General features: G+C 71.9%; 86 protein-coding genes, 2 tRNA genes and 1 pseudogene (1 of these 89 running past the window's edge). 36 read left to right on the top strand and 53 right to left on the bottom strand.

Annotated elements, in window-relative coordinates:
• Window positions 1–285, bottom strand: the beginning of a protein-coding gene (locus ACWDBB_RS13235; RefSeq protein WP_449789660.1) for a DUF998 domain-containing protein. It extends 543 nt beyond the left edge of the window; the window shows 285 of its 828 coding nt (coding positions 1–285); the start codon lies at window positions 283–285; its stop codon lies beyond the left edge, outside the window.
• A 122-nt stretch (window positions 286–407) separates the two neighbouring features.
• On the opposite strand from ACWDBB_RS13235, the gene ACWDBB_RS13240 reads away from it, so the two are divergent.
• The 3 genes from ACWDBB_RS13240 to ACWDBB_RS13250 all read left to right on the top strand — a co-directional run bounded on the left by ACWDBB_RS13240 (window position 408) and on the right by ACWDBB_RS13250 (window position 4,449).
• Window positions 408–481 (top strand) — tRNA-Lys (locus ACWDBB_RS13240).
• 224 nt (window positions 482–705) lie between these two features.
• Window positions 706–3,117, top strand: a complete 2,412-nt coding sequence (locus ACWDBB_RS13245) for a transglycosylase domain-containing protein (RefSeq protein ID WP_449789661.1) — start codon at window positions 706–708, stop codon at window positions 3,115–3,117.
• 213 nt (window positions 3,118–3,330) lie between these two features.
• Entirely contained in the window at window positions 3,331–4,449 is a 1,119-nt protein-coding gene (locus ACWDBB_RS13250; RefSeq protein ID WP_449789662.1) for an EamA family transporter, read from the top strand.
• Here ACWDBB_RS13250 and lepB read toward each other — a convergent pair.
• Complete coding sequence (gene lepB / locus ACWDBB_RS13255) at window positions 4,412–5,188, bottom strand: signal peptidase I (RefSeq protein ID WP_449789663.1); 777 nt, start codon at window positions 5,186–5,188, stop codon at window positions 4,412–4,414. The two genes, ACWDBB_RS13250 and lepB, sit on opposite strands and share 38 nt — an antisense overlap.
• A gap of 125 nt (window positions 5,189–5,313) precedes the next feature.
• Entirely contained in the window at window positions 5,314–5,649 is a 336-nt protein-coding gene (locus ACWDBB_RS13260) for a chorismate mutase (RefSeq protein WP_392881203.1), read from the bottom strand.
• Between the two features lie 321 nt (window positions 5,650–5,970).
• On the opposite strand from ACWDBB_RS13260, the gene ACWDBB_RS13265 reads away from it, so the two are divergent.
• Window positions 5,971–6,396, top strand: coding sequence for an OsmC family protein (locus ACWDBB_RS13265; RefSeq protein WP_449789664.1), 426 nt, complete (start codon window positions 5,971–5,973; stop codon window positions 6,394–6,396).
• Between the two features lie 455 nt (window positions 6,397–6,851).
• On the top strand, window positions 6,852–9,014 hold the full coding sequence (locus ACWDBB_RS13270) for a putative bifunctional diguanylate cyclase/phosphodiesterase (protein ID WP_449789665.1): 2,163 nt from the start codon (window positions 6,852–6,854) through the stop codon (window positions 9,012–9,014).
• Between the two features lie 170 nt (window positions 9,015–9,184).
• Here the strand turns inward: ACWDBB_RS13270 and ACWDBB_RS13275 are convergent, their stop codons facing one another.
• Complete coding sequence (locus tag ACWDBB_RS13275) at window positions 9,185–10,276, bottom strand: LLM class flavin-dependent oxidoreductase (protein WP_449789666.1); 1,092 nt, start codon at window positions 10,274–10,276, stop codon at window positions 9,185–9,187.
• 628 nt (window positions 10,277–10,904) lie between these two features.
• On the opposite strand from ACWDBB_RS13275, the gene ACWDBB_RS13280 reads away from it, so the two are divergent.
• Window positions 10,905–11,492, top strand: coding sequence for a DedA family protein (locus tag ACWDBB_RS13280; protein WP_449789737.1), 588 nt, complete (start codon window positions 10,905–10,907; stop codon window positions 11,490–11,492).
• Between the two features lie 476 nt (window positions 11,493–11,968).
• Window positions 11,969–13,255 carry a hypothetical protein gene (locus ACWDBB_RS13285; RefSeq protein WP_449789667.1) on the top strand — a complete coding sequence of 429 codons (1,287 nt, stop codon included), beginning with the start codon at window positions 11,969–11,971 and terminating at the stop codon, window positions 13,253–13,255.
• A 138-nt stretch (window positions 13,256–13,393) separates the two neighbouring features.
• On the opposite strand, the gene ACWDBB_RS13290 is transcribed toward ACWDBB_RS13285, so the two are convergent.
• From ACWDBB_RS13290 to ACWDBB_RS13315, 6 genes are all read right to left on the bottom strand, one after another.
• Window positions 13,394–14,299, bottom strand: coding sequence for an alpha/beta fold hydrolase (locus tag ACWDBB_RS13290; protein WP_449789668.1), 906 nt, complete (start codon window positions 14,297–14,299; stop codon window positions 13,394–13,396).
• Entirely contained in the window at window positions 14,296–15,396 is a 1,101-nt protein-coding gene (locus ACWDBB_RS13295; RefSeq protein ID WP_449789738.1) for a branched-chain amino acid ABC transporter permease, read from the bottom strand. The genes ACWDBB_RS13290 and ACWDBB_RS13295 overlap by 4 nt, the downstream gene beginning before the upstream one ends.
• Window positions 15,397–15,632: 236 nt before the next feature.
• Window positions 15,633–16,499, bottom strand: coding sequence for a branched-chain amino acid ABC transporter permease (locus ACWDBB_RS13300; RefSeq protein ID WP_402407295.1), 867 nt, complete (start codon window positions 16,497–16,499; stop codon window positions 15,633–15,635).
• A complete protein-coding gene (locus ACWDBB_RS13305) occupies window positions 16,499–17,263 on the bottom strand; it encodes an ABC transporter ATP-binding protein (RefSeq protein WP_449789669.1) in 765 nt (254 codons plus the stop codon). Before ACWDBB_RS13305 ends, ACWDBB_RS13300 begins: the two co-directional genes overlap by 1 nt.
• 104 nt (window positions 17,264–17,367) lie before the next feature.
• Window positions 17,368–18,135 carry an ABC transporter ATP-binding protein gene (locus ACWDBB_RS13310; RefSeq protein WP_449789670.1) on the bottom strand — a complete coding sequence of 256 codons (768 nt, stop codon included), beginning with the start codon at window positions 18,133–18,135 and terminating at the stop codon, window positions 17,368–17,370.
• A 71-nt stretch (window positions 18,136–18,206) separates the two neighbouring features.
• Window positions 18,207–19,478: a substrate-binding domain-containing protein gene (locus ACWDBB_RS13315; protein ID WP_449789671.1), complete on the bottom strand. Its 1,272-nt coding sequence runs from the start codon at window positions 19,476–19,478 to the stop codon at window positions 18,207–18,209.
• Window positions 19,479–19,973: 495 nt separating this feature from the next.
• Here ACWDBB_RS13315 and ACWDBB_RS13320 point away from each other — a divergent pair, with 495 nt between their 5' ends.
• The 4 genes from ACWDBB_RS13320 to ACWDBB_RS13335 all read left to right on the top strand — a co-directional run bounded on the left by ACWDBB_RS13320 (window position 19,974) and on the right by ACWDBB_RS13335 (window position 26,086).
• A complete protein-coding gene (locus ACWDBB_RS13320; RefSeq protein ID WP_392881183.1) occupies window positions 19,974–20,735 on the top strand; it encodes a CoA transferase subunit A in 762 nt (253 codons plus the stop codon).
• Between the two features lie 4 nt (window positions 20,736–20,739).
• The gene (locus ACWDBB_RS13325; RefSeq protein ID WP_449789672.1) at window positions 20,740–21,429 is read left to right on the top strand and encodes a 3-oxoacid CoA-transferase subunit B; all 690 of its coding nucleotides are present in this window, start codon (window positions 20,740–20,742) and stop codon (window positions 21,427–21,429) included.
• A 541-nt stretch (window positions 21,430–21,970) separates the two neighbouring features.
• Window positions 21,971–24,130 (top strand): glycosyltransferase family 2 protein, encoded by a 2,160-nt coding sequence (locus tag ACWDBB_RS13330; RefSeq protein ID WP_449789673.1) that lies wholly within the window; start codon window positions 21,971–21,973, stop codon window positions 24,128–24,130.
• A gap of 24 nt (window positions 24,131–24,154) precedes the next feature.
• The gene (locus ACWDBB_RS13335; protein ID WP_449789674.1) at window positions 24,155–26,086 is read left to right on the top strand and encodes a galactose oxidase-like domain-containing protein; all 1,932 of its coding nucleotides are present in this window, start codon (window positions 24,155–24,157) and stop codon (window positions 26,084–26,086) included.
• Window positions 26,087–26,174: 88 nt separating this feature from the next.
• Here ACWDBB_RS13335 and ACWDBB_RS13340 read toward each other — a convergent pair whose 3' ends face one another.
• The 3 genes from ACWDBB_RS13340 to ACWDBB_RS13350 all read right to left on the bottom strand — a co-directional run bounded on the left by ACWDBB_RS13340 (window position 26,175) and on the right by ACWDBB_RS13350 (window position 29,174).
• Window positions 26,175–27,176 (bottom strand): glycoside hydrolase family 6 protein, encoded by a 1,002-nt coding sequence (locus ACWDBB_RS13340; protein WP_449789739.1) that lies wholly within the window; start codon window positions 27,174–27,176, stop codon window positions 26,175–26,177.
• Window positions 27,177–27,437: 261 nt separating this feature from the next.
• Window positions 27,438–28,166, bottom strand: a complete 729-nt coding sequence (locus tag ACWDBB_RS13345) for a uracil-DNA glycosylase (protein ID WP_449789675.1) — start codon at window positions 28,164–28,166, stop codon at window positions 27,438–27,440.
• A 228-nt stretch (window positions 28,167–28,394) separates the two neighbouring features.
• Window positions 28,395–29,174 (bottom strand): HAD-IIA family hydrolase, encoded by a 780-nt coding sequence (locus tag ACWDBB_RS13350; RefSeq protein WP_449789676.1) that lies wholly within the window; start codon window positions 29,172–29,174, stop codon window positions 28,395–28,397.
• A 246-nt stretch (window positions 29,175–29,420) separates the two neighbouring features.
• Between ACWDBB_RS13350 and ACWDBB_RS13355 the strand changes: the two genes are divergently transcribed.
• Window positions 29,421–30,497, top strand: a complete 1,077-nt coding sequence (locus tag ACWDBB_RS13355) for a Gfo/Idh/MocA family oxidoreductase (protein ID WP_449789677.1) — start codon at window positions 29,421–29,423, stop codon at window positions 30,495–30,497.
• A 62-nt stretch (window positions 30,498–30,559) separates the two neighbouring features.
• The gene (locus ACWDBB_RS13360) at window positions 30,560–31,078 is read left to right on the top strand and encodes a hypothetical protein (RefSeq protein ID WP_449789678.1); all 519 of its coding nucleotides are present in this window, start codon (window positions 30,560–30,562) and stop codon (window positions 31,076–31,078) included.
• On the opposite strand, the gene ACWDBB_RS13365 is transcribed toward ACWDBB_RS13360, so the two are convergent.
• Both ACWDBB_RS13365 and ACWDBB_RS13370 read right to left on the bottom strand, forming a co-directional pair.
• Entirely contained in the window at window positions 31,065–31,430 is a 366-nt protein-coding gene (locus ACWDBB_RS13365) for a PIN domain-containing protein (protein ID WP_449789679.1), read from the bottom strand. The genes ACWDBB_RS13360 and ACWDBB_RS13365 overlap by 14 nt on opposite strands.
• Window positions 31,431–31,479: 49 nt before the next feature.
• Window positions 31,480–31,764 carry a type II toxin-antitoxin system Phd/YefM family antitoxin gene (locus tag ACWDBB_RS13370; RefSeq protein ID WP_063349249.1) on the bottom strand — a complete coding sequence of 95 codons (285 nt, stop codon included), beginning with the start codon at window positions 31,762–31,764 and terminating at the stop codon, window positions 31,480–31,482.
• Window positions 31,765–31,993: 229 nt separating this feature from the next.
• Here ACWDBB_RS13370 and ACWDBB_RS13375 point away from each other — a divergent pair, with 229 nt between their 5' ends.
• Together ACWDBB_RS13375 and ACWDBB_RS13380 are read left to right on the top strand one after the other, a co-directional pair.
• Window positions 31,994–32,287, top strand: coding sequence for a DUF6412 domain-containing protein (locus tag ACWDBB_RS13375; RefSeq protein WP_449789680.1), 294 nt, complete (start codon window positions 31,994–31,996; stop codon window positions 32,285–32,287).
• Window positions 32,288–32,405: 118 nt separating this feature from the next.
• Window positions 32,406–33,119, top strand: coding sequence for a YidC/Oxa1 family membrane protein insertase (locus ACWDBB_RS13380; protein WP_449789681.1), 714 nt, complete (start codon window positions 32,406–32,408; stop codon window positions 33,117–33,119).
• A gap of 7 nt (window positions 33,120–33,126) precedes the next feature.
• Here the strand turns inward: ACWDBB_RS13380 and ACWDBB_RS13385 are convergent, their stop codons facing one another.
• On the bottom strand, window positions 33,127–33,810 hold the full coding sequence (locus tag ACWDBB_RS13385) for an HAD family hydrolase (RefSeq protein ID WP_449789682.1): 684 nt from the start codon (window positions 33,808–33,810) through the stop codon (window positions 33,127–33,129).
• A gap of 67 nt (window positions 33,811–33,877) precedes the next feature.
• Entirely contained in the window at window positions 33,878–34,453 is a 576-nt protein-coding gene (locus tag ACWDBB_RS13390) for an NUDIX hydrolase (protein ID WP_449789683.1), read from the bottom strand.
• Between the two features lie 332 nt (window positions 34,454–34,785).
• On the opposite strand from ACWDBB_RS13390, the gene ACWDBB_RS13395 reads away from it, so the two are divergent.
• A complete protein-coding gene (locus ACWDBB_RS13395; protein ID WP_449789684.1) occupies window positions 34,786–35,553 on the top strand; it encodes a CDP-alcohol phosphatidyltransferase family protein in 768 nt (255 codons plus the stop codon).
• 329 nt (window positions 35,554–35,882) lie between these two features.
• Here the strand turns inward: ACWDBB_RS13395 and ACWDBB_RS13400 are convergent, their stop codons facing one another.
• Window positions 35,883–36,092, bottom strand: a complete 210-nt coding sequence (locus ACWDBB_RS13400; RefSeq protein WP_449789685.1) for a hypothetical protein — start codon at window positions 36,090–36,092, stop codon at window positions 35,883–35,885.
• A 165-nt stretch (window positions 36,093–36,257) separates the two neighbouring features.
• On the opposite strand from ACWDBB_RS13400, the gene ACWDBB_RS13405 reads away from it, so the two are divergent.
• Complete coding sequence (locus tag ACWDBB_RS13405; RefSeq protein ID WP_449789686.1) at window positions 36,258–37,607, top strand: helix-turn-helix transcriptional regulator; 1,350 nt, start codon at window positions 36,258–36,260, stop codon at window positions 37,605–37,607.
• A 345-nt stretch (window positions 37,608–37,952) separates the two neighbouring features.
• Here the strand turns inward: ACWDBB_RS13405 and ACWDBB_RS13410 are convergent, their stop codons facing one another.
• Both ACWDBB_RS13410 and ACWDBB_RS13415 read right to left on the bottom strand, forming a co-directional pair.
• Window positions 37,953–38,537 (bottom strand): hypothetical protein, encoded by a 585-nt coding sequence (locus ACWDBB_RS13410; RefSeq protein WP_449789687.1) that lies wholly within the window; start codon window positions 38,535–38,537, stop codon window positions 37,953–37,955.
• A 328-nt stretch (window positions 38,538–38,865) separates the two neighbouring features.
• A complete protein-coding gene (locus ACWDBB_RS13415; RefSeq protein WP_449789740.1) occupies window positions 38,866–40,401 on the bottom strand; it encodes an MFS transporter in 1,536 nt (511 codons plus the stop codon).
• A gap of 189 nt (window positions 40,402–40,590) precedes the next feature.
• Here ACWDBB_RS13415 and ACWDBB_RS13420 point away from each other — a divergent pair, with 189 nt between their 5' ends.
• Window positions 40,591–41,049, top strand: a complete 459-nt coding sequence (locus ACWDBB_RS13420) for a MarR family winged helix-turn-helix transcriptional regulator (protein WP_449789688.1) — start codon at window positions 40,591–40,593, stop codon at window positions 41,047–41,049.
• A gap of 112 nt (window positions 41,050–41,161) precedes the next feature.
• Here the strand turns inward: ACWDBB_RS13420 and ACWDBB_RS13425 are convergent, their stop codons facing one another.
• The 3 genes from ACWDBB_RS13425 to ACWDBB_RS13435 all read right to left on the bottom strand — a co-directional run bounded on the left by ACWDBB_RS13425 (window position 41,162) and on the right by ACWDBB_RS13435 (window position 43,591).
• A complete protein-coding gene (locus tag ACWDBB_RS13425) occupies window positions 41,162–41,497 on the bottom strand; it encodes an NIPSNAP family protein (RefSeq protein ID WP_449789689.1) in 336 nt (111 codons plus the stop codon).
• Window positions 41,498–41,670: 173 nt separating this feature from the next.
• Complete coding sequence (locus tag ACWDBB_RS13430; protein ID WP_449789690.1) at window positions 41,671–42,705, bottom strand: 2-dehydropantoate 2-reductase; 1,035 nt, start codon at window positions 42,703–42,705, stop codon at window positions 41,671–41,673.
• Between the two features lie 64 nt (window positions 42,706–42,769).
• Window positions 42,770–43,591, bottom strand: a complete 822-nt coding sequence (locus tag ACWDBB_RS13435; RefSeq protein WP_449789691.1) for a class II aldolase/adducin family protein — start codon at window positions 43,589–43,591, stop codon at window positions 42,770–42,772.
• A gap of 128 nt (window positions 43,592–43,719) precedes the next feature.
• On the opposite strand from ACWDBB_RS13435, the gene ACWDBB_RS13440 reads away from it, so the two are divergent.
• Entirely contained in the window at window positions 43,720–43,974 is a 255-nt protein-coding gene (locus ACWDBB_RS13440) for a hypothetical protein (RefSeq protein WP_449789692.1), read from the top strand.
• A gap of 215 nt (window positions 43,975–44,189) precedes the next feature.
• The gene (locus ACWDBB_RS13445) at window positions 44,190–45,110 is read left to right on the top strand and encodes a tryptophan dimethylallyltransferase family protein (RefSeq protein WP_449789693.1); all 921 of its coding nucleotides are present in this window, start codon (window positions 44,190–44,192) and stop codon (window positions 45,108–45,110) included.
• A gap of 96 nt (window positions 45,111–45,206) precedes the next feature.
• On the opposite strand, the gene ACWDBB_RS13450 is transcribed toward ACWDBB_RS13445, so the two are convergent.
• Complete coding sequence (locus ACWDBB_RS13450) at window positions 45,207–45,476, bottom strand: hypothetical protein (protein WP_449789694.1); 270 nt, start codon at window positions 45,474–45,476, stop codon at window positions 45,207–45,209.
• Window positions 45,473–45,841 (bottom strand): ATP-binding protein, encoded by a 369-nt coding sequence (locus ACWDBB_RS13455; RefSeq protein ID WP_449789695.1) that lies wholly within the window; start codon window positions 45,839–45,841, stop codon window positions 45,473–45,475. The genes ACWDBB_RS13450 and ACWDBB_RS13455 overlap by 4 nt, the downstream gene beginning before the upstream one ends.
• Before the next feature lie 226 nt (window positions 45,842–46,067).
• Between ACWDBB_RS13455 and ACWDBB_RS13460 the strand changes: the two genes are divergently transcribed.
• Entirely contained in the window at window positions 46,068–46,913 is an 846-nt protein-coding gene (locus ACWDBB_RS13460) for a helix-turn-helix domain-containing protein (protein ID WP_449789696.1), read from the top strand.
• Between the two features lie 7 nt (window positions 46,914–46,920).
• The gene (locus ACWDBB_RS13465) at window positions 46,921–47,106 is read left to right on the top strand and encodes a DUF397 domain-containing protein (RefSeq protein ID WP_449789697.1); all 186 of its coding nucleotides are present in this window, start codon (window positions 46,921–46,923) and stop codon (window positions 47,104–47,106) included.
• A gap of 106 nt (window positions 47,107–47,212) precedes the next feature.
• On the opposite strand, the gene ACWDBB_RS13470 is transcribed toward ACWDBB_RS13465, so the two are convergent.
• Window positions 47,213–47,560 (bottom strand): hypothetical protein, encoded by a 348-nt coding sequence (locus ACWDBB_RS13470; protein WP_449789698.1) that lies wholly within the window; start codon window positions 47,558–47,560, stop codon window positions 47,213–47,215.
• Between the two features lie 74 nt (window positions 47,561–47,634).
• Here ACWDBB_RS13470 and ACWDBB_RS13475 point away from each other — a divergent pair, with 74 nt between their 5' ends.
• Entirely contained in the window at window positions 47,635–48,327 is a 693-nt protein-coding gene (locus ACWDBB_RS13475) for a VOC family protein (protein WP_449789741.1), read from the top strand.
• A 573-nt stretch (window positions 48,328–48,900) separates the two neighbouring features.
• Complete coding sequence (locus ACWDBB_RS13480) at window positions 48,901–49,299, top strand: hypothetical protein (RefSeq protein ID WP_449789699.1); 399 nt, start codon at window positions 48,901–48,903, stop codon at window positions 49,297–49,299.
• Window positions 49,300–49,363: 64 nt separating this feature from the next.
• Here ACWDBB_RS13480 and ACWDBB_RS13485 read toward each other — a convergent pair whose 3' ends face one another.
• The 14 genes from ACWDBB_RS13485 to ACWDBB_RS13550 form a co-directional block, all read right to left on the bottom strand.
• Entirely contained in the window at window positions 49,364–49,603 is a 240-nt protein-coding gene (locus ACWDBB_RS13485) for a hypothetical protein (protein ID WP_449789700.1), read from the bottom strand.
• Entirely contained in the window at window positions 49,600–49,941 is a 342-nt protein-coding gene (locus ACWDBB_RS13490; RefSeq protein ID WP_449789701.1) for a hypothetical protein, read from the bottom strand. Before ACWDBB_RS13490 ends, ACWDBB_RS13485 begins: the two co-directional genes overlap by 4 nt.
• 83 nt (window positions 49,942–50,024) lie before the next feature.
• The gene (locus tag ACWDBB_RS13495) at window positions 50,025–50,609 is read right to left on the bottom strand and encodes a hypothetical protein (RefSeq protein ID WP_449789702.1); all 585 of its coding nucleotides are present in this window, start codon (window positions 50,607–50,609) and stop codon (window positions 50,025–50,027) included.
• A gap of 116 nt (window positions 50,610–50,725) precedes the next feature.
• Complete coding sequence (locus tag ACWDBB_RS13500; RefSeq protein WP_449789703.1) at window positions 50,726–51,505, bottom strand: ABC transporter permease; 780 nt, start codon at window positions 51,503–51,505, stop codon at window positions 50,726–50,728.
• Complete coding sequence (locus tag ACWDBB_RS13505) at window positions 51,502–52,446, bottom strand: ATP-binding cassette domain-containing protein (protein ID WP_449789704.1); 945 nt, start codon at window positions 52,444–52,446, stop codon at window positions 51,502–51,504. The genes ACWDBB_RS13500 and ACWDBB_RS13505 overlap by 4 nt, the downstream gene beginning before the upstream one ends.
• Window positions 52,446–53,285, bottom strand: a complete 840-nt coding sequence (locus ACWDBB_RS13510; protein WP_449789705.1) for a DUF4097 family beta strand repeat-containing protein — start codon at window positions 53,283–53,285, stop codon at window positions 52,446–52,448. Before ACWDBB_RS13510 ends, ACWDBB_RS13505 begins: the two co-directional genes overlap by 1 nt.
• A 129-nt stretch (window positions 53,286–53,414) precedes the next feature.
• Window positions 53,415–53,987: a toxin-antitoxin system HicB family antitoxin gene (locus tag ACWDBB_RS13515; protein WP_449789706.1), complete on the bottom strand. Its 573-nt coding sequence runs from the start codon at window positions 53,985–53,987 to the stop codon at window positions 53,415–53,417.
• 165 nt (window positions 53,988–54,152) lie between these two features.
• Window positions 54,153–55,172 carry an adenosine deaminase gene (locus tag ACWDBB_RS13520; RefSeq protein ID WP_449789742.1) on the bottom strand — a complete coding sequence of 340 codons (1,020 nt, stop codon included), beginning with the start codon at window positions 55,170–55,172 and terminating at the stop codon, window positions 54,153–54,155.
• Between the two features lie 229 nt (window positions 55,173–55,401).
• Window positions 55,402–56,697 (bottom strand): DUF445 domain-containing protein, encoded by a 1,296-nt coding sequence (locus tag ACWDBB_RS13525; protein WP_449789707.1) that lies wholly within the window; start codon window positions 56,695–56,697, stop codon window positions 55,402–55,404.
• Between the two features lie 146 nt (window positions 56,698–56,843).
• A complete protein-coding gene (locus ACWDBB_RS13530; protein ID WP_449789743.1) occupies window positions 56,844–58,139 on the bottom strand; it encodes a nucleotide sugar dehydrogenase in 1,296 nt (431 codons plus the stop codon).
• Window positions 58,140–58,141: 2 nt separating this feature from the next.
• On the bottom strand, window positions 58,142–59,380 hold the full coding sequence (locus ACWDBB_RS13535) for a glycosyltransferase (RefSeq protein WP_449789708.1): 1,239 nt from the start codon (window positions 59,378–59,380) through the stop codon (window positions 58,142–58,144).
• 249 nt (window positions 59,381–59,629) lie between these two features.
• Complete coding sequence (locus ACWDBB_RS13540) at window positions 59,630–60,592, bottom strand: ABC transporter ATP-binding protein (RefSeq protein WP_449789709.1); 963 nt, start codon at window positions 60,590–60,592, stop codon at window positions 59,630–59,632.
• Between the two features lie 25 nt (window positions 60,593–60,617).
• Window positions 60,618–61,469, bottom strand: a complete 852-nt coding sequence (locus tag ACWDBB_RS13545; RefSeq protein ID WP_449789710.1) for an ABC transporter permease — start codon at window positions 61,467–61,469, stop codon at window positions 60,618–60,620.
• The gene (locus tag ACWDBB_RS13550; protein ID WP_449789711.1) at window positions 61,462–62,259 is read right to left on the bottom strand and encodes an ABC transporter permease; all 798 of its coding nucleotides are present in this window, start codon (window positions 62,257–62,259) and stop codon (window positions 61,462–61,464) included. The genes ACWDBB_RS13545 and ACWDBB_RS13550 overlap by 8 nt, the downstream gene beginning before the upstream one ends.
• A 224-nt stretch (window positions 62,260–62,483) precedes the next feature.
• On the opposite strand from ACWDBB_RS13550, the gene ACWDBB_RS13555 reads away from it, so the two are divergent.
• The gene (locus tag ACWDBB_RS13555) at window positions 62,484–64,817 is read left to right on the top strand and encodes a transglycosylase domain-containing protein (protein ID WP_449789712.1); all 2,334 of its coding nucleotides are present in this window, start codon (window positions 62,484–62,486) and stop codon (window positions 64,815–64,817) included.
• A 36-nt stretch (window positions 64,818–64,853) separates the two neighbouring features.
• Here ACWDBB_RS13555 and ACWDBB_RS13560 read toward each other — a convergent pair whose 3' ends face one another.
• The 3 genes and pseudogenes from ACWDBB_RS13560 to ACWDBB_RS13570 all read right to left on the bottom strand — a co-directional run.
• On the bottom strand, window positions 64,854–66,023 hold the full coding sequence (locus ACWDBB_RS13560) for a winged helix DNA-binding domain-containing protein (RefSeq protein WP_449789713.1): 1,170 nt from the start codon (window positions 66,021–66,023) through the stop codon (window positions 64,854–64,856).
• 61 nt (window positions 66,024–66,084) lie between these two features.
• Window positions 66,085–67,902, bottom strand: a complete 1,818-nt coding sequence (locus ACWDBB_RS13565) for a hypothetical protein (protein ID WP_449789714.1) — start codon at window positions 67,900–67,902, stop codon at window positions 66,085–66,087.
• Window positions 67,903–68,204: 302 nt separating this feature from the next.
• Window positions 68,205–68,382, bottom strand: a pseudogene (locus ACWDBB_RS13570) (IS5/IS1182 family transposase); the annotation flags it as partial.
• 166 nt (window positions 68,383–68,548) lie between these two features.
• Here ACWDBB_RS13570 and ACWDBB_RS13575 point away from each other — a divergent pair.
• The 4 genes from ACWDBB_RS13575 (at window position 68,549) to ACWDBB_RS13590 (ending at window position 71,524) form a co-directional block, all read left to right on the top strand.
• Window positions 68,549–69,634 (top strand): radical SAM protein, encoded by a 1,086-nt coding sequence (locus tag ACWDBB_RS13575; RefSeq protein WP_449789715.1) that lies wholly within the window; start codon window positions 68,549–68,551, stop codon window positions 69,632–69,634.
• Window positions 69,622–70,611, top strand: coding sequence for a radical SAM protein (locus ACWDBB_RS13580; protein WP_449789716.1), 990 nt, complete (start codon window positions 69,622–69,624; stop codon window positions 70,609–70,611). Before ACWDBB_RS13575 ends, ACWDBB_RS13580 begins: the two co-directional genes overlap by 13 nt.
• Before the next feature lie 161 nt (window positions 70,612–70,772).
• Window positions 70,773–71,312, top strand: a complete 540-nt coding sequence (locus tag ACWDBB_RS13585; RefSeq protein ID WP_449789717.1) for an iron-containing redox enzyme family protein — start codon at window positions 70,773–70,775, stop codon at window positions 71,310–71,312.
• Window positions 71,313–71,326: 14 nt separating this feature from the next.
• Window positions 71,327–71,524, top strand: a complete 198-nt coding sequence (locus ACWDBB_RS13590; protein ID WP_449789718.1) for an aroma-sacti cluster domain-containing protein — start codon at window positions 71,327–71,329, stop codon at window positions 71,522–71,524.
• A gap of 166 nt (window positions 71,525–71,690) precedes the next feature.
• On the opposite strand, the gene ACWDBB_RS13595 is transcribed toward ACWDBB_RS13590, so the two are convergent.
• Both ACWDBB_RS13595 and ACWDBB_RS13600 read right to left on the bottom strand, forming a co-directional pair.
• Window positions 71,691–71,993, bottom strand: coding sequence for a GroES family chaperonin (locus tag ACWDBB_RS13595; protein ID WP_049655715.1), 303 nt, complete (start codon window positions 71,991–71,993; stop codon window positions 71,691–71,693).
• Window positions 71,994–72,222: 229 nt separating this feature from the next.
• Entirely contained in the window at window positions 72,223–72,564 is a 342-nt protein-coding gene (locus ACWDBB_RS13600) for a DUF3618 domain-containing protein (RefSeq protein WP_449789719.1), read from the bottom strand.
• Between the two features lie 166 nt (window positions 72,565–72,730).
• Here ACWDBB_RS13600 and bcp point away from each other — a divergent pair, with 166 nt between their 5' ends.
• The gene (gene bcp, locus ACWDBB_RS13605; RefSeq protein WP_449789720.1) at window positions 72,731–73,204 is read left to right on the top strand and encodes a thioredoxin-dependent thiol peroxidase; all 474 of its coding nucleotides are present in this window, start codon (window positions 72,731–72,733) and stop codon (window positions 73,202–73,204) included.
• Window positions 73,205–73,354: 150 nt separating this feature from the next.
• Here bcp and ACWDBB_RS13610 read toward each other — a convergent pair whose 3' ends face one another.
• Window positions 73,355–75,682 carry a chitinase C-terminal domain-containing protein gene (locus ACWDBB_RS13610; protein ID WP_449789744.1) on the bottom strand — a complete coding sequence of 776 codons (2,328 nt, stop codon included), beginning with the start codon at window positions 75,680–75,682 and terminating at the stop codon, window positions 73,355–73,357.
• Window positions 75,683–76,198: 516 nt separating this feature from the next.
• Between ACWDBB_RS13610 and ACWDBB_RS13615 the strand changes: the two genes are divergently transcribed.
• Window positions 76,199–76,282: transfer RNA gene (locus tag ACWDBB_RS13615), tRNA-Leu, on the top strand.
• Between the two features lie 71 nt (window positions 76,283–76,353).
• Here ACWDBB_RS13615 and rdgB read toward each other — a convergent pair.
• The 4 genes from rdgB to ACWDBB_RS13635 form a co-directional block, all read right to left on the bottom strand.
• On the bottom strand, window positions 76,354–76,959 hold the full coding sequence (gene rdgB / locus ACWDBB_RS13620) for an RdgB/HAM1 family non-canonical purine NTP pyrophosphatase (RefSeq protein WP_449789721.1): 606 nt from the start codon (window positions 76,957–76,959) through the stop codon (window positions 76,354–76,356).
• 31 nt (window positions 76,960–76,990) lie between these two features.
• Complete coding sequence (locus ACWDBB_RS13625) at window positions 76,991–77,380, bottom strand: hypothetical protein (RefSeq protein WP_449789722.1); 390 nt, start codon at window positions 77,378–77,380, stop codon at window positions 76,991–76,993.
• A 224-nt stretch (window positions 77,381–77,604) separates the two neighbouring features.
• Window positions 77,605–78,330, bottom strand: a complete 726-nt coding sequence (gene rph, locus ACWDBB_RS13630; RefSeq protein ID WP_360356381.1) for a ribonuclease PH — start codon at window positions 78,328–78,330, stop codon at window positions 77,605–77,607.
• A 151-nt stretch (window positions 78,331–78,481) separates the two neighbouring features.
• Window positions 78,482–78,715: a glucose PTS transporter subunit EIIB gene (locus tag ACWDBB_RS13635; protein ID WP_030060521.1), complete on the bottom strand. Its 234-nt coding sequence runs from the start codon at window positions 78,713–78,715 to the stop codon at window positions 78,482–78,484.
• A gap of 401 nt (window positions 78,716–79,116) precedes the next feature.
• On the opposite strand from ACWDBB_RS13635, the gene ACWDBB_RS13640 reads away from it, so the two are divergent.
• From ACWDBB_RS13640 to ACWDBB_RS13655, 4 genes are all read left to right on the top strand, one after another.
• Window positions 79,117–80,418, top strand: coding sequence for a PTS transporter subunit EIIC (locus ACWDBB_RS13640; protein WP_449789723.1), 1,302 nt, complete (start codon window positions 79,117–79,119; stop codon window positions 80,416–80,418).
• A gap of 397 nt (window positions 80,419–80,815) precedes the next feature.
• Window positions 80,816–82,093 (top strand): PTS transporter subunit EIIC, encoded by a 1,278-nt coding sequence (locus tag ACWDBB_RS13645; protein ID WP_449789724.1) that lies wholly within the window; start codon window positions 80,816–80,818, stop codon window positions 82,091–82,093.
• A 456-nt stretch (window positions 82,094–82,549) separates the two neighbouring features.
• A complete protein-coding gene (locus ACWDBB_RS13650) occupies window positions 82,550–83,617 on the top strand; it encodes an LLM class flavin-dependent oxidoreductase (protein ID WP_449789725.1) in 1,068 nt (355 codons plus the stop codon).
• On the top strand, window positions 83,614–84,900 hold the full coding sequence (locus ACWDBB_RS13655; RefSeq protein ID WP_449789726.1) for an LLM class flavin-dependent oxidoreductase: 1,287 nt from the start codon (window positions 83,614–83,616) through the stop codon (window positions 84,898–84,900). The genes ACWDBB_RS13650 and ACWDBB_RS13655 overlap by 4 nt, the downstream gene beginning before the upstream one ends.
• A 288-nt stretch (window positions 84,901–85,188) precedes the next feature.
• On the opposite strand, the gene ACWDBB_RS13660 is transcribed toward ACWDBB_RS13655, so the two are convergent.
• The gene (locus ACWDBB_RS13660; protein WP_449789727.1) at window positions 85,189–85,935 is read right to left on the bottom strand and encodes an MBL fold metallo-hydrolase; all 747 of its coding nucleotides are present in this window, start codon (window positions 85,933–85,935) and stop codon (window positions 85,189–85,191) included.
• A 234-nt stretch (window positions 85,936–86,169) separates the two neighbouring features.
• On the bottom strand, window positions 86,170–86,361 hold the full coding sequence (locus ACWDBB_RS13665; RefSeq protein WP_449789728.1) for a MarR family transcriptional regulator: 192 nt from the start codon (window positions 86,359–86,361) through the stop codon (window positions 86,170–86,172).
• A gap of 215 nt (window positions 86,362–86,576) precedes the next feature.
• Here ACWDBB_RS13665 and ACWDBB_RS13670 point away from each other — a divergent pair, with 215 nt between their 5' ends.
• A complete protein-coding gene (locus tag ACWDBB_RS13670) occupies window positions 86,577–87,041 on the top strand; it encodes a type II toxin-antitoxin system PemK/MazF family toxin (RefSeq protein ID WP_449789729.1) in 465 nt (154 codons plus the stop codon).
• A gap of 10 nt (window positions 87,042–87,051) precedes the next feature.
• On the opposite strand, the gene ACWDBB_RS13675 is transcribed toward ACWDBB_RS13670, so the two are convergent.
• Entirely contained in the window at window positions 87,052–88,020 is a 969-nt protein-coding gene (locus tag ACWDBB_RS13675) for a PLP-dependent cysteine synthase family protein (RefSeq protein WP_402407145.1), read from the bottom strand.
• Window positions 88,021–88,127 lie beyond the last annotated feature (107 nt).

Consider the following 88,127-nt stretch of genomic DNA (forward strand, 5'->3'; position numbering starts at 1 on the left):
GGCCAGCGCCCAGCGGTGCCGCCGGGAGGCCCCGGCCTGCCCGGTGGCGAGGGCGGTGCCGGCGGCGGCGAGCAGGCAGAGCCCGGCGGCGAGGTCGGTGGCCCGGAACAGGCCGCCCAGCGGCTGGTCCTCGGCGGCGAGTTCGCTGATGTACGCCTGCACCGGGTCGAGCCCGGTGCTCAGCACGACCTCCAGCACCCAGGCGGTGTACGCCACGGCGCTGAGCAGCAGCAGGGTGGCGGCTGTCGTCCGCGCGGCGCGGTGTCCTGGCTGGTGGCTGGGCACCGTTCCACCCTAACCAGCGGTGAACTCCATACCAATCGGAAGGAAAGGTGCGGATCGGGCGCCGGGCACCGGGGTGGTTCGAGGCACCCCTCGGAAGCGTGTATTGTTTTCCAGGTCAGCAGGCGCCGCTAGCTCAGTTGGTTAGAGCAGCTGACTCTTAATCAGCGGGTCCGGGGTTCGAGTCCCTGGCGGCGCACAGACAGTTGGGGAGCCTCTCGCAATAGCGAGGGGCTCCCCGATTTTTTGGCCTCCGACGTCCGATTTGCGTGTGATGTCGGTCTCGATTGGCGATCCGCCGGAGCCATCCGGCCCGGTCTGCTCGTCCAGGGCGGTAGAACCGGAATCGGGACAAAGGTCCCCAACCGCCGATGTCACCGTCCGTGCCGGCTGCGTCGACGCACCCGCAGGAAAGGCCGCGCTTTGTCCAGAAACGCCCAGAGCGGCCGTCGCACGCCGTCGATCAACCTCCGCCCGGTCAAGCGGTTCAAGCGCTCCACCGGCCCGGTCGGCGGGTCCGGTGGGCCCGGCGGGTCCGGCGGCAAGAAGGCGCGCCGTCCCAGGCGCACCGGCTGGCGCCGGCTGATACCCACCTGGCGGATGACCCTGCTCGGTTTCGGCTCGGCGCTGCTGCTCGGCATCGGCCTGTTCGCGCTGGGGATCGCCCTGGTGAAGGTGCCGGACGCGCACGCGGCCGCGACCGCCCAGAGCAACACCTGGCTCTACTCGGACGGTTCGGTGCTCACCCGCACCGGCCAGACCAACCGGCAGAACGTCGGCCTGGACAAGGTCTCCCCCGCCGCCCAGCACGCGGCGCTGGCCGCCGAGGACCGGAACTTCTACGACGAGGGCGCGGTCAACGTTCAGGGCCTGGCCCGGGCCGCGATCAACACCGCCAAGGGCGAGGGCACCCAGGGCGGCTCCACCATCACCCAGCAGTACGTGAAGAACACGTACCTGAACCAGAAGCAGTCGATCACCCGCAAGGTGAAGGAACTGTTCATCGCCATCAAGGTGGACGCCACCGAGAGCAAGGACGACATCCTCTCCGGCTACCTGAACACCTCCTACTACGGCCGCGGCGCCTACGGCATCCAGGCCGCCGCCCAGGCGTACTTCGGCGTCGACGCGTCCGCCCTCAACGCGGCCCAGGGCGCCTACCTGGCCACCCTGCTGAACGCCCCGAGCGCCTACGACGTCGCCACCGCGACCGCGGCGGGCAAGCAGAACGCCGTCAACCGCTGGAACTACGTGCTCGACGGCATGGTCAAGGAGGGCTGGCTCTCCGCGGAGGAGCGTGCCGGGACCACCTTCCCCGACGTCCGGGACCCTCAGCCCAACCCGGGTCTGTCCGGCCAGGCCGGCTACCTGGTCGACGCGGCCACCCAGTACCTCACCTCCAACGGGGTGATCAGCGAGACCGAGCTGGCCAAGGGCGGCTACACGATCAAGCTGAGCATCGACCCGGCCCGCCAGCAGGCCCTCCAGGACTCCGTCCAGGCCCAGCTGCACGACACCCTGAGCCCGGACAAGCGGAAGAAGGACGCGGCCGCCCAGGCCGGAGCCGCCTCCGTCGACCCGAAGACCGGTGCGGTCGTCGCCCTGTACGGCGGCGTCGACTACGTGAAGCACTACGTGGACAACGCCACCCGGCGCGACTACCAGGCCGGCTCGACCTTCAAGGCGATCGCGCTGGCCGCCGCCCTCGAGAACGACGCCAAGACCCAGGACGGACGCACCATCACCCCGAACACGGTCTACGACGGCACCAGCGGCCGGAAGGTCCGCGGCGGCAAGGGCACCCCGTACGCGCCGCCGAACGAGGGCGACAAGAGCTACGGCCAGATCACTCTCCAGCAGGCCACCGACTGGTCGGTCAACTCGGCCTTCGCGCAGCTCGCGCAGGACACCGGGCTGCAGAAGGTCAAGGACACCGCCGTCGCGCTGGGCCTGCCCGGCAACACCCCGGGGCTCGACCCGGTGCCGTCCATTCCGCTGGGCGCGGCCACCCCGAGCGTGCTCGACATGGCGGGCGTGTACGCCACCCTGGACAACGGCGGCAGGCAGATCACCCCGTGGCTGGTCCAGGCGGTGGACCGCGAGGGCGAGAACGTCGCGCTGCCCGCGCACAAGACCACCCAGGCGATCAGCGAGGACACCGCCAACGAGGTCACCTCGATGCTCCAGGGCGTGGTGAGCGACCCGGGCGGCACCGGCTGGCGGGCGAAGGCGCTCGGCCGGCCGGTGGCGGGCAAGACCGGCACCACCGACGACCAGAAGTCGGTCTGGTTCGTGGGTTACACCCCTGAACTGGTCACCTCGGTCGCCCTGTTCGGGCAGGACCCGGGCAACGGCTCCCAGGTCAGCCTGAGCGGCGTCGGCGGCATCGACGGCGCGGCCGGCGGCCAGTACCCGGCCCAGATCTGGACCAGCTACATGAAGGCCGCGCTCAAGGGCCAGCCGGTCAGCGACTTCCCGACCCCGGCCGGCGGCGCCTCCTCGGGCGCCACCGACCTGCCGAGCGCCCCGAGCACGCCGAGCAGCGCCCCGACCACGAGCGCCCCCACCGGCACTCCGAGCACCGGCCCCACCACGGCGCCGGGCGACGGCTCGACCCCGTCGGGCGGCACGGACGGCGGCGCGACCACCGCCCCGACGCCTCCCCCGACCGAGCCCACCACCCAGCCGACCAGGCCGCCCCGGCCCACCTCGCGGCCGACGCCGACCACCCAGCCGACCACGGCCCCGACCACGCAGCCGACCGCCCCGACCGGCGGCGGGACGGACGCGCTCGCGGGGACGGGGGCTGGGGCGTCGGGCGGGTCCAGGGGCTGACGGACGGGTCCGGACACGTCGGAGCCCTGGGGCCCCGGGAGCCTTGAGGCTCTCGGGGCCCCCAGGCGTTCCGGGGCCGTGGGAGCTTCGGGACCCTCGGAGCCCCGGGTCTTGCCGGATCGGGTGATTGCGCCATGACGCACAGGTGCGGGCAGGACCGAATGACGGAATGGCGCCTTACCCGATCATCGGTGTGACTGTCAGAATGCGGCCGTGCACAGATCAACGGCCTCGCCCACCCTCCCTTCGGGCAGAACCCTCGGCCTCGGCCTCGCCCTGGTCTCCGCCATCGCCTTCGGCGGATCCGGCACCGCGGCCAAGCCTCTGATAGAGGCCGGACTCTCCCCGCTACACGTGGTGTGGCTCCGGGTCACCGGCGCGGCGGTGGCGCTCCTCCCGGTCGCCTACCGGCACCGGGACGCCGTACTGCGCCGCCCCGGCCTGCTGCTCGGCTTCGGCCTGCTCGCCGTGGCCGGCGTCCAGGCGTGCTACTTCGCGGCGATCTCCCGCATCCCGGTCGGCGTCGCCCTGCTCATCGAGTACCTCGGGCCGCCGCTGCTGATCGGCTACGTCAAGTTCGTCCAGCGCAAGCCGATCACCCGCGGCGCGGCCATCGGCGCCGGCGTCGCGGTGGCCGGGCTGGCCTGTGTGGTCGAGGCCTGGAACGGTCTGAGCTTCGACGCGCTGGGCGTGCTGTTCGCCCTCGGCGCGGCCTTCTGCCAGGTCGGCTACTTCGTGCTCGCCGACGCCGGCCGGCACGGCGACCGGCCGGTCGACCCGCTCGCCGTCAGCGCGTTCGGGCTGCTCGTCGGCGCCGTGCTCCTCACCGCCCTCACCCGGCCCTGGCAGGCCGACTGGAGCAAGCTCGGCGGGTCGGTGGTGATGAACGGGCACACCCTGCCCGCGTTCCTCCCGGCCGTGTGGATGGTCCTGATCGCGACCGTGCTCGCCTACCTCACCGGGGTGATCTCGGTCGGCTACCTGTCGCCGCCGATCGCCGGGGTGGTCGCCAACCTGGAGGCGGTGGTCGCCACCGTGACGGCCTGGGTGCTGCTCGGCGAGCACCTCGGACTGCCGCAGATCGCGGGCGGCCTGCTGGTGCTGACCGGCGCCTTCGCGGCGCAGGCGAGCAAGCCCGCGGAGGCGGGGGCGGACACCGGGGCTGACCCGGGGGCGGACAGGGGGGCGGGATCGGGGGCTGACTCCGCTGACTACGGGATCGACGCCGCCGGGGCTGCCGGCCCCGGAACCGCCGGGCCCGGGGCCCGCGACCGGGTGACCGCCGAGCGCGGGGTCAGCGGCCGGTCCAGCCGAACCAGTCGAGGTGATTGAGCGGCCACACGACGGCCGACACCGGGCCGACCACGTTGTCCACCGGCACGGCGCCGCCACCCGGGCCGTGCTGGTGGAAGCGGGAGTCCGCGGAGTCGCTGCGGTGGTCGCCCTCGACCCAGACGTAGCCCGCGGGCACCTTCACCGGCCCGAAGTCCATCCCGGCGCACGAGTCGTCCCCGGGGTGCAGGTACGGCTCGTCGAGCTTCCGCCCGTCGACGGTCAGCGTGGTGCCCTGGCACTGCACGGTCTGACCACCGGTCGCGATGACCCGCTTGACCAGGTAGTTGTCGTCCTTCGGCGGCACCAGGCCGACGAAGCTGAGCACCGAGCTCATGGTGTTGGTGAACGGGTTGGGGTCGGTCGGCTGCGGCGGCAGCCAGCCCCCCGGGTCCTTGAACACCACCGGCTGCCCCTGCTCCGGCTCCCAGCCGGTCAGCGGCGCCAACTTGTTCACGCCGACCCGGTCGCCGATCCGCAGGGTGTTCTCCATCGAGCCGGACGGGATGGTGAACACCTGGAACAGACAGGTCTTGATCAGCAGCGCGACCACCAGGCCGACCGCCGCCATCACCGGAAGCTCGATCCACCACGGCCGCGGCCGCCGGCCCGTACCGCCACGCGAACCGCGCGCCCGACGGCGGGCCTCGGCGCGGCCGCCGGACGCCCCGTGGGCGTCCGACGCGGTACCGCTGGGCGCTCCGGCTCCGCTGGGCGTTTCGGGCAGGTTCACCGCCATCGTCGCTGCTCCACCTCTCCGGCTGGGGAAACCTGCACGCTACGCCAACCGTGGAGCCTGACGAAATCGGTCATTTAGCCGCCGCCGACATCTCCGGGTGTCCCGGAGCCGCTCGGGCACGGGTTTCAGGAGCGGGCGATGGCCTCGTGGTGGCGGATGACCTCGGCGATGATGAAGTTCAGGAACTTCTCCGCGAAGACCGGGTCCAGCTTCGCACCCGCCGCCAGCTCCCGCAGCCGCTTGATCTGGTCCCGCTCGCGCGCCGGGTCGGCCGGCGGCAGCTTGTGCTCGGCCTTGAGCCGGCCGACCTTCTGGGTCGCCTTGAAGCGCTCGGCCAGCATGTGGACCACTGCGGCGTCGATGTTGTCGATGCTCTCGCGCAGGCTGGTCAGCTCGGCCCGTACGGCGTCGTCGATCCCCTCGGACGAGCCGGCGTCGGGGGTCGTGGAGTGGTCCGTCATCGGGGCGGCTCCCGGTGTCTGGAGTGGGCGCCCGGCCGTACGGCGGCCGGGCTCGGGCCCGGGCAAATCTAACAGGGCCCCCGCCCGGGCCCCGCACCGTCGGACGGAACCGTCCACGATCCGGACAGCGGGCCGGGACCGCCCGCCGGCGCCGTGCCCGACCGACTGCCCTGACCGACCACCCCGACCACTCGACCGACCGCTACGGCCGACTGCTACGGCGTGACGCGCCGGGACCGGGGCGGGCTCTGGCCGTAGGCTGGGGCACGCATGACCGGAAGTGACCGTTCGAACACTCCCTCAGCACTGGAGGAACCGATCGTGGCAACCACCCGCACCGCCACCACCGCGTGGGAGGGCAACCTCCTCGACGGCAAGGGGCTGGTGACCTTCGCCTCGTCCGGGATCGGCGAGTACCCCGTCTCCTGGCCGTCCCGCGCCGAGGCACCCAACGGCAAGACCAGCCCCGAGGAGCTGATCGCGGCCGCCCACTCCGCCTGCTTCTCGATGGCCCTCTCGCACGGCCTGACCGGCGCCGGCACCCCGCCCACCAAGCTGGACACCCGGGCCGACGTCACCTTCCAGCCCGGCACGGGCATCACCGGCATCCACCTGACCGTCGTCGGGGACGTCCCAGGACTGGACGAAGCCGGCTTCGCGAAGGCCGCCGAGGACGCCAAGGCCAACTGCCCGGTCAGCCAGGCCCTGACCGGCACGACCATCACCCTCTCGGCCTCCCTGGCCTGAGCCGCGCCCTCTTCTCCTCTCCCCTCCTCTCTCCCCTTCTCTTCCCTCCCGCCCCTCGGCCCCTGTCCCTCGGCTCCCGTCCCGCTCCGGACCGCTCGCGTCCCCGCACCGGACCGCTTCCGGCGCGCGACCGGCGCCCAGGGGCGCGGCTTCGGCGCACACGGCCCTGGTGCACATCATGTGATGTACACCAGGGGCGTCTGCACGTACCGCCATTCATGATCACAAAGCGGGCGAATCACCCTGGCGGCGGTCACCGCGCGTTGCCATCCCGGCCTATGATCGGCCGCAGCGCCCTGTCCCTCAGGCGGGTCCCCGCGCGCCGCCACCCCACGACGGGCGGCCCCCGCAGCGGGCCGACTCCGAGGACCACGACAGAGTGCGGAGCCGGCCGCCGGGTCCCCGACTGGCCGGCCGGACCATCGTCAAGCGTCAGCAGCGGACGGGAGCATGCCGTGCCGGGCCAGAACGAGGGGGCCGACGCACACCACCCCGGCGTGCGGCACACGGAATCACCGCGCCACCGCCACCTCGCCTCACCGGTCCTGGAACCGGCCGCCGGATCCCCTGGCGGGCCCGTCCCCGGAGCCGCGGGTGCCCCATCGGGAGCTGGCACCCTCTGCGGGACCCTCGCGGAACCCGACCTGCTGCTCTGCCCCACCTGCTCGGCCCCGCTCACCGGCGACACCCACCGGGACCGGTGGCTCACCGGCGGCACCGGCCGGACCGACGGCCGTACGGACCGAGAGGGCGACGGCACCGGCCGGGCCGACGGCCGTATCGGTCGGGCGGACACCGGTACCGGCCAGGAGGGCATCGGCGCCGACCGGCTGCTGGCCGCGCTGCGGGCCAGCGAGTCCCGGTTCCGTGCCGCCTTCTGCGACGCCGTCATCGGCATGGCCCTGATCGACGCCGAGGACCGCATCATCGAGGTCAACCCCGCCTTCGCCGCCCTGATCGGACGGGGCGTCGGCGACCTGGTCCGCACCCACCTGCACGAGATCATCGACCCGGAGGGCATGCCGGACCGGCTCTTCGCCGAACTCGTCCGCGGGGAGCGGGAACGGTTCCGCGTGGAGAAGCTGCTCAAGCACCGCGAGGGCCACACCGTCTGGAGCAAGGTCACCGTCTCGCTGATCCGGGACGGCGCCGGTGATCCGCTCTACACCCTCGCGCTGGTGGAGGACATCACCGAACAGCGCCGGCTCGGCGACCGGCTGGAGTACCAGGCCCTGCACGACCCCCTGACCCGGCTGCCCAACCGGGCGTACTTCTTCGAGCGGCTCGACGCCGCCTGCCTCGCACCGACCGACCAGCCCGGCCCGGTCGCCGCAGCCGCCGCGGACGACCGCCGGGTCGGGGTCTGCTACCTGGACATCGACGGCTTCGCGGCGATCAACGAGGCGCTCGGCCACCACATCGGCGACCAGCTGCTGATCGCCGTCGCCACCCGGCTGCGGCGCGAGTTCGACGGGCGCGACACCCACCTGGTGGCCCGGATGGGCGGCGACGAGTTCGCCGTCCTGGTCACCGACAGCCTGGGCAGCGAGCAGCTGACCGAGCTGGCCGCCCGGATCCTGGAGGCGCTGGAACGTCCCTTCGACGTCGCCGGGCACCGGTTGGTGATCACCGCCAGCGTGGGCGTGGTCGAGCGGTCCGTGCACGAGACCACCCCGACCGACCTGGTCAAGGACGCCGACGCCACGCTCTACTGGTCCAAGGCCGACGGCCGCGCCCGCTGGACCCTCTACGACCCGGACCGCGGCGCCCACCAGCTCACCCGGCAACTGCTCGCCACCTCGCTGCGCCCGGCCCTGGAGCGCGGCGAGTTCACCATCGAGTACCAGCCGCTGGTCGGCCTGGCCGACGGCACGGTGCACGGCGCCGAGGCGCTGGTCCGCTGGCGCCACCCCCGTTACGGGACGCTCTCCCCGGACCGCTTCATCCCGCTCGCCGAGGAGACCGGCGCGATCGTGCCGCTCGGGACCTGGGTGCTGGAGGAGTCCTGCCGCCAGGCCCGGCGGTGGCTCGCCGAGTTCCCCGAGACCGAGACCTTCGTGAGCGTCAACCTGGCCGCCCGCCAGATCTGGGACTCCGACATCGTCGCCGATGTCGCCCGGGCCCTCGAACGCACCGGCCTGCCGGCCCGGCTCCTCCAGCTGGAGATCACCGAGAGCGCCCTGCTCGGCCCCGGCGGCCGCCCGCTCCAGGCCCTCCAGGCGCTCGCCGACATGGGCGTGCGGATCGCGATCGACGACTTCGGCACCGGCTACTCCAATCTGGCCTACCTCTCCCGGCTGCCGGTGCACGTACTCAAGCTCGACGGCAGCTTCATCGAGGGCTTCCGCGAGCCCGCCCCGACGGACCGCCCCGGCCGCCCGGAACTCGGCGCCCGCCGCAGCGACGCGGACGAGCAGATCGTCGGCGCGATGGTGCAGCTCGCCCACACCCTCGGCCTGACCGTCACCGCCGAGGGCATCGAGAGTGCCGCCCAGGCCGAGCGCCTGCGGCTGACCGGCTGCGACACCGCCCAGGGCTGGTACTTCGCCCGTCCCGGCGAGGCCGAACTGGTCGCGGCCATACTCCGCGAGGGCCGCCCCGCCCTGGGCCGCCGGTAGCCCGCCGGTGGCCCGCCGGTAGCTGCGGGGGCCCGGGGCCGGGGAACCGGGGGCCGGAAGCCGGGGGCTGAGGGCTGGGGCTGGACGGACCGAGTGGCACGGACCGGCACCGTGTGGACCGTGCCCGCCGGCCGATCAGGCCGTCGCCATCACTCGGTACGCCTCGGCGATCAGGCCGTCGCCGTCAGGCCGTACGCCTCGGCGATCAGGCCGTAGGAGCGCAGGCGGGCCTCGTGGCCGTGGATGTGCGAGGTGACCATCAGCTCGTTCACGCCGGTCCGCTTGCGCAGCGCCTCCAGTCCGTCGGCGACCCGGCCCGGGTCACCGAGCACGACGTTGTCGAGCCAACTGTCGATGAAGTCCGCCTCGACCGGGCTGTACGGGTACTCCTCGGCCTCCTCCGGGGTGGGGATCGGGCCGGGGTTGCCGCGCCGCAGGCGGAGCATGCCGAGGGCCGCGGAGCGGGCGAGGCGCCGGGCCGAGGGCTCGTCGGCGGCGGCCACCGCGCTCACGCCGATCAGCGCGTACGGCTCGGCGAGCACGGCGGAGGGGCGGAAGGACGACCGGTAGAGGTCCAGCGCCGGGATGGTGTTGGCGCTGCTGAAGTGGTGGGCGAAGGCGAACGGGAGGCCCAGACGGCCCGCAAGCTGGGCGCTGAAGCCGGAGGAGCCGAGCAGCCAGACCGGCGGGCGGCCCTCGCCCTTGGGGACGGCGGTCAGCCGGGCGTACGGGTGGCCGTCCGGGAAGTCGCCGTCGAGGAAGTGGGTCAGCTCGGCGAGCTGCTGGGGGAAGTCGTCCGCGCCTTCGGTGAGGCCTCGGCGCAGCGCCCGGGCGGTGGCCGGATCGGTGCCCGGGGCGCGGCCGAGTCCGAGGTCGATCCGCCCGGGGTGCAGGGCCTCCAGCAGTCCGAACTGCTCGGCGATGGCCAGCGGGGCGTGGTTGGGGAGCATGACGCCGCCGGAGCCGAGCCGCAGCGTCGTGGTGTTGGCCCCGAGGTGGGCGAGCAGGACGGCCGGGGTGGAACTGGCCACCCCGGGCATGCCGTGGTGCTCGGCCACCCAGAAGCGGTGGTAGCCCCACTGCTCGGCCCGGCGGGCCAGTTCGGTGGTGGCGGCGAGGGCCTCGGCGGGCGTGTGGCCGACGCCGACGGTGGCCAGGTCGAGGATCGAGAGCGGAGCGGGTGCCGTTCCGCGGGCGGTGCCCCGGATCGCCGCGCCGGCCGTCGGCCCGGTCCCGTGCTCCTGCTGGTCCTCGGTGGTCATCCCGTCCGCCCTTCTGGCTGCCGTCCTTGAGCCGGCCGTCGTGGTGACCGCGCGGCCCGGGTGGGCCCGCCGGTCGCTGTCGCCGACCGGGGTCAACCACGGCAGGCGGCCCGCTGTTCCCGCCCCCGGGGTGCCGTCCGGCCAGGGTCCAGGTGGATTCCGGCCATTTCGCGCGAAGTCCGACCGACCCTTCGACTGACGCAGAGCCAGCGGGCGAACACGACTGGCGACTTCCCGCCAGCGCCGGAAGTCGCCAGTGCCGGCGCTCGCGGCGGGGGCCGATGTCCGGCAGGCTGGGGACCAGGAGCGGGTCGCCGGAGCGGGATCCGCACTCCACCAGCAAGATCGTCGGGCTGGACCAGTACCGGACGATCACTGCGAGCCCTCGGCGCGGCACCCCGCCCCGGGGGCTCGTTCGGGTTCCGGGGGCCTTCCGCCGCCCGGGTGCCGCACGCCCCGGACGGCTCGGACGGACGGTTCGCCACCTCGCGGCGCGGCCGGAATCAACAGCCGTGATCCATCCCATACCGGGGTGCTTCATGCCATGAAAGGTCGAGGCGCTAGCGTTGACCCCTGCAGCCACCTGCTCCTCCGGGAGGCGTGGAGGGAGTAAAGGGCCTTGAACTTCGTGGCGGCGATCGGATCCTCGTGGATCTGCGCGCTGGCGCTCGTCGCCGTGCTCGGTGACGCCCTCCTTCCGTTCATCCCCAGCGGGACGCTGGTCATCCTGGCCGTGCTCAAGACCTCCCAGGTCAACGGCGCGCCCCTGATGCTCGGACTGGGCGTGGCGCTGGCCTCCTTCCTGGGCGACCTCCTGCTGCTCAACCTGGCCCGGCGCGGTGCCCCGGTGCTGCACCGCCGGCTCGCCCGGCGCCCGAAACTGGCGGCCAGCGTGACCCGGGTCCAAGAAGCCCTGGTCGAACGCCCCCACGGAGCGGCCGCCGCGATGGTGGTGATCGCGCGGTTCGTCCCGGCCGGGCGGACCGTCCTCGACCTGGCCATCGGCCACTCCCCCGCCCATCCGCACCGGTTCCTGCACTGGTCGGCGCTGGCGGCGATGGTCTGGGCCGCCTACATCGTGACGCTGGGCTGGCTGAACAGCCACTGGTTCAACACCGCCTGGCTGAGCCTCGTGGTCTCCTGCGCGGCGGCCACCGCCATCAGCACCGCGATCGCGCGCATGGTGCGCCGCACCCGCCGGCTCGCCGCGCTCTGACGGTCCGCCCGGCAGCCGTCGCCGACCGACCGGCCCGTCCACGTCCGGCCGGCCCATCAACGTCCGGCCGGCCCTGCTCCTTTCCAGCCGATCCGCTCCGCCGCTCCGCCCGGTCCGTCCGGCAGTGCCCCTTGGCGGGCCTCGGACCGCCCCAGCCCAGCAAGGGGCAAAAGTTTTCCCAAAAGGGCGACCAAGCGGGCCGAACGCAGACGAACTCCACCGGAGTGCGGACCGACCGGCGGTACCGTACTGACCGGGCCGCAAGGGGTGGGAAGCGTCACAGGACGGCAACAGTCGACGCATCCCCGCAGCCCAGCCGGTCACGCCCGGCGTGTTGAGAGTCGTCAGCGCTCGGCGACCTTGGTGACCGCTGTGGCGACATGACAAGCTAACGGCGAAATAATCATCAATCGCCCGATTTGACCGGTGCGGCTGCGGGCCGCCCTCACCACCGGCGTCGGCACCCAGGGGAGACCATGACCAGCATCTCGCGCAGGACGGTGCTCAGTGCGACCGCTGCGACCGCAGCCCTCGGCGCGGTCACAGCCTGTTCCAGCGGCGGATCCGGTTCGGGCGGAAAGGGCTCCCCCGCCACCTCCCAGGATTCCGGCGGCGCGAGCACGACCCAGGGCGGCACCGCCGACCCCACCCGGGCGGTGGTGCCCAAGGGCACCCCGATCGGCGACGGCTCCAACGCGGACACCGGCCCGCAGCCGAACCAGCCCAAGCCCGAGAAGCTCAAGCCGGGCGAGCGGCCGCCGCAGTTCGTGGTCTTCTCCTGGGACGGCGCGGGCGGCACCGAGGACGGCCAGTTCCCCCGCTTCCTGAAGCTGGCGGAGCAGTACAAGGCCACGATGACCTTCTTCCTCTCGGGCATCTACGCCCTGCCCAAGGGCAAGGCCGACCTGTACCACCCGCCGAAGCACTCGGTCGGCGCCTCCGACATCCCGTACCTGTCGGACGGCGCGGTGAAGAGCACGCTCAAGCTCATCAGCCAGGCCTGGCTGGCCGGGCACGAGATAGGCACCCACTTCAACGGGCACTTCTGCTCCAGCCGTCCGGACAAGAACGGGGTCAACGTGTGGACCCCCGAGGACTGGCAGAGCGAGATCGACCAGGCGATCGGCTTCGTCACCCAGTGGCGGACCAACACCGGCTTCACCGACGTCGACCCGCTCCCCTTCGACTACAAGAAGGAGCTCATCGGCGGCCGCACCCCGTGCCTGGAGGGCCAGAAGGCGCTGCTGCCGACCATCGCCAACCTGGGCTGGAAGTACGACGCCAGCTCCTCGGGCGGCCTCCAGATATGGCCGCAGAAGGTGCAGGACGGCAAGATCTGGGACTTCCCGCTGCAGTCCATCCCGTTCCCCGGGCACAACTTCCAGGTCCTGTCGATGGACTACAACATCCTGGCCAACCAGTCCAAGGGCAGCACCAAGGGCGACCCGGCCATGTACGGCGAGTGGCGCACCCAGGCCACCAACTCCTACCTGGCGGGCTTCGAGCGGGCGTACAACAGCAACCGCGCGCCGTTCTTCGTCGGCAACCACTTCGAGCAGTGGAACGGCGGCATCTACATGGACGCCGTCGAGGAGGCCCTCAAGGCCATCGCGGGCAAGCCCGACGTCCGGCTGGTCTCCTTCAAGCAGCTGGTCGAGTGGCTGGAGGTGCAGGACCAGTCCACCCTGCGCAAGCTGCGCTCGCTCAATGTCGGCCAGGCGCCGGCCGGCGGCTGGGAGAGCTTCCTCGGCACGGCGGGCTGACGCACCGCGCCGAGGGCGGACGCCCTTGGCGCCGTCGGCCGCGCCGCCGGCGACCGGCGGGGGTTCGGCCCCCGCCGGCCGTTGTCGTCCCGGTCGGTTCCCTGGGCCGGGCGGCTACCCGGCGGCGGGCGGCCAGCGCTAGCCGGCGACGGGGGCGTCCGCGAGCAGGATGCGGACGATGCGGTCCGCCCCTGCCTCACCCCAGAGGATCGAGTAGTGGTTGGTGCCCGGCACCGGCACGGCGGACACCCGCTCCTGGTCCAGCCGGGCCAGCCCGATCCGCTCGTGGTCGTAGAGGCCCTGCGGCTCGTCGAGCAGACCGCGCTCGGCCCAGAGCAGGTCGGCCGGGCAGGGCAGCCGGTGCACGGCGGCTGCCGCGTCCTCGTCCAGCAGGACCTGGGCACCGTCGGTCTGCACCGCCTCCAGCACGCAGGAGGAGCGCAGTTCGGGCTCCGTGCCGACGAGGTCTCGCTGGGTGTAGGCGTCGATCCCCTCGGTCCACTCGCCGGCGAAGGCGGGGTGGCCGCGCCAGAACTCCCGGTAGGCGTCCCGGTCCGGAAAGGTCGTGGACAGCCGGGCCAGCGCGGGGCCGAGCACGGCGGCCAGGGCGTCCTCCTCGCGAACGCCCTGCGGCAGCGGGAAGGTGACCGCTCCGTCGACCAGCAGGACGCGACGGACCAGGTCGGGATGCCGGACGGCGGCCAGCGCGGTGACCCAGGCCCCCATCGAGTGGCCGACCACCGTGACGGGCCCCGAGCCCAGGGCGCCGATCAGCGCGGCCACGTCGTCGGCGTGCCGGGCCAGCCCGTACGGTCCGGCGACCGAGCGGCTCGCGCCGCGGCCCCGCAGGTCGGGCGCGAGCAGGGTGACCCGACCGGCGAGCCGGCGGGCTACCTCGTACCAGGCGAGGCCGTTGGCGGTGATGCCGTGCACCGCCACGATCGTCGGGGCCTGCGGGTCGTCGGCGGACCAGCGCAGGACGGCGAGGTCCCCGCCGGGCACGGGGACGGTCAACTCCTCGGGCTTCAGCGGCGACTGGCTCACGCGGGGGTACCTCCGGTGGGGTGGGCGGTTCCGAGGCCGGTCGGCGCCGGAGCTGAGCGCGCGGACCGGGCGGACCGGATGCGGGCAGGCAGTCTGGCCAGGCCGCCGGGCAGCAAGTAGACCACGGCGACGAACAGGGTGCCCAGCAGGAACAGGGGTTGGGAGAGCGGCACCTTCAGCACCGCCGGCAGGTCGGCCACGGTCGACGAGTTGGCGAGGTCGCCGAGCCGGTGGCTCGCCCAGGTGTACAGCACACCACCGAGCAGGGGCCCCCAGCGGGTGCCGGAGCCGCCGAGGACGACCATGACCAGGAGCGCGAGCGTGGCGTCCGAGGTGGCGGCCTGCGGGGTGGCGCCACCGGTCAGCAGCAGGTAGACCACCCCGCCCAGGCCGGCGAGCCCGCCGGACAGCACGAAGGCGACCAACTTGTAGCCGTAGGGCCGCAGTCCGAGCACCTCGACCCGGCGCTCGTTCTCCTTGATGCCCTCCCAGACCCGGCCCATGGGCGACTTGACGGCCCAGTGGACCGCGGCGACCGTCAGCACCAGGTAACCGACGGCGATCCAGTAGAGGTTGGCGGTGTTCTCGATCCCGAGCAGACCGGAGGGCAGCAGCTCGGCCGGGGCTGAGCGGCCCTCCTCGCCACCGGTGGCGCCACCAGGGTTGCGCTGGACGAGGATCGAGCCGGCCTGGGCGAAGGCGAGGGTGACCATGGAGAAGCCGATGCCGGTGACGCGCAGGCTGACCGAGCCGAGCAGCAGGGCCAGCAGAACGGAGCAGGCGACGCCGAACACCGCGGCGGCGGCGAACGGCAGTTGCAGCTCCAGCATGCCGAGGTCGGTGGCGTAGAGGCCGGTCGCGAAGTAGAGCGCGTGGCCGAAGGAGAGCAGTCCGGTCCGACCGAGCAGGAGGTCGTAACCGGTGGCGAGGCCCCCGTAGAGCAGGCACAGGGCTATCAGTTGGAGGCTTCCGGGGCTGCCGAGCGGGCCGTCGAGCAGTCCCGGGACGGGAAGCGCACTATATGGGGCGACAAGGAGCGTGATCAGCAGAGCAATCGGCCACCAGCGTAGCGCTCTGTGCACTCCTGTCCAACGAATAGTGACCGAATCACCTGTTCGAGGGATGGCGCCGGACTCGGCCTTGTGTTCACAATGGGTCTCGGCAAGGCCGGTGTCAGTCCCCCTTGTCACAGTGGCGGTGTCGGCGGAGCTGGTGTCAGTCCCCTCTGCCGGCATGGTGGTCACGGCAGGGCTGGTGTCAGTCCCCCCTGTCGGACGGGTGGCGCTGCGGCCGGCCGCAGGACCACCGGTGCTCGTGATCGGTGTTTCGGCGCTCACGCGAGCCTCCCGGTGAGTCCACGGGGTCGGACGAGAAGCAGCACGGCGAGCAGGACGACGACCGAGAGGTCGCCGAGCCCGGCGCCGGTGTAGTAGTTGGCGAACTGCTGGACGAGGCCGACGCCCACCGAGGCGACGGCGGCTCCGGTCACGGAGCCCATGCCGCCCATGACCACGACGACGAAGGCGAAGATGAGCAGGCCGGTCCCCTGGCCGGGGTTGACCGAACCGAAGTAGAGGCCCCCGAGGGCGCCACCGAGGGCGGCGGCAGCCCCGCCGAGGGCGAAGACGAGGGTGAACGCCTTCCGGACGTCGATGCCGAGCGCGGTGACCATCGCCCGGTCCTCGACGCCGGCCCGGACGATCAGCCCGTAGCGGGTGCGGGCGAGGAACAACCGAAGAGCGAGCAGCAGCAGGGCGGCGGCGGCCACCAGCACGAAGCGGTTGACCGGGACGGTCGCACCGAGCACGTGCCAGGTGCCGGACAGCAGCTCCGGCTGGGGGAAGGGGCGGGAGTCCGCCCCCCAGATCCCCATCAGCAGGGCGGGTACGGCAAGCCCGACCCCGACGGTGGCGAGGATCTGGTCGCGTGGGCGGCTGTAGAGGGGCCGGATCAGGAAGAGCTCCAGCAGGACGGCGGCGGCCGTTCCGACCAGGGTGCCGAACGGCACTGCGAGCCAGAAGGAGAAGCCGGCCTCGGTGCCGGCCCACCAGGTGGCGTAGGCGCCGATGGAGAGCAGGGCGCCGTGCGCGAAGTTGAGCACGTCCATCAGACCGAAGATCAGCGACAGACCGGAGGCGACCAGGAAGTACAGCGCACCGAGACCGAGTCCGGTACAGAAAAGGAGGACGACGGTGTCCATCAGGGCTTCACCTCGGCGGTGACGACAGGGGCGGCCGGGGAGGAGGCGGGCCGGGGCCCGCCGGCGAGCGGGTGGCGGGAGCCGACGCCGAGCAGGCGGCGGGCGGCTTCCTCGTCAGCCAACAGCTCGGCGGTGTCACCGCGGTGGGCGGTGCGACCGTCGGCCAGGACGGCACAGGTGCCGGCCAGTCGGCGGACGAGGGCGAGGTTCTGCTCGACCAGCAGGACGGGCACGGCCTCGGCCGCACGCGCCAGCACCTCGGCCACCTCGGCGACGATCTTCGGGGCCAGGCCCTTGGTGGGCTCGTCGGCGATGATCAACCGGTTGCGGTTGAGCAGCGTCCGGCCGATCGCCACCATCTGCTGCTGGCCACCGGAGAGCGTCCCGGCCAACTGGCCGGCCCGCTTTTTGAGTTCGGGGAAGAGCTCGTGGACGAGCGCGTAATTCGGCTCACCGGCCTCGCTCCCGCTCCCGCTCCCGGCGGCGCGCTCGGCGAGGCGGAGGTTCTCGGCGACCGTCAGGCCGGCGAAGATCCCCCGATCCTCGGGTGCGTACCCGATGCCATGCCGAACGACCAGATGCGTCGGAAGGGAGGAGAGTTCGGCACCGGAGAGCCGGATGCTTCCGGTGCGCGGCACCAGGCCCATGACGGCCTTGACGGTGGTGGTCTTGCCGGCGCCGTTGCGGCCCAGGAGTGCGGTCACCCCGGCGGGGGCCACGTCGAAGTCGACGCCGTGCAGGATGTGCAGCCCGTCGATGACCACCCGCAGATCGCGAACGGAGAGGAGGGGATCGGCAGCGGCAGCGGCCGACGATGAGACGGAGCGCGCCGAAGGAGAGGTGCGCTGAGCGGAGAACGGAGAGGAGGTCACAACGCCTCACCCAGGTAGGCCTGTTGCACGGTCGGGTCGGCCATCACGGCCTCGGGGGTGTCCAGGGCGAGCAGGGTGCCGTGGTGCATCACCGCGAGCCGGTCGGCCAGGCCGAGCAGGACGTCCATGTGGTGCTCGACCATCAGGACGGTCCGGCCCAGGTCGCGGTGCACGGAGCGGATCAGCTCGGTGAGAGCAGGCACCTCCTCCGCGCTGACACCGGCCATCGGCTCGTCCAGCAGGATCAGCCGGGGCTCGGAGACCAGCAGGACGGCCAGCTCCAGCTTGCGCTTCTCCCCGTGCGAGAGCGCACTGGCCAGGGTGTCCGCACGGTGGGTGAGATCGGTGCGTTCCAAGGTGTCGGCCAACTGCTGCTCGTAGCGGTCGGCGCGGCGCCAGAGCCGGTACGAGGCACGCGGCCCGGCCGCCGCCTGGGCGGCCAGTCGGACATGGTCGGCGACGGTCATCCCCGGCCAGAGGGAGGAGGTCTGAAAGGTGCGGCCGAGCCCGCGGCGGGCCCGGGCGTGCACCGCCTCGGCGGTGATGTCCGCACCGTCGAGGTGGAGGCTGCCGTGGGTCGCCGGGTAGATGCCAGAGATCAGGTTGAACAGGGAGGTCTTGCCGGCGCCGTTGGGCCCGATGAAGGCGATGAACTCGCCTTCGCCGACCGAGAAGGAGACGTCCTCGACGATCGGCACGCCGCGGACGGCCCAGCCGAGCCCGTCCAGTCGCAGCACCGGAGAGGGGGACGCGGAGGAACGCACGGACGAACTGGACTCGGCGGACGCGACGGAGGAGCCGGAAGGGGTGGAGGTGGTACGGGCGGACATCGGGATCAGCCCGCCATCGGGGTGACCGGGGGTGCCGCCTCGTCCGCGGTCAGGGTCTTCTCCACCGAGGGCTTGGCGGCGGCGCCATTGCCGGTCAGCCGCGCCTGGAACATCGGCTGGAGCAGGGCGTGGTCCTCGGCGCGGACCGTGGTCTTCCCCTTCACCCCGTCGAAGCTCCACCCTTCAAGGGCCTTGACCAGGGCCGAAGTGTCATCGGTGGAGCCGTGGTTGGACTCGACGGCGTGCACGATCATCTGGGCGGCGGTGAAGCCGTCCGGGGTGAAGATGTCCGTCTTCCCCCCGGCGGCGGTGACGGCGTCGGTCATGGCCTTCTCCACCGGGGTGCCGGCGGCGCCGTCGAAGTAGTGGTTCAGGAAGGAGATCTTCTCACCGGCCGGGCCGAACAGCGGGTAGGAGGCGGCCAGGTCGAGGCCGGTGACGACCTTGGTGTCGGCGAACACGTCCTGCTGGTTGAGCGCCGTCCACAGGGCCGAGGCGGTGTCGCCGGCCCAGGCGACGAACAGCAGGTCGGGCTTGGCGGTCTTGGCCTGGGTGGCGAAGGGGGTGAGGTCGGTGGCGCTCGGCGGGGCGAGCACCTGGTCGACCGTCGCGCCCTCGGCGCCGAGCACCGCCTTCACGGCGGCCACGTTGGCCTGGCCGAAGGCGTTGTCCTGAGCGAGCACGGTGACCTTCTTGCCCTTGGCGTCACCGACGAACGAGGCCGCGGTCTTGATGTCCTGGTAGGACTGGCGGCCGGAACGGAAGGTGTACTTGTTGAGCCCGGTGGCCTTGTCGGCCGCGGCCGGACCGCTGATGAAGAGCACCTTGTTCTGGGCGGCGATCGGGCCGACCTGGAGGGCCACGCCGGAGGCGGTGGAGCCGGCCAGCACCTTGTAGCCCTTGCCGATCAGGTCCTTGGCGGCGGACACCGCCTTGGCCGGGTCGCCGGCGTCGTCCTGCTCCTCGAACTCGATCTTGTGTCCGTCGACCGCGCCGGTGCCCTTGGTCGCGTAGCTCAGGCCGGCCTTGAAACCCTCCAGGTACTGCTTGCCGTAGGCGGCCAGCGGTCCGGTCTTGGAGTACACCAGGCCGACCTTGATCGGGCCCTTCGATCCACCGTCCGCCGCGCTCGTCCCGGCCGTGCCGGCCTTGGCGCAGCCCGAGGCGAGCAGGACGCAGGCCGCGAGGGCGGCGAGCTTCCGGGTCGGGCCGCCGGTCAGGGAGTCGCCCAGGCGGGCGCCGGAGGCGGTCCTGGAGGGGGCTGTCGAGCTGCGCATGGTGACCGACTCCTGAGGTGCGGCGGGGTGGATGCGGGAACCGTAGGTGTGCGGTGAGAGCAGCGACATGTGCCTGGTCGACGCATCAGGCCACCAGGCTGTGGTGGCAACCGACATACCATCGGCCGGTCGCCGTTCCCCGGGCTCGTGGGTGTGGCCCACCGACACGGATCCGCACCCACCCATGGGGGCAGCCGCCATGGCTACGGCGGCCCCCGCCCGGTGACGGTGGAGGGGCGCGGAGCCCGTCCGGCGGCAGCCACCCCAGCGGCGCGTCCGACCCGATCCGGCCCAGGCAGGACCTCAGCCCGGCCTGGCACGGCCGTGGGCTCCGCGCGGTTCCCGAGCCCGCCGGCCGCCCCTCTCCGCCTGCCCCTCCGTCCCGCAGCCTGCCCGTCCCCGCAGCCTCCTTCCTTCCGTCCCCCGCCTGCTCCCCTCCCTCCACCCCTCCGCTCTCCGTTCCTCCCTCCTCCCACTCCCTCACGAGGTGACCCCTTGGACAAGGTCCTGGACTCCCCCGCCGACGCGGTCGGGGACATCCCCGACGGTGCGGTCCTGGCCGTCGGCGGCTTCGGCCTCTGCGGCATCCCGAGCACGCTGATCGGCGCACTGGTGGACTCCGGTGCCACCGGGCTGCGGGTGGTCTCGAACAACTGCGGGGTGGACGACTGGGGGCTGGGCCTGCTGCTGCGGGCGGGCCGGATCGCCCGGATGACCTCCTCGTACGTCGGGGAGAACAAGGAGTTCGCCCGGCAGTACCTCTCCGGCGAGCTGGAGGTGGAGCTGACCCCGCAGGGCACGCTGGCCGAGCGGCTGCGGGCGGGCGGATCCGGCATCCCGGCGTTCTTCACCCCGGCCGGGGTCGGCACCCAGATCGAGGAGGGTGGGCTGCCCTGGCGCTACGCGGCCGACGGCTCGGTGGCCCTGGCCTCCCCGCCGAAGGAGGTCCGGGAGTTCGGCGGCCGTCGGTACCTGATGGAGGAGGCGATCACGGCGGACTTCGCGCTGGTCCGGGCCGAGGTGGCGGACCGGCACGGCAACTGCGTCTTCCACGCCGCCGCCCGGAACTTCAACCCGCTCTGCGCGATGGCGGGCCGGATCACCCTGGTCGAGGCGGACCGGATCGTCGAACCGGGCGAGCTCCCGCCGGACGCGGTGCACCTGCCCGGGGTGTACGTCGACCGGGTGGTGGCCGCCGACCCCGAGGACCGCCGCATCGAGCGCCGGACCGTCCGCCCCGCACTCCAGGAGGCCTGACCCGATGCCCATCGAGACTGCCGACCCCGCCCCCGTCACGGGCACGCCGGCCGCCCCCGCCCTCGACCCGCGCAACGCCCTGGCCGCCCGCGCCGCCCGCGAGTTGCGCGACGGCCAGTACGTGAACCTGGGCATCGGCCTGCCGACCCTGATCCCCAACCACCTCCCGCCGGGCGTCGAGGTGGTGCTGCACTCGGAGAACGGCATCCTCGGCGTCGGCCCGTTCCCGGAAGAGGGCACCGAGCACGCCGACCTGATCAACGCCGGCAAGGAGACGGTGACGGTCGCCCCCGGCGCCTCGTACTTCGACTCCGCCTTCTCCTTCGGCATGATCCGGGCCGGGCGGATCGACGTCTCGGTACTCGGCGCGATGCAGGTGTCGGCCGCCGGGGACCTCGCCAACTGGATGATCCCCGGCAAGATGGTCAAGGGCATGGGCGGCGCGATGGACCTGGTCCACGGGGCCCGTCGGCTGATCGTGGTGATGGAGCACACCGCCCGGGACGGCTCGCCGAAGATCGTCGAGGAACTGTCACTTCCGGCCACCGGTCGAGGAGTTGTGGACCGGATCGTCACCGACCTCGCCGTGATCGACGTGACCCCGGAGGGCCTGCGGTTGGTGGAGACGGCTCCGGGCGTCGACTTCGCGGAGGTCCGGTCGGCGACCGGTGCCACCCTGCTGCCCCCGCTCTGAGCAGTCCGACCCCGTACGGACGGCCGGGTCGCCCCTGAGGGACGGTCCGGCCGTTCCGCTGCCCCGCGAACCACCAGCAGACCACTCGCGGAGCACCCGCGAACCACCCGCAGACCACCCGCTGAGCACCCACAAGCCACCCCGGAACCCGAGATTCCCCCGCAATAGCATCAACCCCCGCCATTGCGGCCGGGAACCGTGTCATCTTCATGCCTCGGCGGCGGCGATCTCCCGGACTGGTTGCGATCACCGTTGCGCTCAGGGAGAGTTGAGGAGACCAAGGATCCCGACGTGCCCGGAGGGGAAACGGGAAAGTGCATCGGGATCCCGAATTCGAAGCCGCCGCACCGCCGCACCGCCGCTCCACGGAACCGATCGCACACGCCGAATGCGCTGGACGGCCCAGCCGATTCGAGCTGACGCCGACCGATTCGGCCCCGTTCCGCCCTGTTCCACTTCCACCCGGACGGCTCCGAGTCGAGGCAAGCCCACGCAGAAGCCGAGCGAGCCTAGCGAGGCGCGAACTCCGGGGGGAGCAGCTATGACCACGCCGCCGTTCTCGCGACGAAAGGGCGTCGGAACGGCCCACGGGCGAGGTCCCGGGCAGCTGGACGAGGCCGCCCTGAGCGCCGTTCCGGTTCCCGAAGCCCCTTACGACTACGGTCACTTCAGCCGTCTCGCCGGCCCGGCGTACGACCCGGACGAGGACGACGACCTCGGCGGCGGCGTCTACTGGCCCGAACCGGCCGCCCGCTACGGCCCCGCGCCCGCGGCCGCCCCGTACGACCCACCCCCCGGCGCCCCGTACGACCCCACCTCGACGACCGCCCCGTACGGCCCCGCCCCGTACGACTACGACCCGCCCCCCGCACCCCCCTACCGCGTCCGGTACCGCAGCCTGCTGCGCCGCGAGCCGCACCGGATCCGCGCCGCCCTGCTGATGATGGCGGCCCCCGTGGTGGAGGCGGTGCTGCTGGTCTGGCTGCTGCTGCCGGAGCACTGGCCCGAGCGGCTGGACGAGACGAACGCCCTGGTGCTCCTGGGCGACAAGGTGATGATCGGCATCATCGCCGTCGTCGAGGTGTTCCGGCTGGTCAACGTCGTCTCCAACACCCACGCCACGCTGGTCGCCCGCGACCCGGTCCCGGTGACACCGGAGGCCGGGACCCGGGTCGCCTTCCTCACCACCTGCGTGCCGGGCAAGGAACCGCCCGAGATGGTGCGGGCCACGCTGACCGCGGCCCGGGCCGTGCGGCACGACGGACCTTACGACGTCTGGTTGTTGGACGAGGGAAACGATCCTGCAATGCAGGCGCTCTGCACCGAACTGGGCGTGCGCCACTTCAGCCGTGCCGGCCGCCCGCACTGGAACCGGCCGAAGGGCCGGTTCCGCGCCGGAACCAAGCACGGCAACTACAACGCCTGGCTCCAGGCCCACGGCGACGACTACGAGTTCTGGGTGTCCGTGGACACCGACCACGTCCCGCTGCCGGACTTCTGCGAGCGGATGCTCGGCTACTTCCGCGACCCGGACGTGGCATTCGTGGTCGGCCCCCAGGTGTACGGGAACTACCGCACCTCGGGCTCGGCCGTCACCAGGTTCTCCGAGAGCCAGCAGTACCTCTTCCACGCCCTCATCCAGCGTGCCGGAAACCGTTACGGCGCACCGATGTTCGTGGGCACCAACAACGCCGTCAGAATCCGGGCGCTCCAGTCGATCGGCGGATTGTACGATTCCATCACCGAGGACATGGCGACCGGCCTGGAGTTCCACCGCAGCCGGAACCCGGAGACCGGGGAGCGCTGGAAGTCCGTGTACACCCCGGACGTGCTGGCGGTCGGCGAAGGGCCGTCCTCCTGGACCGACTTCTTCTCCCAGCAACTGCGCTGGAGCCGGGGCACCTACGAAACCCTGCTCACCCAGTACTGGCGGGTGCTGTGGAAGCTGTCGCCCGGCCGGCTGCTCAACTACTCGCTGATGGTGGGCTTCTACCCGATGGCGGCCCTCACCTGGCTGCTCGGCGGCCTGTCCAGCGTGCTCTACCTGGGCTTCGGCGCCTCCGGCGTGCACGTCTCCTCGGAGATCTGGATGATGCTCTACAGCGACGCCGCCGCGCTCCAACTCCTGCTCTACACCTGGAACCGCAAGCACAACGTGAGCCCGCACGAGCCGGCCGGCTCCTCCGGGGTCGCCGGCATGGTGATGTCGGCGCTCTGCGGCCCGGTCTACGCGGCCTCGCTGCTCCAGGCACTCGTCCGCCGCCGCAGCCGCTTCGTGGTGACGCCCAAGGGCCGCTCGGCCAGTACCGACCGGCTCGGCGCCTTCCGCTTCCACCTGTTCTGGACGCTGGTGTTCGGCGGCGCGATCACCGCCTCCTACTTCACCGGCTACGACCACGCCGCGATGCGCACCTGGGCCTGGATCGCCCTCCTGCTCACCCTCCTGCCGGTCCTGATCACCATCGGCGACGCCGTCCGTCGCCGACGGAGCCGCCCCACCGCCACCCTCACCGTCACCGGCGGCCCGGCCTCGACCCCTGGCGTCCTCCTGGAGAAGCGCCGCCCGCGCCACGCCCGCCACGCCCGCGATCCCCGCGCCTCCACAACCTCCGTACCCCCCGCAGCCCCCGTACCACCCGCAGCCCCCGCACCACCCGCAGCTCCCGTACCGCCCGGACACCCCCTGACACCCACCCACTGACGACCTCCCGAGGGGAGCACCCACGTGAAGATCCACAAGGCCGGCCGCACCAAGCGCCTCGCCCTCGGCAGCACCGTCGCACTGACCGTGGCCGGGATGAACGCGCCGGCCGTCCTCGGCTTCGCCTCCGAGCAGTACCACCACTACGTGATCAACCGCCCCGAGTACAAGGCGCAGTACGGCCACTGGCAGACCCTGTCGCTGCCCGCCGAGTTCCGGGTCAACGCCGTGCACGCGACCCTGCTGCGCACCGGCAAGGTCCTGATCGTGGCCGGCTCCGGCAACGACGAGAAGCAGTTCAACGCCGGCACCTTCAAGAGCCTGCTCTGGGACCCGGCCGAGAACACCTACAAGCTGGTCCCCACCCCGGCCGACATGTTCTGCGGCGGCCACACCTCGCTGCCGGACGGCCGCGTCCTGGTGGCCGGCGGCACCCAGCGCTACGAGAAGCTGGCCGGCGCCGTGAAGAAGGCGGCGGGCGTCATGCGGGTGCGCAACGAGAGCCCGGAGCACGACCGGACCTTCCCCAAGGGCACCGTCTTCGTCTCCCCGAACGGCCACGAGTACGCCAGCACCGCCGCGGTGACCGTCCCGGCCGCGACCAAGACCGGCTCCGGCAAGCAGACCGTGGTCACCGCCGGCGAGCAGCACGTGTACGTGGAGGCGGCCGGCCCGGGCCCGGACTACGCCTCCGACTCCCCCGCCCAGTACCGGATCAAGGGCCTGAGCGGCACGGACGCCCACAACCTGTACGGGCAGAACGAGAAGCTGACCCTGGACAAGCAGGAGTACCAGGGCATCCGCTCCGCCTTCGAGTTCAACCCGGACACCGAGCTGTACGAGCCGGTCACCGACATGGCCCACGCCCGCTGGTACCCGACGCTGACCGGGCTGGGCGACGGCCGGGTGGTCACCGTCTCCGGGCTGGACGACACCGGGGAGATCCTCAACGGCAACGACAACGAGATCTACGACCCGAAGACCAAGTCCTGGTCCAAGGGCCCCGACCACTACTTCCCGACCTACCCGGCGATCTTCCTCACCGCCTCCGGCCGGCTCTTCTACTCCGGCTCCAACGGCGGCTACGGCCCCGGCGACAAGGGCCGCGAGCCCGGCCTGTGGGACCTCTCGAACGGGGCCTTCCAGCCCGTCCCCGGTCTGCGCGACCCCGGCCTGACCGAGACCTCCTCCTCGGTGCTGCTGCCGCCCGCGCAGGCGCAGCGGGTGATGGTGCTCGGCGGCGGTGGCGTCGGCGAGTCCCCGCTGTCCACGGCCCGCACCGACATCGCGGACCTCTCCTCCGCCAAACCGGCCTTCACCCCGGGGCCTGACCTGCCGGCCGGCGGCACCCGCTACCTCAACAGCGTGATCCTCCCGGACGACACCGTCTTCACCACCGGCGGATCCAGTGGCTACCGCGGCCGCGGCGACAGCGACCTGCTCAGGGCGCAGGTGTACCACCCGGATTCGAACAGCTTCAGCACCGCCGCCGAGCCGACCGTCGGCCGCAACTACCACTCCGAGGCGCTGCTGCTGCCGGACGGCCGGGTCGCCGTACTCGGCTCCAACCCGCTCTTCGCGGACAAGGCCGAGACGCAGCCGGGCGGCTTCGAGCAGCGCATCGAGATCTACACCCCGCCGTACCTGTACCACGGCGACCGCCCGCAGGTCGGTGCCGTTCCGCGGACGGCCAGGCTCGGCGGGTCCGTCACGGTCGGCACCGCCCGGCCGGAGGCGGTCGCCACCGCCAAGCTGATCCGGCCGAGTTCGGTGACCCACGTGACGGACGTCGAGCAGCGCTCGGTGGCCCTGGACGTCACCGGGCGGACGGCGGACGGCGTCTCACTCGCCCTTCCCGGCAACGCCGACCTGCTGCCGCCGGGCTGGTACATGCTGTTCCTGACGGACGCCGCCGGCACCCCGTCGGTCGCCCGCTGGATCCAGGTCACCGGCTGACGCCCGAGAAACGGCGCGGGCGGCCCAGGCGGAGCGGGCGGAACGGGCGGCCTGTGCGGCCCGGGCGGCCCCGGCGGAGCGAGCGCCCTCAGCGCGCCGCCCGCGCCAGCCCGAGCGCGTACGGCAGCCAGAACTCGCCCGCCCTGGGCTCGCCCCGGCCGCAGTCGCCGTCCGACTCCCCCGGGTTCTTGATCCACAGGTAGGCGTCCACCCCGGGCCGGCCGGTCTCGGTGGTCGGCCGCTCGCCGAGCGCGCGCCCGGGCGGGTTGCACCAGGAGGCGCCGCCGAGCGCCCCGTTGCCGCTGCGGCTGGTGTCGATGACGAAGTTCTTCCCGCCGAGGGCCGCGGAGAGACTGGCGCCGTACGCCGCGTTCCGGTCGGTGTCGTAGAAGTTGGCGACGTTCACGGCGAAGCCGTCCGCCGCCGCGATGCCCGACTTGCGCAGGGCGGTGGCCAGTTCCGCCGGGTCCTGCGCCCAGCCCGGGTTGCCGGCGTCCAGGTAGACCCGCGCGTTCGGGTTCTTCTTCAACTCCTGGACGGCGAAGGCCAGCAGGCCGTACCGCTCGGCGGCGAGGTCGCCCTTGATCCCGCAGCCGTCCAGGGTGTGCGCGACGGCGTCCGGCTCCAGCACCACCCAGGCCCTGCGGTCCCCGAGGGCCTGCGCGACGCCGGTGATCCAGGCCCGGTAGGCGGCCGCGTCGGGGGCGCCGCCGGCGGAGTACTGGCCGCAGTCGCGGTGCGGGATGTCGTACGCGACGAAGACCGCCGTCCGGCCCGCCTCGGTGGCCTGCCGGCTCACCTGCTCGGCGATCTCCCGGGCGCCCTGTTCGCCGAGCCACTGCGAGGACGGCTGGGTGGCGATCCGCAGCAGCTCGTCGGCCTCCGCCGTCCGGCCCTGGCCGCGCAGCGCGGTCACCTGGCGGGCGGCGTTGGTCCGGTCGGAGACGTAGAAGGCCTGCCCGGGAGGCTGGGCGAGCTCCCCGACCCGCCCCGCGCCGACGCCCCCGCCTCCGCCACCGCCCGGACCCGAACTCGCGACGGCGCCCGGCGTGCCGCCGTCCGACCCGCTACAGCCGGAAACGACGGCCATCACCCCGGCCAGCAGCGCCCCCACGGCCCACCGCAACGTCCCCGTCCGCCCCAGCCCGTGCACGTGACGCCCCTCCCCGGACCGGTCCGGCGACCGGTCCGCACCAGCTAAGCACACCCGGTACCGGCCGACGGCCACCGTCGCTGAACGCCAAGTGGCCGTGGACGAACGGGACATCGAACCCGTCCGGCCCACGGCCACCGACACTCGAACCGAGATGCTCGAACCAGGGCGCTCACACCGAGGTGCTCGAGCCCGGGCTCACGCCTCCTTCAGGTTCGGCACCTGCCAGTCGATCGCCTCGGCGCCGAAGGAGTCCAGCGCGGTGTTGATCTGGGAGAACGGGCGGCTGCCGAAGAACAGCTTGGCCGACAGCGGCGACGGGTGCGCCCCCTGCACCACCACGTGCTTGGTGGTGTCGATCAGCGGCAGCTTCTTCTTCGCGTAGTTGCCCCACAGCACGAAGACGACCGGCTCCTCGCGGTCGCTCACCGCCTTGATCACGGCGTCGGTGAACTTCTCCCAGCCCTTCGCCTTGTGCGAGTTGGCCTCGTGCGCGCGGACCGTGAGCACCGCGTTGAGCAGCAGCACGCCCTGCTCGGCCCAGTGCATCAGATAGCCGTTGTCCGGGGCGGGGATGCCCAGGTCGGCGTCCAGCTCCTTGAAGATGTTGCGCAGCGACGGCGGCGTCTTGGTGCCCGGGAGCACCGAGAAGCTCATGCCGTGGGCCTGGCCGTTGTCGTGGTACGGGTCCTGGCCGAGCACGAGCACCCGGACCTTGTCGTACGGGGTGGCCTCCAGCGCGGCGAACTCCTGGCCGCTCGGCGGGAACACCTCGTGCTCCGCGCGCTGGGCCGCCACGAAGGCCGCCAGCTCGGCGAAGTACGGCTTCTCCGTCTCGGCGCCGAGCACCTCGCGCCAGGACTCGGGCAGCTCCAGCCCGCCGCCCGCGCCGGCCTCGACCACGCCCGCCTCGACCGTGTCCGTCACGACATCTACCTCCCACACCGCGGCTGCTGCGCCGCACGCCCTCTTTCACCCCGAACGCTACACAGCCCCACCGACAACTCACGTCCCCGGAGCCGGTCCCGGGCCCGGATGGGCGGCCGCCGCCGGCCCCTACCAGCGGGTACGAAACGGCCCCGCCCCGGCGACCGGCCGGAACGGGGCCCACGACAGAACCGCGGCGGCCGGAGGGCTGCCGGCGCGGGGACGTCCCTAGATCAGCTCGATCAGGTCGGCGATCGACTGGACCACACGGCCCGGACGGTACGGGAAGCGCTCCACGTCGGCGGCGGAGGTCAGCCCGGTGAGCACCAGGACGGTCTCCATGCCGGCCTCCATGCCCGCGACGATGTCGGTGTCCATCCGGTCGCCGATCATCACCGCCGTCTCGGAGTGGGCCCCGGCGGTGTTCAGCGCCTCGCGCATCATCAGCGGGTTGGGCTTGCCGACGAAGTACGGCTCGACCCCGGTCGCCTTGGTGATCAGGGCCGCGACCGAGCCGGTGGCCGGCAGCACGCCCTCGGTGGAGGGGCCGGTCTCGTCCGGGTTGGTGCAGATGAACCGGGCGCCCTGGTTGATCAGGCGGATCGCCTTGGTGAGCGCCTCGAAGGAGTAGGTGCGGGTCTCGCCGAGCACCACGTAGTCGGGGTTGTTGTCGGTGAGCACGTAACCGGCCTGGTACAGCGCGGTGGTCAGCCCCGCCTCGCCGATCACGTACGCGGTCCCGTTCGGCCGCTGGCTCTTGAGGAACTTGGCGGTGGCCAGGGCGGAGGTCCAGATGCACTCCTCGGGCACCTCCAGCCCCATTCCCGCGAGCCGGGCGCTGAGGTCGCGCGGGGTGTAGATGGAGTTGTTGGTGAGGACCAGGAAGGGCTTGCCGGACTCCCGCAGCTTGCGCAGGAACTCCTCCGCCCCGGGGATCGGGGTGCCCTCGTGGATGAGGACCCCGTCCATGTCGGTCAGCCAGGACTCGATGGGCTTGCGGTCTGCCACGTGCGTGTCTCCCGAAGTGTTGCAACGTCATGCGTAGTACGAGGGCCCTGACGCGGCACAGCCTAATCCGCCCAGGTGTCCGGGGACAGAACGTCCCGCCCACCGGAACCTCCCCGGCACTCCCCACCCGCGCACCCCGCCCGCGCACCCCGCCCGCACTCCCCACCCGCGCACCCCGGCCCCGCGCACCCCGGCCCCCGTGCACCAAACCGGGAGCAAGCGGGCGCCCCGTGATTGAGTAGGCGCATGACCCCGAAGACGAGCTCCGGTCCGTTCCGCGTCGGCCTGGTCGGCTACGGCCTGGCCGGTTCCGCGTTCCACGCGCCTCTGATCGCCACCACGCCGGGCCTGCGGCTGGATGCCGTGGTCACCGCCAATCCCGAGCGGCGTGCCCAGCTGGCGCGTGAGCACCCGGGCGCCCGTGCCGTGGACACGCCCGAGCAGCTGCTCGCCGACCCGGACGCGCTCGACCTGGTCGTCATCGCCTCGCCCAACCGCACCCACGCGCCGCTCGCCCGCGCCGCCCTGCGGGCCGGCCTGGCCACCGTGGTGGACAAGCCGCTGGCGGGCACCGCCGCCGAGGCGCTGGAGCTGTGCCGGCTCGCCGAGGAGCGGGGCGTCCTGCTCTCCGTCTTCCACAACCGGCGCTGGGACGGCGACTTCCTCACCGCGAGCCGCCTGGTGCGGGGCGGCGCGCTCGGCCGGGTGCACCGCTTCGAGTCCCGGTTCGAGCGCTTCCGTCCCAAGCCCAAGCCGGGCTGGCGGGAGCTGGCCGATCCGGCCGAGGTCGGCGGCACCCTGTACGACCTGGGCAGCCACCTGGTCGACCAGGCGCTCACCCTGTTCGGGCCGGTCGAGACGGTGTACGCGGAGATCGACGTGCGGCGCGACGGCGCGGTGGTGGACGACGACGCGTTCCTGGCCCTCACCCACGCCTCCGGCACCCGCTCCCACCTGTGGACCAGCGCCGTCACCCCGCTGATCGGCCCGCGGCTGCGGGTGCTCGGCGACACTGCCGGCTACGTCAAGCCCGGCATGGACCCGCAGGAGGCCGACCTGCGGGCGGGGCTGCGGCCGGACGGCACCCGCCCGTGGGGCGCCGACCAGCCCGCGCACTACGGCACCCTCGGGACCGACGAGTCCGCGATCTCGCTGCCGACCGACCCGGGCGACTACCCCGCCTTCTACCGGGGCGTCGCCGCCACCCTGGCCACCCCGGGCACCCCGCCCCCGGTCGACCCGCGCGACGCGGTGGCCGCCCTGGCCGTCCTGGAGGCCGCCCGCGCCTCCGCCGCGACCGGGACGGCGGTCCGCCTGGGCTGACGGACGGCCGCTCCGCCGGCCCGCTGCGCCCTCCCTTGAACCGAGCTCCTACGATGATCGCCATGAGCACCCGGGGGGAGCGGCGGGCCGCACGCAAGGCCGCGGACGAGGAGCGGATCCGCCAGGACCAGGAGCGGGACCGGCGGTTCAGCGCGCGCGAGAGCGCCGGAGCGTTGGCGCTGCAGCGGAAGGCCTGGGCCCGCGGGGACCGGACCGACTTCGGCGGGTGCGTGAAGGCGACCGGGCCGGACGGCCGACCGGTCCTGATCGCGATCGAGCGGCCGTACGGGTACCAGGAGCCCGCGAAGGGCAGCTTCGTCGAGAAGCTGCTGAACGTCCTCGCCGTCATCCCCTTCATGGAGATCGTCGCCGTTGCGGTCGTCGTGCTGTTCCTGACGTTCCGCTGGCTGTTCATCGAGCTGACCGGCCGCCCGCACTTCGTGGTCACCGCCCGCCCTGAGGGGGGTGGTGACGAGCAGGTGGTCACCAGGACCCGGCGGCGCCCTGCCGCGATCAAGGCCGCGACGGCCCTGGCGGACGAGGTGGATCGCAGCGGGACCGCCGCCCTCACACCCCGATGACCTCCACCGCCGGGCCCAGCCCCCGGAAGTCCGCCACGTTGCGGGTGTACAGCGGCAGCCCGTGGGCCGAGGCCACTGCGGCGATCATCAGGTCTATCCGCCGCGGGCGCGGCTGCCGCCCCGCGGCGATGGTGAGGGTGACCAGCGTCCCGTAGCGGGCGGCGGCGGCCGCGTCGAAGGGCAGTGGGTCGAAGTCCGCCATCGCCGCGCCCAGCACCTCCAGCCGGGCCGCCCGGCTGGCCGGGTCCCTGGCCATCGACACGCCCTGCTGCAACTCGGCGAAGGTGATGGCGGTCAGCTCCGGTACGGCCGGCAGGTCGGACGGGCTGAGCAGCGCCAGATCGATGTACACGCAGGTGTCCAGCACCCCGGCCGGCCTTCGTCGGGGCGCCCTGCGGCGCTCAGCCACGCCGCCGCTCGAACGGGTCGTCGCCCTCGTCCCCCACCAGTTCCTCGGGCCCGAAGTACTCCTCGGCCTCCTTGCGCATCTGCTGGTAGTCCACCCGCGGCAGCTTCACGTGCCGCGCCACCAGCTCCTCCGCCGTGAGCCGCCGGCGCCCGGACACCGGCCGCAGCTCGGCGACCTCGACCCCGTTCCTGGTGATGTGGAAGGTCTCCCCCGCCTCCACCGCGTCCATCACCGCGGCGGAGTTGTTCCGGAACTCCCGCTGGGTAATCGTCTTCACCCTTCCACGGTAGCCCCGCGTAGCACCGCCGGCTACACCCCCCGCACGTCCTGCCCCCTCCGCCGGGAAGGGCACCTTCGAGCACGAACGGAAACGGAGCGACGACGGGCGCGGGCGCGGGCGGGGACGCACCGCCGGGGAAATCCCCGACGGGCGGGAACCCTGCGGCTCGGAGGATCGTCGTGCTGGTACGTCAGGGAGCCGAGGACACCGGGAGGGGGAGGGCGCCGTGGCCGTGGTCGCGATGCTGCTGGGCCTGCTCCGGGTGTTGACCGGGGAGTCGGTGGCCGACAGCGGGACGCTGGCGTCGGTTGCCGCCGTGGCGGCCGTGGTGCTGGTGGCCGGGGCGGTCGCCGGGGCACTGGCCGGGGCGCGGCTACTGGGGGCACGGGCACCGGCGGCGGTGCGCAGCGGGGTGCTGCGGCGTCGGGCGTTCGGTACGGCGTTCCTTCCGCAGCGTGATCCGGACGCCCGGGGCAGGCGACGCCCCAGGGCGCCGGGAGCGGCCCCGGCGGCCGCGTGAACCCTCTTCCGCCGGTCTTCCGCGAGTCTTCCGCAGGACCGTAAGACCGTAAGACGTTCTCCGTGGCCGTCCTCCGCCGATCACTCATGTCCTGAGACCCCGGAGGGCTCGCTTCACCATGTCCGTACTCGCCGTTCTCGACCCGGCCGTCGCCGTGGCGCACGCCGTCGTCGCCGCCGTCGCCCACTTGGTGCCGACCGCGCCGGCCATCGTCCTGTTCACCGTCGCCGTCCGGCTGGCGCTGCACCCGCTGGCGCGGGCGGCGGCGCGCGGGGAGAAGGCCAGGGCGCGGCTGGCGCCGAAGGTCGCCGCGCTGCAGCACAAGCACCGGGCCCGGCCGGAGAAGCTGCGGGAGGCGATGGCCGAGATGTACCGCAAGGAGCAGGTGTCGCCGTTCGCGGGGTGCCTGCCGCTGCTGGTGCAGATCCCGTTCTTCTCCGTGATGTACCGCCTGTTCACCACCCCGAATGACCTGCTGGACCACACCCTGTTCGGCGTGCCGCTGGGCCTGCGCGTCACGGGGGCGCACGGCGCCGGGCAGTGGGTGGTGTTCGGGGTGCTGTTCGCCGGGCTGGCGGCGGTCGGGGTCGTCAACTTCCCCCGGGCCCGGCGCGCGGCCGCGGCGGCGGCAGCGGCATCGACGGCGAAGGCTCCGGCCCGGCCGGGGGCGGCGCTGCTGCCGTACCTGTCGTTCGGGTCGGTGCTGTTCGCGGCGCTGGTGCCGGTGGCCGCCGTGCTCTACCTGCTGACGACCGGCGTCTGGTCGGCCGCCGAGCGGGCGTGGCTGCACCGGGACGGGACGCCCGTCCCGGCGGCCTCGGCGATGGGCTGACGGTCCGTCAGAAGTGGCGCAGCAGCTCGGGGAAGGTCCCGAGCTGCAGCGTCGCCTCGTCGGGGCCGAGTTCCGTGTGCTCCAGCACCCAGGTGTGCTCGTGCGGGATGAAGACGGTGCGCAGGCCGGCCCGGCGGGCGGGGGCGATGTCGGACTTGGGCGAGTTGCCGATCATCCAGGTCCGGCCCGGGTCGAGGCCGAGGTCGGCGGTGAGCTGCCGGTAGGTGTCGACCGACTTCTCGGCGACGATGTGGACGCCCCGGAAGTGGTGGTCGATGGTGGACTCGGTCACCTTGCGCCGCTGTTCGTCCTGGTCACCCTTGGTGAGCAGGAGCAGGTGGTGGCGGTCGGCGAGGGCGGCCAGGGTGTCGGCGACGCCGGGGATCAGTTCGACGTCGCGGCTGGTCAGCGGGGTGAGCAGGTCGTCGATGCGGGCCTGCTCCTCGGCCGTGGGGGTGCGGCTGTTGAGCTGCTGCAGGCAGTCGGCGAGGCTCTGCCGGAAGACGGTGGCGCCGTAGCCGAGGGTGGCGGAGTTGGCGGCCTCGATCTCGTTCAGCAGGGCCCTGGTGCGCACGTGCTCGGCCGGGGCGGCGACCCAGTTCAGGAAGCCGTCGATGACCCGCTCGAAGAGGACGTTGTTCTCCCAGAGGGTGTCGTCGGCGTCGAAGATCAGGGTCTGGTCGGTGTGCATCCGGTGGTCTCCAGGGGACATCGGTCGGGCGGCAGGGGGCAGTCGGGCGGGCAGCGGCGGGAGTCGGTCAGGCGGGCGGCAGCAGGCGGGCGGCGCGGTCGAGGGTCTCGCGGAGGTTCTCCTCGGTGGTCCGTCGCCCGGCATCCTCGACGGTGAGCCACTCCAGCGGGGCCGCCGGGTTCTCCGGCCGGGCCGACTCCGGGGTGCCGGTGGCCAGCAGGAAGCGCAGGTCTGCGTGCTGGTGCGCGGGTTCGGCGGGCGAGGCGGGGACGGGCACCACGGCGAGGTGGACGAGGGCCGGGCCGGGCCAGGGGGTGAGGTCGGTCAGGCCGGTCTCCTCCAGGCCCTCGCGCAGGGCGATGTCCAGCGGCCGGGTCTCCCCCGGGTCGCCGTGGCCGCCGACGTGCAGCCAGGCCTGCTGGCGGACGTGCCAGCGCAGCAGGACGCGGCGGGTGGGCGGGTGGACGATCAGCGCGGAGGCGGTGAAGTGGAGCGGGAAGGTGCCCCTGTTCCAGGCGTCGGCGACGTCGAGGAGCCGGCGGGCCCGCTCGTGGTCGGCGGTCTCCACCGGCCCGTGCGGGCGGTGGTCCGCCAGCAGTCGGGCCAGGTCGGGGCTCTGGGACGGGGCGCCCGTGGTCACCATGGATCTGCGCTCCTCGTTCCGCTCCGGGACCGCGCGGTCGGGGGCGAGCGGTCGGCCCCGGGGCTTCAGGTTCCGGCGAACCCGCGCAGCCTAGCCCGGCCCGCTCGGGCGGCCCACCGGTTTTCACCGCCCACTCCACCGCCCACCCGCCGTACAGACCGCCGCCCGCACCGCCCCGCACACCGCCCCGCACCCCTCCGACAGCCGTCCGCGACAGACGTTCCACCGGTGGACACCTCCCGTACCACCACCGGCGCCCCACCCGGTCGGGGCGTTCCCCCGGAGGCCGTAGCCTGTGGTGATCGTTTCAGGACAGGTGGAGGGAAGTCGTCATGGTGGCTGCTCCGGCACTCGCCGAGCTGCGCGAGGTGTGCCAGCCGCAGGCCAAGCTTCAGAGCCGCAACGGCGAGCACTGGGCGGGCCGGATGTACATGCGGGCGATCTCGCTGCGGACGACCCGGCAGCTGGTGCGCACCTCGGTGTCGCCGAACACCCTCACCTGGGTGATGGTGGTGTGCGGGATCGGCGGCGGCGCGGCCCTGCTGATCCCGGGTCTGACCGGCGCGGTGCTGGCCGCCGTGCTGTTCCAGCTGTTCCTGCTGTTCGACTGCGTGGACGGCGAAGTGGCGCGCTGGAAGCGCCGGTTCAGCATGGCCGGGGTGTACGTGGACCGGCTCGGCGCCTATCTGGCGGACGCCGCGCTGATGATCGGCGCGGGCGTACGGGCGGCGCGCGGCGGGTCGGAGCTGTGGGTGTCGGCGGGGCTGGCGGCCGCGCTGGGCGTGGTGCTGCTCAAGGCCTCGACCGACCTGGTGGACGTGGCCCGGGCCCGCAGCGGGCAGCTCCCGGCGACCGAGGAGTCGACGCAGCCGCGTTCCCAGGGCATCGCGACGGCCCGCAGGCTCGCCTCGGTGTTCAAGATCCACCGGGTGACGAACGGCATCGAGGCCTCGCTGGTGCTGCTGGCGGCGGCCGCGGTGGACGCGGGGCTCGGCAACCTGGACGCGACGCGGTGGACGCTCGCGGGCATCACGGTGATCACCTGGGGCATGGTGGTCGCGCACCTGGCATCGATCCTGTCCTCCTCGCGACTGCGCTGAGCGCGCGGGCGGACGGGCGAACGGACGGACGAACGAAGGGACCGCCGGAATCGGCAACGCGCCCTGCAGGGAGGTCGACTCTGCCGACTTCCCTTGCAGGGCGCGCCACTTCGCCGGGAGGAGGCTCAGCGGCCGGAGCGGCTCGCGGACGCGGAGGACCCGGCGGCGGACGCAGAGGACGAGGCAGTCAAGCCGGCCCGGCCGGTGGCGGTGGTGGCGGTACGGACGGAACGCTTCAGGGCCATGTGCATGACAGGATCCCTTTCCGGGAGGGGGAGCCGAGGGAGGGCCAAGGAGGGCCGAGGAGACGGAAGTCGCGCCGCGGCCGGTCAGCTCAGCGGCTTGCCGGTGCACCAGGCGTCGCCCCAGGCCGTCGTCGCGACGCAGTTGTGGCCGCCCTGCCCGTAGCTCGCACCCGCGCTCGAGCCCGTCGGCGTCGCATCGTCGAACACGGAGGCACCGGCCGGGGACACCCCGCCCAACCAGGCGGCGGCGCCCAGCGCGACCGCGGCCAGGGTCCGCGTCACGATTCCTCGCATGCCGACAACTCCCATCACTTCGGGGACAGTTCCACACGTTCCGGGCCTCTCCGCGGTTCCCGCCGCAGCGCCCGGCCCGTGCTCGCCACCCTGCCAGGCGGCGGATGGCCACGGCATCCCCCGCAAGGGATCATGAGCCTGCCTGGCAGCTTTAGGAGGCATGCGATGGACCCCGAGACCGGCCCCGATCCGACCGTCGACGTACCCGCACTCGACAGCACCGCCGTCACCCTCTATCGCTGGACGGTGGTGAACGAGCAGCTCACCCCGGCGACCCTGGCGCGGGCGGCATCGGAGACCGACCTGAGCCGGGCGGAGTGCGAGGCGGCCGTCCGGCAGCTCACCGGGGCCTGCCTCTTCCAGGAGCTGCGCTCACCCGACGGCCCCGCGGGCGACACCCCCGCGGGCGGGACCCCCTCCGGCGAGGCCCCCGCCCGCGGCGGCCCGATCGCCTGGCGGCCCGTCAGCCCCCAGGCCGCGACCGCGCAGCTGCTCTCCGCCCGTGACACCGCCCTGCGCGCCCGGGAGGAGGCCCTGCGCGAGCAGCGGCGGCTCGTCCAGCGGCAGCGCGACGGCCTCGCGGCGCTGGTGCCCGTCTACGTCCAGGCCCGCCAGCACACCTTCCCGCAGGGCACCATCGACCGCCTGCCGGACAAGTTCGCGGTGCGCTCGATGCTCGCCGACGTGATCGACTCCTGCCGCAGCGAGGTGCTGGTCTCCAAGCACGGCGGCGCGTTCTCCCCCGCCGCCCTGCGCGAGGCGCTTCCGCGCGACCTGGAGCTGCTCGACCGGGGCGTCCGGATGCGGAGCCTCTACCAGCACGCGACCCGCTTCGACCAGCCCACCCGGGTGCACGCGGAGCAGCTCATCGAGGCCGGCGCGGAGATCCGGACGCTGCCGGAGGTGCTGCCGCAGCTGATCATCGTCGACGGCACCCTGGCCCTGCTGCCCGCCAGCTCCGGCGGCGCGCTGATCATCCGGGAGCCCGACCTGATCAGCTACCTGCTGACGGTCTTCGAACGGGACTGGGAGAACGCGACCCCGTTCGCCAGCGGCCCGCAGGCCGCGCACGACGTCACCAGGACGATGAAGCAGAGCATCCTGGTGCTGCTCGCGAAGGGCCTCAAGGACGAGTCCATCGCCCGCCGCCTCGGCATCTCCCTGCGCACCTGCCGCCGGCACGTCTCGGACCTGCTGGACAGCCTCGGCGCCCACAGTCGCTTCGAGGCCGGCGTGGTCGCGGAACGACTGGGCCTGACCTCGCACCCGGCACCCGCCACCCCCACCGCAGGAACCGACGAACCCGCGCCGGAGACGCCCACACCGCAGACCCCCGCACCGACCGAGCCCGCACCGACGGCGGCCTGCCCCGCCTGTGACGGACCACTCCCGGCACCCTCCCCCTCCCCCGACGGCCGGCACCCTGGCGGCCGACCGCCCCGCTACTGCTCGCCCCGCTGCCGCTCCCGCGCCTACCGGACCCGCCGACGGGAACAGGCGGGCGGCGTCACCTGAGCAGCGAGCCGCCGGCGTCACGTAACCCGGCGACGGCGTGACGTAACCCGGGCGTGGGCGGCGGGACCGCGGGCGTCCACGGGGAGTCGGCGCGAGCGCGGGCTCACCGGCGCGGGTCGCTCCGACTCGTGGCGCCGGCCGGGCGGCCCCGGGCCACCGGGGACGCGCGGGGCCTCACCGCGGCGCGGGGCCTCACCGCGGCGCAGGCCTGGAGGACGTTCAGAACCGAGCGGGTGACCGGCACCGAGCGGGTGACCGGCACCGTGCGGGAGGTGCTCGGGCGCCCGCCGCGCGACGCCCACAGTCGGGTGCGGGATCGCGCGGCGGACGACGGACGGGCCCGCGTCAGTAGCGGACGGCCTTGACCACCACCGGGATCAGGGTCTTGTCGGCCGGCTGCCGACTGAAGGCGACGGGCTGGGCCTTGCCGTTCGCCGGGACGTTCTCGGCTCCGACGACGGCGCTGTCCACGGCCTTGCCGCCGGCGTCGGTGAAGTCGACCTGGACCGCGTAGGAGGCCGCGTTGGGCCCCGGGTTCTGGATCGTGACGACCACGGCGTGCAGGCCCCCGGTGTTCTGCCGCGGGACTCCGGTGATGGTGATGTCGCCCTGCGCGTTGCCGCCGTCCGTGACCCCGCTGAGCACCGAGGCGGCCTTCTCCTGGGTCGCGGACTGCTGGGCCGACACGGACGCCCCGAAGGCGGACGCCCTCGCGGAGAGCGAGGCGGCGGCCTCGGAGGCGGCCGCCGAGGCCGAGGCGGCCGCGGCCGACGCCGAGGCCAGCAGCGACTGCGCGGCGGAGGCGACGGCTGAGGGCGGCTCGCCGGAGAAGGCGCTCGTGTTGGGCGCGGTGGCCGTCGGCGAGCCGGCCGCCGTGCCCGACGGGCTGCTGCCGCAGGCCGCGAGCACCACGGCGCCGGACGCCGCCACGATCAGCGCGACCGTGCGCTGCGGTGTCCAGCTCCGGCCCGCTCGCCCGTCACCGCCCGCGCGACGGCCGGGCGGCGGACGGTGGCCGGTTCGGCCGTGGCTGGGGGGACTGTGGAGTTCACGCACCGAGGATCCCTCTCCTGGTCGGTGTTCGGCGGCCGAGGGGCCCGTACGTCCCCATGCTTGGCAACATCCCGCTCCACAGCGACAGCTCCTGACCCGTCCGAGTGGGCCGCCCCGCGCGGAGGCGGCCCGACCGGAGCCGGAGGCGGCCCGACCGGAGCCGGACGGGACCCACCGGGCCCGGACGGGACCCCGGGCGCGGGGCTCAGGCGGTGGCCGGCTTCCCCGCGTCGGCGGCCGCCGCGTCGGCGCCCGCCGCCTCCTGGGCCGGGACGGCGCGCAGCTGCGGCCCCGGCGGCGCGGGGATGGCGGCGGCGACGGCGGCCGCGATCAGCGCGACGGCGCAGCCGATCACCAGGCCGACCCGGAAGCCGCCCTCCGAGGGCAGGGTGTGCCCGCCGAGGGTGACGGTCAGCTGCGACAGCACCACACCCATCACGGCGGCGGACACCGAGGTGCCCAGCGAGCGCATCAGAGTGTTGAAGCTGTTCGCCGAGGCCGTCGCGGTCAGCGGCACCGCGCTCATGATCAGCGCGGGCATCGCGCCGTAGGCGAGGCCCACACCGCTGTTGCAGACGATCGTGACGACCAGCACGCCCCAGGTGGAGCCCATCAGCGGCAGCGCCAGCCCGTACCCGACGGCGATCGTCAGCGCCCCGGCGACCAGGGTGAACTTGGGTCCGCGGGCGGCCGACAGCTTGCCGCCGAGCGGGGAGACGACCATCATCATCAGCCCGCCGGGCGCCATCCACAGGCCCATCGCCAGCATCGACTGCCCCAGCCCGTAGCCGGTGGCCTCCGGCAGCTGGAGCAGCTGCGGGATGATCAGCGCCTGGGCGTACATGCCGAAGCCGACCAGCACGGAGGCGGCGTTGGTCAGCAGCACCCGCGGGCGCGCGGTGACCCGCAGGTCGACGAGCGGCTCGGTCACGCGCAGCTCCCAGCGGGCCCAGAGCATCAGGATCGCGGCGGAGGCGGTGAACAGGCCGAGGGTGCGGGTGCCGCCCCAGCCCCAGTCGCCGCCCTTGGAGACGGGCAGCAGCAGGCAGACCAGACCGGTGCTCAGGCCGATCGCGCCGACGAAGTCGAACCGGCGGCCGGCGGAGCGGCCGCCCGCGGTGGAGCGGCCACCCTCGGCGGGCGAGGCCACGGTGGGTGAGGCCGGTGAGGCCGGTGAGGCCGGGATGACGGTCCAGAGCATGCCGATGATGACGACGGTCAGCACGGCGGTGCCCCAGAACAGCACGCGCCAGCTGGCGTAGTCGGCGACGCCGGCCGCGATCGGCAGGCCGAGGCCGCCGCCGATCCCCATGGAGGCGCTGACCAGCGCGATCGCCGAGCCGAGCCGCTCGGGCGGCAGGACGTCGCGCAGCAGGCTGATGCCGATCGGCACCAGGCCCATGCCCATGCCCTGCAGCGCCCGCCCGGTGATCATCGGCAGCACGGAGTCGGCCACCGCGCACAGCACCGAGCCGAACAGCAGCGGGACGCAGGAGGCGATGAGCATCGTCCGCTTGCCCAGCAGGTCGCCGAGGCGGCCGCTGATCGGGACGAAGACGGCGGCGGAGAGCAGGGTCGCGGTGATGACCCAGGAGGCGTTGGACGCGGTGGTGTGCAGGAGTTGCGGGAGTTCGCTGATCAGCGGGGTGACCAGGGTCTGCATGATCGCGGCGACGGTGCCGGTGAAGGCGAGCGTCGCCACGATCGGACCGGTACGGGCGGTGGGGGCGGGGCCGTTGATGACGGGCCTCCTCGGGCATTCGGGGGACGCAGGCGTGTGCAGTTCGCACATCATGTGCAGATAGCACAGGCTGCTCAGGCTACACACGATGTGCATCATGCACATCGTGTGGGATGCGCACATCTCTGGCATACTGGACGTGATCGACGAAGAACCCGCAGGTCAACGCGGTGATGAAGGGACTTCGACATGGCCGGCCCCACGCACGAGGTAGCCCTCGAGTTCCTGGTGTTCGCCCGGCACCGCGACCTCAACCAGGTCGACGACCGCCGCCCCGAGGGCAGCCAGCTCGAACGCAGCGCCTACATCCTGCTCAGCCGCGTCGCGGCCCAGGGGCCCATGTCGATCGGGCAGCTCAGCGACGCCTTCGGGCTGGACGTCTCCACGCTCAATCGCCAGACCGCGGCGCTCACCGCCGCCGGGCTCCTCGACCGCATCCCGGATCCGGACGGCGGCATCGCCCGCAAGTTCCGCCTGACCGAGGAGGGCCGGCGCCGACTGGACGACGAGCGCGAAGCGCACGTCCGGGCGCTCGACCTGGTGATGGCGGACTGGCCGGAGGAGGACATCGCCACCTTCGCGGCGTACCTGCGCCGTTTCAACACCGGCATCGAACGGATCGACGGCCGCCCCTGGCCCCGGGGTTGAGGGTGCCGGCTTCGGCCCCGAGGCCCACCGGGGGCTCGGACGGTGAAGCCGGACGGGTGGAGCGGGAGCGGTCAGGGGCGGCCAGGGTCGGTCAGGGTCGGTCAGGGGCGGTTCAGGAGCGCTTGAAGACCTCGACCGCGTCGTCGGCGGCCTCCACCACGATCGAGTGCAGGCTCTCGATGCGGGAGACGATCGCCTCCCGCGGGCCCTGCCGCCAGACCTCGCTGCCGTAGAAGGCGTCCTCCTGCGCGCGGTGCTGCTCGATCGAGTCGAACGCCCGGATCAGGTACGCCTCCTCGTGCCCGTCCTCGTCCACGAGCGACGCCCCGTGGTCGACGACCCGGATGCCGGCCGCCCGCAGCAGCGGGACGGCCTCCTCGCCCATCACCCGGACGAAGTCGGCACGCGTACCCGGCTTGAGGCGGTAGGTGCGGATCTCGAGTATCACGTTTTCCCCTCCGAGTGGTTGACGCCCTGTGACACCGGAGGACCGTCCCCCGGCCGGGGCGGGCGGAAGCCTACGCGGGAGCGCGGAGCCGCGCGCGGGAGTCGGCCCTGGCCGAGTCCTGCGCTCGAGCCGGACGCACCGTCGACGGCGGCGCGATCACCGGGGCCCGACCGTCAGCCGACCGGGGCGACTTCGGCGAGCAGGGCGGGGCCGGCCCAGCCGGGCGCCGCGCCGGGGCCGGCCGCCTCGGCCTCGCGGACGAGGGCGATCAGACGGGCGTTGGCCGGGGCGGTGAGGCCGTGACGCTCGGCGAGGGCGACGATCTCGCCCTGGAGCGAGTCGATCTCGGTGGGGCGTCCGCGCTGGAGGTCCTCCCACATCGAGGAGCGGGCGGTGGCGTCGATCTGCAGGCTGGCCCCGGCCAGCTCGTGGAACTGCGCGTCCGACAGTTCGAGCACCTGCGGCATCACCTCCGGCGGCACCGGGCCGAGCTGGGCCGGCTCCACTCCGGCGGCCCGGAACACCGCCAGCGCCTCCAGCTGGCAGCGTGCCACGCACCGCCGGTACGCCAGCTGCCCGACCTGCTCGCGCAGCGGCAGCCCGGAGAGCGCGTTGACGGCGTTGTTCAGGTTCATCAGCAGCTTCGCCGCCTGGACGGCCGGCATGTCCGACCGCAGTTCCAGCAGCAGGCCGCTCTCCCTGGCCGCGTCGGCGAGGGCGTCCGCGCCCTGCTCTCCCGCCAGCATCAACGAGCCGCCGCTGCCCTGGTGGAAGGCGGCGGGGCCGGTCCGCACCACGTTGTACGGGACCATGCCCGCCAGCACCCGGTGGGACGGCAGCGCGGCCGCGAGCACCTCGGTGTTGCGCAGCCCGTTCTGGAAGCTGACCACCACCGTGTCGGGGCCCAGGTGCGGGGCGAGTTCCCGGGCGGCGGTCCCGGTGTCGGCGGACTTCACCGTGACCAGGACGTAGTCGGCGCCGGCCACGGCCTCCGGGCCGGCGGCGGCGGTCAGCTCCCGTACCTCGCGGCGGGCCTCGCCCGGGCCGGTGAGGGTCAGCCCGTCCGCGTCGATCGCCGCCATCGCGGCGGGGCGGCCGACCAGGGTGACCTCGGCGGTCGAGGCGAGCATGCCGCCGAGGTGGCAGCCGATGGACCCGGCGCCGAACACGGCGATCCGGAGCCTGCGCTGGGCGGGGGTGGTGGGCACGGTGCGGCTCCAGAACGAAGGCGAGGACGACGAGGAGGAGGAACGGGGGTGTGGGGCCGGCCGGTCAGTCGAAGAGGTCGGGGTCGGAGAGGGTGATCTGGTCCCACAGCGGGCGGGCCTGGAACCAGCCGGCCAGCGAACTCCCCAGCTGGTCGCGGGTCTTCAGCGCGGTCTCCCGGTCGATCAGCTTCGGCGTGCCGGCCGCCATCGCGAGCAGCTGCGCCTGGCAGGAGCGCTCCATGGTGACGAACCACCAGACCGCCTCGGCCACCGTCCCGCCGACCGTCAGCAGGCCGTGGTTCTGCAGGATCACGGCCTTGTGGTCGGCCAGCGCGGCGGCGACCCGCTTGCCCTCCTCGGTCTCGGTCACCACGCCCCGGTAGTCGCTGTACAGCCCGTGGTCCTCGAAGAAGGCGCAGGCGTCCTGGGTGATCGGGTCGAGCGGGATGCCGAGGCTGGAGAAGGCCTTGCCGTACAGCGAGTGGGAGTGCGCGGCGGCGACGGCGTCCGGGCGGGCCGCGTGCACCTGGGAGTGGATCGCGAACGCGGCCCGGTTCACCGGCCGGGTGCCGCGCAGCAGGGCTCCGTCGTGGTCGACCAGGACCAGGTCGGAGGCCTTGATCTGGTTGAAGCTCATGCCGAACGGGTTCACCCAGAACCAGTTCGGGTTCTCCGGGTCACGGACGGTGATGTGCCCGGCGACGCCCTCCGAGAAGCCGAACCGGCCGAACAGGCGGAAGCCTGCCGCGAGTTGCTCCTTCCGGTACTGGCGCTCCTCCTCGACGGTGTCGAAGACCGGCGGCAGCGGCAGGGTCACCCCTTCCGGGGCCGGGCCCACGACGCCGGTCGCCGCGTACGGGTCGGTGGGCTGCTGCGGTGCGGACATGGCGACTCCCGGGGCTGCGACGGCGGGGCAGGGGGTGGATCAAGCCAAAGACATGTTCGAAAGATACATACCTTTGGCAATGATCTCGTGCCTATGATCAATCTGATCACCGATCATGGAGAGGGGCAATGATGCGCAAGGCATTGGCAGCACTGGCAGTTGGGATCGCCGCCGGTACGGCCCTGCTCGGCGGCGCCTCGGTCACCACCGTCGCCGGCCAGTGGAACGAGCCCAACCAGGACGTCGTGGTCCAGCGGAACGAACCGAACCAGTCGGTCGTGGTCCAGCGGAACGAGCCCAACCAGTCGGTCGTGGTCCAGCGGAACGAGCCCAACCAGTCGGTCGTGGTCCAGCGGAACGAGCCCAACCAGTCGGGCCAGTGACCAGCCCGCTGCTTCGCGACGCGTTATCCGCCCCGGCCCCCTTCCGGGACCCGGAGAAGACGTTCGGGCAGTTCCTGGAAGAGAAGTGGACAGCCGTCTGCCGAGGCCTGGGGACAGGCGAGTCGGAGACGGCGCGCGTCCTGCGGGAGCTTCGGGACGTGCTCAGCCCGTGGGGCGACCGCGCCATCGGGACCAGGTGCGATCCTCCTTCCTTCGTGTCGTCCGACGGCTTCCCCGCCGAGCTCTCCGTCAGCTGGAAGGCGGGAGAGCCGGAGGTCCGCATCCTGTTCGAGTCGCTGAGCAGCGATCGCACCCCACTCGGATACCAGGAAGCCGGACGGGAGTTGACGCTCCGGCTCGCCGAGCGGCCGGGGGTGAGCATCGAACGGTACCTCGACGTCGAGGACCTGTTCGTCACGACCGCTCCCGACCACAACCGGCCCACCATCTGGCACTCCCTGGCCTGGCAGCCCGGCGAGCGGCCGCACTACAAGGTCTACCTCAACCCCCAGGCGCACGGCCTGGACCGGACGCACGAGGTCATGGCCGAGGCCATGCACCGACTGGGGCTGGAGAAGGCCTGGGAGCCGGTGGGTCGACGGTGCGAGGAACTCGCGCTGCGCGGGCACGAGGTGGAGTTCTTCGCACTCGATCTGGACGGCGGCAGCGCCTCCCGGGTGAAGGTCTACTTCCGCCATCTCCCGATGATGATGGACGAGTTGGACACGGTGGCCGCACTGTCCCACCGCCACGACTCGGCGCGGGCGGCGCGGGCCCGTGCCGTGATCTACGGGCGGGACGGCGGCACGGTGGACAACGAGCCGATGACCTGCCTGGCGTTCCGCGAGGGTGCGACGGGGCCCGAGGAGGCCAACGTCTACCTGCGGCTGCCGGGGAACGCCCGGAGCGATGCCGAGGCGGCCGCGCGGATCGCGGAGCTGATGCGGATCGAGGGGGTCGACCCGCGCCCGCACGCCGAGATGCTGAGGCGACTGACGGCCGGGGTCGAGGAAGGCGACACCGGTGTGCAGGAGCTGTGCAGCTACCGCACCATCGCGCCGGGGATTCCGGCGCACATCGGGCTCTACCTGCGGTTCAACACCTACGCCGGGACCTACGCCGGGCCGGTGAACTGAGCAGGCCATCGGGGTCCGGATCACCCGAATTCCATGCAAGCACCCTCCCGGGACCGGGGCCTTCCGAGGTCGCAGGCTCGGGTGCGGGCGGTGGCTCTACGTAGCCTCCGCCCGGTGGTGGACGTCGCGGTTGCGCCTGAACTCGCGGATGAGCGCGAGGAGGTTGATCAGAGTGCTGGCCGGGACGTTGCCGATGTCGACCAGCGGACGGCCGTGGAGGTTGGTTCCGCCCGGGGTCACCGAGGGCCAGAGGAGTCCGAATTCTCGGCCCTCGGTGCGGAGTTCGACGATGAGTTCGGTGACCTGGCGCGAGGTGAGGTGGAGGAGCGCCGGGTCGGCGGGGTGGATGGGGTGGTGGGCGCTCACAGAGCACCGTCCTGGTGGAGCTCGAACCAGACGGTCTTGCCGAGGTGTTGGGGGTCGACGCCCCAGCGGTGGGTGAGGCCGGCGACGAGCTGGAGGCCCCGGCCGGTCTCGGAGAGGAGGGAGAGGGGGCCCTTCTCCGGGGGGAGCGGGCTGCGGTCGGAGACCGCGACGCGGAGGGTGTTGGCGCGGTGGTGGATCAGGATGACCGGGGAGGTCGTCTCGCCGTGGCGCCAGGCGTTGACGATGAGTTCGACCATCGCGAGTTCGGCGTCCGCGATGAGGGAGGGCGGCCAGCCGGCGCTGGCCATCCCGTCGCGGAGGGCGTCGCGGGAGAGGGTGAGAGAGGGGGAGTTGAGGTTGCGCACAGCGTCTCCCGGAGGGGGATGGGTGAGACCGGCGGATGCGTCGCCGTGAACGAACCCACTGGACATGGGTGTTCTGCGGTGCCCGAGCGGCGTTACTGACGATCCGTTCGGTGATCGGTGCATCACAGACTATAGGGCATGCGATAGCAAATTTGCTAGCACACCAAAGAAGATGTGCCTATCTACTCGCTGGACTCGCCACGCACACGCGGTGGATGCTGGGGAGATGCCACCTACCCCAACCGCACGCCGGAAGCGCGTCGGCATCGAGTTGCGAAAGATGCGCGAGACCGCCGGGCGCACGGCCGGAGACGCTGCTTCCGTTCTTGGACTGGACCGAAGCAAGGTCACACTGATCGAGCGGGGCTCCTATCCGGTCAGCGCCGAACGGGTCCTCGCACTCGCCGCCGAGTACGAGGAAGCCGACTCCGAGTACGTCGATGCCGTTGCCGAGATGGCCGCCGACCGGACCAAGGGATGGTGGGAGGAGCACAGAGGCCTCGTCCCTGCCGGAATTCTTGACATCTCCGAGGTCGAGCACCATGCCAGCGCGCTGGTGACGTACCAGATCTGTCATGCGCCGGGGCTCATGCAGACCGAGGAGACAGCGCGGGCGATCTTTCGAGAGGTCTATCCTCCCCTACGGCCGCTGAACATCGAAGCTCGAGTCGAGAACCGGATGCGCCGAGCTGAGCTCCTGACGCGAAGCGATCCACTCAACTACGAAGCGATTGTGCATGAGGCCGCGCTGCGCATGGAGTTCGGAGGTACAGCTGTTGCCCGAGAACAACTGAAGCAGTTGCTCGTACTCTCAGACGCTCCCAACGTGACACTGCGCGTACTGGAGTTCAAGGCCGGCGGTTTCAAAGGAGCAGGTCAGGCCGTACTGTACGCGACTGGTCCCGTGCCCCGCCTCGATACGGTGCAGCTGGACTCCGTAGGATCACCAGCGTTCCTGACCGAGATGAACCAGCTGGAGAACTACCGGAACATCCTCGGGGCGATGCGTGATCGCGCGCTCGATCCATCGGCCTCCCGTGACGCGATCTCCAGCATCATGAATAGCCTGTGAGGCCCCGATGGAAGAACTCTCTTGGCGAAAGCCCAGCGCCTGCGGCGATGGCAATAATTGTCCTGAGGTAGCCATAGGCCCCGACGGCATCTACGTCCGCAGCAGCCTTCGGCGCGACGCCATCGCCCAACTCACCCTCGACGAGTGGCGGGACCTCGTCTCCGCCATCCGCGCCGGCGAGTTCGACGCCTGACTCCCCCGATTCGGCACACGGGCGCTGACCTGCTAATGTTCCTGACGTCGCGAGAGAGATGATCTCTCGTCAGGCGTCAGCGGTGCTACCAGAGCACGTCCTACTTTCAGTAGGAAGAGTCCGTGCAACCCGGGCCTGGCGCTCCACAGTCGGAAGGGGTCCGGCACCAACTCAGGTGCCGGACCCCTTCCACGTTCGCGCCCCGCAGCCGCTCGTCCCAGTAGTAGAGCGTGAACCCGAAGCTCCGGTAGCGGCCGGTCACCAGCCCGTACGGGTCCTCGGCCAGGCACGGCCCCGAGTACCGCTGAAGGTCGTCGGTGCGGCGGCTCAGGATGTCGGACACCTCGTCGATCAGCATCCCGAACCGCAGCGGCCCCACGCTCTCGAACGGCTCCAGCATCCACTGCTCGCGCTCGCCGTCCGGCAGCACGTCCCAACGCCCGTACGTGATCACGAAGCCTGGACAAACGCTTCCGCAGTGCCGAATGATCGACCGGGGCGATCGAATCCGCACACTTGTCGGGGCGCATGACCTACGGGGAGAGCACGATGGAGCGCATCAGGCCGCAGCGGTTCCACGAGGCCGTCGGCCTGGAGGACTGGCGCGTGGTGGGCGAGGGGGCGTGTGCGTACTTCCGCACCGGGTCGTTCGCGGTCGGCGCCCGGTTCGTGCAGGCGATCAGTGAGATTCCGAGCGTCGGGGACGACCACCCGGACGTCGACGTGCGGCCGGCGGGCGTGCTCGTGCGGCTGATCACGATCACGGACGACTACTACGGACTGACCGAACGGCACATCGAACTGGCCCGCCGGATCTCGGCGGTGGCCCAGGCGCTGGACGTGCCCGCCGACCCGTCCGCCGTGCAGACCGTCCAGGTCACCGTCGACGCCCTCGCCGGTCCCGACGTGGTGGCGTTCTGGCGCGCTCTGCTCGGCTACCAGGAGCGCGCGGGCAGTGGCGAGGACCTGATCGACCCGCACCGCCGCGGGGCGCCGTTCTACTTCCAGCGGATGGATTCACCGCGCCCGCAGCGCAACCGGGTCCACGTCGATGTCTGGGTGCCCTACGACCAGGCCGAGGCCCGGATCGCCGCCGCTCTCGCGGCCGGCGGCCGCCTGCTGAACGACGCGGACGCGCCGTCGAACTGGGTGCTGGCCGACCCCGAGGGGAACGAGGCGTGTGTCGGCGTGGCCGGCCCGCCCGTACACGTCCCGGCCTGACTGCCCCGGGATCACGATTCGGCGCACGGGCGCTGACCTGCTAATGTTCCTGATGTCGCGAGGGACATGAAGCCTCGTCAGGCGTCAGCGGTGCTACCAGAGCACGTCCTACTTTCAGTAGGAAGAGTCCGTGCAACCCGGGCCTGGCGCTCCACAGTCGGAAGGGGTCCGGCACCAACACAGGTGCCGGACCCCTTCCGCGTTTCCCACCCCACAGCAGCGACTCCGCGTCAGGCCGCGGGCTTCGCAAATCCGTGTGCGCCCGGGCCGGGGGGTACCCGTACGATCCCGTACGGAGCACACGAAATCACGGTTCCCGGTCGGTAGCCGCCGCTCGACGGCAGGCCAAGGAGCGACACCGGGGTAGGTGATTGCCCCATCTCTCCATCATGCCAATCATATTGGAGCAATATCGGAAAACGGCCTGATCTCATCGTCGGCGAACTTCCTGAGCGGAAGCCGGTTTTCCGCCATCGAGGGCCGGGGTAGTGCCGAAGCGTTCGCACCCCGACCGTTTCGCTGCTCAGGAGGGGGCGAATCCGTGACGCTTTTCTTTCTCGGAAGGACACCCTCATGCACAGGACCCTTCGGAACGCCCTCGCGACCGTCATCGTGACGGGCGCGCTCACCGCCGCTGCCGCTCCGGCCGCCCTGGCCGCCGAGCAGGCGCCGTCGACGGCCGGGGTGCGGGCGGAGCTCCGCAACCCGAAGACGGTCAAGGTCGCGGACTACAACCAGGCCCGCAACACCCTGATCAACGCGGGCAGCAAGACCGCCGCCAAGTCCCACCCGGCCCACGGCACCAAGGACGTCCCGGTCTCCCACGGCACCAGCCTGTTGGCCGAGGCCCGCGACGAGTTCCGCACCGCCGACCGGAACCTGCCGGCCAACCAGAAGAAGTCCGACATGTCGATCCCGCACTACAACGCCGTCCACAGCGCGGCCAGGACCATGGGCATCGACACCTGGTGACGCCTTCCCCACCAGGACGCACGGCCCGGCTCTCCTCCGCTTTCCGGAGGAGAGCCGGACGGCTTCAGTTTTCCGGAGGCCGGGGCTCTTCCCGCGACTCGCTCAGACTGCCGTCCGGGAGGACGTCGAAGACCGTGAGCGCGATACCCCTGTCGATCGTTATCCGGTCCGGACCTGACCAGTTGACGCTGCTGTCGTACCTCGAGGAGTCCAGTTCCCAGTGGCGGGCCGACCAGCCGGAACCGGACACCAGCTCACTCCGGTAGACCGGATCGAAGCCGCCCAGGTCCGTGATGACGATCACCCGGTCCGGGCGGCCCGGGGCCGCCTCCCGACGCGGCGGGTCCATGGGGGAAACAGGTTCGCCAGGAAGGCGAACGGCACGCAGAAGACCAGCGCCCCCAGGCCGAGGCCGCAGACGAGCTGCCCCGTCCCGGTGCCGAACCCCAGCTCGACGACGAGCGAGGCCACGAGCAGCACGAGCACCGACCCGATCAGCAGGACCGGGTGGTCGAACCACTCCGCGACCACCACCAACCCGCCCGAACGGGACTCGCGCCAGCCCGCCACGCACGCCAGCAACGCCGGCAGCGCCACCGCTCTGAGTCCCCACGCGATCTGCCTGCGGCGCACCGTTGTCATCTCTCGCCCCCGACGGCTTCTTTGCCGATCTTTGGCGCGGACGCTACTACAGGGACTCTTGGGGCAGTTGGGACCGGCAGGACCTACCGGGGCCTCGGCGTCACCGAGGGGCCGCCCAACGCGCCGTCCTCGCCCACGGTGAAGACCTCGATCTCCTTCTCCAAGGTCACCGTGATCCGGCCCGGACCGGACCACTCGGCCCTGACGAAGCCGGCGCCCTCGTCCCAGGTGCCGAGGCCCCAGTGGCGGGCCGACCAGCCGCTACCGGTCAGCAGCTCCACCCGGTAGACCGGATCGATCGAGAAGGCGATGTCGGTGACTCTCAGCACGTGGTCGGAGCGGCTCGGGTCGGGCTTGCGGACGACCAGTCGGCCGTCGCCACCGAAGATGTACGCCACGGCTCCGACCCCCGCCCCGATGACGAGGAGCGGCGACAGGACAGCCGCACAGCCGATCTGCGCCCACCTGCTGCGGAACTCGAACTGGACCACCACCGAGGCCACGGCCAGCGTGATCGCCGCCCCGAGCAGCAGCACCGGGTGGTTCAGCCAGCGCTCGACCTCGACCAACCCGCCCTGGCGGGAGGAGAAGTAGCCCGGCAGGTAGACGAGGACGGACGCCAGCGCGATGCCCCTGAGCCACCAGACGACCTGCCTGCGGCGCGCCACCGTCATTTGCTCCCCCCGGAGTTGTCCTTTGCCGGGACTTTACACGGAACTGCCGGTCGGCCCGGATGACGGGTGCTCCGTCGTCCGGGCCGCCCGGCCCACCGGCCGCACCCCCGTCACCGCCGGTAGAAGACGCTCCTCGACCAGAAGTAGCCGACCAGCGTCAGCACCGTGCACCAGGCCAGGGCGCTCCAGGCGCTGGTGCCGATCCCGGTGCCCATCAGCAACCCGCGCAGGGTCTCGATCATGGGGGTGAAGGGCTGGTACTCGGCGAACCAGCGCATCGCCGTCGGCATGGAGTCGGTCGGCACGATGGCGCTGCCGATGAAGGGCAGGAACTGCAGCGGCATCGGCATGTTGCTGGCGCTCTCGACCGTCTTGGCCACCAGGCCGATGCCGGCGGATATCCAGGTCAGGGCGATGGTGAGGAAGAGCAGCAGGCCCATCGCGGCCAGCCACTCCACCGGCCCGGCGTTCGGCCGGAAGCCCATCGCGAGGGCCGCGCCGATCACCAGCACCAGCCCGATCATGGTCTGGATGACACTGCCGACCACGTGCCCCGCCAGGAAGGCGGAGCGCGATATGGCCATCGTGCGGAAGCGGTTGACGATGCCCTCGGTCATGTCGGTGCAGATGCCGATCGCGGTGACCAGCGACCCGGACGTGGCCGCCATCAGCACGATGCCGGGCGTCACGTAGTCGATGTAGTGGCCGCCGCCGATGCCGGCGCCCAGCGTGCTGCCGTAGGCGTAGTTGAAGAGCAGCAGCATCATGACCGGCGTCACCACGACCGCGAAGGTCAGGGACGGGTACCGCAGCGCGTGCTTGAGGTTGCGGCGCAGCATGGTCAGCGAGTCGCTGACCGCGTGGCCGGCCGTGCTCGTGGCCATGCTCATCGCACGCCCTCCCCGGTCAGTTGGAGGAACGCGTCGTCCAGGTCGGCCGTCTCCACGACCAGCGACTCGGCCTGCACGGACGCGTTGTCGAGCGCGTCCAGCACGGCCTTCACCGTGAGGACGGAGTTGTCCCCCGGGATCTCCAGCCGCAACGCCTCGATGTCGGCCGTGGCGTAGTCGAACAGTGCGGCGGCGGTGGCCAGCGAGCCGGCGTCCGCGAACCGGAGCCGGATCCGCCCGCCGGGGGCGACCCGCTTCAGCTCCTCGGCCGTGCCCTCGGCGACGATCCGGCCGCCGTCCAGGACGGCTATCCGGTCGGCGAGTTGGTCGGCCTCCTCCAGGTACTGGGTGGTGAGGAAGATCGTCACCCCGTGGTCGGCGACCAGGCCCCGGATGATCTCCCGCATGGTGCGCCGGCTGCGCGGGTCCAGCCCGGTGGTCGGCTCGTCCAGGAAGATCACCTTCGGGTCGCCGACCAGGGTCATCGCGAGGTCGAGCTTGCGCCGCATGCCGCCGGAGAAGGTGGTGACGGCCTTGCGGGAGGCCTCGGTGAGATCGAAGCGCCGCAGCAGCTCCTCCGCCCGCCTCCGCCCCTCCCGACGGCGGAGGTGGTTGAGGTCGGCCATCAGCATCAGGTTCTCCTCGGCGGTGAGCAGGTTGTCCACCGCCGAGAACTGGCCCGTCACCCCGATCACCCTGCGCACCGCGTCGGCCTCGCGTTCCACGTCGTGCCCGGCCACCCGGGCCGAGCCGCCGTCGGAGGGGATCAGGGTGGAGAGGATCTGCACGGTGGTGGTCTTGCCGGCGCCGTTGGGCCCGAGCAGGGCGAACACGCTGCCCGCCGGGATCTCCAGGTCGACGCCCTTCAGGACCGCCTTGTCCCCGTAGGACTTGGTGAGCGCCGTCGCCGAGATCGCCGGGGTCGTGGCGTGGGCCGCCATCACGCCCGCCGGACGACGACGTTGCCGACCTGGGTGCGGCCGCGGACCTCGACCGTCTCCACGGCGTCGCCCGGGCCCTGGGTGGGGCCGAGGTCGTTGCGGACGCCGCCGACCTTGCTGTGCACGTCGAGCCAGGCCGCGGTGCCTTCCGCGATGCCGACCTCGACGTCCCCCACGCTGGTCTGGAGGGTGACCTGGCCGCGGACCACCCGGCCGACCCGGATGTGGCCGTGCGCCGACTTGGCGTCCACGTTGCCCTCGGCGGCGCCGATGTGGATCCGGCCGTTGGAGGCGTTGGCCCTCAGCTCGCCGCGCACCTCGTCGATCTCGGTGTCGCCGTTGCTGTTCTTGACCGTCAGCCGGCCCCCGACGGAGCCGATCTCGATCCGGCCGGCGCCCGTCACCTCGGCGTCCCAGGCCGTCCCGCCGAGCCGGATGTCGCCGAAGCCGCTGTCGAGCCGCACGCTGTCGGCCTGCTCGACCTGGATCCGGCCGAGCGAGGTCTTCAGCCGGCAGGCGCCGAGCGGGCCCTCGGTGACGAACTCGGCCATCGGGGACTCACTGTGGACCTCGGACCCGATCGGCAGCTCGACCAGGACCTCGATCGCGCCCTTCTTGCTGGTGAAGACGGAGCGCTGCTTGGGGGCCTTGATGCCCAGACGGCCGCCGGAGAAGTCGACCTGGGTCTGCTCGGCGGCCTTGACGTCCGCCTCCTTGGCCGGGTTGGCCGGCCGGACCTCGACCACGGCGTCGGTCCGCTTGCTCGCCTTGATCCAGACCGAGCCGATGTCGAACTCGAGGATGGCGGAAATCGGTCCGTCGATCTCGTACGTAGGCATGGCTGTCCCGTCCTCTTGACTCGTGTAGGTGTTCCCGCTGGTCGGAGCGGGAGTGACGTCGAAGGTGCAGAAGGTGGTGCGGGAGGTGGTGCGAGAGGTCGTGCGGATGTTCGGGTTACTGCGGAGGCCTCAGTGGACCCAGCCGGTGAAGCCCTGGCCGCCGACGCTGCGCGCGACCCGGCTGCCCGGATCGGCCACCGGCCTGCGGACGGGCTCGCCGCCCTCCAGCGCACCGGCCAGGGCCCGGACCAGCCAGGCGTTGAGCGAGAGGCCGGCCTCCGCGGCGGCCTCCTCCGCCCGGGTCTTGAGGTGCGCGGGCAGACGGAAGTTGATCCGGGCCGTACCCGACTCGTCCGACTCCGGCACCACCGAAGGTGCCACCGGCGCCACGGATGGCACCACCGGCGCCGACTGCGGCGCCATCGGCGGCGCCGTGTCGCCGTGGAAGGCGTCCGAGCCGGGCGGCGCCGTCACCACGAACTCGGGATCGACGCCGCGCAGGCGCACATCCACCGAGCCGGGGGCGAGATCCCGGGTGACCTCACCCATGGCGGCCGAGAGCGCGTTGAGCAGGGTGAGCCGCACGGCCGACTCCAGCGGGAGGGTCAGCCGCTCGGCCAGCGCGCGGGCTTCGTCCCCGCCGGTGGCGGCGGCCACCGCGAGCTCGTTCCGGAGGTTTTCCACGTACGGCGTGAGGTCCATGGCCGTAAGCATGGCACAGCCGTGGCGCCATGTCGAGCCATTTGTGGCACCATTATGGCGCCATCGCCGGAACGGAGTCGGCGCCGACCGGCGCCGACAACGGAACCGCCCCGCCGACCGGAGGTCGACGGGGCGGTTCACCAGGGGAAACGCGGGCGCGAGGGGCTACGACCGCTGCCAGCCCGCCAGGTAGGCGTCGATCTCCCCGGCCAGCCGGGTCTTGCCAGTCCGGTCCAGGAAGGAGGCCTCGACCGCGTTGCGGGCCAGCCCGGCCACCCCGGCCTCGTCCAGGCCCAGCAGCCGCGCCGCCACCGCGTACTCGGTGTTGAGGTCGGTGCCGAACATCGGCGGGTCGTCGCTGTTGACCGTCACCAGCAGCCCGGCGTCGACCATCCGCTTGATCGGGTGGTCCTCGATCCGCTCCACCGCCCGGGTGGCGATGTTGGAGGTCGGGCAGACCTCCAGCGGGATGCGGTGCTCGCCCAGGTAGTCGACCAGGGCCGGGTCCTTCACCGCCTGGGTGCCGTGTCCGATGCGCTCGGCGCCGAGCACCCGGATCGCGTCCCAGACCGTCTCCGGCCCGGTGGTCTCGCCCGCGTGCGGGACGCTGCGCAGGCCCGCCGCCCGGGCCCGGTCGAAGTACGGCTTGAACTGGGGGCGCGGCACGCCGATCTCCGGGCCGCCCAGGCCGAAGCTGACCAGGCCCTCGGGGGCCAGCTCGGTGGCCAGCCGGGCGGTCACCTCGGCCGACTCCAGCCCCGCCTCGCCCGGGATGTCGAAGCACCAGCGCAGCACCACGCCGAGCTCCTTCTCGGCCCGCAGCCGGGCGTCCTCGATCGCCTCCATGAAGGCGGCCTCGGGGATGCCCCGGCGGACCGAGGAGTACGGGGTTATGGTCAGCTCGGCGTACCGGATGTTCTGCCGGGCCATGTCCTCGGCCACGCCGTAGGTGAGCGAGCGGACGTCCTCGGCGTCCCGGACCAGGTCCACGACGCTCAGGTAGACCTCGATGAAGTGCGCGAAGTCGGTGAAGGTGAAGTACTCGGCGAGCGCCGCCGGGTCGGTCGGCACCTTGGAGTTCCCGGCGTGCCGGGCGGCGAGCTCCGCGACGACGCGCGGCGAGGCCGAGCCGACGTGGTGGACGTGCAGTTCCGCCTTGGGCATCCCGGCGATGAACGCCTCGATGCTCCGGTCCGCGGGCTCGGTCCGGCTGTCGCCGTCACGAGTGTCACTGGGGCCGATCCGACTTCCGTCCGGCTGGACCACGGTGGTTCCCTTCTTCCTGCTCCGTGCCTCTACGCGCGTATCGCGTAATTTCGGCCCAGGATAGGCCCGAGTCGGCGCCGCCGTTCCCGGGATCGGCCTCGAGCACCGCCGTTCCCGGGATCGGCCCCGAGCACCGCCGTCCCCGGGATCAGCCCCCGAGCGCGACCGCCACGGTGTGGATCAGCAGCCCGGCCAGGGCGCCGACCACGGTGCCGTTGATCCGGATGAACTGGAGGTCGCGGCCGACGTTGGCCTCGATCTTGCGGGAGGCGTCGTCGGCGTCCCAGCTCGCCACCGTCTCGGAGATCAGCGAGGTGATCTCGGTGCGGTAGGTGTCGACCAGGTACTGGGCGGCGTCCTGGAGCCAGCCGTCCACCTTGGCCTGCAGCTTGGGGTCGGTGGCCAGGCGCTCGCCGAAGCCGCGCACGCCGTCGCGGATGCGCCGGCGCAGTTCGCTGTCCTCGTCCTCGGCCGCGCCCATCACCAGGGTGCGCACGGCCGCCCAGGTGGAGTTGATCAGGTCCTGCACCTCGGGGCGGGCCAGCAGCTCGCCCTTGGCCCGCTCGACCCTGGCGATGGTCTCCGGGTCGGTCTGCAGCTCGGTCGCGAAGTCGGCGAGGAAGTTGTCGATCGCGCCGCGCGCCGGGTGGTCCGGGTCGTCCCGGATCTCGGTGACGAAGCGCAGCAGCTCCTTGTAGACCCGCTCGCCGACCTGGTGGTCGATGAACCGGGGCGTCCAGCCCGGGGTCTTCTGGGTGACCTTCCGGACCACGTCCTCGTGGTTGGCGGTCAGCCAGCCGTGCGCCCGGACGGCGACCAGGTCCACCACCCCGTGGTGCCCGCCGTCGGCGACCACCTTGCCGAGCATCCGGCCCATCGGCTCGGCCACCGAGGTGGCCGCGGCCCGCCTGGTCACCGCCTCGGCGACCACCGCCCGCACGTCGTCGTCGCGGAGCACCGCGAGCAGGCCGCGCAGCGCCGCCGAGGCCTCCTTGGTGACCCGCTCGGCGCTGCCCGGCGCGGCCAGCCACTCCCCCAGCCGGCGGCCGATGCCGAGCGCCGCCAGGCGGACGCGGACCACGTGGCCGGAGAGGAAGTTCTCGCCGACGAACTCGCCGAGCGAGCGGCCGAAGGCGTCCTTCTTGGTCGGGATGATCGCAGTGTGCGGGATCGGCAGGCCGAAGGGGCGGCGGAACAGCGCGGTCACCGCGAACCAGTCGGCCAGCGCGCCGACCATGCCCGCCTCGGCGGCGGCCGCCACGTACCCCGCCCAGGCCCCGGCACCGGCCGCCCTGGCCCAGGTTGACAGGGCGAAGACCAGGGTCGCGAAGGCCAGCAGGCCGGTCGCGATGGTCTTCATCCGGCGGACGCCGCGTCTCTTCTGCTCGTCGGCCGCGGTGAACCGGACCCCGTGGCCGGTCCCGCTGAAGGCATCGTCACTCACCCCGCCAGTCTGCCCGGTGCCCGGTGCGGACGGGGGCCCGCCTCGCGATCACGCGCCCCCGCCAGGCGTCACGCGCCGAACGGACGCGGCGAGAACGGGCCCGAGACCGGTCCCGGGACGGATACGGGACCGACACCGACCCGCTTTCACCCCCCGCCCAGCACCATCCGCCGCACCTCCGCGCCCGCCCAGCGCTTCGGGTCCGTGCACCGCCGCCCGTCCAGCAGCACCCGCACCCCCGGCAGGTCCACCGGCGACAGGTCCCGGTACTCCGGGTGGTCCGCCTGCAGCACCGCCGCCACCACCGGCTCCCCGCCGTACGGCGGCAGCCCGAGCGCCGCCAACTCCTCGGCCTCGTACAGCGGGTCACTGACGTACGGCCGCCCGCCGGCCGACCGCACCGCCTCGACCAGCGGGAACACCCCGGAGTGCGCCGTCTCCTTGACCCCGCCCCGGTAGGAGGCCCCGAGCACCAGCACGCCCTGCCCGGCGATCCCGCCCGGCACCGCCCCCGCCAGCACGCCCACCGCGTACCCCGGCACCGCCAGGTTGGCCTCGCGCGCCGCCCGGACCACCGTCGCGCCCGGGTCGTTCCACAGGTACAGCCGCGGGTACACCGGGAGGCAGTGCCCGCCGACCGCGATGCCCGGCCGGTGCAGGTGGCTGTGCGGCTGCGAGTTGCAGGCGTCGGCGATCTCCGCGAAGTCCACCCCGACCTCGTCCGCGTACCGGGCGAACTGGTTGGCCAGCGCGATGTTGACGTCCCGGTACGTGGCCTCGGCGAGCTTGCTGAACTCGGCAGCCTCCACCGAGGCCAGCTCCCAGACACCGTTGGGCCGGGGCAGGTCAGGGCGCGGGTCGAAGTCCAGCACCGCCCGGTAGAACTCGGCGCCGCGCCGGGTCGAGGCGGCGTCCAGGCCGCCGACCAGCTTGGGGTGACGCCGCAGGCCGGCGAGGACCCGTCCGGTGCGGACCCGCTCCGGGCTGAACACCAGCGCGAAGTCCGTCCCGGCGGCGAGGCCCGAGCCGGACGACAGCCGGGGCGCCCAGCGCTCCCTGGTGGTGCCGACCGGCAGGGTGGTCTCGTAGCTGACCAGGGTGCCCCGGCGCAGCCCGGCCGCGACGGCGTCGGTGGCCGCGTCGAGCGCGGTGAAGTCCGGACTGCCGTCGGCGGCGGTGACCAGCGGGACGACCAGCACCACGGCCCCGGCCCCGGCCACCGCGCCCGTGGTGTCGGTGGTGGCACGCAGCAGGCCCTCGGCGACGACCCGCTTGAGCGCCTGCTCCAGGCCCGCCTCCCGGGGGGACGGCGGCACGCCCAGGTTGACGCTCTCCACCACACCCGGCGCGATGTCCGCACCGGTGACCCGGTGGCCCTTCAGCGCGAACTGCACCGCCAGGGGCAGGCCCAGCCTGCCCAGCCCGACCACGCAGACGTCCAGGCTCATTCCCGTCCTCCGTTCACCGAGTCGGCCAGCCGGCGCCATGCCGGGTGGCGCCGCAGCCCGCGGCGCAGTTGCTCCGGGACGAGTCCGCGCCACAGCTGCCGCGCCAGGTCGAGCCGCGGCGCGGCCTGCGCCACGGCCGCGCCCGAGTCCTCCTCCGGCAGCAGGAACAGCGCGTCCGGCAGCCCGAGCCGGGCGTCCCGGAAGGCCGGGTAGCCCGCGAACCGCCGCCGCCCGTCCACCACCACGGGTGGATCGCCGTGCGCCGCCTCGTAGCGGATCTGGTGGCGCAGGGCCTCCGGCCTCACCGCGCAGGCGAGCTCGAGCCGCACCCGCTCGGCGACCGGCAGCCGGCGGTACACCTCGCGGGCGCCGAAGCGCTCGATCAGCCGGGCGACCTCGACGCACACCCGCTCCTGCATGTCGTCGGCCAGCAGCAGGAAGCCGTCCTGCAGCAGGCGCGGCACGTCCCGGCCGAAGCCGCGCACCCGGATGGCGTCCAACTCCTCGCCCGGCCTGGCCAGTTCGGCGGCCACCTGCTGGAGCGCGGTGATCCCGCGCAGCCGGTCCAGCACCCCGGCCCGCTCGGTGAGGTCGCCCCGGTCCTCGCGCGGCACCGGGAAGTAGCAGTCGTAGGAGGCGAGGACGGACACCCTGGCCGCCCGCAGGCAGGCCTCCAGGGTGAACGGCTGGTCCGAGAGGACCTTCAGCCGTTCGTCGCGGCGCAGCCGGTGGCGCCGGAGGAGGTCGAGCCGGAAGAGCTTGGTGTCGGCCAGCGCCCAGGCCAGCGCCGAGTCGGTGAAGTCCACCGACTCGGCGTCGGCGGGGAAGGTCCCCTGAGGCACCGGCCGCCCGTTCACCCCGGCCTGTTGGGGCACCACCACGTCCGAGCCCCAGGCGTCGGCGGCCGTGACCAGCCGCTCCAGCGCCTCCTCGCCGAGCCGGTCGTCCGCGCGGAGGAACAGCACGTAGCGGCCGCGGGCCAGCTGCATGCCGCGGTTGGCCGGGCCCGCCGGGCCGCCCGAGTCGGCCTGGTGCACCACCGTGAACAGCCCGGGGTGGCGGGCGGCGTACTCGTCGAGCAGTTCCCCGCCGCCGTCCGTGGAACCGTCGTCCACGGCCACCACCTCCAGCCGCCCCGGTGCCAGGGACTGCCCGACCAGCGAGTCCAGGCAGGCGGTGAGGTGCGGCATGGTGTTGCGGACCGCGACCACCACGGTCACGTCGGGTAGGGCCATCGGGCGGGGAGCCTCCGGTTCCGGCATCGGCGGGTGACATCCGGTCAACTCGCGTCAGCGGCCGGGGGTCACGGTGATCACCCACATCGGTGAAGGAGAGCCGAACACACCGCCGAACAACGAACGGTCGTACGGCATCCGGCCGCCGTACGACCGCCCCTCCAGCCGTGCGCGCCCGCCCCTCCAGCCGTGCGCGCCCGCCCCTCCCGGCGTCCGCGCCCGCCCCTTCGGGCTCCGCGCCCGTCCCCGTCAGCCGATCGCGACCTCCGCGTACATCCGGGCGATCACGTCCTCGATGGCCGGCTCGCGCACGGACAGGTCCACCAGCGGGTAGCGCGCGGCGACCGCCGCCACGATCGGCGCGGCGCTCTCCTCGGCCGGGAAGGCCAGCCACTGGCGCGGCCCCTCGACCCTGGTGACCCTGGCCCCGGGCACCTCGACCGGGTGGGCGAGTTCCTGCGCGAGGTCCACCACCAGCGTCCGCTCGCTGCGGCCGGCGGCGTGCAGGCCCTCCAGCCCGCCGTCGTACACCACCCGGCCGTGGTCGATCACCATCACCCGGCCGCAGAGCTGCTCGATGTCGGTCAGGTCGTGGGTGGTGAGCAGCACGGTGGTGCCCCGGTCCCGGTTGACCTCGCGCAGGAACTCGCGCACCCGGCCCTTGCTGATCACGTCCAGGCCGATGGTCGGCTCGTCCAGGTAGAGCACCTGGGGGTCGTGCAGCAGCGCCGCCGCGAGGTCGCCGCGCATCCGCTGGCCGAGCGAGAGCTGGCGCACCGGGGTGTCCAGCAGGCCGCCGAGGTCGAGCAGTTCGACGCAGCGCTCGAGGTTCTCGCGGTACCGGGCGTCGGGGACGCGGTAGATCCGGCGGGCGAGTTCGAAGGAGTCCCGCAGCGGCAGGTCCCACCAGAGGGTGGTGCGCTGTCCGAAGACGACGCCGATCCGGCGGGCCAGCGCGACGCGTTCGCGGGCCGGGTCGACCCCGGCCACCCGCAGCCGCCCGGAGCTGGGGACGAGGATGCCGGTGAGCATCTTGATGGTGGTGGACTTGCCGGCCCCGTTGGGCCCGATGTAGCCGACGCACTCGCCGGCCTCGACGGTGAAGCTGAGCCCGTCCACCGCGTGGACCTCGCGTTTGGCCCGGCTGAACCGGCCGGTGCGGGTGCGCACGGTGAAGCTGCGGCGGACGTCCTGGAGTTCGATCAGTGCCATGGTGGGCTCCTTCTGGTCAGGGGGTTCAGCTGCCGGTGCCGCGGTAGGCGCGCAGCCCGGCCCGCCAGGCGAGCCCGGCGGCGAGGACGCAGACCGCGGCGGCGACCGGGGAGGCGAACTGGAAGGCGGTGGGCAGGCCGAGCGGGTCGGGCCGGCCGAGGATGCGCAGCGCGGGCAGCCAGTTGACGAAGGCCAGCGGGACGCCGAAGACGACCCCGGCGACCAGTTCCTTGGCGAAGACCGTCGGCGGGTAGTGCAGCAGCGTCGCGCCGCCGTAGGTGAAGGAGTTCTGGATCTCCTTGGATTCGCCCCACCAGAACTGGACGGTGGCGCCGCCGATGTAGATCGCGCCGAAGATGACGGTGCCGCAGACCAGCAGGACGGGCACCAGCAGCACCCGGTCCCAGGTCCAGTGCACGTCCAGCGCGGCCAGCGACCAGACCAGCACCGCCACGGCCTGCAGCGGGCGGCCGAGCCGGCGCAGCGAGAAGCGTTCCGCGCACAGCTGGGAGAGCGCGGGCGCGGGACGGATCAGCATGGTGTCCAGCGAGCCGCTGACGATCCGCGCGCCGAGCGACTCGGCCGAGCCGACCAGCAGGTTGGCGACGCCGAGCGAGAAGGCGGCGGTGGCGTACAGGAAGGCGATCTCCGGCAGGCTCCAGCCGCCGAGCCGGTCGGTGTGCAGGAACATGACCACCAGCACCACGAAGTCGAGGGCGTGGATGACCGCGCTCGCCGCCAGGTTCAGGGCGAAGGAGGCCCGGTAGGCCATCATCGAGCGCATCCACATCCGGGCGCAGAGCCACCAGGAGCGCAGCGCCCAGGCGGTGCGGGCCGGGCAGGGCTCCCGGCGGAGCCTCACCAGCTGCTCAGCCACCCTGCACCACCACCCTGCGGGTGGCGAGCCGCTGGGCGCCCCGCCCGGCGGCGAGCAGCACCGCCGCCCAGCCGAGCTGGAAGCCGAGCGCCCCGAGCACGGCGGTGCCCCGCGTCCGCTCGAGGAAGACGTCGGTGGGCACGTTCACCAGCGCGGACCAGGGCAGCACCCGGCCGAGCGCGCCCAGCCAGCCGGGGAACAGGGCGATCGGCAGCAGCATCCCGGAGAAGAACATCGAGACCACCAGCATCGCCGAGCGCACCCCTTCCGAGTCGTGCAGCCAGAAGCCGGTGATCGAGACCAGGAAGCGCAGCCCGAAGCTGACGACCACCGCCAGCAGCCCGGAGAGCAGGAAGAACGCCCAGGTCAGCGGGTGTTCGGGCAGTCGGATGCGGAACACCAGGGCGCCGATCAGCATCGGCACGGTGCCGCGCACCAGCGCCTGGAAGCCGGCCCGTCCGAGGTCGGAGGCCAGCCACCATCCCTGGAAGTCGACCGGGCGGTAGAGGTCGACGGCGATGTCGCCGCTGCGGAAGCGGTCCTGGAGGTCGTCCTGGAAGCCGCCGCCCCAGACCGCGACGGTGACCAGCAGGCTCTGGCTGACCCAGATGTACGTGACGGCCTGGCTCTGGTCGTAGCCGCCGAGGCCGGGGCGGGCCTGCCAGAGGGCGAGGAAGGTGTAGGCCAGGATGATGCCGAAGACGGTGTTGGTGAAGGTGCCGGCCACGGTGGCGGCCCGGTAGGTGGAGTAGCGGCGGAAGGCGCCGCGGGCAACGGCGGCGTAGAGCATATTGTCTCCTTGTCGACAAATACGAGCAGAGAGAGGCGCCCCTCGACATCCGCGCACGCCCCAACGGCCCCGACCGGCCGTACCCGGGGGGTGCCGGGCGGGCGGGCGGAGCTGCGAAAGCGGGTGCGCTATGTGGTTTTCACCTTTCACCGTACCTCCGGACGACCCCACCCGCACCCGGTTTTTCCGGCCTGATCGCGCGTCAAATAGCAGATAATCTCGGCATGACCTTGAGCACCCGCCGCCAGGCCAAACGGGCCGCCCGCCGCGAGGCCCGCCGCGCCCTCCCGCTCTGGCGCCGGTTCCTGCCCACCTGGCGGGTCACCCTCGGCACCCTCACCACGCTGTTCCTGCTCGCCGTCGGCGGCTTCGCCGTGCTCTACGTCATCGTCCCGGTGCCCGATCCCAACGCCCACGCCGTCGCCCAGAACAACATCTACCTCTACGCCGACGGCACCACCGAGATCGCCCGCACCGGCGCCGTCAACCGCACCGACGTCACCATCGACCAGATCCCGCTCCCCACCCAGCAGGCCGTCGTCTCCGCCGAGGACCGCACCTTCTACCAGAACCGCGGCATCGACCTGAAGGGCATGCTCCGGGCCGGCTGGAACACCCTGCTCGGCAAGGGCATGCAGGGCGGCTCCACCATCACCCAGCAGTACGTCAAGAACTACTACCTCACCCAGGACCAGACCATCGAGCGCAAGGGCCGCGAACTGCTCATCGCCCTCAAGGTCGACCAGCAGCGCAACAAGCGAGAGATCCTCGCCGGCTACCTCAACAGCAGCTACTTCGGCCGCGGCGCCTACGGCATCCAGAGCGCCGCCCACGCCTACTACGGCGTCGACGTCTCCCGGCTCACCCTCCCCCAGGGCGCCTACCTCGCCTCACTGCTCCAGGCCCCCAGCCTCTACGACGTCAAGACCGCCACCCCCGCCAACCGCGAGAAGGCCGTCGCCCGCTGGAACTACACCCTCGACGGCATGGTCCAACTCGGTTTCCTCACCCCCGCCGACCGCGCCGCCACCACCTTCCCCGACCCGATCGACCCCCAGCCCGCCACCGGCCTCGCCGGCCAGGCCGGCTACCTGGTCGGCGTCGCCGACGACTACCTCGTCTCCTCCGGCACCCTCGACGCCGCCACCCTCAAGGCCGGCGGCTGGCGCATCACCACCACCTTCGACAAGCCCCGCCAGGACGCCTTCACCAAGGCCGTCCAGGACGAACTCACCGGCGAACTCGACCCCCAGGCCCGCCCCACCACCGACACCGACGTCCGGGTCGCCGGCGCCTCCGTCGAACCCGCCACCGGCCGGGTCGTCGCCGTCTACGGCGGCCCCGACTACGCCAAGCAGCCCTACAACGACGCGCTGCGCCAGGACAACCAGATCGGCTCCACCTTCAAACCGATCGACCTCGCCGCCGGCCTCGTCGCCCAACACACCGTCGACGGCCGCCCGATCACCACCGAATCCCGCTACGACGGCACCAGCGAACGCCCCGTCACCGGCGGCCCCACCCCCTACGCCCCGCCCAACGAGGACGACATCTCCTACGGCAACATCACCCTGCGCTACGCCATGGTGAAGTCCGTCAACTCCGTGTACGCCCAGGAGGGCGTCGACGCCGGACTCGCCCGCGTCCGCGAGACCGCCGTCAGACTCGGCATCCCCGACAGCGTCCGCGGCATGGACCCGGCCAACACCTCGATGACCCTCGGCACCGCCACCCCCAGCGCCCTCGACCTGGCCGGCGCCTACGCCACCTTCGCCAACCACGGCCAGGCCCACACCCCCTGGTCCGTCCTCAAACTCGAACGCGTCAAAGCCGGCGGCGCCGTCGACGTCCCCAAGATGCCCGAACACAACCCCACCGACGCCCTCGACCGGGAGATCGCCGACTCCGTCACCGACGTGCTGCGCGACGTCATCAGCCCCCGCGGCACCGGCGCCGCCGCCCTCGACCTGAACCGCCCCGCCGCCGGCAAGACCGGCACCACCGACTCCAACCTCTCCGCCTGGTTCGCCGGCTACACCCCCGAACTCGCCACCACCGTCGGCCTGTTCAGGGAGAACCCGAAGACCCACGCCAAGGAACCGCTGGCCGGCACCGCAGGACTCACCCGGATCAACGGCGGGGCCTTCCCCACCCGGATCTGGACCGCCTACACGGCCGCCGCCCTCGACGGCACCCCCACCCAGGACTTCGACCTCAGAACCGGACAGGCCCCCACCACCCCCTGGCCCGACCTCACCCCCGGCACCGGCCCCAGCGCCACCACCACCCCGACCACCCCGCCGCCCGGCGCCGCACCCACCAGCACCGGCCAGACCCCCGGCACTCCCCCGGACCACACGCCCAGCGCCCCCGCCACCACCGACCGACCCGCCCCGGGGCCGAACACCCCCAGCCCCCAGGCCCCCCAGCCCACGACGGGCCCGGACCAGCCCAGCCCCGCCCCCAAACCCAGCCAGGTCCAGCCGACCCGCCCCACCGGCCTGCCCAGCGCCACCGGCGGCCCCGCCAGCCGCCCGGCGGCGCCGGCCACGCCCTGAGCCGGCTCCGAGCCGCCCGGCGCCACACCACCCGCGCTAAGCCACCAGCTCGCGCTCCAACGGGGTGCGGAACCGCGGCGTCACCCGCACCTCACCCAACCAGCCCGCCAACCGCTCCGCCTCCGCCGCGACCGCCCGCTCCGCCTGCGCCCCGACGTCCCGGAACAGCCGCCACACCAGACCGCCGTCGGCGCGTTGCGCCCAGCCGCCCACCACCTCGCCGCACCACCACACCGTCGGCCCGGAGTTGCCCGCCCGGTCGAACAGCGCCGGCACGTCCTCCGGCCGCAGGTACCAGTCCCGCCCGCGCCAGCCCATCACCGCAGGGTCCAACGACGGCAGCAGCGCCGCCCACGGCTCCGGCTCCGCCACCGGCGCCTCGTCCCCCGGCAGCACCAGGGCGGGCGCCCCGTCGGCCAGCGCCACCTCCACCGCCCCGAGGTCCGCCAGCGCCCTACGGACGTCCCCCAGCGTCCAGCCCGTCCACCACTTCACGTCCTCCACTGTCCCCGGCCCGTACGCCGCCAGCCAGCGCCGCACCACCTCGGCCTTCGCCTCCCGCACCGGCACGTCCGGCCACTGCGGCACCGGCGCCCACGGGTAACTGCTGCTCAGCCACGACCCGCGCGGACGGCAGCGGCGCACGTGCCCGTCCGAGGCCAGCAGCCGCAGCAGCCGACTGCCCACGCTCTGCCTCGCCTCGTACGGCTTGCCCGCCGACATCAGAATCGTCTCGCGCAACTGCGGTACGTCCTCGGAGAGTTCCTTGGTCGTCGCCTCACCGCGCGCGGCCAGCGCCGCCAGCACCTCGCGCTCCGTCCGCGCCAACCGGGCCTCGTCCCAGCCCTCGGCGTGGTCCCGCAGGTGCTTCAGCAGCCCCGCCCGCTCCTTCGCCGCGATCGCCCGCGCCGCCGCCGAACTCACGTACGGGGCGAAGCCCTCCGTCACCGCGAAGATCGTCCGCCGCATCGACAGCAGCTTCACCAGCGAGACGTCCTCGTACAGCGCCCGGTCCACCTCCGCCGCCGCGGGCTCCGCCAACCGCGCGCAGGCCGACAGGTACACCGTGGCCGCGTCCGTCGCGTGCAGCCCGACCACCCCGTCGGCCACGTCCTCCACCCGCGCCGCCCGCACCGACGGCGCCAGCAACTGCCGCCGCCCCAGCCTGGCCCGACGCTCCCGAACCCCGATCACCGGCACACTCATGCCGGGACCCTAGCGCGCACCACCGACAGGCCCGGCCGGCCGAGGCGCGGGCCCACCCGCGTCAGGGACTCGGGGACACCGGACAGCTGAAGCCGATGTTGTCGGCCCAGTAACTGCCGCCGAAGATGTCGACCTTGGTACCTGCGGCCCCCGGGCCCGGATGTGGGTTGGTGGCGTTCGCGCAGTACGCGGCCTGGGCATCCGCGAGCGTCGGGTACGGGCCCAACTCGGCGGTGTACTGCACCGGGACGTCCTGACCGCCGGCATCGGCGCACAGGCCACCGTCCGCGAAGTCGCACGTGCGCTTGCCCTGGACGTCGTCCAGCGACCCCACCAGGACGTTCCCGCCGGAGACGTTGGTGAGCAGGAAGACGTAGTAGGCACCGGCCGAGGGAGAGGGCGATGCGGAGGGCGTCGCCTCGGTGGGCGTCTCGGACGGCGTCCCCGTCGGAGTCTCGGTGGGCGTCTCGGACGGGGTCCCCGTCGGAGTCTCGGACGGGGTCTCGGTGGGCGTCACGGACGGGGTCTGTTCCGGCTGCGGCACCGGACAACCCTGCACGTCCTGCCCCGGCCGCAGCCCGTCGCCCCCTGGCGCCCCCGGGCGAGCACCGCCCCGGGAGGCCGGAACCGAGTTGACGAAGTCCACCAGCTCACGCGTCCGGTCACCGACCTGCTTGGCCGAATCCGACCCGCAGTGAAGATAGTTGGAGAGGTAGTGGAGGTTGAACCGCGACGCCGTGGAGCCGTCGTACACGGTCTGCGGGGCCACGGCCTTGGTCGTGAAGTCCACGCTGGAGATGCCCATCAACAACCAGTCCCACTCGAACATCACATAGCGCGTCGGATTGGCGTTCAGCTCCTGCCCACTGCCGAACGGCGGGGCGATGTACAGCGCCCCGACGGGCTTCCCGGCGCCGATCCGCGGCAGCACGTTGCGCAGGTAGAGGCCGCCCTCGCTGTGCGAGATCAGCACCACGCGCAGCCCCTTGCCCAGGTCGTCCTGCACGTTCTTCAGCAGGTTCACGTTGACCCCGTCCAACGCGAAGTCCGGATCCGCCAGCTTCCGGGTGATCGTCCCGCTGACGTCCGCCATGACCGCCTCCGGCAGGACGACCGCCCCGGCCGCGCTGAGCCCGCAGATGGCCTTCGCGAGGTCCCGGTTCTCCTGGATCGGGTTGTCCGCAGTGGCGCGCTGCGCCTCCTGGCAGGCGCTGTACGTGTACATCGCGATGCTGGCGCTGGAGGCGTTGAACTGGAGGTTGACGCGGACCGGATAGCCCAGCTGCCCGCTCAGCGTGGCGGACAGCAGGTTCGCGTTCACCGTCGAGGAGTCGAAGTTGTTCAGCACCCCGTTGACGAAGTAGAAGGACAGCCCGGCGCCCGGCGACGCCTGCCGGAACGCGGCCGGCCGCCCCGGTCCCCCCGCGGGGGCCGCGCCGAGCGTCGGCGTCGGCACCCCCGAGGTCCCACCCACCGACACCACGCGCCCGTTCAGCGCCGCGGCGTTGGCCATGAAGGTCTGCTGCCCCTCCGGCGTACTCAGCTGGCGCGACTCCCACAGCAGGACCTCCCTGCTGATCGTGTCGTGGTCGACCCCTTGGGCGGAGGCGGCGCCCACGGCCGCCGCCAACCCCTCCCACGCCCGCTGAGCGTCCTCCGCACCGAGCGGCTTCTCGAACGCCGCGAGACTCTGTCGCACCTCCGCGGCCCCGGAGGCGGAGGCCCCCGCGGAGGCGGAGGCCCCGGCAGGGGCGGACGGCGTCGGGCCGCTCTTCGGCGGCGAGGAGCAGCCGGCCGACAGGGCGGCGACCGTACCGAGCACCACCGCGGCACGAACGCGGGCACGCACGACCGAACCGCTCTCTCTGGTCGGTGTCATGGCTTCCCTCGCGCGATCACCGTGGGCGCCCCACGGGCGGATGGCCGCATCCGGCCGCTCCCACCCTCCGCCGCGGCGCCGGAAGGCACAACGGGAACTGAACCGACCAGGTGACACGCCCACCCGCGAGCGGCCGCGCGAGGACCGCAACGGGGGCGGGGGTGATGGCGTCGGCGCGGAAGAACAGGCCGTGCCGGTCCCCCATGGCCACGAGAAGGCGGTCAGGCCGGTGACGTGCACCCGCACGCCCTCCACGACGCCGACGGGTTCGCCGGACACGCTGATCTCCGGATATCTCGGACCAGTTCCAGGCCGATCATGCGGCCGTAGGCCTGGAGCGCGAGAGCGTTCGTGGTCTCGGAAATGCCCCGCTTCGCCCATTCTTTGAGTCTTCGGCGGATGGTGCGGTCCGAGCATCCCGGGCTGGAGGGGCACCCGTAGCCCGAGCCGGTGGACCAGCGCGAGTACCACGTGCTCGAACCTGCTTGACAATCCTCCCTGAAGAGACCGCGTGTACGACACACCGGCGATGGTTCGTCTCCATCTCATCACGGAGGGCTATGGTGATGGCGCTCGCCGTCACGGCACTGGTGGCTCGCTGCCGCCGTCCTGATATCAAACAGCTTCCTGCAATGGTTGGTGCACTATGCATCTGGCAGACATCCTTGCTCGTCGGACCGTCCCAGGATCTGCGATCTCCCTAGGCATCACCCGCCGGTGCCCTTTGAGTTGTGCTCATTGCGCCACCAGTTCGACTCTCGCGAGCGATGAGAGCGCGGCTGAAAGATTGCTCGCGTTTGTGCACACAATGACCGAGCAAAGCCGCCCAGATTTCCTGCTCATGTCGGGTGGCGAAGCATTGCTTCGTCCACAGCTGGTTCGCCAAATTGCCGACCATGCGCGGGGCATCGGGGCCAAGTCACAAGTCTTGTCTGGGCTCTTCTTCGCGAACAGCCCTCGGATTCCAAGGTCCGTAAAGGCCGCAATCGACGCGGTAGACCATTTCTCGGCAAGCTTTGATGCCTATCATGAGCGAGAAATCCCCCGCGCCGCGGCATTCAGAGTCCTACGACAGCTGCTCGATGAAGGCAAAGACGTAAGCATGCAGCTGGTCGGGCTGGGACCGGATGATCAGTACCTTGCGGACCTGGTGAGCGAAGTAAGAAGTACATTCGAGGACCGGATTCCAATGTTTGTCGCGCCGGTGGTCTCCCACGGACGGGCCCGGAGTTGGGTCGAGAACACTCCAGAACCGCACTTCCCTGGTCAGGCACTCCCCTGCACTGTGGCCGGCTGGCCCGTAGTCGGATTCGATGGCCGAGTCACCACATGCGGTAATCAAGATGTGATGGACGGCAAGGTGCCCATGCCTGATCATCTTCTGCTGGGAGACATCGCCATTGACGACTGGGCAGTTATCAAGGAGCGCTGCTTGGCCTCCTCGACGCTCCGCGTCCTACGAGCGCTAGGTCCACTGTATCTTTCTCAACGTGCCGGCGCTCGGAGCTGCTCGGGTTACTGCGAGACCTGTTGGGCACTTTCTGAGAAGTCGGAACTACCGGCAATGCTCGATGGTGACGCACAGAAGAACCAGGCAATCGAATCTTTGACCGGCCAGATTCTGGCCGATGCGGGACCAGTGGCTTTTGCGCGACAGTGGGGGATTGCTAAATATGCCGACCTGATCATGCTCGGTCTTCCGAACCAGCGGAATGTGCAATGGGACGCCTAAGTCATGCTGAAGTGAACAGGATTCGACGGACTCCTGAGGCATCAATTCTCCTGTTCATTACCGACAGATGCCCAGTAGGCTGCGCGCACTGCTCCGTGGATTCCCGCCCGGACAGTCCTCGCATCAGCAACTTCGAATTGTTTGCCGAGATTATTGATCAACTATGCAGTCAGCCGAATCTTGATTTGGTTGGCATCTCCGGGGGAGAGCCGTTTGTCGAGCGCCGAGCACTGTCGCTCGCTGTTGATCGGCTGGTCAGTGCTGGCAAACGCATTGCCATTTATACCAGCGGCTTCTGGGCGGGCCAGGAAACTCCACCGCCCTGGATTGACAAGGTATTGGCACGGATTGACTGCGTTTATCTCAGCACCGATGCTTATCACGAGGCTGGAACATCTTCGGATCAATTTTCCAGCGCCGCCAGAGCCTTGGCACGTCATGGGATCCCGATTGTCGTGCAGGTTATCGATGAAAACGGGATGGTTGACCGGGCTCGACAACTCCTGGTGGCAGCATTCGGGAGTGACTGGAGTTGCCACGCAGAAATCATTCCGACCTTCCCTCTGCCTTATGGGCGCGGGGCCGGAATCTATTCCTGGAAACATCGCTTCCCGGCCAACAGCTTCGGCGTATGCAACCTGGCCACTTCCCCGGTCGTGCGCTACGACGGTCTGGTCACCGCATGCTGCAATGAAACCGTGATCATGGGGGGTGGTCCGCCAGATCTGCGCAGAGAATGCCTTAGCGGGGCTGAAACGTCGAAAGCCATTTCTGAATTTCGAACCGATCCGTTCTTCCAGGGCGCCTCGACCATTGGAATTGGCGAAATGGCCGCCAACCGTCCAGAGTTTCAGGTCCTGGCAAACAAGGAATTCAGTAGCATCTGTGGCGCCTGCTGGAGCATGCTGAGGCGGCGGCGAGAAACGGCGGAATGCCGACCACTTCCCGTTGTAGAGACTGGAGGATCGACCCAATAATGACAGGTAGTCCTTCGTCGCTTCTCTGCGCAAAGATTGAAATCGCCCTTCCGGGCCTTCTGGCCGTCTCTAGGCGTCTTTGGGAATCAACCTCTTTGGTTGGCCTGTACCCCGAGTACCTATGCATGCTGCATGCCACTATCCGCTCGACAGTGCCGTTGATGCAGCATGCCCTGCACGTGGCCTTGCAGCTCTCGGATGGCGACCCCGTTGCGCGCGGTGTTGCCGAGTATTTGGAGCGTCACATTCGGGAAGAACAAGGGCACGATGAGTGGGTGCGAGAAGATCTGGCTGCCATCGGTTTCGACCCGGATGAACCGCTGCGCCGGCTACCTTCGGATGCCGTCGCCACGCTGGTGGGTGCTCAATACTACTGGGTGAGCCATTACCACCCGGTTTGTTTGCTCGGACATATTGCGGTCCTTGAAGGCTACCCGCCTCCTCGCGGATTCTCCGCCTATCTCTCCGAGAGGACCGGATATCCATTGTCTGGTTTCCGAACCCTTGAGCGACATTCAGCCCTGGACGTTCGCCATCGTGACGAACTCATGAAGACTCTCGATGATCTGCCTATCACTTCCCGTTTGCACGCGGCTCTTGGACTCAGCGCGTTGCATACAGTCAAGAGTGGGATTCATGTCATCGAGGAAGTGCTGGCGGCAACGGGCCGCTCAGCACAGCGTCATCAACCCACCAAGTAGGATAGGAGGTTACTGTGGCGAACAAGCAGCAAGCGGCTGAGCATCTGAAGGCGGCTGGCCTGAAATTCGACTGCGCCACGCAGGAGCAGCTGGATGCCATCAATTCGCTCTCCCCGATCGAGGTCGACGTCCTGATCGGACTGAAGACGCGGCTGAACGCAATCTCACCTGAAAATGCCGCGTGTGGCAACTCGGGCGGCTTCGTCTGGTAGTTCGGCAATTAGGCGGTAGGTCGCAGCTGAGCTTGGGCGGCCTACCGCCGTTGAAATCCTCGCAGCCTGATCAACGCCGAACCCCGTCGAGCCCTCCCCGATCCGCTGTGTACGCACAGCGAGACTCGGGGAGGGCTCGAAGCATTTCACGGCAGCATGCCCGTGATCAGAGGTACAGGCCGGTCGAGCCCTCCGTGTCGCCGAACCGGGTCGCGGCCACGGCGTGCAGATCGCGCTCGCGCAGCAGCACGTAGGTGGCGCCGCGGACCTCGACCTCCAGCTTGTCCTCCGGGTCGTACAGCACCCGGTCGCCGGGCTCCACCGAGCGCACGCTCTGGCCCACCGCGACGGCCTCCGCCCAGGTACAGCGCTTGGACAGCTCCGCCGTGGCCGGGATCAGGATGCCGCCGGTCGAACGGCGCTCGCCCTCACCGCCCTCGATGCGCACCAGCACGCGGTCGTGCAGCATCCGGATCGGCAGCTTCTCGCCGAGCCGGTCGTGGCGGGCGTGCTCCTGCAGGTGGTCCGAGTGGCTCTCGTGGTTCGTACTCACGGTCCCGAAGGTACCTCCCCCGGGCGCGGGGCGTGACGCTGGCCCGGCATGCGGAACGCGGGCACGCGGAACGCCGGGTGCCCGGGCCCGGACATGCGGAAGGCCGGGCACGCGTGCTGCGCCCGGCCCTTCCGTCCCGCGGTGCTCAGCCCTTGCGGCGCTTGCGGGCCGAGGCGACCAGCAGCACCAGGCCCACGCCCACCAGCGCGGCCGGGACGATCCGCTCGCGGCGCGGCTGCCCCTTCTCGTCCACGAACTGCGACCGGACCTTCTCCACCACGCCGCTGGCGGCCACGTAGGCCCGGGCGGTCCGCTCCTCGACGGCGGCCGCCGCCTTGGCCTTGACCTGGGCGGAGATGGTGCTCGGGTGGACGCGGACGGCCAGCTCGTCGAGGGTTCCCGCCAGCCGGTCACGCGTCCGCTCGATGTCCGCCTCGATCTGGGCGGTCGTCCTCGCCGACTTGTCCTGCGTGCTCGCGTCGCCCACTCGGGCCACCCCATTCACTCGCCGATGTTGTTCCGTCCGATCCGTACGATCGGTGCGACTGACCCAGTGTGTCAGCTGCCGGGAACGGTCGCGCGGCCCCACCCACCATCGGAGGTAAGTTTGCCGTGGTACGACCGCCCGCCCCAGCTTCCAGGAGAGTACGACCGTGAGTGAGCGTCTCCAGCCCGGCGACACCGCACCCGCCTTCAGCCTGCCCGACGCCGACGGCAACCAGGTGTCCCTCGCCGACCACGCGGGCCGCAAGGTCATCGTCTACTTCTACCCCGCCGCCCTGACCCCCGGCTGCACCAAGCAGGCCTGCGACTTCACCGACAACCTCGAGGTCTTCGCGGGCGCCGGCTACGACGTCATCGGCATCTCCCCGGACAAGCCGGAGAAGCTCGGCAAGTTCCGCGAGGCCGAGGACCTGAAGGTCACCCTGCTGTCCGACGTCGAGAAGACGGTGCTGGAGGCGTACGGCGCCTTCGGCGAGAAGCAGAACTACGGCCGCACCTACCTGGGTGTGATCCGCTCCACGATCGTCGTGGACGAGCACGGCAAGGTCGAGCACGCCTTCTACAACGTGCGGGCCACCGGTCACGTCGCCAAGCTGTTGCGCGACCTCAAGGTCGGGGCCTGAGGAACTGAGGGCCCTGGGCACTGAGAGCCCGAGGTACTGAGGCACTGAGAGCCTGAGGTACCGAGCCCGACCCACGACGAAGCGGTGGCGGCGCACCCCCCGACCGGGTGCACCGCCACCGCCGCATCTCACCTCAGCGGACCGCCCTGATCAGCAGGCCCCGAGGTCGCTCCAGACGCCCCACTCACCGCCGGCCGCGGGGTCGTCGCCCTTGGTCCACCACTTGTTCTGGTAGTAGTGGCCCTTCCAGGAGACCTTGGTGGGGCTCGCGTAGGTGGTGCCCGCGTCCCAGCTCGGGGCGGCCGTGCAGGCGCCCGAGGTCTGGGTCGGCGTCGGGGTCGGCGAGGCGGTGCCCGTCGGGGTCGGCGTCGGCGTCGGGGTGGCCGTCTGCGACGGGGTCGGGGTCGGCGTGCCGCCGTCCACCGCGCCACGGGTCAGGTCGCCCTTGATCCCGTACAGCGTGCCGCCCACGTTGACCGTCCAGTTCGACGGCGTGGACACCGGCAGGTAGTAGACGAAGTCCATGTCGATCGAGGCGCCCGGCGCCAGCGACTGCCAGCCCGGCAGCTTGACCGACACCCGGTTGTAGTTGCCCTTCAGACCGCCCACGTTGCCCGGGCCCGGGTTGTCCTGCTTGATGACCTGCAGGCCGAAGCCGGACTGGTCCTTGGCGTTGCCCGGGGCCGAGTTGCCGTAGTCGAACTGGAACTCGGTGCCGCCCGGCAGGGTCAGCGTCGAGTTGTTGACGATGTGCAGCTTCGGGTTGATCGGGTAGTTCGAGTCGCCCAGCGCGAAGTTGTTGAACGACACGTCGATCGGCAGGGTCTGCTGCGGCAGCGCGGTCGTCGAACGGATCGCGCCGTACGGGGTCGCCGACTTGAACTTGTCGTACATCAGCGTGGTCAGCGTGTTGCCGGGCACGTACTGGCCCTTGCCGCCGTTGGCGGTGGCGTCCCACCGGTAGTCGCCGGCGAGCTCCCAGATCATCGCGCCGCCGGCGCCCTGGTTGACGATGTAGTCCGCCTTGGCGCCCACCGACTGCTCGTCCTCGGTGGAGAGGAACACCTTCTTGGTGTCGTTCCACAGCCACGGCGCCACCAGGGTGGAGCTGTAGTTGCGGGTGTAGGTGCCCTGCAGCGCGGTGTCGGACACGCCGTACTTGGCCAGGTAGTCGGGCAGGATGCCCTTCTCCAGGTTCTTGGCGTGCCACATCGGGTTCGACCCGGCCGGGGACTCCTTGCCCGCGTCGTCCTTGTCGTTCCAGATGTTGTCGATGCCGACCGCGCCGTCACCGCAGGCGGTCAGGCCGGAGCCGACCGGGCAGGTGGTCGCCGAGGCGGTGCCCCAGAGGCCGTTGGTGCCGCCCTGGACGTTCTTGAAACCACGGGTGTAGTACGGCAGGCCGACGTTGATCCGGCCGCCGGGCATCGAGCCGCGGAAGTAGTGGTACGACCAGTCGGCGTTCAGGTAGCCGATGCCGCCGTACTGCGCGGTGCCGTAGACGTTGGCGGCGGCCAGCTCGCCGTCCTTGCCGTCGTCGAACAGCGAGGCGTTCGGGCCGACGTACTTGTTCCAGGCGCCGTGCAGGTCGTACGACATGATGTTGACGTAGTCCAGGTACTTGGCCACCTGGAAGGTCTCCATGCCGCGCAGCAGGTAGCCGGAGGACGGGGCCGCGACCGACAGCAGGTAGTGCTTGCCGTCGGCGGCGCCGGCCTTGTCCAGGCTCTCGCGCAGGGTCTTCATCAGCGCCGCGTAGCCCTTGGCCAGCGAACCGCGCTTGGCGTTGGCGAGCTGCCAGTCCAGCGGGTTGCCGGCGTCCTTCATCGAGGTCGGGTACTCGTAGTCGATGTCGACGCCGTTGAAACCGTACTTGCGGATGAAGTCGACCGAGGAGGCGGCGAAGGTGTCGATGCCGGCCTGGTTGACGCTGCCGTCCGCGTTGACGGTCATCGAGTAGAAGCCGCCGGAGTTCACGCGCTTGCCGTCGTCCCCGAAGTAGCCGCCGGTCTCGGTCCAACCACCCACCGAGATCAGGGTCTTGACGTTCGGGTACTGCTTCTTGTACTTCGTCAGCAGATTGAAGTGACCCTTATACGGCAGGCTCGGGTCCAGCTCGGCACCGGGGACGCCGGGGAAGGAGATCCCGGTGGCCTCGTTGGTCGGGCCGTCGGTGCCGACCGAGAGCTTGTTGTCGCCGCCGACGTGGCCGAAGGCGTAGTTGAGGTGGCTGACCTTGTCCCAGGGGACGTCGCTCACCAGGTACGGGGCGTCGCCGTTCTTGCCGGTGCGCCAGCCGGTGAAGTACCCGATGATGCGGCGCTGGTGGTCCGCGCCCATCTTCTCGCGCCCGCTGGTGTCGTAGACGGAGCAGTACGGAACGTCCACCCCGGGCGTCTGGTACAGGCCGTCCGGCCGACAGGCCGCGTTGTCGACCGCCGCCGACGCCTGCGAGGGCGCCGCACCCAGCGTCGCCATCAGCAGCCCGGCCAACGAGGCCGCCGCCAGCGAGGCCACACCGGCCCGAGCCGCCGGACTCTTCCGGCGGTGGGCAGCGGTGGGACGCCGCTCCGCCGTGTTTCGGATCAACACTCGGTCCTCCAGGAGAGAGTGTCGGCGCGTGCCTGTGGGGGAGCACGCACGTGGGGGATTGCAATTGGCGCAGAAGCTATGTGGTCTGAACCACATAGGTCAATAGGTCTGTACCAATTGGTAATCGGCGACCAAACATCACGGGTCGCAGCCCCAACGACAATCAGTCAGCCGATGGCCGAAAACCCGCCCCACCCGCAACCGAACCCACCCTCGATCGTCACGCGGTCCCCAGCGCCCGCACCGGACTCGGCCGACGACCGACGGGACGACCTCCGACCGCGCCGCTCCGCCTGCCGCTCCGTCACAGACGGACACTGCGGACGGAACGGGACCGGGCGCGCGTCGCCGCACTGAATCGCGGTGTTCCCACCGAGAGCGAAGCCCTAGACTGAAGGCCATGCGGCCTTGGCGTAACAGGCAGCCGCGCGGGTTTTAGGTGCCCGTGGGAGAAATCCCGTGAGGGTTCGAGTCCCTCAGGCCGCACTAGCCTTGAAATCGAAGGCCCGCCCCGAGAAGCTCTCGGAGCGGGCCTTCGACGTCCAGCGGACGGGGCGTCAGCCGAGGAGGTCCTTCACCACCGGGGCGAGGGCGCGGAAGGCCTGGCCGCGGTGGCTGATGGCGTTCTTCTCGTCCGCCGTGAGCTCCGCGCAGGTGCGGGTCTCGCCGAGGGGCTGGAGGATCGGGTCGTAGCCGAAGCCGCCGTCGCCGGCGGGGGCGGTGCGCAGGGTGCCGAGGAGGCGGCCCTCGACGACGCGCTCGGTGCCGTCGGGGAGGGCGAGGGCGGCCGCGCAGAAGAAGTGGGCGCCGCGGTGCGGCTCGGCGATGTCGGAGAGCTGGGCGAGCAGCAGGTCGAGGTTGGCGCGGTCGTCGCCGTGCTTGCCGGACCAGCGGGCGGAGAAGATGCCGGGCGCGCCGTTCAGCACGTCCACGCAGAGGCCGGAGTCGTCGGCGACGGCGGGCAGGCCGGTGGCGCGGGCCAGGGCGTGGGCTTTCAGCAGGGCGTTCTCGGCGAAGGTGACGCCGGTCTCGGGGACGTCCGGGATCTCCGGGTAGGCGTCGGCGCCGACGAGTTCGACGTCCAGGCCGGCGTCCGTCAGGATGGCGCGGAGCTCGGTGACCTTGTGCTGGTTGCGGGTGGCGAGGATCAGGCGGGTGGACATATCGCCCACCCTACCGAGTGGCCGGGGACGGTCAGCCGGTGCAGACCGAGGTGAGGTTGCCCGCCGCGTCGCCGAGCGGCTTGAGGTCGGGGACCTCGTTCTTGTCGGCCGCCCGCTGCACGTTCTCGACCTGCTTCTGCAGGTCGGTCACGGCCTTGGCGACGTCGGTGTTCTTGGAGTTCTTCCCGACCTGGTCGAGGTCGTTCTTGAGCTTCTGCAGGGCCCGGCCGGCGGCCGCCGAGTCGTTGCTGGCGTTGTCGTAGGCCTGGGTGACGTCGGCGATGTCGCCGGTGATCTTCACCGCGGTGTTGCCGCAGTCGAGCGCCTTCTGGGCGGCGGAGCAGCTCACCATGCTGAGCGGGAGGATCGCGATGAGGCCGGCCACGGCGAGGGCGGTGGGGCGGGCGATGCTCGACGGCATCCGATCCTCCTGGGGGGCGCGGGTTCCGTGGGGTGGGACGCGCGCCGGGAGGTGCGCGGTTCCCGCAGCGGGAGTGCTGCGGGAACCGTACGGTCTCCGGGCCCGGCCTGTACAGCAGGCGGACCGTTCGGCGGGCCGTTCGCCCCGCGGGCCCGAACGGCCGTCCGGGCCCGCGGGCTGACCGTGCGTCCGATCCGGTCGACGGCTTCGGGGCCCGCGCCGGTTCAGCCCTCCAGGGCCTTGCGCTGGATCTCGTCCAGTTCGGCGCAGCCGAGGCTGCCGAGGTCGAGCAGCCGGTCGAGCAGCTCGCGGTCGAACGGGGCGCCCTCGGCGGTGCCCTGGACCTCGACGAAGCGGCCGTCGGAGGTGCAGACGATGTTCATGTCGGTCTCGGCGCGCACGTCCTCCTCGTACTGGAGGTCGAGCATCGGGACGCCGTCGATGATGCCGACGCTGACGGCGCTGACGCCACCGGTGATCGGCTGGCCCTTGGCGCGCAGCAGCTTCTTGTCGCGGGCCCAGGCGACGGCGTCGACCAGGGCGACGTAGGCGCCGGTGATGGCGGCGGTGCGGGTGCCGCCGTCGGCCTGGAGGACGTCGCAGTCGAGGACGATGGTGTTCTCGGCGAGCGCGCGGTGGTCCACGACGGCGCGCAGCGAGCGGCCGATGAGCCGGCTGATCTCGTGGGTGCGGCCGCCGATGCGGCCCTTGACGGCCTCGCGGTCGCCGCGGGTGTTGGTGGCGCGCGGGAGCATGGAGTACTCGGCAGTGACCCAGCCCTCGCCGCTGCCCTTGCGCCAGCGGGGCACGCCCTCGGTGACGCTGGCGGTGCACAGCACCTTGGTGTCGCCGTAGGAGATGAGGACGGAGCCTTCGGCGTGCTTGCTCCAGCCCCGTTCGATGGTGATCGGGCGGAGCTGTTCGGGGGTGCGGCCGTCGATGCGTGACATAGGAACTGAGCGTAGTCGCTCCGGAGGCCCGGTCCCGATGCGTCGCCGCGCCGGGCCCCGCCGGGTCCCGGGTCGGCTCCGGATGCGCCGCGGCCCGCCGTCCCCCTGAGCGGGTCGGCGGGCCGGGCGGACTGAACCCGGGTGGGTCAGCTCACATCATGTCCTCGATGTCGGCGGCGATCGGGTCGGCGTCGGTGCCGATGACGACCTGGATCGCGGTGCCCATCTTCACGACGCCGTGGGCGCCGGCGGCCTTGAGGGCGGCCTCGTCGACCAGGGAGGCGTCCTTGACCTCGGTGCGCAGGCGGGTGATGCAGCCCTCGACCTCTTCGATGTTGTCGATGCCGCCCAGACCGGCGACGATCTTCTCAGCCTTGCTGGCCATCTGGTTTCTCCCTCTGTCTCGGCCCTTCGGCGGCTCTGCCGGGTGCCGTCCTGCGCTGGTGCTGGGGTGTCCCTCGACCGTCGGGTGGTGAGGTCCGTGCCGGTGGCTGACGCGGGTTCGGCTGCGGTCGGCCGGCGAGCAGCGCGACCAGCATCACCCGTGCCGGTCCGGTCCGCCACGTTAGTCCACTTTTGGCCCATCTCGGCGGGCAGGGTCCCGATCGCCGCCCGAGGATGACGATCAGCGGGGCTGCTGCCCTCGGAGGACGGCCCGCGTCCAAGTGGTCTACACCAATATATGTGTACTCCGAGGAACGCGGGAACGGCCCCGGGGGTTCCCGACCCCCGCCCGAGGGTCCCGCGGGGCCCCTGCGGTCGGCAACTGCTCCCGGAGGGCGAAGGATGAGTTCGGCAGGCGCCGCGGCCTCGCAGGCCACCTGGTGGCACACCTTCTACGGCGGCCTCCAGAAGATGGGGCGCTCCCTGCAGCTGCCGGTCGCGGTGCTCCCGGCCGCCGGCATCCTCAACCGGCTCGGCCAGCCCGACGTCTTCGGCAAGGACGGGCTGGGCTGGGACGACGTCGCCAAGGTGTTCGCCGCCGCGGGCGGCGCGCTGCTCGACTCCTCCTTCGGCCTGCCGATGCTGTTCTGCGTCGGCGTCGCGATCGGCATGGCGAAGAAGGCGGACGGCTCGACGGCGCTGGCCGCCGTGGTCGGCTTCCTGGTCTACTTCCGGGTCCTGCACGCCTTCCCGGAGAAGTGCCCGGCGGGGACGACGCTGATCCCGGACGCCTGGTCCGGCCAGTGCGTGAGCTACTCGTCGGCGAAGATCGCCGCCGCGACGTACCAGAACCCGGGCGTGCTGGGCGGCATCCTGATCGGCCTGATGTCGGCCTGGCTGTGGGTCCGGTTCCACCGCACCAGGCTGGTGGACTGGCTCGGCTTCTTCAACGGCCGCCGCCTGGTGCCGATGATCAGCGCCCTGGTGGGCCTGGTCACCGCCGTGGTGGCGCTCTGGATCTGGCCGCCGATCGGCCGCGGCCTGAACGACCTCTCGCAAACCCTCGCCGACCTGGGCGCGGGCGGCGCCGGCATCTTCGGCCTGTTCAACCGCGCACTGCTGCTGATCGGCATGCACCAGCTGCTGAACACCTTCGTCTGGTTCCAGTTCGGGGAGTTCGTCAAGCCGGACGGCACGATCGTGCACGGCGACATCCCGCGCTTCCTGGCGGGCGACCCGACGGCCGGCCAGTTCCAGTCCGGCTTCTTCCCGATCATGATGTTCGCGCTGCCCGCCGCCGCGCTCGCGATCGCCCACTCGGCGAAGCCGCACCGGCGCAAGGAGATGTACGGCCTGATGCTCTCGGTCGGCCTGACCTCCTTCGTGACGGGTGTCACCGAGCCGATCGAGTACTCCTTCGCCTACATCGCCCCGGCCCTGTACGCCGTGCACGCGGTGCTGACCGGCGCGTCGATGGCGGTGACCTGGGGGCTCGGGGTGCACGACGGGTTCAGCTTCTCGGCCGGCCTGATCGACTACGTCATCAACTGGGGGCTGGCCACCAAACCGTGGCTGATCATCCCGATCGGGCTCTGCTTCGCCGCCGTGTACTACGCGCTCTTCCGATTCATCATCGTCAAATTCGACCTGAAAACGCCCGGCCGGGAGGACGAGGCGGAGGTCGAGGACGTCACCAAGGCCTGAAACCGGGCGGCGCCCGGGTTATCCCCGCATTGGCCTCCGGAGCACCGGCCCGGGGGCCTTCGGCATTTCCCGAAAGGGCCGGACCGGTGGCGGACGTCCCAGGCCCGGCCCAGGCCGGACGCCCCGTCAGGCACACCGTGCTTTTGTTGCGCGATTATCCAAAATCGATTTTGTTGCGCCGTCGGCCAAAATCACAATCGCGACCGGGACCAAGATCGCCATTCGGTAAGTAGGTTTCGATTTCATAGCACTTCCCGGCGGTAGCGCTTTCCGGGGTTCCTCGACTTCCCGGCCCGTGCTACAAAACTGGTCTACACCACGTGTGGTGTAGACCAGTTTGCGGTTGGCCCCCTGTGCCTCCCCCGACCGACCGCCATGCCGTTAGGAACCCACCCCCATGAGTCAGTCTGAGCAGGCACCGGCGCCCGCTAAGGCTCCGGCCTCGCCAAGCCCCGCCAAGCAGTTCGGCCAGAACCTCCTCCAGGGTCTGCAGAAGATCGGCCGCAGCCTCCAGCTGCCCATCGCGGTGCTCCCCGCCGCCGGTCTGCTGATGCGTCTCGGCCAGGACGACGTGTTCGGCAAGGACGGTCTCGGCTGGGACAAGGTCGCCGCGGTGTTCAACACCGCCGGCTCCTCGGTCTTCGACGCTCTCCCGATGCTCTTCGCGGTGGGCATCGCGATCGGCTACGCGAAGAAGGCCGACGGTTCCACCGCTCTGGCCGCGCTGGTCGGCTTCCTGGTCTACAAGAACGTGCTCACCGCGTTCCCGATCACCGAGTACAAGATCCTCCCGGGCAAGGACGAGGCCGCCACCTACCAGAACCCGGGTGTGCTCGGCGGCATCGTGATCGGCCTGCTGGCCGCGGTGCTGTGGCAGAAGTACCACCGCACCAGGCTGGTCGACTGGCTCGGCTTCTTCAACGGCCGCCGCCTGGTCCCGATCATCATGGCCTTCGTCGGCACCGCCGTCGGCGTCTTCTTCGGTCTGGCCTGGGGCCCGATCGGCGACGCCATCAAGAGCCTCAACGACACCCTGATCGGCGCCGGCGCGTTCGGTGCGGGCGCGTTCGGCCTGGTCAACCGCGGTCTGCTGCCGGTCGGCATGCACCAGTTCGTGAACTCCTACGCCTGGTTCCAGACCGGTGACTTCACCAAGCCCGACGGCACCGTCGTGCACGGCGACCTGACCCGCTTCTTCGCCGGCGACCCGACCGCCGGACAGTTCATGTCGGGCTTCTACCCGATCATGATGTTCGCGCTGCCCGCCGCCGCGCTCGCCATCGCCCACGCCGCCAAGCCGCACCGCCGCAAGGCCGTCACCGGCATGATGGTCTCGCTGGCCCTGACCTCCTTCGTGACCGGTGTCACCGAGCCGATCGAGTTCGCCTTCGTCTTCATCGCCCCGGTCCTGTACGTCATCCACGCGCTGCTCACCGCCGTCTCGATGACCGTCACCTGGGCGCTCGGCGTGCACGACGGCTTCACCTTCTCCGGTGGCCTGATCGACTACCTGCTGGCCTGGAACAAGGCCACCGACCCGTGGATGATCATCCCGCTCGGCCTGGTCTTCGCCGCGATCTACTACTTCCTGTTCCGCTTCGCGATCGCCAGGTTCGACCTCAAGACCCCCGGTCGCGAGGACGACGACGAGATCGAGGACGTCACCAAGGCCTGAGGCCCGACGCCTGAAGTCCGACGCCCGCGTCACCGCACGCCTCGAGGGCCCCGCCCCGCCGCTGTCCCACCAGCGGCCGGGCGGGGCCTTCGGCGTACCCGGGCCCGCCCCGCGTGATCCCGGGTCCGCCGAGCGGCCGTGTCCACGGACGGAAACGGCGGTTGACGAATCGCCGGAGGCCCTGGTCAACTGAAGCGGTGAACGCCTCGTGCCCGCTGGTCACCCGCAGCCACATCGACTTCGGTCGCGTGTGGTCCGCGGCGTGTCGCGGCTGAGCTGACCGTTCCCCCGCCGCCGCCCGGCTGACGACCCGCCCGGCGCCGGTCCTTCCCTCCCCCGCCCGTACGGGCTCCGCCCGCGGGCCGCCACCGCGCTCCCGCGCGCCCCGCGCACCCGCGCCCCGGCACGGGCCGCTCCGGTGCGCGCACGCGTCCGCACGAGGAAGTCAGGCTCACCATGCCCCGCCAGTTGCACCTGTCCGCCGCCCTCGACAGCCCCGGCCGCTTCGACGCCGGGCACTACGCCTACCTCGCCCGTCTCGCCGAGCGGGCCACCCTGGACTTCGTCACCCTCGACGACTCCTTCGCCGCCGCGCCAAGCCGCCCCGACGCGCTCGCCGCCCTCGCCCGGATCGCCCCGCTGACCGGCCGGGTCGGCCTGGTGCCGACCGTCACCACCACCCACACCGAGCCCTTCCACACCTCGATCTCGGTCAACACCCTGGACTGGGCGAGCGAGGGCCGGGCAGGCTGGCTGGTCGGCGTCTCCACGACCGAGGCCGAGGCCCGGGCCTTCGGCCGCCGACCGGTCGCCGCCGAGGACGAGCTGTGGGCCGAGGCCGCCGACGCCGTCGAGGTGGCCGCCCGGCTCTGGGACAGCTGGGAGGACGACGCGGAGATCCGCGACACCGCCACCGGGCGGTTCATCGACCGCGACAAGGTGCACTACATCGACTTCACGGGCCCGCGCTTCTCGGTCCGCGGCCCGTCCATCACCCCGCGCCCGCCCCAGGGCCGCCCGGTGGTCGCGGTGCCCCTCTCCGCCGCCGACCTCGCGCCGGACGCCTCCCCGGGCGGGCGCGCCCGGGTCGCCGCCGCGGTCCGGCACGCCGACGTCGTCCTGCTCGACGCCCCCGACCGCGCCGCCCGGCTGACCGCCGCCACCGAACTGCGGCTGCGGGCCGGCGAGGGCCTGCGCATCCTCGCCCGGCTCGACGCCGGCCTCTCCGCCCTGGCCGACCGCGCCGCCGACGAGCGGCTGCTCGCCGAGCTCACCGCGACCGGCACCGGCGTCGACGGCTTCCACCTCTCCCCCGCCGACCCCCCGCGCGACCTGGCCGCGCTGGCCGACCGGATCGCCCCCGCGCTGCGCGCCGCCGGACTGCTGCGCGCCGAGTACACCGGCCGCACCCTGCGCGACCACCTCGGCCTGGCCCGCCCGGCCAGCCGCTACGCCGCCCGCCCGGCCGACGCCCCCACGGACGCCCCCACCGCTTCCCCCGCCCTCGCCGAGGTGACCCGATGACGGACCGACCGCTCAAGCAGATCCACCTCGCCGCGCACTTCCCCGGCGTCAACAACACCACCGTGTGGAGCGATCCGGCCTCCGGCAGCCACATCGAGTTCTCCTCCTTCCGCCACCTCGCGCAGACCGCCGAGCGCGGGAAGTTCGACTTCTTCTTCCTCGCCGAGGGCCTGCGGCTGCGCGAGTCCAAGGGCCGCATCCACGACCTGGACGTGGTCGGCCGCCCCGAGTCGATCACCGTGCTGAACGCGCTGGCCGCCGTCACCGAACGGCTCGGCCTGGCCGCCACCGTCAACGCGACCTTCAACGAGCCGTACGAACTCGCCCGCCGCTTCGCCTCGCTGGACCACCTCTCCGGCGGCCGCGCGGCCTGGAACGTGGTCACCTCCTCGGACGCCTTCACCGGGGAGAACTTCCGCCGCGGCGGCTACCTGGACCGCGCCGACCGCTACACCCGGGCCGCCGAATCCGTCCAGCTGGCACGGGAGTTCTGGGACGCCGGGGAGGAGACCGTCCGGCACTCGGGGCCGCAGTTCGAGGTCGAGGGCCGGCTCTCGCTGCCACGGCCGCCGCAGGGCCACCCGGTGGTGATCCAGGCCGGGGACTCCGACGAGGGGCGGGAGTTCGCCGCCGCCACCGCCGACGTGGTGTTCTCCCGGCACTCCACCCTCGCCGACGGCCAGGCCTTCCACACCGACGTCAAGCGCCGGCTCGGCGCGTACGGGCGCAAGCCGGACGAGCTGAAGATCATGCCCGCGGCCACCTTCGCCCTCGGCGACACCGACGCCGAGGCGGCCGAACGGGCCCACGGGATCCGCCGGGCCCAGGTCAGCACGCAGACCACGATCGCCTTCCTGGAACAGGTCTGGGGCATCGACCTGTCCGACCACGACCCGGACGGACCGCTGCCCACCGTCGACCCCGACCCGGACAGCGACCTGGTCCAGGGCAGGGTCCGGCACGTCGACCCGGTGGCCGTCGCCGAACGGTGGCGGGCGGTGGCCGCGGAGAAGAGGCTGACCAGCCGCGAGCTGGTGATCGAGCTGACCGGCCGACAGTCCTTCATCGGCTCGCCGGCAACCGTCGCCGCGCAGATCGACCACTTCGTGCAGAACGACGCGGCCGACGGCTTCATCCTCGTCCCGCACCTCACCCCGGGCGGCCTGGACGAGTTCGTCGACCGGGTGGTGCCGCTGCTCCAGGAGCGCGGGGTGTTCCGCACCGACTACACCGGCCCCACCCTGCGGGAGCACCTCGGACTGCCGGTGCCCGGGCGGCGCTGAACGGGCACGGCCCGCCCGGGTGTTCCGGGCGGGCCGTGAACGGAGGGACGGTCAGCCGGCGCTCCCGTCCACGTCGGTCAGCGGACCACGGCGGTCAGCGGACCGCGGCGGGCTGCTCCGTGCCCGGCGCGGCGCCGCCCGCGAAGACGCCGAACGCGGAGATGCCGTGCGGCCAAGGCGTGCGGCCAAGACGTACGGGATGCACGGAGGTTGCAGGTGGTTCCCGGGTTTCTTCCGGGAACCCGCGGGCCGACGCCGGGCACGCCCACCGGCACCGCGCCGAGTTGCTCAGACCTCGTACACCGCGCCGGCCCGGGCGACCTCGACCGGCCCGGGGTAGGCGGCCGCGGCGCCCCGCCGGTTGTGTTCGGCGTCGGTCCACGGCGGGATGTGGGTGAGGACGAGCCGGCGGGCCCCGGCCGCGGCGGCGTGTTCGCCCGCCTCGCGGCCGTTGAGGTGGACGGCCTGGTAGGTGTCGCGCCCGTCGACGTACGCGGCCTCGCAGAGGAAGAGGTCGGTGTCGCGGGCCAGTTCGACGAGTTCGGCGCTCTCGCCGGTGTCCCCGCTGTAGACCAGCGAGCGGCCGTCGTGCTCCAGCCGGAACGCGAAGGCGTCGACGGGGTGGTTGACCTGGGCGACGGTGACCCGGAACGGGCCGAGTTCGAAGCTGCCGGGGGTGAGGGTGCGGAACTCGAACACCTCCTTCATCCCGGGGTTCTCCGGCATGTCGTAGGCGCGGGCGAGCCGCTCGGCGGTGCCGGCCGGGCCGTACACGGGCAGCAGTTCGGGGCAGCCCTCGGCGCGGTAGTTGCGGGCCACCCAGTACGCGCACAGGTCGACGCAGTGGTCGGCGTGCAAGTGGCTGAGCAGGACGGCGTCGACGTCGTAGAGGCCGACGTACTTCTGGAGGGCGCCGAGGGCCCCGTTGCCGAGGTCGAGGACGACGCGGTAGCCCTCGGCCTCGACCAGGTAGCTGGAGCAGGGCGAGTCGGCGGACGGGAAGCTCCCCGAGCACCCCACCACGGTCAGTTTCATCCGAGCCCCTCCGCCCCGACACGTCCTGGCTGCTGCTGGAAAACGGCTTCACCGTCCTCCACGGAAAACAGCATGGAAAACGGCAGGCCGGGGCCGGTGGACCGGCCGGTAGCACTGCGTTGGTGTGTCGAGGGTAAGGGCGGAGCGGCACTTTGCCCCCGTCCCCGTGCCGGGCTGTGGGCGGAATCACCAGAACGCCCGGGGCGGGAGCGGGGCCGGTTGACGGGCCGGGGATCAGCGCCGCCGGGGCCGGTTGCGGGCCCAGGTGCGGATGGTGAACGGGTACCAGCGCGGGTGGCCGCTGCCATCGATCACATCCGGATCGGGCAGCAGCCGGTGCCGGCGGTAGCTGCGGACGGTCTCGCGCCGGACGTTGAGGTGGCGGGCGATCTCGGCGTAGGACCACAGCTCGGGGCCACGGGTCACGGGGGCACCTCCGGGGGGACGGGGGCGGACGTTCGTGACGCAGCCTGGCCGGACCGGGCGGAACCCCGGGCACAGAACGGGCATTGTGGCAGTTCCGTGACGAACCGGGAGCAGTGCGCGGACAAATGGGCGGACGAACGTCCGGCGGCCGACCACCGGACCGTCACGGACCGCACGGTGGTGGCGTGCGCCCCCGGCCCGGTACGGTTCGCCGCATGAACGGCATGACCGCTGCCTGGCTCGTCCTGTCGCTGCTCGGCGTCGCGCTGCTGGCCGCCGCCGCGGCGGCGCTGGTGCGGCGCGCCCGTCCGGCCCCGCGCCCGTCCGGCCCCGCCGGGCCGCAGCCGCGTCCGCGGACGGGGGCCGACCCGCAGCCGCAGGAGATCTGGTGGGCGCAGGTGCCGTTCGAGGACGGCCCCGGCTCCAAGGACCGCCCGTGCCTGGTGGTGCGGGTGCACGGCCGGACCGCCACCGTCGCGAAGATCACCAGCAGGCACCGCGCCGAGCGCCCGGGCGTGCTGGCGCTGCCGCCCGGTTCGGTGGGCGACCGGCAGGACCGGACCAGCTGGCTGGAGACCGACGAGCTGCGCGAGGTGCCGCTGTCGGCGTTCCGCCGCCGGGCCGGCGCGGTGGACCGGCAGGTCTGGACCCGTACCCAGCGGGCCCTTCAGAGCCGCTGAGGCTGGGGCCTCAGGCCCAGAGCTGGCCCTGCAGCGCCTCGACCGCGGCCTCGGTGGACTCGGCGGTGTAGATGCCGGTGGACAGGTACTTCCAGCCGCCGTCGGCGACCACGAAGACGATGTCCGCGCGCTCCCCCGCGGCCGCCGCCTTGCGGCCGACGCCGATCGCCGCGTGCAGGATGGCGCCGGTCGAGACGCCCGCGAAGATGCCCTCCTGCTGGAGGAGTTCGCGGGTGCGGCGGACGGCGTCCGCGGAGCCGACGGAGAAGCGGGTGGTGAGCACCTCGGCGTCGTACAGCTCGGGGACGAAGCCCTCGTCCAGGTTGCGCAGCCCGTACACCAGGTCGTCGTAGCGCGGCTCGGCGGCGACGATCTTCACGCCGGGGACCTTCTCGCGCAGGTAGCGGCCGACGCCCATGAGGGTGCCGGTGGTGCCGAGGCCGGCCACGAAGTGGGTGACGGTCGGCAGGTCGGCGAGGATCTCGGGGCCGGTGCCGGTGTAGTGGGCGCCCGCGTTGTCGGGGTTGCCGTACTGGTAGAGCATGACCCAGTCGGGGTGCTCGGCGGCGGTCTCCTTGGCGATCCGGACGGCGGTGTTGGAGCCGCCGGCGGCCGGGGAGGAGATGATCTCGGCGCCCCACATGCGGAGCAGCTCGCGCCGTTCCTCGCTGGTGTTCTCGGGCATCACGCAGACCATCCGGTAGCCCTTGAGCTTGGCGGCCATGGCCAGCGAGATGCCGGTGTTGCCGCTGGTGGGCTCCAGGATGGTGCAGCCGGGGGTGAGCCGGCCGTCGGCCTCGGCGCGCTCGATCATGTGCAGGGCCGGGCGGTCCTTGATCGAGCCGGTGGGGTTGCGGTCCTCCAGCTTGGCCCAGAGGCTCACCAGGCCCTCGGCGTTGCCGGGGACGGCGGCGGACAGCCGCGGCAGGCGGACCAGCGGGGTGTTGCCGACGGCTTCGAGCGGACTGTCGTAACGCAAGGGAGGCCTCCGGCCAAGGCGGTGAGGGTGGCGGGGGTGGTTCCCCCGCCGCGGCGGGGGGACCGGGGGGTCTAGCGGGCGCCGCCGGCCCCCGCGGGCAGGGTGGT

This window comes from Kitasatospora sp. NPDC001095 (assembly GCF_053598615.1).

Excerpts from the sequence above, each read along its gene's own strand:
- ACWDBB_RS13580 (WP_449789716.1), top strand. The coding sequence starts at position 69,622 with ATGGGACGCCTAAGTCATGCTGAAGTGAACAGGATTCGACGGACTCCT.
- ACWDBB_RS13385 (WP_449789682.1), bottom strand. The coding sequence starts at position 33,810 with ATGCACACCGACCAGACCCTGATCTTCGACGCCGACGACACCCTCTGG.
- ACWDBB_RS13625 (WP_449789722.1), bottom strand. The coding sequence starts at position 77,380 with ATGCCGTCGAGCATCGCCCGCCCCACCGCCCTCGCCGTGGCCGGCCTC.
- ACWDBB_RS13390 (WP_449789683.1), bottom strand. The coding sequence starts at position 34,453 with ATGGTGACCACGGGCGCCCCGTCCCAGAGCCCCGACCTGGCCCGACTG.
- ACWDBB_RS13490 (WP_449789701.1), bottom strand. The coding sequence starts at position 49,941 with ATGACAACGGTGCGCCGCAGGCAGATCGCGTGGGGACTCAGAGCGGTG.
- rph (WP_360356381.1), bottom strand. The coding sequence starts at position 78,330 with ATGTCACGCATCGACGGCCGCACCCCCGAACAGCTCCGCCCGATCACC.
- ACWDBB_RS13540 (WP_449789709.1), bottom strand. The coding sequence starts at position 60,592 with ATGGCACTGATCGAACTCCAGGACGTCCGCCGCAGCTTCACCGTGCGC.
- ACWDBB_RS13575 (WP_449789715.1), top strand. The coding sequence starts at position 68,549 with ATGCATCTGGCAGACATCCTTGCTCGTCGGACCGTCCCAGGATCTGCG.
- ACWDBB_RS13325 (WP_449789672.1), top strand. The coding sequence starts at position 20,740 with ATGCCCATCGAGACTGCCGACCCCGCCCCCGTCACGGGCACGCCGGCC.
- ACWDBB_RS13510 (WP_449789705.1), bottom strand. The coding sequence starts at position 53,285 with ATGCCTACGTACGAGATCGACGGACCGATTTCCGCCATCCTCGAGTTC.
- ACWDBB_RS13655 (WP_449789726.1), top strand. The coding sequence starts at position 83,614 with ATGACGGACCGACCGCTCAAGCAGATCCACCTCGCCGCGCACTTCCCC.
- ACWDBB_RS13355 (WP_449789677.1), top strand. The coding sequence starts at position 29,421 with ATGACCCCGAAGACGAGCTCCGGTCCGTTCCGCGTCGGCCTGGTCGGC.
- ACWDBB_RS13565 (WP_449789714.1), bottom strand. The coding sequence starts at position 67,902 with ATGACACCGACCAGAGAGAGCGGTTCGGTCGTGCGTGCCCGCGTTCGT.
- ACWDBB_RS13475 (WP_449789741.1), top strand. The coding sequence starts at position 47,635 with ATGACCTACGGGGAGAGCACGATGGAGCGCATCAGGCCGCAGCGGTTC.
- ACWDBB_RS13340 (WP_449789739.1), bottom strand. The coding sequence starts at position 27,176 with ATGGCCGTCGTTTCCGGCTGTAGCGGGTCGGACGGCGGCACGCCGGGC.
- ACWDBB_RS13650 (WP_449789725.1), top strand. The coding sequence starts at position 82,550 with ATGCCCCGCCAGTTGCACCTGTCCGCCGCCCTCGACAGCCCCGGCCGC.
- ACWDBB_RS13360 (WP_449789678.1), top strand. The coding sequence starts at position 30,560 with ATGAGCACCCGGGGGGAGCGGCGGGCCGCACGCAAGGCCGCGGACGAG.
- ACWDBB_RS13275 (WP_449789666.1), bottom strand. The coding sequence starts at position 10,276 with ATGACCACCGAGGACCAGCAGGAGCACGGGACCGGGCCGACGGCCGGC.
- ACWDBB_RS13550 (WP_449789711.1), bottom strand. The coding sequence starts at position 62,259 with ATGCTCTACGCCGCCGTTGCCCGCGGCGCCTTCCGCCGCTACTCCACC.
- ACWDBB_RS13465 (WP_449789697.1), top strand. The coding sequence starts at position 46,921 with ATGGAAGAACTCTCTTGGCGAAAGCCCAGCGCCTGCGGCGATGGCAAT.
- ACWDBB_RS13395 (WP_449789684.1), top strand. The coding sequence starts at position 34,786 with ATGGTGGCTGCTCCGGCACTCGCCGAGCTGCGCGAGGTGTGCCAGCCG.
- ACWDBB_RS13640 (WP_449789723.1), top strand. The coding sequence starts at position 79,117 with ATGAGTTCGGCAGGCGCCGCGGCCTCGCAGGCCACCTGGTGGCACACC.
- ACWDBB_RS13555 (WP_449789712.1), top strand. The coding sequence starts at position 62,484 with ATGACCTTGAGCACCCGCCGCCAGGCCAAACGGGCCGCCCGCCGCGAG.
- ACWDBB_RS13420 (WP_449789688.1), top strand. The coding sequence starts at position 40,591 with ATGGCCGGCCCCACGCACGAGGTAGCCCTCGAGTTCCTGGTGTTCGCC.
- ACWDBB_RS13330 (WP_449789673.1), top strand. The coding sequence starts at position 21,971 with ATGACCACGCCGCCGTTCTCGCGACGAAAGGGCGTCGGAACGGCCCAC.
- ACWDBB_RS13460 (WP_449789696.1), top strand. The coding sequence starts at position 46,068 with ATGCCACCTACCCCAACCGCACGCCGGAAGCGCGTCGGCATCGAGTTG.
- ACWDBB_RS13480 (WP_449789699.1), top strand. The coding sequence starts at position 48,901 with ATGCACAGGACCCTTCGGAACGCCCTCGCGACCGTCATCGTGACGGGC.
- ACWDBB_RS13405 (WP_449789686.1), top strand. The coding sequence starts at position 36,258 with ATGGACCCCGAGACCGGCCCCGATCCGACCGTCGACGTACCCGCACTC.
- ACWDBB_RS13610 (WP_449789744.1), bottom strand. The coding sequence starts at position 75,682 with ATGGCGACGCTGGGTGCGGCGCCCTCGCAGGCGTCGGCGGCGGTCGAC.
- ACWDBB_RS13380 (WP_449789681.1), top strand. The coding sequence starts at position 32,406 with ATGTCCGTACTCGCCGTTCTCGACCCGGCCGTCGCCGTGGCGCACGCC.
- ACWDBB_RS13535 (WP_449789708.1), bottom strand. The coding sequence starts at position 59,380 with ATGGCCCTACCCGACGTGACCGTGGTGGTCGCGGTCCGCAACACCATG.
- ACWDBB_RS13300 (WP_402407295.1), bottom strand. The coding sequence starts at position 16,499 with ATGGACACCGTCGTCCTCCTTTTCTGTACCGGACTCGGTCTCGGTGCG.
- lepB (WP_449789663.1), bottom strand. The coding sequence starts at position 5,188 with ATGGCGGTGAACCTGCCCGAAACGCCCAGCGGAGCCGGAGCGCCCAGC.
- ACWDBB_RS13505 (WP_449789704.1), bottom strand. The coding sequence starts at position 52,446 with ATGGCGGCCCACGCCACGACCCCGGCGATCTCGGCGACGGCGCTCACC.
- ACWDBB_RS13285 (WP_449789667.1), top strand. The coding sequence starts at position 11,969 with ATGACCAGCATCTCGCGCAGGACGGTGCTCAGTGCGACCGCTGCGACC.
- rdgB (WP_449789721.1), bottom strand. The coding sequence starts at position 76,959 with ATGTCCACCCGCCTGATCCTCGCCACCCGCAACCAGCACAAGGTCACC.
- ACWDBB_RS13435 (WP_449789691.1), bottom strand. The coding sequence starts at position 43,591 with ATGTCCGCACCGCAGCAGCCCACCGACCCGTACGCGGCGACCGGCGTC.
- ACWDBB_RS13315 (WP_449789671.1), bottom strand. The coding sequence starts at position 19,478 with ATGCGCAGCTCGACAGCCCCCTCCAGGACCGCCTCCGGCGCCCGCCTG.
- ACWDBB_RS13635 (WP_030060521.1), bottom strand. The coding sequence starts at position 78,715 with ATGGCCAGCAAGGCTGAGAAGATCGTCGCCGGTCTGGGCGGCATCGAC.
- ACWDBB_RS13515 (WP_449789706.1), bottom strand. The coding sequence starts at position 53,987 with ATGGACCTCACGCCGTACGTGGAAAACCTCCGGAACGAGCTCGCGGTG.
- ACWDBB_RS13595 (WP_049655715.1), bottom strand. The coding sequence starts at position 71,993 with ATGCTGCACGACCGCGTGCTGGTGCGCATCGAGGGCGGTGAGGGCGAG.
- ACWDBB_RS13260 (WP_392881203.1), bottom strand. The coding sequence starts at position 5,649 with ATGACGGACCACTCCACGACCCCCGACGCCGGCTCGTCCGAGGGGATC.
- ACWDBB_RS13560 (WP_449789713.1), bottom strand. The coding sequence starts at position 66,023 with ATGAGTGTGCCGGTGATCGGGGTTCGGGAGCGTCGGGCCAGGCTGGGG.
- ACWDBB_RS13585 (WP_449789717.1), top strand. The coding sequence starts at position 70,773 with ATGCAGCATGCCCTGCACGTGGCCTTGCAGCTCTCGGATGGCGACCCC.
- ACWDBB_RS13660 (WP_449789727.1), bottom strand. The coding sequence starts at position 85,935 with ATGAAACTGACCGTGGTGGGGTGCTCGGGGAGCTTCCCGTCCGCCGAC.
- ACWDBB_RS13440 (WP_449789692.1), top strand. The coding sequence starts at position 43,720 with ATGATGCGCAAGGCATTGGCAGCACTGGCAGTTGGGATCGCCGCCGGT.
- ACWDBB_RS13645 (WP_449789724.1), top strand. The coding sequence starts at position 80,816 with ATGAGTCAGTCTGAGCAGGCACCGGCGCCCGCTAAGGCTCCGGCCTCG.
- ACWDBB_RS13400 (WP_449789685.1), bottom strand. The coding sequence starts at position 36,092 with ATGCGAGGAATCGTGACGCGGACCCTGGCCGCGGTCGCGCTGGGCGCC.
- ACWDBB_RS13500 (WP_449789703.1), bottom strand. The coding sequence starts at position 51,505 with ATGAGCATGGCCACGAGCACGGCCGGCCACGCGGTCAGCGACTCGCTG.
- ACWDBB_RS13670 (WP_449789729.1), top strand. The coding sequence starts at position 86,577 with ATGAACGGCATGACCGCTGCCTGGCTCGTCCTGTCGCTGCTCGGCGTC.